At 59.8% G+C, this 115,343-nt stretch carries 94 protein-coding genes and 1 tRNA gene (1 of these 95 cut by a window edge); 49 read left to right on the top strand and 46 right to left on the bottom strand.

Annotated elements, in window-relative coordinates; genetic code table 11:
- Positions 1–117 precede the first annotated feature (117 nt).
- Positions 118–1,281 (top strand): type III PLP-dependent enzyme, encoded by a 1,164-nt coding sequence (locus AB4N84_RS05635; RefSeq protein ID WP_074756084.1) that lies wholly within the window; start codon positions 118–120, stop codon positions 1,279–1,281.
- A 60-nt stretch (positions 1,282–1,341) separates the two neighbouring features.
- Here the strand turns inward: AB4N84_RS05635 and AB4N84_RS05630 are convergent, their stop codons facing one another.
- From AB4N84_RS05630 to AB4N84_RS05610, 5 genes are all read right to left on the bottom strand, one after another.
- Positions 1,342–2,175: a hypothetical protein gene (locus AB4N84_RS05630; RefSeq protein ID WP_143024463.1), complete on the bottom strand. Its 834-nt coding sequence runs from the start codon at positions 2,173–2,175 to the stop codon at positions 1,342–1,344.
- Between the two features lie 60 nt (positions 2,176–2,235).
- On the bottom strand, positions 2,236–3,237 hold the full coding sequence (locus AB4N84_RS05625; protein ID WP_460045537.1) for an alpha-xenorhabdolysin family binary toxin subunit B: 1,002 nt from the start codon (positions 3,235–3,237) through the stop codon (positions 2,236–2,238).
- 18 nt (positions 3,238–3,255) lie between these two features.
- Entirely contained in the window at positions 3,256–4,485 is a 1,230-nt protein-coding gene (locus AB4N84_RS05620; protein ID WP_460045535.1) for an alpha-xenorhabdolysin family binary toxin subunit A, read from the bottom strand.
- 210 nt (positions 4,486–4,695) lie between these two features.
- A complete protein-coding gene (locus AB4N84_RS05615) occupies positions 4,696–5,493 on the bottom strand; it encodes a tetratricopeptide repeat protein (protein ID WP_460045534.1) in 798 nt (265 codons plus the stop codon).
- A 3-nt stretch (positions 5,494–5,496) separates the two neighbouring features.
- Positions 5,497–6,177, bottom strand: coding sequence for a Fe2+-dependent dioxygenase (locus AB4N84_RS05610; protein WP_460045533.1), 681 nt, complete (start codon positions 6,175–6,177; stop codon positions 5,497–5,499).
- 193 nt (positions 6,178–6,370) lie between these two features.
- Between AB4N84_RS05610 and AB4N84_RS05605 the strand changes: the two genes are divergently transcribed.
- Together AB4N84_RS05605 and AB4N84_RS05600 are read left to right on the top strand one after the other, a co-directional pair.
- Positions 6,371–8,620, top strand: a complete 2,250-nt coding sequence (locus AB4N84_RS05605) for a TonB-dependent receptor (RefSeq protein WP_460045532.1) — start codon at positions 6,371–6,373, stop codon at positions 8,618–8,620.
- 187 nt (positions 8,621–8,807) lie between these two features.
- Entirely contained in the window at positions 8,808–11,369 is a 2,562-nt protein-coding gene (locus AB4N84_RS05600) for a PepSY domain-containing protein (RefSeq protein ID WP_460046944.1), read from the top strand.
- Positions 11,370–12,358: 989 nt separating this feature from the next.
- On the opposite strand, the gene AB4N84_RS05595 is transcribed toward AB4N84_RS05600, so the two are convergent.
- The 11 genes from AB4N84_RS05595 to AB4N84_RS05545 all read right to left on the bottom strand — a co-directional run bounded on the left by AB4N84_RS05595 (position 12,359) and on the right by AB4N84_RS05545 (position 28,335).
- Complete coding sequence (locus AB4N84_RS05595) at positions 12,359–13,333, bottom strand: peptide ABC transporter ATP-binding protein (RefSeq protein ID WP_460045530.1); 975 nt, start codon at positions 13,331–13,333, stop codon at positions 12,359–12,361.
- Positions 13,333–14,301 (bottom strand): ABC transporter ATP-binding protein, encoded by a 969-nt coding sequence (locus AB4N84_RS05590; protein WP_074756064.1) that lies wholly within the window; start codon positions 14,299–14,301, stop codon positions 13,333–13,335. The genes AB4N84_RS05595 and AB4N84_RS05590 overlap by 1 nt, the downstream gene beginning before the upstream one ends.
- A 10-nt stretch (positions 14,302–14,311) precedes the next feature.
- Positions 14,312–15,223, bottom strand: a complete 912-nt coding sequence (locus tag AB4N84_RS05585) for an ABC transporter permease subunit (RefSeq protein ID WP_074756062.1) — start codon at positions 15,221–15,223, stop codon at positions 14,312–14,314.
- Positions 15,224–15,234: 11 nt separating this feature from the next.
- Complete coding sequence (locus AB4N84_RS05580; RefSeq protein ID WP_460045529.1) at positions 15,235–16,245, bottom strand: ABC transporter permease subunit; 1,011 nt, start codon at positions 16,243–16,245, stop codon at positions 15,235–15,237.
- Between the two features lie 75 nt (positions 16,246–16,320).
- On the bottom strand, positions 16,321–17,928 hold the full coding sequence (locus tag AB4N84_RS05575) for an ABC transporter substrate-binding protein (RefSeq protein ID WP_460045528.1): 1,608 nt from the start codon (positions 17,926–17,928) through the stop codon (positions 16,321–16,323).
- Positions 17,929–18,029: 101 nt separating this feature from the next.
- Entirely contained in the window at positions 18,030–19,412 is a 1,383-nt protein-coding gene (locus AB4N84_RS05570; protein WP_460045527.1) for an OprD family porin, read from the bottom strand.
- A 155-nt stretch (positions 19,413–19,567) separates the two neighbouring features.
- Positions 19,568–21,181, bottom strand: a complete 1,614-nt coding sequence (locus tag AB4N84_RS05565) for an ABC transporter substrate-binding protein (protein ID WP_460045526.1) — start codon at positions 21,179–21,181, stop codon at positions 19,568–19,570.
- Positions 21,182–21,522: 341 nt separating this feature from the next.
- A complete protein-coding gene (locus AB4N84_RS05560; RefSeq protein ID WP_460045524.1) occupies positions 21,523–23,151 on the bottom strand; it encodes an ABC transporter substrate-binding protein in 1,629 nt (542 codons plus the stop codon).
- 286 nt (positions 23,152–23,437) lie between these two features.
- The gene (locus tag AB4N84_RS05555) at positions 23,438–25,036 is read right to left on the bottom strand and encodes an ABC transporter substrate-binding protein (protein ID WP_460045522.1); all 1,599 of its coding nucleotides are present in this window, start codon (positions 25,034–25,036) and stop codon (positions 23,438–23,440) included.
- Positions 25,037–25,140: 104 nt separating this feature from the next.
- Positions 25,141–27,363 (bottom strand): HET-C-related protein, encoded by a 2,223-nt coding sequence (locus AB4N84_RS05550; protein ID WP_460045521.1) that lies wholly within the window; start codon positions 27,361–27,363, stop codon positions 25,141–25,143.
- A gap of 255 nt (positions 27,364–27,618) precedes the next feature.
- Positions 27,619–28,335 carry an SIMPL domain-containing protein gene (locus AB4N84_RS05545; RefSeq protein ID WP_460045520.1) on the bottom strand — a complete coding sequence of 239 codons (717 nt, stop codon included), beginning with the start codon at positions 28,333–28,335 and terminating at the stop codon, positions 27,619–27,621.
- Between the two features lie 648 nt (positions 28,336–28,983).
- Here AB4N84_RS05545 and AB4N84_RS05540 point away from each other — a divergent pair.
- From AB4N84_RS05540 to garD, 7 genes are all read left to right on the top strand, one after another.
- Complete coding sequence (locus AB4N84_RS05540) at positions 28,984–30,243, top strand: ATP-binding protein (protein WP_074756041.1); 1,260 nt, start codon at positions 28,984–28,986, stop codon at positions 30,241–30,243.
- The gene (locus AB4N84_RS05535; protein ID WP_074756039.1) at positions 30,240–30,800 is read left to right on the top strand and encodes a response regulator transcription factor; all 561 of its coding nucleotides are present in this window, start codon (positions 30,240–30,242) and stop codon (positions 30,798–30,800) included. The genes AB4N84_RS05540 and AB4N84_RS05535 overlap by 4 nt, the downstream gene beginning before the upstream one ends.
- A 98-nt stretch (positions 30,801–30,898) precedes the next feature.
- Positions 30,899–32,635 (top strand): ABC transporter ATP-binding protein/permease, encoded by a 1,737-nt coding sequence (locus tag AB4N84_RS05530; RefSeq protein ID WP_460045519.1) that lies wholly within the window; start codon positions 30,899–30,901, stop codon positions 32,633–32,635.
- A 130-nt stretch (positions 32,636–32,765) separates the two neighbouring features.
- Positions 32,766–33,515 carry a FadR/GntR family transcriptional regulator gene (locus tag AB4N84_RS05525; RefSeq protein WP_460046943.1) on the top strand — a complete coding sequence of 250 codons (750 nt, stop codon included), beginning with the start codon at positions 32,766–32,768 and terminating at the stop codon, positions 33,513–33,515.
- A 349-nt stretch (positions 33,516–33,864) separates the two neighbouring features.
- Entirely contained in the window at positions 33,865–34,776 is a 912-nt protein-coding gene (gene kdgD, locus AB4N84_RS05520; protein WP_460045518.1) for a 5-dehydro-4-deoxyglucarate dehydratase, read from the top strand.
- Between the two features lie 267 nt (positions 34,777–35,043).
- The gene (locus AB4N84_RS05515) at positions 35,044–36,417 is read left to right on the top strand and encodes an MFS transporter (RefSeq protein WP_074756033.1); all 1,374 of its coding nucleotides are present in this window, start codon (positions 35,044–35,046) and stop codon (positions 36,415–36,417) included.
- 11 nt (positions 36,418–36,428) lie between these two features.
- Positions 36,429–37,982, top strand: a complete 1,554-nt coding sequence (gene garD, locus AB4N84_RS05510) for a galactarate dehydratase (protein ID WP_460045517.1) — start codon at positions 36,429–36,431, stop codon at positions 37,980–37,982.
- A gap of 191 nt (positions 37,983–38,173) precedes the next feature.
- On the opposite strand, the gene AB4N84_RS05505 is transcribed toward garD, so the two are convergent.
- Positions 38,174–39,298 (bottom strand): ketopantoate reductase family protein, encoded by a 1,125-nt coding sequence (locus AB4N84_RS05505; RefSeq protein ID WP_460045516.1) that lies wholly within the window; start codon positions 39,296–39,298, stop codon positions 38,174–38,176.
- A gap of 192 nt (positions 39,299–39,490) precedes the next feature.
- On the opposite strand from AB4N84_RS05505, the gene AB4N84_RS05500 reads away from it, so the two are divergent.
- The gene (locus AB4N84_RS05500) at positions 39,491–40,708 is read left to right on the top strand and encodes a zinc-dependent alcohol dehydrogenase (protein ID WP_460045515.1); all 1,218 of its coding nucleotides are present in this window, start codon (positions 39,491–39,493) and stop codon (positions 40,706–40,708) included.
- Positions 40,709–40,830: 122 nt separating this feature from the next.
- Here AB4N84_RS05500 and AB4N84_RS05495 read toward each other — a convergent pair whose 3' ends face one another.
- The 7 genes from AB4N84_RS05495 to cra form a co-directional block, all read right to left on the bottom strand.
- Positions 40,831–41,601, bottom strand: a complete 771-nt coding sequence (locus AB4N84_RS05495; protein WP_074756027.1) for an alpha/beta hydrolase family protein — start codon at positions 41,599–41,601, stop codon at positions 40,831–40,833.
- A complete protein-coding gene (locus AB4N84_RS05490; RefSeq protein WP_460045514.1) occupies positions 41,585–42,706 on the bottom strand; it encodes a DUF3182 family protein in 1,122 nt (373 codons plus the stop codon). Before AB4N84_RS05490 ends, AB4N84_RS05495 begins: the two co-directional genes overlap by 17 nt.
- 127 nt (positions 42,707–42,833) lie before the next feature.
- Positions 42,834–43,265: a low affinity iron permease family protein gene (locus AB4N84_RS05485; protein ID WP_460045513.1), complete on the bottom strand. Its 432-nt coding sequence runs from the start codon at positions 43,263–43,265 to the stop codon at positions 42,834–42,836.
- Between the two features lie 116 nt (positions 43,266–43,381).
- Complete coding sequence (locus AB4N84_RS05480; protein ID WP_460045511.1) at positions 43,382–44,023, bottom strand: GAD-like domain-containing protein; 642 nt, start codon at positions 44,021–44,023, stop codon at positions 43,382–43,384.
- Positions 44,024–44,031: 8 nt separating this feature from the next.
- On the bottom strand, positions 44,032–45,390 hold the full coding sequence (locus tag AB4N84_RS05475) for a DUF6861 domain-containing protein (protein WP_460045510.1): 1,359 nt from the start codon (positions 45,388–45,390) through the stop codon (positions 44,032–44,034).
- 178 nt (positions 45,391–45,568) lie between these two features.
- Entirely contained in the window at positions 45,569–46,354 is a 786-nt protein-coding gene (locus AB4N84_RS05470) for a TatD family hydrolase (RefSeq protein WP_460046941.1), read from the bottom strand.
- The gene (gene cra, locus AB4N84_RS05465) at positions 46,351–47,346 is read right to left on the bottom strand and encodes a catabolite repressor/activator (RefSeq protein ID WP_074756017.1); all 996 of its coding nucleotides are present in this window, start codon (positions 47,344–47,346) and stop codon (positions 46,351–46,353) included. Before cra ends, AB4N84_RS05470 begins: the two co-directional genes overlap by 4 nt.
- 340 nt (positions 47,347–47,686) lie before the next feature.
- On the opposite strand from cra, the gene ptsP reads away from it, so the two are divergent.
- From ptsP to AB4N84_RS05440, 5 genes are all read left to right on the top strand, one after another.
- Positions 47,687–50,548 carry a phosphoenolpyruvate--protein phosphotransferase gene (gene ptsP, locus AB4N84_RS05460; protein ID WP_460045508.1) on the top strand — a complete coding sequence of 954 codons (2,862 nt, stop codon included), beginning with the start codon at positions 47,687–47,689 and terminating at the stop codon, positions 50,546–50,548.
- The gene (gene pfkB / locus AB4N84_RS05455) at positions 50,548–51,486 is read left to right on the top strand and encodes a 1-phosphofructokinase (protein WP_460045507.1); all 939 of its coding nucleotides are present in this window, start codon (positions 50,548–50,550) and stop codon (positions 51,484–51,486) included. Before ptsP ends, pfkB begins: the two co-directional genes overlap by 1 nt.
- Before the next feature lie 31 nt (positions 51,487–51,517).
- A complete protein-coding gene (locus tag AB4N84_RS05450) occupies positions 51,518–53,257 on the top strand; it encodes a PTS fructose-like transporter subunit IIB (RefSeq protein ID WP_460045506.1) in 1,740 nt (579 codons plus the stop codon).
- A gap of 222 nt (positions 53,258–53,479) precedes the next feature.
- A complete protein-coding gene (locus AB4N84_RS05445; RefSeq protein WP_460045505.1) occupies positions 53,480–55,042 on the top strand; it encodes an alkaline phosphatase D family protein in 1,563 nt (520 codons plus the stop codon).
- A gap of 240 nt (positions 55,043–55,282) precedes the next feature.
- On the top strand, positions 55,283–56,224 hold the full coding sequence (locus tag AB4N84_RS05440) for an AEC family transporter (protein ID WP_460045504.1): 942 nt from the start codon (positions 55,283–55,285) through the stop codon (positions 56,222–56,224).
- Between the two features lie 22 nt (positions 56,225–56,246).
- Here the strand turns inward: AB4N84_RS05440 and AB4N84_RS05435 are convergent, their stop codons facing one another.
- The 5 genes from AB4N84_RS05435 to gatC all read right to left on the bottom strand — a co-directional run bounded on the left by AB4N84_RS05435 (position 56,247) and on the right by gatC (position 61,132).
- Entirely contained in the window at positions 56,247–57,299 is a 1,053-nt protein-coding gene (locus tag AB4N84_RS05435) for a calcium/sodium antiporter (protein ID WP_074756157.1), read from the bottom strand.
- Positions 57,300–57,354: 55 nt separating this feature from the next.
- Entirely contained in the window at positions 57,355–57,729 is a 375-nt protein-coding gene (locus tag AB4N84_RS05430) for a septal ring lytic transglycosylase RlpA family protein (RefSeq protein WP_074756005.1), read from the bottom strand.
- A 191-nt stretch (positions 57,730–57,920) separates the two neighbouring features.
- On the bottom strand, positions 57,921–59,366 hold the full coding sequence (gene gatB / locus AB4N84_RS05425; RefSeq protein ID WP_460045503.1) for an Asp-tRNA(Asn)/Glu-tRNA(Gln) amidotransferase subunit GatB: 1,446 nt from the start codon (positions 59,364–59,366) through the stop codon (positions 57,921–57,923).
- 11 nt (positions 59,367–59,377) lie between these two features.
- Complete coding sequence (gatA, locus tag AB4N84_RS05420) at positions 59,378–60,829, bottom strand: Asp-tRNA(Asn)/Glu-tRNA(Gln) amidotransferase subunit GatA (RefSeq protein ID WP_460045502.1); 1,452 nt, start codon at positions 60,827–60,829, stop codon at positions 59,378–59,380.
- Between the two features lie 15 nt (positions 60,830–60,844).
- Positions 60,845–61,132, bottom strand: a complete 288-nt coding sequence (gene gatC / locus AB4N84_RS05415) for an Asp-tRNA(Asn)/Glu-tRNA(Gln) amidotransferase subunit GatC (RefSeq protein ID WP_074755999.1) — start codon at positions 61,130–61,132, stop codon at positions 60,845–60,847.
- A 207-nt stretch (positions 61,133–61,339) separates the two neighbouring features.
- Here gatC and mreB point away from each other — a divergent pair, with 207 nt between their 5' ends.
- From mreB to tldD, 8 genes are all read left to right on the top strand, one after another.
- Positions 61,340–62,377: a rod shape-determining protein MreB gene (gene mreB, locus AB4N84_RS05410; protein ID WP_020292894.1), complete on the top strand. Its 1,038-nt coding sequence runs from the start codon at positions 61,340–61,342 to the stop codon at positions 62,375–62,377.
- A 256-nt stretch (positions 62,378–62,633) separates the two neighbouring features.
- The gene (mreC, locus tag AB4N84_RS05405) at positions 62,634–63,752 is read left to right on the top strand and encodes a rod shape-determining protein MreC (RefSeq protein ID WP_460046939.1); all 1,119 of its coding nucleotides are present in this window, start codon (positions 62,634–62,636) and stop codon (positions 63,750–63,752) included.
- On the top strand, positions 63,752–64,243 hold the full coding sequence (gene mreD / locus AB4N84_RS05400) for a rod shape-determining protein MreD (RefSeq protein ID WP_074755995.1): 492 nt from the start codon (positions 63,752–63,754) through the stop codon (positions 64,241–64,243). Before mreC ends, mreD begins: the two co-directional genes overlap by 1 nt.
- A 236-nt stretch (positions 64,244–64,479) precedes the next feature.
- Positions 64,480–65,091, top strand: a complete 612-nt coding sequence (locus AB4N84_RS05395) for a Maf family protein (RefSeq protein WP_460045501.1) — start codon at positions 64,480–64,482, stop codon at positions 65,089–65,091.
- Entirely contained in the window at positions 65,088–66,545 is a 1,458-nt protein-coding gene (gene rng, locus AB4N84_RS05390; RefSeq protein ID WP_074755990.1) for a ribonuclease G, read from the top strand. Before AB4N84_RS05395 ends, rng begins: the two co-directional genes overlap by 4 nt.
- A gap of 199 nt (positions 66,546–66,744) precedes the next feature.
- Positions 66,745–70,560, top strand: coding sequence for a YhdP family protein (locus AB4N84_RS05385; protein WP_460045500.1), 3,816 nt, complete (start codon positions 66,745–66,747; stop codon positions 70,558–70,560).
- 73 nt (positions 70,561–70,633) lie between these two features.
- A complete protein-coding gene (locus tag AB4N84_RS05380) occupies positions 70,634–71,485 on the top strand; it encodes a carbon-nitrogen hydrolase family protein (protein ID WP_074755986.1) in 852 nt (283 codons plus the stop codon).
- Between the two features lie 2 nt (positions 71,486–71,487).
- Positions 71,488–72,927: a metalloprotease TldD gene (gene tldD / locus AB4N84_RS05375; RefSeq protein ID WP_460045499.1), complete on the top strand. Its 1,440-nt coding sequence runs from the start codon at positions 71,488–71,490 to the stop codon at positions 72,925–72,927.
- 132 nt (positions 72,928–73,059) lie between these two features.
- On the opposite strand, the gene yjgA is transcribed toward tldD, so the two are convergent.
- Positions 73,060–73,581: a ribosome biogenesis factor YjgA gene (gene yjgA, locus AB4N84_RS05370; protein WP_460045497.1), complete on the bottom strand. Its 522-nt coding sequence runs from the start codon at positions 73,579–73,581 to the stop codon at positions 73,060–73,062.
- Between the two features lie 107 nt (positions 73,582–73,688).
- Here yjgA and pmbA point away from each other — a divergent pair, with 107 nt between their 5' ends.
- From pmbA to AB4N84_RS05350, 4 genes are all read left to right on the top strand, one after another.
- The gene (gene pmbA, locus AB4N84_RS05365) at positions 73,689–75,035 is read left to right on the top strand and encodes a metalloprotease PmbA (protein ID WP_074755980.1); all 1,347 of its coding nucleotides are present in this window, start codon (positions 73,689–73,691) and stop codon (positions 75,033–75,035) included.
- A 468-nt stretch (positions 75,036–75,503) separates the two neighbouring features.
- Entirely contained in the window at positions 75,504–76,115 is a 612-nt protein-coding gene (locus AB4N84_RS05360; protein ID WP_460045496.1) for a superoxide dismutase, read from the top strand.
- Positions 76,116–76,141: 26 nt separating this feature from the next.
- Positions 76,142–77,029 carry a ZIP family metal transporter gene (locus tag AB4N84_RS05355; RefSeq protein WP_460045495.1) on the top strand — a complete coding sequence of 296 codons (888 nt, stop codon included), beginning with the start codon at positions 76,142–76,144 and terminating at the stop codon, positions 77,027–77,029.
- Positions 77,030–77,106: 77 nt separating this feature from the next.
- Positions 77,107–77,445 (top strand): zinc ribbon domain-containing protein YjdM, encoded by a 339-nt coding sequence (locus tag AB4N84_RS05350; RefSeq protein WP_074756155.1) that lies wholly within the window; start codon positions 77,107–77,109, stop codon positions 77,443–77,445.
- A gap of 199 nt (positions 77,446–77,644) precedes the next feature.
- Here the strand turns inward: AB4N84_RS05350 and AB4N84_RS05345 are convergent, their stop codons facing one another.
- Genes AB4N84_RS05345 through AB4N84_RS05330 form a run of 4 tightly spaced genes read right to left on the bottom strand, consistent with a single transcriptional unit; the run spans position 77,645 to position 84,019 of the window.
- Entirely contained in the window at positions 77,645–79,009 is a 1,365-nt protein-coding gene (locus tag AB4N84_RS05345) for a heavy metal sensor histidine kinase (protein WP_460045494.1), read from the bottom strand.
- Positions 78,999–79,676 carry a heavy metal response regulator transcription factor gene (locus AB4N84_RS05340; protein ID WP_074755972.1) on the bottom strand — a complete coding sequence of 226 codons (678 nt, stop codon included), beginning with the start codon at positions 79,674–79,676 and terminating at the stop codon, positions 78,999–79,001. Before AB4N84_RS05340 ends, AB4N84_RS05345 begins: the two co-directional genes overlap by 11 nt.
- Positions 79,677–79,715: 39 nt before the next feature.
- Positions 79,716–82,850, bottom strand: a complete 3,135-nt coding sequence (locus tag AB4N84_RS05335) for a multidrug efflux RND transporter permease subunit (protein WP_074755970.1) — start codon at positions 82,848–82,850, stop codon at positions 79,716–79,718.
- A complete protein-coding gene (locus tag AB4N84_RS05330) occupies positions 82,847–84,019 on the bottom strand; it encodes an efflux RND transporter periplasmic adaptor subunit (RefSeq protein ID WP_074755968.1) in 1,173 nt (390 codons plus the stop codon). Before AB4N84_RS05330 ends, AB4N84_RS05335 begins: the two co-directional genes overlap by 4 nt.
- 295 nt (positions 84,020–84,314) lie before the next feature.
- Between AB4N84_RS05330 and AB4N84_RS05325 the strand changes: the two genes are divergently transcribed.
- The 7 genes from AB4N84_RS05325 to AB4N84_RS05295 all read left to right on the top strand — a co-directional run bounded on the left by AB4N84_RS05325 (position 84,315) and on the right by AB4N84_RS05295 (position 91,989).
- The gene (locus AB4N84_RS05325) at positions 84,315–84,644 is read left to right on the top strand and encodes a hypothetical protein (protein ID WP_460045492.1); all 330 of its coding nucleotides are present in this window, start codon (positions 84,315–84,317) and stop codon (positions 84,642–84,644) included.
- Positions 84,645–85,711: 1,067 nt separating this feature from the next.
- Positions 85,712–86,296, top strand: coding sequence for a fimbrial protein (locus tag AB4N84_RS05320; RefSeq protein ID WP_074755964.1), 585 nt, complete (start codon positions 85,712–85,714; stop codon positions 86,294–86,296).
- 61 nt (positions 86,297–86,357) lie between these two features.
- Positions 86,358–87,113, top strand: a complete 756-nt coding sequence (locus tag AB4N84_RS05315; RefSeq protein WP_460045491.1) for a fimbrial biogenesis chaperone — start codon at positions 86,358–86,360, stop codon at positions 87,111–87,113.
- A 269-nt stretch (positions 87,114–87,382) separates the two neighbouring features.
- Positions 87,383–89,821, top strand: a complete 2,439-nt coding sequence (locus AB4N84_RS05310) for a fimbria/pilus outer membrane usher protein (protein WP_460045490.1) — start codon at positions 87,383–87,385, stop codon at positions 89,819–89,821.
- Positions 89,818–90,639, top strand: coding sequence for a fimbrial biogenesis chaperone (locus tag AB4N84_RS05305; protein ID WP_460045489.1), 822 nt, complete (start codon positions 89,818–89,820; stop codon positions 90,637–90,639). The genes AB4N84_RS05310 and AB4N84_RS05305 overlap by 4 nt, the downstream gene beginning before the upstream one ends.
- A gap of 2 nt (positions 90,640–90,641) precedes the next feature.
- A complete protein-coding gene (locus AB4N84_RS05300; protein ID WP_460045488.1) occupies positions 90,642–91,634 on the top strand; it encodes a fimbrial protein in 993 nt (330 codons plus the stop codon).
- 118 nt (positions 91,635–91,752) lie between these two features.
- Complete coding sequence (locus AB4N84_RS05295) at positions 91,753–91,989, top strand: hypothetical protein (protein ID WP_460045486.1); 237 nt, start codon at positions 91,753–91,755, stop codon at positions 91,987–91,989.
- 36 nt (positions 91,990–92,025) lie between these two features.
- On the opposite strand, the gene AB4N84_RS05290 is transcribed toward AB4N84_RS05295, so the two are convergent.
- The 5 genes from AB4N84_RS05290 to AB4N84_RS05270 all read right to left on the bottom strand — a co-directional run bounded on the left by AB4N84_RS05290 (position 92,026) and on the right by AB4N84_RS05270 (position 95,685).
- The gene (locus tag AB4N84_RS05290; RefSeq protein WP_460045485.1) at positions 92,026–92,988 is read right to left on the bottom strand and encodes a GlxA family transcriptional regulator; all 963 of its coding nucleotides are present in this window, start codon (positions 92,986–92,988) and stop codon (positions 92,026–92,028) included.
- A 9-nt stretch (positions 92,989–92,997) separates the two neighbouring features.
- The gene (locus tag AB4N84_RS05285; protein ID WP_460045483.1) at positions 92,998–93,750 is read right to left on the bottom strand and encodes a YkgJ family cysteine cluster protein; all 753 of its coding nucleotides are present in this window, start codon (positions 93,748–93,750) and stop codon (positions 92,998–93,000) included.
- Between the two features lie 158 nt (positions 93,751–93,908).
- Positions 93,909–94,232, bottom strand: coding sequence for a hypothetical protein (locus AB4N84_RS05280; RefSeq protein ID WP_074755950.1), 324 nt, complete (start codon positions 94,230–94,232; stop codon positions 93,909–93,911).
- A 53-nt stretch (positions 94,233–94,285) separates the two neighbouring features.
- Entirely contained in the window at positions 94,286–94,747 is a 462-nt protein-coding gene (locus tag AB4N84_RS05275) for a GNAT family N-acetyltransferase (RefSeq protein WP_460045481.1), read from the bottom strand.
- Between the two features lie 41 nt (positions 94,748–94,788).
- Positions 94,789–95,685 (bottom strand): chemotaxis protein CheV, encoded by an 897-nt coding sequence (locus AB4N84_RS05270; RefSeq protein WP_074755946.1) that lies wholly within the window; start codon positions 95,683–95,685, stop codon positions 94,789–94,791.
- A gap of 293 nt (positions 95,686–95,978) precedes the next feature.
- Here AB4N84_RS05270 and hmpA point away from each other — a divergent pair, with 293 nt between their 5' ends.
- The 9 genes from hmpA to AB4N84_RS05225 all read left to right on the top strand — a co-directional run bounded on the left by hmpA (position 95,979) and on the right by AB4N84_RS05225 (position 105,061).
- On the top strand, positions 95,979–97,160 hold the full coding sequence (gene hmpA, locus AB4N84_RS05265; protein WP_074755944.1) for an NO-inducible flavohemoprotein: 1,182 nt from the start codon (positions 95,979–95,981) through the stop codon (positions 97,158–97,160).
- Between the two features lie 283 nt (positions 97,161–97,443).
- Positions 97,444–97,953, top strand: coding sequence for a disulfide bond formation protein B (locus AB4N84_RS05260; RefSeq protein WP_460045480.1), 510 nt, complete (start codon positions 97,444–97,446; stop codon positions 97,951–97,953).
- Between the two features lie 469 nt (positions 97,954–98,422).
- Positions 98,423–99,358 (top strand): ubiquinol oxidase subunit II, encoded by a 936-nt coding sequence (gene cyoA, locus AB4N84_RS05255; RefSeq protein ID WP_074755940.1) that lies wholly within the window; start codon positions 98,423–98,425, stop codon positions 99,356–99,358.
- A 3-nt stretch (positions 99,359–99,361) separates the two neighbouring features.
- Positions 99,362–101,380 (top strand): cytochrome o ubiquinol oxidase subunit I, encoded by a 2,019-nt coding sequence (gene cyoB / locus AB4N84_RS05250; RefSeq protein WP_074755938.1) that lies wholly within the window; start codon positions 99,362–99,364, stop codon positions 101,378–101,380.
- A 3-nt stretch (positions 101,381–101,383) separates the two neighbouring features.
- The gene (locus tag AB4N84_RS05245; RefSeq protein ID WP_074755936.1) at positions 101,384–102,016 is read left to right on the top strand and encodes a cytochrome o ubiquinol oxidase subunit III; all 633 of its coding nucleotides are present in this window, start codon (positions 101,384–101,386) and stop codon (positions 102,014–102,016) included.
- Positions 102,017–102,349 (top strand): cytochrome o ubiquinol oxidase subunit IV, encoded by a 333-nt coding sequence (gene cyoD / locus AB4N84_RS05240; protein ID WP_074755934.1) that lies wholly within the window; start codon positions 102,017–102,019, stop codon positions 102,347–102,349.
- A gap of 10 nt (positions 102,350–102,359) precedes the next feature.
- A complete protein-coding gene (cyoE, locus tag AB4N84_RS05235) occupies positions 102,360–103,250 on the top strand; it encodes a heme o synthase (RefSeq protein WP_074755932.1) in 891 nt (296 codons plus the stop codon).
- A gap of 245 nt (positions 103,251–103,495) precedes the next feature.
- Positions 103,496–104,398 (top strand): glycosyltransferase family 2 protein, encoded by a 903-nt coding sequence (locus AB4N84_RS05230; RefSeq protein WP_074755930.1) that lies wholly within the window; start codon positions 103,496–103,498, stop codon positions 104,396–104,398.
- A gap of 39 nt (positions 104,399–104,437) precedes the next feature.
- Positions 104,438–105,061, top strand: coding sequence for a CatB-related O-acetyltransferase (locus AB4N84_RS05225; protein WP_460045478.1), 624 nt, complete (start codon positions 104,438–104,440; stop codon positions 105,059–105,061).
- 53 nt (positions 105,062–105,114) lie between these two features.
- On the opposite strand, the gene AB4N84_RS05220 is transcribed toward AB4N84_RS05225, so the two are convergent.
- From AB4N84_RS05220 to AB4N84_RS05195, 6 genes are all read right to left on the bottom strand, one after another.
- Positions 105,115–106,125, bottom strand: a complete 1,011-nt coding sequence (locus AB4N84_RS05220; RefSeq protein WP_460045477.1) for an ATPase — start codon at positions 106,123–106,125, stop codon at positions 105,115–105,117.
- Positions 106,126–106,206: 81 nt separating this feature from the next.
- Positions 106,207–106,992 (bottom strand): transporter substrate-binding domain-containing protein, encoded by a 786-nt coding sequence (locus AB4N84_RS05215; protein WP_460045475.1) that lies wholly within the window; start codon positions 106,990–106,992, stop codon positions 106,207–106,209.
- The gene (locus tag AB4N84_RS05210) at positions 106,989–107,594 is read right to left on the bottom strand and encodes a DedA family protein (RefSeq protein WP_460045473.1); all 606 of its coding nucleotides are present in this window, start codon (positions 107,592–107,594) and stop codon (positions 106,989–106,991) included. Before AB4N84_RS05210 ends, AB4N84_RS05215 begins: the two co-directional genes overlap by 4 nt.
- Before the next feature lie 112 nt (positions 107,595–107,706).
- Positions 107,707–108,369: a hypothetical protein gene (locus AB4N84_RS05205; RefSeq protein ID WP_460045471.1), complete on the bottom strand. Its 663-nt coding sequence runs from the start codon at positions 108,367–108,369 to the stop codon at positions 107,707–107,709.
- Positions 108,370–108,528: 159 nt separating this feature from the next.
- Positions 108,529–108,816: a LysR substrate-binding domain-containing protein gene (locus tag AB4N84_RS05200; protein ID WP_460045470.1), complete on the bottom strand. Its 288-nt coding sequence runs from the start codon at positions 108,814–108,816 to the stop codon at positions 108,529–108,531.
- Positions 108,705–109,454 (bottom strand): LysR family transcriptional regulator, encoded by a 750-nt coding sequence (locus tag AB4N84_RS05195; protein ID WP_460045469.1) that lies wholly within the window; start codon positions 109,452–109,454, stop codon positions 108,705–108,707. The genes AB4N84_RS05200 and AB4N84_RS05195 overlap by 112 nt, the downstream gene beginning before the upstream one ends.
- Before the next feature lie 145 nt (positions 109,455–109,599).
- Here AB4N84_RS05195 and AB4N84_RS05190 point away from each other — a divergent pair, with 145 nt between their 5' ends.
- Together AB4N84_RS05190 and AB4N84_RS05185 are read left to right on the top strand one after the other, a co-directional pair.
- Positions 109,600–110,343: an SDR family oxidoreductase gene (locus tag AB4N84_RS05190; RefSeq protein WP_460045467.1), complete on the top strand. Its 744-nt coding sequence runs from the start codon at positions 109,600–109,602 to the stop codon at positions 110,341–110,343.
- Positions 110,344–111,903: 1,560 nt separating this feature from the next.
- On the top strand, positions 111,904–112,422 hold the full coding sequence (locus AB4N84_RS05185; RefSeq protein WP_460045466.1) for a BRO-N domain-containing protein: 519 nt from the start codon (positions 111,904–111,906) through the stop codon (positions 112,420–112,422).
- A 209-nt stretch (positions 112,423–112,631) separates the two neighbouring features.
- On the opposite strand, the gene AB4N84_RS05180 is transcribed toward AB4N84_RS05185, so the two are convergent.
- A tRNA-Leu gene (locus tag AB4N84_RS05180) sits at positions 112,632–112,716 on the bottom strand.
- 108 nt (positions 112,717–112,824) lie between these two features.
- Between AB4N84_RS05180 and queA the strand changes: the two genes are divergently transcribed.
- The 3 genes in view from queA to yajC are tightly spaced (at most 55 nt apart) and all read left to right on the top strand, a layout consistent with a single transcriptional unit that may run on beyond the window.
- Positions 112,825–113,904, top strand: a complete 1,080-nt coding sequence (gene queA, locus AB4N84_RS05175; RefSeq protein ID WP_460045465.1) for a tRNA preQ1(34) S-adenosylmethionine ribosyltransferase-isomerase QueA — start codon at positions 112,825–112,827, stop codon at positions 113,902–113,904.
- A gap of 14 nt (positions 113,905–113,918) precedes the next feature.
- A complete protein-coding gene (tgt, locus tag AB4N84_RS05170; RefSeq protein ID WP_167362058.1) occupies positions 113,919–115,034 on the top strand; it encodes a tRNA guanosine(34) transglycosylase Tgt in 1,116 nt (371 codons plus the stop codon).
- Between the two features lie 55 nt (positions 115,035–115,089).
- Positions 115,090–115,343, top strand: partial view of a preprotein translocase subunit YajC gene (gene yajC / locus AB4N84_RS05165; protein ID WP_062383548.1) — the 5' portion only. It continues 85 nt past the right edge of the window; only the first 254 of its 339 coding nucleotides appear in the window; it begins with the start codon at positions 115,090–115,092; the stop codon falls past the right edge of the window.

Here is a 115,343-nt window from a genome sequence, read left to right as displayed (position 1 = left end):
CTTTCGGCGAACAGCCTTGGGAAGTAGGCGAACCAAAGTGGGGATACGGAGGACGTTCAAGAGGGCAAGGCCCTCACACCCATTGTTTTTTACCGTTTGCCAACAGGAGTCCCCCGCATGTCGATTCAGGTCGAAGACTATTTCGAGAAAAGCACCTTCGAAAAAATGAAGGCGTTTGCCGACAAGCAAGAAACCCCGTTCGTGCTCATCGACACCGCGATGATCAGCCAGGCCTATGACGACCTGCGCGCCGGTTTCGAATTTGCCAAGGTTTACTACGCGGTCAAGGCCAACCCTGCCGTCGAAATCATCGACCTTCTGAAAGAGAAAGGCTCGAGCTTCGACATCGCCTCGATCTACGAGCTGGACAAAGTGATGGACCGTGGCGTTGGCCCGGATCGCATCAGCTACGGCAACACCATCAAGAAGTCCAAGGACATTCGCTACTTCTACGAGAAGGGCGTGCGTCTGTACGCGACCGACTCCGAAGCCGACCTGCGCAACATTGCCAAGGCCGCTCCGGGCTCGAAAGTCTACGTGCGCATCCTCACCGAAGGCTCGACCACGGCCGATTGGCCTTTGTCGCGCAAATTCGGTTGCCAGACCGACATGGCCATGGACCTGCTGATCCTGGCCCGTGACCTGGGTCTGGTGCCTTACGGCATCTCGTTCCACGTGGGTTCGCAACAGCGCGACATCAGCGTGTGGGACGCCGCGATTGCTAAAGTGAAGGTCATCTTCGAACGTCTGAAAGAAGAAGACGGCATCGAGCTCAAGCTGATCAACATGGGTGGTGGCTTCCCGGCCAACTACATCACCCGTACCAACAGCCTGGAAACCTACGCTGAAGAAATCATCCGCTTCCTCAAAGAAGACTTCGGCGATGATCTGCCGGAAATCATTCTGGAGCCAGGCCGTTCGTTGATCGCCAACGCCGGTATTCTGGTCAGCGAAGTGGTGCTGGTTGCGCGCAAATCGCGTACCGCGGTCGAGCGCTGGGTGTACACCGACGTGGGCAAGTTCTCCGGCCTGATCGAAACCATGGACGAAGCCATCAAGTTCCCGATCTGGACCGAGAAGAAAGGCGAAGTCGAAGAAGTCGTGATCGCTGGTCCAACCTGCGACAGCGCCGACATCATGTACGAGAACTACAAGTACGGCCTGCCGCTCAACCTGGCCATCGGTGATCGCCTGTACTGGCTGTCGACCGGCGCGTATACCACCAGCTATAGCGCTGTGGAGTTCAACGGCTTCCCGCCATTGAAGTCCTTCTACATCTAAGTGTGATGCCGCAACGCAAAAAGCCCGCGAGTGATCGCGGGTTTTTTTGTGCCCGGAATATCAGTGCCGCGCCGTTAGCTCGGCCTCATTCAGGGAAGGGATGGCAAGTTCCACCATCAACTGGAAATCGGCCCTGGAGATTGTGGAAAACAGCGTGCTGAACTCCCTCAAAGCAGTGCTCTGCATGCTCACCAAACGCGTGAATCCTTCACTCAGTTGCTCGGTGGCTTGAATCAGACTCTGCTGCTGTTGGGCGATTAGCGTGATCTCGGCGTTAAGGGCAGCGGTATTCGTATCGCCCTGGTTCTGATCGGGTTTATTTTTGCGGATGTACGTTTCAAGGGCGCCGCGCATGAAGTCCATGAAACGCGGCAGGATTTCCCGATTGTTCTGATGCAGTTGATTGAGAGTACCTGCGGCGCTTTCGAACGTCATATAGGTCTGCGACACCCTGGTTTTCATCTGCTGAGCAAATGGCCAGGCAGGTCCTACCGTGAGGACCAACAGCTTGCCCTCCAGCAAAAAAGGCTGTTTGCGCAAGTCGAGGCTTGAAAGAGGGGCTCTACGTTCTGCGGCAGGCATGGACGCAAGCGTGGCTTCAAAGATGGCATTGAACTGACGGATATCAGTATTCAGCCGTTGCTGATCATGGAAAGCGCGAGGGTAAATTGGGGAGAGGTCGGGCCACTGTGTCAGCCGGTTACTTGCGAGCCAAAGCGTCTCGTTGAGTGCCGGTTGATAAACCGTCAAAAACCGCGGGTCAGTGGCGATCCCCAACCGCTTTATTATCCGATCCGCTTGCTGCGGCAAATTAACGAGCGTCGTACGATATTGATAGAGCACATCGAACTGTCGGAAAGAAATGAGTGCGTCCTGCATGGTGATGGTTTCCATGTGCACCGGCGACAACGACGGTCCCTTGGACCGCCATTGTCCGGGTCATGAGCTTGGCGTTTAACGCACGGTCTCAAGGTAGCTGATCAGCGCCTGCGCTGTGTTGACGAAGCGGCTTTCCTTGTCATCATGATCTGCATTTTCGTTCGAGACCAACCGGTCGAATTGTTCGACGGAGTGCTTCACTTTTACCAGTTCATGGGTGACTGAAATGTACTCGGCATACAGGTTGAGAACCGAGTCAACCAGCACGATTTTGTGTCCGCTTTCCGTTTGCTTTTCTTCTACGCGACCACGCACCTCTGTCTCGACTTTAATCTTGGCGATGACACGTTCCCGCTCCTTGTACATCTCCAGATAGTTGAGATTTCGCCCAATGCCTTCCAGCACCTTTTGCATGTGCGCAATGGCAAGCTTGACCAGCTCTGCTTCTGGCGGACTCACACCCAGGGTGTTCACGCTTTCTGCGGACAGCAATGCGTCTTTGGCGATATCGGTAAACCCGGTTTTTTCCAGCGGTAGCATGCCGTCGGTGAGCGTCTTACGCTCGATTTCAAGGGTTGCCATCCGGCTGTCGATCGCCGTGATCTCGTCATCGAAGCCTTGGGCGTCAGCTTTCAGCCCCGGTGTATAGGAGATGAGCTGTTCGGTGTTCAGCGTGAGGCCCTCTAGCTCGGACACCTGTTTTAGCAGCAGGCCGAGATAGTCCTTGTATTTTTTCTCCGCCGTACCTAGTTCGAGCTCACGGAGGTGCAGGTTATCGTCCTGATCCTCACTGTCCGTCAACTGAGGGTATTCACTGCGCAGTTTATTGAGCTGCTTCAGCGACCTGGTCAGGTGGATAATCACTGTCTCCGTGTGGCTGCGAATGTTCGTGCGGCCGAGGGAAGCCGTCTTGTACAGTTTTGCCCATTGGGTCTGAACGCCAGGAAGAAACGAGGTAACACTGAACGCATACCGGGCAGCCGCGTCCAGTTTGATCATCTGGGCCAAGCTGTTGTTCAGCTGCGAAGCATCGGGATAGGAGAATTCGATTTCACTGTGGATGTTATAAATATTCATGATGTAGTCACTGATTAATTAATAAGAATTTTTGAGGTCTTTGGCCATCTCTGCATCGGCCTCTGCGAAGACGCTCAACAGTTGATCGGCCTCTTCGGCAATCAGCTTCCAGGGGGCAACGACTTGTTCGAAGTGGTAGACAAACAGAGTGGCTCGCATGGCATCGTCAATGCGTTCCGACTCTTCCCTGGATTGCAGGGCGTAGGTGTGAAGTTTGTTCCAGAGCGTGATCAGGTTTTTGGTGGCGCAGTCTGCTTCGATGGTCAGCATTTCCAGATCTTGCAAATCGGCTTTGATATAGCCTAATCGACCGAGAATGAGGTCCATCTCGTACATGTTATTGATCTTCTGGTCGCGCTTGCTTTTGAGATCATTTCGCTCTTTGCGGATTTTCTCCGCCTCGACCCCGAAGTAGATCGCCATGCCCAGGCCTACAACATTCAGGCCTGCCGCAGACTCCAGCGATGACATGACGGTTTTCTTGTAGGCGGCACTCTTTTCGTCGATTTCCTCATTGAGGTTATCGATTTCCTTCTGAAGTTTTACAATGTTCGCCTTGAGCGGAGAGTTCTCGATGGCTACTAACTGAAGCGCAATCGCGGGACGAACCTCATTCGACAGGTCGTCGCCGTAGTTCGCCAGATCATCTTTCAACTGTCTGGTACGCGCTTCATGATCGGTAACTTTGGCAATGATCCTGTCCAGCAGGTAGCCGAAGTCGATCGCTGCGTCTGCGTCGTCTGCATCGAATTCGATGCCTGGAAACGCGTCGCCCATTTCGATCTGAACACGTTTCAGATCTTCCAGCGTCTTGATGCCCAGCTGACGTAATGTCTGGGCGCTTTTAATGTCGGCAATAATGCTCTGGAAAGAATCGCCATACGTCAGCATCTGCGCAGCAAAGACTTTGAGCTCTCCACTCACATTTTTTACGCGGTGTTGTAGAGGGTTCCAGCGCAGTGCGTGATTGCGAACGACGGTAAAGCACCGTGCAAAATCGGCAGGCGCCAATCCCGGGCCAGCGATGGTGTTGCTGCCATACCCCAGGTAAGCAATAACCTTGCTGATCTCAGTAGGCAAGTTCAGCGCTTTCTTTTCATAACGATGAAGATCAATGATCTGATCTTTTGTGAGGATCAAACCTTTGGGACGGACACTGTTTTCCAATGTTCCCAAAGACGCTTGCATCAGCGTCTCTGACGCCGTGACGGTCTCTTCTATTGCGTCGGGCTGGGTAGAAGTATTCATGTTCAGCTGTCCTGTCTGAGTCATTAACAAGCCTTCCTGGCTTGGTGTAAAGCATGCGATTTAACAACGAGTGAGTTGTTATTAAGAAGAGTAGGGCGGGGCGTTAAAGCGTGTCAAAGGTAGAGTCTGGTCCGGATATTTCAATGTTTCAATACAACACGCTTCGCCGGCGTGTGCTGGCCTGCGCAGAAGTAACAGCCTGTGTATCTATCAGGCTGTGGTCTTCAAGATTTCGTTCAGGGCCATCTGATCCTGCCTATCACCGATTATCGACGCTTGGTGGTAATACTCGATTGCCAGCGCACGGATTTCCGGTTGAGCGGCCGACATTAGCGTTTCACGGCTCACTCGCAGAAAATTAAGGTTGCCGATGCGTAACGCGGTTCGAAGCCAGGTGATGGCCTCTTCAATATGCCCTTGTTCGGCCAGGACGGCAGCGTGGCTGAACTGGCCGCGGAAATCGCCACCTTCTGCCGAGCGTCGGTACCAGTCGTGCGCTGCGGGCAAATCCCGCTCACAGCAGAGGCCTTCCTCGAGGTATCGCCCCAGCAGATTCATCGATTTCGCATGACCCATGTGCGCGGCCTTGCGGTAACAGGCGAGCGCCCGCGCTTGATCCTTGTTCACGCCGCGACCGGTCGCCAGCAGGTTTGCGTAGTTATAAAAGCCCCAGTCGAGTTCGGCTTCGGCCGCCTGTCGATAGCACTCGGCAGCCTTGACTATGTCGGGTTCGCATCCCCATCCGTGCTCATGGCAACGCCCGGCCATATTGATCGCCATGGCGTGGCCGCTGCGGGCGGCGATCTGGAACCAGGTCAGCGCCAGCGCGGCGTCCTGCTCGATGCCGCTGCCATCGAGCAGGATCTGCCCGAGCAGGGCTTGTGCGTCTGGCATGTTCTGCTGAGCGGCGATGAGGATCGCGCGCGCTGCGCTGGCAGGGTTGTCCTGCAGCATCGCGCGCAGTTGTTGGCCATCGAGTACTTCCTGACGTCGCAGATTCCAGCTCATCAATCAGACCTCGACCCACTGGCGCAGCAGGTTGTGATAGGTGCCGGTGAGTTGGATCAGCGACGGATGATCGGGCACGTCGCGGCTCAGTTGCTGAATCGCGGTGTCCATCTCGAACAACAACGTGCGATGGCCGTCGTCGCGCACCAGGCTCTGGGTCCAGAAGAACGAGGCGTAACGTGCGCCCCGCGTCACGGGATTGACCTTGTGCAGGCTGGTCGCGGGGTAGAGCAGCAGGTCACCTGCGGGCAGCTTGACCTGTCGAGTACCGAAGGTGTCCTGAATCACCAGTTCGCCGCCGTCGTAATCGTCCGGGTCGCTGAAGAACAATGTCGAGGACAGGTCGGTGCGCACGCGTTCGACACTGCCCTTGGCCTGCCGTACCGAATTGTCGATGTGAAAATCGAAACTGCCACCGCCGGTGTAACAGTTCACCAACGGCGGAAACACTTTGTGCGGCAGAGCGGCCGACATGAACAACGGGTTATGCCACAACCGTTCGAGCATCGCCGTGCCGATCTCTTTGGCCAGCGGATGACCTTCGGGCAGTTGCAGGTTGTGCTTGGCTTTTACCGACTGGTGGCCGGCGGTGATCTTGCCGTCCGCCCACTCGGTCTGCTCCAGGGCTTCGCGGATGCGCTGCACTTCCTCACGGGTAAACAGGCCAGGAATGTGTAAGAGCATGGCGTCGCCACTCAGAATCGAAAAGGTAGCGAATGGTAGTGATTCTTATTGGCTGTGTAAAACCCTGCGGGCGCGCGTAGACGGACGAGTGTGAAAAAGCCGTAAAGGGAAAATGTAAAGAATGTAAGTTTTATGCGAATACAAATGATTCCCAACTATATTCCGCGGCCTCAACATTCCTTGGGGAAGGAAAATGTCGCGCCAATCACAATCAACATCCGTATCGTCTCAGCGCTCGATCGCAGGCGCAGTGGGCGTCGCCATTGCTGCGATGTCTGCCGCGCATATGGCTCAAGCCGCAGAGGCCACCCAGGACAAAGCGCTGAGCCTCGGGGCCACCACCATCGATGGTGAGCAGGACACTGGTTACAAGACTGAAGAGTCCGCTTCGAAGAAGTACACCGCTCCGCTGCGTGAGACGCCAAAAAGCGTTACGGTGATTCCACAACAAGTGATTCGCGATACGGCTGCGACCAGTCTGGCTGATGCATTGCGCACGACCCCAGGCATCACATTTGGCGCAGGCGAGGGTGGCAACCCGAATGCAGACCGCCCGATCATTCGTGGTTTCAACGCCGAAAGCGACGTGTTCATCGATGGCATGCGCGACGTTGCCGCTCAGAGCCGCGAGATTTTCAACGTTGAGTCCGTTGAAGTAAGCAAGGGGCCGGGCTCTGCGTTCACGGGTGCCGGTTCGACCGGTGGCAGTCTGAACCTGGTCACCAAGGGCGCTCATCTGGGTGATGCCTACAATGGGGGTTATACCTTCGGCTCTGACCAGACCCAGCGCTATACGCTGGACGTCAACCAGCAGATGACCGACACCTCCGCGGTACGCCTGAACCTCATGAAGCACGACGCCAACGTGGCGGGGCGTAACGACGTAGATGTGAGCCGTTGGGGCTTTGCGCCGTCCTTCGCCTTCGGTCTGGGCACCGACACCCGAGTGAAAGTGGATTACTACCACCTCACCACCGATGACATGCCTGACTACAGTATTCCGCTGACCAACACCACTGGTCGCAGCAAATATGTCGTCGACAAACCGGCTCACGTCAATGAGAACAATTTTTACGGCCTGACCGACCGCGACTACCGCAAGAGCGTGAACGACAGCGGTACTTTTCGGATCGAACATGACCTGAACGACAGCCTGACCCTTTCAAACAGCTTCCGCATGTCGCGTTCGACGCTGGATTACATCGTCACCAACCCGGATGACAGTCGTGGCAACGTTGCTAATGGCCTGGTGTCGCGTTCGGCTAAAAGCCGTAACTCCACTTCCAGCGGCTTCGTCAACCAGACCGACCTTCAGGCTAAATTCAACACCGGCTTTGTCGAGCACAGCCTGGTCACAGGTCTCGAATTCTCCTATCAGGACACGCACAATCGAGGCTATAACGTTCTAACCGCAACGGGCGGCACCATTGGCTCAACCTGCAATGCTGCCTTGTTGAGGTCCGGTGATTGCACAAGCCTCTACGACCCTACACCAAAAGATGCCTGGAACGGCACCATAACCGATAGTCTGGCTTACACGGATACCGACACCAAGACCAGCGCGGCCTACGTGTTCGACACGCTGAAATTCAATGATCAGTGGTCGTTGAACCTTGGCTTGCGCTATGACGATTACGACGTGACGTCGAGCGGGTACAGCACGGGTGGACGTGGCTCGGTGGCCGGGACGTTCAGGCGTGAGAACACCAGCCAGCTCTGGAACTACCAGGTGGGCCTCACCTACAAACCGCTACCTAATGGCAGTATCTACGCGGCGTGGTCAACGTCGAGCAACCCGTCAGGCGAAACCAGTGGCAACGGTGGTCTGGAACTGGCGGCGAACAATACCGACCTTGATCCAGAAAAGAACCGCAACTATGAGATCGGCACCAAGTGGGACTTCTTCGACGACAACCTGTCGCTGACTGCAGCGCTGTTCCGTACCGAAAAGACCAATGCCCGGATCACGGATCCTGACAACGCGACCTTCCAGGTGCTCGATGGTGAGCAGCGCGTCGATGGTCTTGAGTTGACTTACAGTGGCAACATCACCAGCAAGTGGAAGGTGTACGGCGGTTACACGTACATGGAGAGCGAAATCGTTAAGGCCAGCAGTGCCGCCGACGAAGGCAACCATATGCCTAGCACGCCGCGTAACAACTTCAATTTCTGGTCCACCTACGAACTGATGCCCAAGCTGACGGTAGGCGGTGGCGCCACCTTCGTCGATTCACGTTTCGGTAACGAGGCCAACTCGGTGGAGGTGCCGTCCTACTGGCGTTACGACGCTATGGCGACCTACGCATTGACCAAGAATGTTGACCTGCAACTTAACGTGCAGAACCTGACTGACAAGCGTTACTACGATCAAGTGTTCACCACTCACTATGCGCATATGGCCGCTGGCCGCACTGCTCTTATGAGCGCCAGCTTCCACTTCTAACCGCACGAGGAACAACTGAGCCCCGCTTGCTTTGGTAAGTGGGGCTTTTTGTGTGAAGGGCCGTCAGGTGCCACCGCCTTCGGTGTGTCTGAATTGATACCGAATACAGAATCATATACGGATGAGAATAACTGTTGTTTGTGCGCATAATGCGCGTCGCTACGGGTTATCGAGGTGATCGAGGGTGTTGAAGAAAGTCCTGTTTCAGGTGCATTGGTTCTTCGGAATCACCGCTGGTCTGGTGTTGGCCTTGATGGGCATCACTGGCGCGCTGTATTCGTTCGAGGACGAAATTGTTGATGCGCTCAACCCCGAGACGCTGTTCGTTCAGCCGCAGGGCAATCACCTTTCGCTCGCTGAAATGGTCGCCAGGGTCGAGGCTCAGGCCCACGATAAAGTGTCCATGTTCCGCATCGAACCTGACAGTAACCGGATCGCCCAGGTCTGGTTTCAGCCTGCGCCGGGCCAGCGTCGTGGCGAGATGCATAACTTCAACCCCTACACCGGCGAGTTCACCGAAGACGCGGTGGGGCAGGACTTCTTTGGCTTCATTCTGAACCTGCACCGCTTTCTGGCGGCGGGTGAATACGGCAAGCAAGTGACGGCAGCCTGTACCCTGATTCTGGTGTTTTTCTGCCTGTCCGGTCTGTACCTGCGCTGGCCGCGTCAGGCACTGAACTGGCGCGTTTGGCTGACGCTGGATTGGGCGAAGAAGGGACGCAGTTTCAATTGGGATCTGCATTCGGTGTTCGGCACCTGGTGCCTGATCATTTATCTGCTGCTGGCCGTCACCGGTTTGATGTGGTCTTACGACTGGTTCAGCAACGGTGTGACCAAACTGATTGGCGATCCGCCTGTCGCCGGCGAACAGCGTCGGGGTGGTGGCGGTCCGCGTCCGGCTCCTGGCCCGCGGGACGCTGCACCCGTTCAAAGCGCAGCGGCGGATTACGCGGCGATCGCAGACACGGTCCAGAAAACCGCTGGCCCCGATCTCAAGGCCTACAACCTGCGCATGCCGCAGGGGCCGGGACAAATGGCGACCGTTTTTTATGTGCTCAAGGACGCGCCGCATCCACGGGCGCTGAACCAGATCACCCTCGATCCGGCCAACGGACAGCTCAAGGCCGTTTCTCGCTATGCAGATAAAAGCTACGGCGCGCAGCTGTTGGTCAGTAACTACTCGCTGCACACCGGCAGCTATTGGGGGCTCCCTGGCCGCATCGTGATCACGGTCGCGGCGCTGCTGATGCCGCTGTTTTTCATCACCGGCTGGTTGCTGTACCTGGATCGCCGTCGCAAGAAGCGTGAAGTCCGCGCTGCGCGTGGCGAAGTGTCAGCAAGCCCGAGTGGCTATGGCACTCAGGGGCCGGCGTGGCTCATCGGCTTCGCCAGCCAGAGCGGGTTTGCCGAGCAACTGGCCTGGCAGACCGCCGGGCAACTGCAATCGGCCGGACTGCCGGTGCGTGTGCAGCGCCTGTCAGACATGACCGAGCAGGATCTGAACCAGAGCCGCAATGCGCTGTTTGTCGTCAGTACCTTCGGTGACGGCGAAGCACCGGACAGCGCCCGTGGTTTCGAGCGCAAGCTGCTGGGGCGGCCGCTGTCCCTGGAAAACCTCAATTACGCCGTACTGGGACTGGGTGACCGGCAGTATCAGCATTTCTGCGGTTTCGCCCAGCGTCTGCATGTCTGGCTCGGCGAGCGTGGCGGCAGCACCTTGTTTGCGCCGGTGGAGGTGGACAGCGGCGACAGCACGGCGCTGCAACACTGGCAGCAACAGCTCGGTGAACTCACAGGTTCCAAGCCTGCGGCGGCGTGGAAAGCACCGGATTACGAGCACTGGACGCTGAGCCAGCGCGACCTGTTGAACCCGGACAGTGTGGGGTCGAAGGTGTTTATGCTGGGCCTGACGTCGGGCGCCGGGACGGGCTGGGAAGCCGGGGATCTGGTCGAGGTCCTGCCTCGCAATGCGCAGTCCGCGGTCGAGCAGTTCCTCGCGGGGCTGGGCATCGCGGCCGACACGCAGGTCAACGTCGACGGCTTGAACGAAACCCTGGGCCAGGCCTTGAGCACTCGCCAGTTGCCTGCCAATCGCAGCCACCTGGTCGGTCTGCACGCGCAAGCGCTGGTAGATGCGTTGGTCCCGCTGGCGATGCGGGAGTATTCGATTGCGTCGCTTCCTCAGGGCGGCGCGTTGCAGTTGATTGTGCGTCAAGAGCTGCATCCGGATGGCGGTCTTGGCGTGTGTTCCGGGTGGTTGACCGAGCACGCTGCAGTGGGCGCTTCGATCAGCCTGCGGGTTCGCCGCAACAGCAGTTTCCACCTGCCGAGCGACCCGGCACCGATGATCCTCATCGGTAACGGTACAGGGTTGGCGGGATTGCGCAGTTTGCTCAAAGCACGCATCGCGCAGGGCGAACAGCGGAACTGGCTGCTGTTCGGCGAGCGTAACGCCGCACACGATTTCCATTGCGCCGATGAGTTGAACGGCTGGCTGGCGCGTGGTGATCTGGCGCGGATGGACCTGGCGTTCTCTCGCGATCAGGCTGAAAAAGTATATGTGCAGGACCGGCTCCGTGAGGCCGCCGATGAGTTGCATCGTTGGCTGGCGGACGGCGCGGTCATCTATATCTGCGGCAGTCTGGAAGGGATGGCGGCGGGTGTGGATGAAACATTGAAAGCCTTGATCGGTGAAGAGGGCGTCCAAGCGCTGGTTGAGCAGGGGCGGTATCGGCGGGATGTTTACTGACTCGGGCCGGGCGGTATCGCTGTTGCTGTGGGAGCAGTCAGAGATTACGACGGCCGCGAATGCGGTGGGTCAGAGCCTTCGTTGGTGCGTGGCACAACGCATTCGCTGCCGTCGTAACCTCCGACGTCTCCCACACGTCCTTCATCAACCTGCAGCCGTGCGGCAGCCCAAGAACTGCTTTCGCTCTTCTTTCTGGCTAACGGCAGAACTGTTTCGCCTGCGTTCAGCCTGCACCCAAGTCGCGTTTGTGGTGTCTGGACTGTCGCGTACAAGAGCAACGTGGGCTGGAGCTAACACTCCTCGCATTCTTGATTCGTGTATCAATTGTCTGCACGCCCACCCAAACTGTAGGAGCGCGCTTGCCCGCGATCTGCCGGGAACCGGCAGCAAATCCGGTGCATGCGGTATGTCAGGCATAATTGAGGCGCCTGATTTTGCTACCGCTGCGCGGTAGATCGCGGGACAAGCCACGCTCCTACAGAGAAAGCGTCAAACTGATGGCCCTGCTCCTGCTCCTGCTCCTGCTCCTGCTCCTGCTCCTGCTCCTGCTCTTGCTCTTGCTGTTGATTTTGATCTTCTACATCTATGGCCCAGACACCACAAAACGCGACTTGGGTGCAGGCCAAACGTAGACGACGCGGAGTGGGTCGAGCGGCATGGATGCCGCGAGAGCGCCGTCAGGGCATGGATGCCCGTTCGGCGCGGGCCCACGGAGTGTCGTCGGAGTGCGGGAATCCGACGAAGTCGGACCAAACCAGGAGCAGGGCCTTTTTGGTTACTTTTTCGGCTCTTGGAAAAAGTGACCCGCTGTAAGAGCGGAACCGTAATCAGCCGTTACCGCAGAAACGGATATACACACAATCCCAAACCCCAAACCCCAAACCCCAAACCCCAAACCCCAAACCCCAAACCCCAAACCCCCCAGCCATAAAAAAAGACCGCTACGCTCACACGCAACGGCCTTTCTTCACTCAGCAATCAGCAGCACATCACGCCACAAACTGCTCCGCGTAATGACACGCCACCTGACGGTTATCCACCGTCCGCAGTTCGGGAACCTCCGCACTGCAGCGCTCTGTCGCATACGGGCAGCGCTTGTGGAACGCGCAACCCGATGGCGGGTTCAGCGGGTTAGGCAACTCACCCACGATCTTGATCTTCGGCTTCGAAGGATCCGGATGAATCGTCGGCGTGGCCGACAGCAATGCCTGGGTGTACGGGTGCAGAGGGCGGTTATAAATCTCCTCCTTCGGACCCATCTCGGCCGGGCGGCCCAGGTACATCACCAGCACCGTGTCCGCAACATGACGCACCACAGCCAGGTTGTGCGAGATGAACACATAACCGGTGTTGAACTCCTGCTGCAGGTCCATGAACAGGTTCAACACCTGCGCCTGGATCGACACGTCCAGCGCGGAGGTTGGTTCGTCCGCCACCAGCACTTTGGGTTGCAGCATCATGGCGCGGGCCAGCGCGATACGCTGACGCTGACCACCGGAGAACATGTGCGGGTAGCGCTGATAGTGCTCAGGACGCAGGCCGACCTGCTTCATCATGGCCTGCACTTTCTCGCGACGTTCGGCGGCCGACAGGCTGGTGTTGATCAGCAGCGGTTCGCCCAGTTGATCACCGATCTTCTGGCGAGGGTTCAGCGACGCATACGGGCTCTGGAACACCATCTGCACGTCTTTGCGCAGTTGCTTGCGTTGTGCCTTAGTGGCGCCGGTCACTTCCTGGCCGGCGATTTTCAGGGAGCCCGACGACGGCTCCTCGATCAGGGTCAAAGCGCGGGCGAGGGTGGATTTGCCGCAGCCGGATTCACCGACGACCGCCAGGGTCTTGCCGGCTTCCAGTTCGAACGACACACCGTTGAGTGCGCGCACGGTGGCGTGGGGTTTGAACAAACCACGGGATACATCGTAGTGACGGGTGAGGTCACGGGCGGTCAGTACGATTTCGCTCATTACGCCACCTCCTGATTCAGCGGATAGAAGCAGCGCACGATGCTGTGGGCTTTAGGGTCCAGAGCAGGGCGCTCCTGGCGGCATTTTTCTTGAACGTAAGGGCAGCGCGGCGACAGCAGGCAGCCGCTCGGACGGTCGTAACGACCGGGAACAATGCCCGGCAGCGTCGACAGTCGCTCAGCACCCATGCTGTGCTCGGGAATCGCCGCCAGCAGGGCTTCGCTGTACGGGTGCGCAGGCACGTCGAACAGGCCTGGGACCTGACCGACTTCCACTGCCTGACCGGCGTACATCACGCAGACACGCTGAGCGGTTTCGGCCACGACCGCGAGGTCGTGGGTAATGAGCACCAGCGCCATGTCCTGCTCTTTCTGCAGGGCCAGCAGCAGGTCCATGATCTGGGCCTGAATGGTCACGTCGAGTGCGGTGGTGGGTTCGTCGGCGATCAGCAGCTTTGGCTCGCCGGCAATCGCCATGGCGATCGCGACACGCTGGCTCATGCCGCCCGACAGTTGGTGCGGATAGGCGTCCAGACGCTGTGCGGCGCCCGGGATTTCAACCTTCTGCAACAGTTCCAGCGCGCGCTGGTGGGCGGCTTTGCCCGACAGGCCGAGGTGCTGCTTGAGGACTTCCTTGATCTGGAAGCCCACGGTGTAGCTTGGGTTCAACGCGGTCATCGGGTCCTGGAAGACCATCGACAAGTCCTTGCCGACGATCTGGCGACGCTGACGCGAGTTGAGCTTGAGCATGTCCTTGCCGTCGAAGATCAACGAATCAGCGGTGACGATGCCAGGGTGATCGATCAGGCCCATCAGCGCCATCATGGTCACGGATTTACCGGAGCCCGATTCACCGACGATTGCCAGGACTTCGCCTTTGTCCACGGCCAGGTCCAGGCCATCGACGACCGGCGTGGCGGTGGCGTCGCCGAAGCGGACGTTCAGGTTTTTGATTTCTAAAAGTGGCATTCGGACGTCCTCAGGCGGCGTTCTTGAGTTTCGGGTCGAGCGCATCGCGCAGACCGTCGCCCATCAGGTTGATTGCCAGCACGCTGAGCAAAATGGTCAGACCGGGCAGGCTCACCACCCACCAGGCGCGTTCGATGTAGTCGCGGGCCGAAGCGAGCATGGTGCCCCACTCAGGCGTTGGCGGTTGTACACCCAGACCGAGGAAGCCCAACGCCGCAGCGTCGAGGATCGCCGAGGAGAAACTCAAGGTCGCTTGAACGATCAGCGGTGCCATGCAGTTTGGCAGCACGGTGATGAACATCAGGCGCGGCAGGGTGGCGCCGGCCAGACGGGCAGCGGTCACGTAGTCGCGGTTCAGTTCGCCCATGACAGCCGCACGGGTCAGGCGCACATAAGATGGCAAGGACACGATCGCGATGGCGATCACGGTGTTGATCAGGCCAGGGCCGAGGATCGCGACAATGGCAACAGCCAGCAGCAGCGAAGGCAGGGCCAGCATGATGTCCATCAGGCGCATGATGGTCGGGCCGAGGATTTTCGGGAAGAAACCGGCCAGCAGACCCATCAGGATCCCCGGAATCAACGACATCACCACCGACGACAGACCGATCAGCAGCGACAGGCGCGAACCCTGGATCAGACGCGACAGCAGATCGCGGCCCAGTTCATCGGTGCCCAGCACGAACTGCCATTGGCCGCCTTCGAGCCAGACCGGTGGGGTCAGCAGGAAGTCGCGGTATTGTTCGCTCGGGTCATGCGGCGCGACCCACGGGGCGAAGATGGCGCAGAAAACGATCAGCAGCATGAATGCCAGACCGGCCACTGCGCCCTTGTTCTTGGCGAAATGCTGCCAGAACTCTTTGTATACGGACGGGTAGAGCAGGCTTTGATCGACTGCTACTACGGGAGTAGGTGTGCTCATAAAAAGTGATCTCAGCGCTGGTGACGAATGCGTGGGTTGGCAAAGCCGTAGAGGATGTCCACCACGAAGTTGACCAGAATCACCAGGCAGGCGATTAACAGGATGCCGTTCTGCACGACAGGGTAGTCACGTGCGCCAATGGCCTCGATGAGCCATTTGCCGATACCCGGCCAGGAGAAGATCGTTTCGGTCAGGACTGCACCGGCGAGCAGGGTGCCCACTTGCAGGCCAAAAACTGTCAGTACCGGGATCAGTGCGTTGCGCAGGCCGTGAACGAATACCACGCGAGCCGGCGACAGGCCCTTGGCGCGAGCGGTACGCACGTAGTCTTCACGCAGGACTTCGAGCATCGAGGAGCGGGTCATCCGGGCGATTACCGCCAGCGGGATGGTGCCCAGCACGATGGCCGGCAGAATCAGGTGATGCAGCGCATCGAGGAAAGCGCCCTCTTCATCGCTGAGCAAGGTGTCGATCAGCATGAAGCCGGTCTTGGGCGGAATGTCGTACAACAGGTCGATACGACCCGATACCGGGGTCCAGCCCAGCGATACCGAGAAGAACATGATCAGGATCAGGCCCCACCAGAAGATCGGCATCGAGTATCCCGCAAGCGAAATACCCATGACCCCATGGTCGAAGAGGGACCCTCGTTTTAACGCTGCGATCACACCGGCCAGAAGCCCGAGGATGCCCGCGAATATCAACGCCGCAATCGACAGTTCCAGGGTTGCCGGGAACAGCGAGGTGAATTCGGACCACACGCTCGTGCGCGTACGCAGCGATTCGCCGAGGTCGCCATGGGCGAGCTTGCCGACGTAGTCGATGTATTGCGCATAAAGGGGTTTGTTCAGGCCAAGACGTTCCATGGCTTGGGCGTGCATTTCCGGATCGACCCGGCGTTCACCCATCATGACTTCGACCGGGTCGCCCGGAATCAGGCGAATCAATGCGAAGGTCAGCAAGGTGATGCCGAAGAAGGTGGGTATTAGCAACCCCACTCGGCGAGCGATAAAACTAAACATCTTCTCGTGTACCTCATCTGCCGGTTAGGCGTGTACCGGCGGGGCCCGTTGTTGCAGGCCCGCCGGCTTCTTCTTCTACTTCACTTGGGTGGTAGCGAAGTTATTAGTGGTGAGCGGGCTAATGTAATAGCCCTCTACGTTCTTGCGCATTGCAGTGAACATCTTGGTGTGCGCCATGCTGATCCATGGCAGATCCTGATTGAAGATCGCCTGTGCCTGCTCATAGAGCGCAGCACGTTCGGCCGGGTCGGTCTTTTCCCGAGCCTGATCGATCAACGTCTGGAACTTCTGATTGCACCAGCGCGCGTAGTTTTCGCCGTTTTTGGCGGCCTCGCAACTCAGGTTCGGGGTCAGGAAGTTATCAGGGTCGCCATTGTCGCCTGCCCAGCCAGCGGACACCATGTCGTGTTCGCCGTTTTTCGCCCGTTTGAGCATTTCGCCCCATTCCATGACGCGAATATCTAACTTAATGCCGACTTTTGCCAAATCGGCCTGCATCATTTGTGCCCCCATCGTGGGGTTCGGGTTGGTCGCGCCGCCGCCATTACGGGTGAACAGGGTCAGCACGGTGCCTTCCGGTACGCCAGCTTCCTTGAGCAAAGCGCGTGCCTTGTCCAGGTCGTGAGCAGGATTTTTCAGCTCATTGTTGTAGCCCAGCAGGGTTGGCGGGTACGGGTTGACCGCAACGCTGGCATTGCCCGGGCCGAACAGTGCGTTGACATAGGCTTGCTTGTCGAACGCGATATCGATCGCTTTACGCACTCGTACATCGCTCATGTATTTGTGCGTGGTGTTCATCGCGATATAGGCGGTGGTCATCGCCTGCAGTTCGTCGATCTTCAGGGCTGGGTCTTTCTTGATGTTCGGGATGTCATCGGGCTTGGGATACAGCGCGATCTGACATTCGTTGGCCTTGAGCTTCTGCAGGCGCACGTTGCTGTCGGTGGCAATGGCCAGAATCAGTGCGTCCGCCGGCGGCTTGCCACGGAAATAATCCGGGTTGGCCTTGAAGCGTACCTGAGCATCCTTGGCGTAGCGCTGGAAGATGAACGGTCCGGTGCCGACCGGGTGGCTGTTCAGCTCATCGGTCTTGTTGGCCTTGAGCAACTGGTCGGCGTATTCGGCCGAGTAGATCGAGGCAAAGGCCATCGCGACGTCAGCCAGGAACGGAGCTTCGCGACGGGTCAGGGTGAATTTGACGGTGTTGTCGTCGACTTTCTCGACGCTTTTCAGCAGCTCTTTGAAGCCCATGCTCTCAAAGTACGGGTAACCGACCGTCGATTGCTTGTGCCATGGGTGGTTCGGGTCCAGCTGACGCTGGAAGCTCCAGACCACGTCGTCGGCGTTCATGTCGCGCGTCGGTTTGAAGTATTCGGTGGTGTGGAACTTGACGCCTTTACGCAGGTGGAACGTGTAATTGAGGCCGTCGTCACTGATGTCCCAGGACTCTGCCAGAGCCGGCTGGATGTCAGTGGTGCCGGGCTTGAAATCCACCAGACGGTTGAAAATGGTTTCCGCCGCCGCATCGGCCGTGACGGCGGTGGTGTACAGCGCCGTGTCGAACCCTTCCGGGCTGGCTTCGGTGCAGACCACCAGAGGTTTGGCCGAAACGCCGACCGCGACGCTGAACAGCGCCAGTGCGACCGCGTTGCGCAATGTTGCGAGTTTGAATGTCGATTTCAAGAAAACGCCCTCCGCAAGTGATGAAGCCATTCATGAGTGGGTGTTTCGGGCCATTAAGTTCTGCGCGAACCCAGGGCCCGAACACTCACCGGTTTCTGTGATTACAGGATGTTGAACGGGATGGTGGTGACCAGACGGAACTCGTTGATATTGCCGTCAGCCTGTTCGGCGCTCGCGCGGTGCGTGGTGTAGGTCGCACGAACGGTCGAGGCCTTCAGCGGGCCGGACTGCAGGGTGTACGAGGAGCCGATGCCGTATTCGTAATGGGTTTCGCCGTCCATTCTGGATACGTCGTAAGCGGTGCCTTTGTAGTGCGTACCGTCGATGTCGAAGCCGCGAGCCTGATAGATGTTGAATTTCAGGCCGGGTACGCCGTAGTCAGCCATGTTCAGCAGGTAGCTCAACTGAACCGACTTCTCGTTCGGTCCGTTGAAGTCAGAGAGCAGGGAGTTGGCCAGGAAGATGGCGTTGCTGTCGTGGACGTAGTCGAAATAGGTGTCACCCTCGACTTCCTGATACGCGATGCTGAAGCTGTGCGCCTTGTGGGTAGCCGTCAACGACAAGCTGTATGTGTCGTTGTCGATCTTGCCCATTTTGGCCTGACCGGAATCTTTGGTCTTGTAGTAGTTCAGGTTGGTGCTCAGACCCAGTACGTCGGTGTCGCCCATTTCATGGGTGAACGCGAAGTAGTACTGGTGCCAGAAGTCTTCGACGTTGGAGGCATACAAGCTGGTGGTCAGGCTCTTGAACGGCTTGTAGTCCACGCCTGCGATATCGACGCGATCCGCTTCGATGTTCGGGTTCGCAGTGTACTCAGAGCGGAACTTGGTCAGGCTCTGCTCGGAGCGCGGAGAAACGCGGTCGAAGCTGCCAGCGGTGAACGACAGGTTGTTGAACTCTTCGCTCAGGATGCTTACGCCTTCGAAGCTCGATGGCAGTGCACGGTTGCCGATGTACGCCAGCACCGGTGTGTTCAGCGACTGACGGCCAGCGGTCAGTGTGGTGTTGGAGATGCGTGCCTTGATGTTGCCCAGGCCCAGCTTGCTCCACTGGCCGACCGCATCACCGTTGTTTTTGGTAAGCGTGCGGTTGGCGCCGCCCATCAAGTCGTCTTTGTCACGGTCCAGCGCGACGGCGTTGTAAACCGCCAGCTCAGTGGCGAAGCCCACAGTGCCCTGAGTGAAGCCCGAGCTGTAGTCGACGATGGTGCCTTGCACCCAGTTGATACGGCGTGGGTCGCGATCAACCACGACGCCGTTTTCGCTGCGGCTGAAATTGCCACCGCGACGCAGCAGCTCGTTGGCGTACCAGTTCTTGGTCGAACCGGTGATCTTCGAGTCTTCGAGGAAACCCTTGGCTTCGCTCTGAGCGTTGGTGGTGGCCAGTGTGGTAGGAACGAACTCCTGACTGGTTGGCTCTGCCTGGGCCGCGACGCTTACTGCGATCAGGGACAAGGCGAATACAGCGGTGCTGGCTTTTTTCACGTTTTGAAGCTCCCGATTACTGCTTTTATAAAGGCCGGCTTTTATGGGTTCGCCGGCTTTGGTGGTGCGGCCTTATGGGCCTTTTTTGCTCCATTCCGCGGATTGCGGATAAAGCGCTGCCAAAGACGAGACTCGCCTCTGGCATGGGTTAACGATTAATCGGCGATGCTCACGCCTGAGAAGTTGTTGCGGTTGAACGGGCTGACCAGAAAGCCTTTCACGTTGGATCGCAGAGGCTGGATCACCGTCGAGTGGGCGATCGGCGTGATCGGAACCTGGCTCTTGAGGTAATGCTGGGCCTGCTGGTACAGGCTGATGCGCTGATCCTTGTCGGCGATGGACACCGCCGATTTGATCAGGGCGTCGTATTTCTCGTCGCACCACATCGAGTAGTTGTTGCCACCAATCGACGCGCAGCTGTAGAGCGTGCCCATCCAGTTGTCCGGGTCACCGTTGTCACCGGTCCAGCCGATCAGCGAGATATCGTGCTCGCCGTTCTTGCTGCGCTTGAGGTACTCGCCCCACTCATAGCTGACGATGGTGGCCTTGATGCCGACCTTGGCCCAGTCGGCCTGAAGCATCTGTGCCATCAGCTTGGCGTTGGGGTTGTAGGGGCGTTGGACGGGCATTGCCCAAAGGGTCAGCTCGGTGCCTTCCTTGACGCCGGCAGCCCGCAACAACTCCCTGGCTTTTTCGGGGTTGTACGGCGCGTCCTTGACGGTGTCATCGAACGACCATTGGGTCGGCGGCATGGCGTTCTGAGCCAGTTGCCCCGCGCCCTGATACACCGCATCGATGATGGCCTTTTTGTCGACCGCCATGTCCAGCGCTTGTCGCACCTGCAGGTTGTCCAATGGCGCATGACGCACGTTGTAGGCGATGTAGCCAAGGTTGAAGCCGGGCTTCTCGATCACCTTCAAGTGCTTGTCGGCCTTGATCGACTCAATGTCGGCGGGACGAGGGTTGAGGGTGACCTGGCATTCATTCTTCTTGAGTTTCTGAATGCGAACCGAGGCATCGGTATTGATGGCGAAGATCAACTGGTCAATCTTGACCCTGCTCGGGTCCCAGAACTGTTTGTTGGCGACATAGCGAATTTGCGAATCTTTCTGATAACGCTGGAAAACAAAAGGTCCGGTACCAATGGGCGATTGGTTTATATCGCGAACATTGCCTGATGCCATCAGTTTGTCAGCATATTCGGCGGAGAGAATAGACGCGAAGTTCATCGCGATATTCTGAATGAATGCCGCATCCACTTTATTCAGTGAAAACACAACGGTCATGGGACCTGTCTTCTCGACTGACTTTATATTCTTGTCCAGACCCATGCTGGTGAAGTACGGAAACTCGGTCGGATAGGCAATGCGAAACGGATGATCCTTGTGCAGCATGCGATTGAACGTGAACAGTACATCGTCGGCATTGAAATCCCGTGTCGGCGTGAATGCCTTGTTGCTATGGAACTTCACACCCTCGCGCAGGTGAAACGTGTAGCTCAAGCCGTCGGCAGAGATATCCCAGCGCGTCGCCAGGGCAGGCACGACGCTGGTCTGGCCGCGCTCGAACTCGGCCAGTCGGTTGTAGATCGGTTCGGCCGCATCGTTATCGGTGCCCGAGGTGTATTGGCCGATGTCGAAGCCTGCGGGGCTGCCTTCAGAGCAAAACACCAGACTCTTGGTCGCGGCCTGTGTAACCGAAGTGGTGGCTAATAGCCCAGCAGTTAATCCGGCCATTAATAATGACGAAGCAACAGTGTTCATACGCATGACAATCCTTATCGTCTGGAGCGTGAATAACCAGCAATAGCGGGGGGAAACTCCCAGGCAATCGTTTGCGCAAATGGAGTTTCAGCGGCTATGGGAAACCCGACCGACCGATAAACAAAAAATATCAGGTGCGGGAACTCGAGAAGGTATGTCCGTCGAGCCGCACAGTAAATAGTTTCGACTGCTTCAGTGTTTGTAGGAAAAATGCATATTGTTAGTAGGCAAATTCTTTGCGCAGCGCATTACTCATCTAACGATATTCAATTTCGTTCTGAATTGCGCACATGACGACACGGTCGCATTACCCGAAGGTAACGCGACCGTGAAGTCATATAGAGGTATTACTTACCGCTGACGCTCACACCGTAGAACGAGTTCAGACCGAATGGGCTGATCTTGAAGTCCTGAACTTCCTTACGCATCGGCTGATAAACAGTCGAGTGCGCAATCGGGGTCATAGGGACTGCGTCCTTGAGCAAGTGCTGAGCCTGTTTGTACAGCTCGGTGCGCTTGGCCTGGTCGGTGGTTTCCTTGGCCTGGTGGATCAAGGTGTCGAAAGGCTTGTCACACCACTTGGCGAAGTTGTTGCCGTTGACCGCGTCGCAACCGAACAGCGTGCCCAGCCAGTTGTCCGGGTCACCGTTGTCGCCGCTCCAGCCAATCAGCATCGCGCCGTTTTCGCCCGCTTTGGCGCGCTTGATGTACTCGCCCCACTCGTAGGAAACGATCTTGGCGTTGATGCCGATCTTCTTCCAGTCGTTCTGGAGCATTTCAGCCATCAGCTTGGCGTTCGGATTGTACGGACGCTGAACCGGCATCGCCCAAAGGGTGATTTCGGTGCCTTCAGCCACGCCTGCCTTTTTCAGCAGCTCTTTGGCCTTGGCGACGTCGTACGGAGCGTCTTTGATGGTGGTGTCATAGGACCATTGGGTCGGCGGCATGGCGTTGACGGCCAGTTGGCCTGCACCCTGATACACCGCGTCGATGATGGCTTTCTTGTCGACAGCCATGTCCAGCGCCTGACGAACTTCCAGCTTGGCCAGCGGGTTCGGCTTGGTCTCGCCCTTGATGGTCGGCATCACGTTGTAGGCGATGTAGCCCAGGTTGAAGCCTGCCTGATCAGGCATCTTCAGCGCCGGGTCGGCCTTCAGCGGAGCGAGGTCCGCAGGACGTGGGTAAGCGGTGATCTGGCATTCGCCTTTCTTCAGCTTCTGTGCGCGGACCGAAGCGTCAGTGGTGATGGCGAAAATCAGGTTGTCGACTTTGACGTCTTCAGGCTTCCAGTAGTCCTTGTTTCCGGTGAAACGGATGTTGGAGTCTTTCTGGTAGCTCTTGAACACGAACGGACCAGTGCCGACTGGCTTCTGGTTGATGTCTTCTGCCTTGCCTTCCTTGAGCAGCTGGGCGGCGTATTCAGCGGACTGAATGGACGCGAAGCTCATCGCCAGGTTCTGAATGAACGCCGCGTCAACGGTGGCCAGGGTCATCTTGACGGTGTGGTCGTCAATCTTCTCGATCTTGGTGATGTTGGTGTCCATCGCCATGTCGGTGAAGTACGGGAATTCGGTCGGGTACGCCTTACGGAACGGATCGTCCTTGTTGATCATGCGGTTGAACGTGAACAGCACGTCATCGGCATTGAAGGTACGGGTCGGTTTGAAGTACGGCGTGGTGTGGAACTTGACGCCTTCACGCAGGTGGAAGGTGTAGGTCAGGCCGTCCGGGGAAACGTCCCAGCTGGTGGCCAGGCCTGGAATAACGGCGGTGCCGCCACGTTCGAACTGGCTCAAGCGGTTGAAAATGGTCTCAGCCGAAGCATCGAAGTCGGTACCGGTGGTGTATTGACCTGGGTCGAAACCAGCGGGGCTGCCTTCGGAGCAGAACACCAGGTTCGATGCTGCTTGAGCGAAGGGAGCGCTGGCGATCAAACCTGCGCCGAGAAGAAACGGAATGACCGCTTTTTTGAGCATGGTGGCCTCAGTTGTTGTCATTTTTTGATTGAGGGATACCGGCCTTTTGAGCCGACCCCGCGGATACTTATGCAGGCGCCATACCCAAAGCAAGATACTGGCGCCAATCGAGTGTCAAAGAGTGGCACGAACGTACACGAATGTCGCAAAACTATAATTTCTGACGCTGTTGAACGTTTGCGTGTCGCATATCGACATCTTTGTTGCACTATTGGGGTGCATCGCAACGTGGCGAATGCACCCGCTTGATCCACAAGTGTTACTTCGCTGTTGTTTTTCTGTGGTGCTATTTCGCCAGGCTCACGCCGTAGAAGGGCGTCAGGCCGAACGGGCTAAGCTTGAAGTCCTGCACCTCCTTGCGCATGGGCTGAAAGACTTTCGAGTTGGCGATCGGGGTAATTGGCACGTCGTTTTTCAGGATGTTCTGCGCCTGCTGATACAGCTTGATCCGCTCGTTGCGATCGCTGGTCAGCTTGGCCTGGGTCACGAGTTTGTCGTAACCGGTGTTGCACCATTTGGCGTAGTTGCTGCCGTTGACTGCCGCACAGCTGTAGAGCACGCCGAGCCAGTTGTCGGGGTCGCCGTTGTCACCTGTCCAACCATAGATCATCACGTCGTGTTCGCCAGCCTTGGCGCGCTTGATGTACTCGCCCCATTCGTAGCTGACGATGTTGGCCTTGATGCCGATCTTGGCCCAGTCGGACTGAATCATCTGCGCCGACATTCGTGCGTTCGGGTTTGAGGCGCGCTGTACGGTCATTGCCCACAGGTTGATTTGCGTGCCGGGTGCGACGCCCGCTTCCTTGAGCAGCTGCCGGGCTTTCTCAGGGTCGTGAGGCGCATCCTTGATGTTGGGGTCATAGCTCCATTGCGCCGGCGGCAAGGCGTTCTGCGCCAGTTGTCCCGCGCTCTGGTAAACCGCCTTGATGATGGCGGGCTTGTCGATGGCCATGTCCAGTGCCTGGCGGACCTTGAGTTGGTCAAGCGGCGGATGGGTTACGTTGTACGCCAGAAAGCCCAGGTTGAAGCCGGCCTGGCTCAGGACCTTCAGGTTAGGGTCCTTCTGCGCTTCTTCAATGTCCTGCGGACGCGGATAGCCGCTGACCTGGCATTCGCCGGTCTTGAGTTTCTGCAAGCGGGTGGCGGCGTCCGTGTTGATCGAAAAGATCAGGTTGTCGAGCTTCACGTCTTCCGGCTTCCAGTAGTCCTTGTTGCCGGCATACCGGATCTGCGCGTCCTTCTGATAGCGCTTGAACACGAACGGTCCCGTGCCGATCGGCTTCTGGTTGATGTCGCCCGCTTTGCCCTCTTTCAGCAGTTGCGCGGCGTATTCGGCCGACTGAATGGACGCGAAACTCATCGCCAGGTTTTGAATGAACGCCGCATCGATGTTGTTCAGGTGAAACCGGACGGTCTGGTCGTCCACTTTTTCGACCTGCTTGATCGTCGTGTTCATGCCCATGTCGGTGAAGTAGGGCGACTCGGAAGGATACGCTTTGCGAAACGGATCATCGGCGTTGAGCAGCCGGTTGAACGTAAAGAGCACGTCGTCGGCGTTGAACTCACGCGTTGGCTTGAAATAGTCGGTGGTGTGGAACTTCACGCCTGGGCGCAGGTGAAAGGTGTAGGTCAGTCCGTCGTCGGACACTTCCCATTTCGTGGCCAGACCTGGCTCGACTTCGGTGCCTCCACGTTTGAACTGCGTCAACCGGTTGAAGACGGTTTCCGCCGACGCGTCGAACTCGGTCCCGCTGGTGTACTGGCTGGGATCGAAGCCGGCGGGGCTGGCTTCGGAGCAATAGACCAAGGTGCTGGCAGCCTGAACGGATGGCACGCAAAGCGCCATCGCAGCGGCCAGCAGCAGTGGCTTGAAGGTTTTCTCCATGTGAACCTCATACAAATGCGGCATTCGCGCCTGAATTCATCGACTGATGATAGACAGCGGAGAATGCCGCACGGTTGTACTGGCTTACAAGGTCATGCGGGCTATCACCTGAGCAGCCCCAGCATCTTCATGATCATGCGTGCAGTGGCGCCCCCGGGCTTGAAGTTCTGCATTTGCCAGATCGGCGAATTGCTGTCCAGCATCTCGCCCCGAAGGAAGTCAAGGTAAGCCACGCTGTCCTTTCTCAGCTGTTCTTTCACGTTGTCAGCGGTTTGCGCCAGGCGCTGGCTGATGGTGGCCAGCTCGGTCTTGGACTCGGCTCTGCGGATTTCATGCTGATTGTCCGCGGCCCAGCCTGAGACGATCGGGTCCTGCCAGTCACTGTCCAGCGGATGTCGGAAGTAGTCCGATGCAACCGCTGCCGGATCAACCCCGTGATTGCCATGCCAGTAGTTGTTCATGGCGAAACCTACGTAGCGCACTGCGGTGCCCGCCAGTAATGCCGAGACGATGTGCAGAGGGTGATCGGCATGATCCTTGGCCAACTGCGAATGGGTGGGATCGGTGGAGCCATTGGTATTAGGGTCTTCGCCATAACGGGTTTGCCAGTCATCGACGTGATTGCCCAGCAGCTTGAACATGTCGTGCTGGATGATGCCCACCGCATTGCCGACGACGGCATTGGCACCCTTCAGATAGTGCGCACATCGCTGCAGGTATTCAGCGAAAGGGAGACCAACCCAGGCATCACGTTCTGAGAGGAACGCCTGGTAGATTTCCAGGTAACGTGGGTTTTTATGTTCTTCAAGCAGAATCAACAGAATCTGCTCTCGCTCACTGCGATCTCCCGGCTTGAGGGGTTGATAGGCGACTGTGTCGAGGCCGAACAGGACTTTGCCCAGCGGTTCCGCGAGGCTGGCAATCACATCGGTGGGGCCGAACATGCCGGTCACCAGTGGCAGGCCGGCCCTGCAGTTCGCCGGGGACGTCCAGGGCACCACGTTGCTGTACCCATTCTTGATCAGGCTCAGCTCGACAAAGTTGGAGTGCGCGAAGAAGTCTTCAAGCACATGAAGCGCCGAGCCGAACGCGCGTTTGCCTTCGGGCGTCGGGCCCGCCTTCATCGCCATGTGCAGTTGGGACACCATGAAGCGTTCGGAGCGCTCCAGGTAGCGCTTCATTGAGGTGTCGTAATCCACCTCCAGCAGCGGGTCGCCGGGGAGCACCAACGGCTCGAAGTCGGGGTCGCGCAGCCTGGGATCGGAGGTGTCCGATCCGCTGGATTTCGGGTTGTCGATGTGCTCGGAGGGACGGTAAACCCCCAGCATTTCCGGCGTGACCCTGTAGTGTTGCGGCGCTGCTTTGCGCAAGCGGGCGAAGGGTTTGATCGACAGCACATCGACAATGCGGGTCAGCGCTTCACGCGAAAGTACATCGGGAAAGTTTTTGGGCTTGCCGACCGCACGAACCAGCTTCGGGTCCAGCAGCTGTGAATAGTCGCGCAGCCAGTTGCCGAAGTAGATTTGATCACGCTCATCCGCGTTGAACCCTGCAGACGACAGGGCTTTTTCGATCTGACGGTGCGTCATGTGGTGGTCGTGACCATGACCCGCTTCGAAGGCTTCGCGGTCGGGATTGTCGAGCTTGATCTCCTCATTGGGGCTGCCATGGACGTCCACCGCCGAATCCAGGGCTGTCTGCCAGTCGACGCCTATTGGTTCAGGCCGGGCGTTGTAAAGCAGGTCGGAGTAGAAACCCAGAAGCAGTTCATCGGGCTTGTCGGGATGGAACAGCCAGTCGTCCATGTTTTCCCGATCTTCGGGCTTGAAGATGTCCAGCATGCTCAATGCAAAACGACCCCCTTCTTCGCGTGGTGCGTCGGGCGCCAATGTGGGCAGACCGTGTTCATTCTTGTCGCACAGGTCGTGGCGCAGGACGTTGTCGATGTGGTGCCCAAACTCGTGCAGCAGGATCACCAGCAGGGAGACGTTCCGGTAAGGGTCGGGTGTCGCAGCAAACATGATGCCTTCCATGATCCCGGAGTTGATGCGAATGATGCGATCACGGTTGTCGTAGTCGGCGATCACCGGGCCACCCTGGACTGGCTCGATTTGAGGCGGATGAATGTAGCCCGCCAGTAATGCGTTCCTGAGCGCGGTGTAGGTGTGCTTGGGGATGTCCTCGCCGAACACAGGGCGCATCAGTGCGTCGAATTCGTGCTCATCTTTGAGCTTGGCGACGTTGGTCAGGTAATCCAGCGCGAACGTGCTTTTGAAATACTCGCCCGGCACCGGGGTTTGTGGGCGGTCAAACAATAACTCTTGCATTTGAACTCTTCATCCTTGAAGTAAATAGAGCACACAGACCGACGCCAGGCGTTCAGCACCGACGGCCGCTTGTGTGCATAAGCGTTTTGGGTGAGGTGTTGATTCTATGGATCTGGAAGGCAGGGAAAATCAGCAGACTCGCCGGGCTGTGTAGGCCGAGGATTCACGGCAGTGAGGAGGTGGCGACCGGCAAGGGGAAAACGGGAGCGGAGCGGGGAGGAAACGGCGGCAACCCTTGGCTGCCGCCGTTTTGCGTCAAGGCAGGGTGACTTCGATGACGCCGTCAGCCGTGACACTGACCTGGCTGGTGCCGGCTTCGACCTCAGGCGTTGGCGCAGCATCTGCGCGTTCGGCCTTCATCATCATGACCGGCGCACGCATGTAAGGCTGTGGATAGCCTGACGTGTTGAGGTTCAGGTTGACCAGTTTGTAGGCACTGCCGCCAAGGGCATCGGTGACCAATTGAGCGCGCGCCTTGAACGCAGTGACCGCGTCCTTGAGCAGCGCGTCTTCGCTGGCTTTGCGCGCCGGGTTGGAAATGGAGAAGTCCATGCCGGCCATTTTCATATCGCTGGCCAGCAGTTCGCCGGTCAGTTTAGACAGTGCGGCGAAATCAGGGCTTTCCAGTCGCAGCTCGGCACGTTCGCGCCAGCCGGTGATCTTCTGACCCTTGTCGTCATAGATCGGGTAGCTGTTACGACTGCCTTGGCGAATGGTCACTTCCTTGACCTTGCGCGCCTCACCCAGCGCCTTGTTCAGCGTCTCTGTGATACCCGCTGCGAGTTTGGCGGGGTCGGCGTTCTGCGATTCGGTGTACACGGTGACCGTCATCAGGTCGCGCTGGACTTCCTGATTGACCTCGGCGCGCACTGAAACCTGGTTGTAATGAACGTCGTCGGCCATGGCGGGCGCGCTGGCCAGAGCGGCAGCGCCGAGAGCGAAAAGTGTCGCGGTGGGGCGAAGGCTGAACATAGAAACTCCTTGTTTGGCGAACCGTTTGCGGCGTATTGAATGTCGCGCGTCAAACGGATGCCCATGAGACTGTCATCCGGGGATCTTGTTCCGGGCCGGCCCCACAGTTCAATGCCTGCCGCAGGTTCTCGGGCGTATCCAGTATCTGTAGGAGCCGTCAGAGGTTACGAGGGCCGCGAACGCGGTGTGTCATTCAGCATTGCCGTCGACTGACATACCGCAATCGCGGGCAAGCGCGCTCCTACAGTGTCAGCGTCGTCCCCAAGTCTTCGGAACGCCGCGCTCCCTGTAGGAGCCGTCCGAGGTTACGAGGGCCGCGAATGCGGTTTGTCAGTCGCAGTTGATGCTGCTAACCCACCGCATTCGCCAGCCAGCCGGCTCCTACGGTCTGGTGCCTGGAGACACATTGAGCATCAACGCGAACCCTGTAGGAGCCGTCCGAGGTTACGAGGGCCGCGAACGCGGGCTACCATTCACCACCGTCATCACCGACCCGCCGCGCTCGCCAGCCAGCCGGCTTGTACACAGGGGGGAGCTGCACGCTGAGTGTCGCCCATAACTGTGGCGCTTTGACGCACTTCGAAGGAAAGCGCTGTCGCATTGGTTATACTCGCTCCGATTCGCCTGGAGCGCTCATCAGGAGAGCTCATGCTCGCCCCCGTACAATTGCTTTCTGCCACTCGCCAGAACCTGTGGCGACTGACCTTTATCCGCATTCTGGTGCTGGCAGCCCAAGCCGGTTCGGTCGGGTTCGCCTACCTGTTCGATCTGTTGCACCTGCCATGGTTGCAACTGGACATCACGCTTGGCTTTTCTGCCATCGTCTGCCTGCTGACGGCGATCCGTCTGCGCACGTCCTGGCCGGTGACCGAGCTTGAATACGCCGTGCAGCTGGCCTTCGACCTTTTTATCCACAGCGCGCTGCTGTATTTTTCCGGGGGTTCGACCAACCCTTTCGTTTCCTATTATCTGGTGCCGCTGACGATCGCCGCGGTGACGCTGCCTTGGCGCTACTCGCTGATCCTGTCCGGGATTGCGCTGGCGCTGTACACCTTGATGCTGGCTAATTTCTACCCGGTCGAAGCCTTCGCCATCGCCCGCGAGAAGATGCAGATCTACGGCATGTGGCTGAGCTTCGCATTGGCTGCCGGCGTCATTACCTTCTTCGCCGCACGCATGGCTGAAGAATTACGCCGTCAGGAGCAGATGCGCGCGTTGCGCCGGGAAGAGGGCGCCCGCGATCAGCAACTGTTGGCCGTGGCCACTGAAGCGGCCGGCGCCGCGCATGAGCTGGGTACGCCGCTGGCAACCATGAGCGTGCTGCTCAAAGAGATGCAGCAGGATCACAAGGACCCTGCGTTGCAGGAAGACCTGTCGGTGCTGCAGGATCAGGTCAAGCTGTGCAAGGAAACCCTGCAACAGCTGGTACGCGCGGCCGAGGCCAATCGCCGGTTGGCCGTGCAGGAACAAACCGTCACGCATTGGCTCGATCAGGCGCTCAACCGTTGGCACCTGATGCGCCCGGAAGCCAGCTATCGTTTTCAGCGTCTGGGGCAGGGCGATGTACCCATGATCGCGCCGCCGCCCGATCTGACGCAGGCCCTGCTGAACTTGCTGAACAACGCCGCCGACGCGTGCGCCGAAGGTCTGGAAGTGAACCTGGACTGGAGCGCATTAGAGATCAGCATCACGATTCGCGACCACGGCGCAGGTGTGCCACTGGCCGTGGCCGAGCAGATCGGCAAACCGTTTTTTACCACCAAGGGCAAAGGCTTCGGTCTCGGTCTTTTTTTGAGCAAGGCCAGCGTGACCCGCGCGGGCGGCTCGGTGAAACTCTATCCTCACGAGGAAGGCGGCACGCTCACCGAGCTGCGCCTGCCCCGGAACGCAACAGGAGATGAAGCATGACTGATGAAATCCAGGTCGAAGGCGAAGAACTGCCGCACCTGTTGCTGGTGGACGACGACGCCACCTTTACCCGCGTGATGGCGCGCGCGATGGCCCGCCGTGGCTTCCGCGTCAGCACGGCCAGTTCAGCCGAAGAAGGCCTGACGCTGGCCCAGCAGGACATTCCGGACTACGCCACTGTCGACCTGAAGATGGAAGGCGACTCGGGGCTGGTGCTGTTGCCCAAGCTGCTGGAACTGGACCCGGAAATGCGGGTCCTGATACTGACCGGTTATTCGAGCATCGCCACCGCGGTCGAGGCGATCAAGCGCGGCGCCTGCAATTACCTGTGCAAACCGGCCGACGCCGACGACGTGCTGGCAGCGCTGCTGTCCGAACACGCCGATCTGGACACCCTGGTGCCGGAAAATCCGATGTCGGTGGACCGTCTGCAGTGGGAACACATTCAGCGCGTGCTGACCGAGCACGAGGGCAACATTTCCGCGACAGCACGGGCGCTGGGGATGCATCGCAGAACGCTTCAACGCAAGTTACAGAAGCGACCGGTCCGCCGTTGAGCAAGGATGCCAGGTAAAGATTTCTTCATGGAAGACCGTGTGTGGCGTCTGGCACATTGGTGCCAACGCCCTTAAATGCCTGCCGCCGAGCCATCACCATGAATGTTGATATTGATGAATCCAGGGTCAATGACGCTGTGAACGGGAGCTTTTTTTCCCGGGTCTGGAAACTGGTCACGCCGTACTGGCGCAGTGAAGAAAAAGGCATGGCCTGGGTTCTGCTCATCGCCGTGATTGCACTGTCGCTGTTCAGCGTATTCATTTCGGTACTGGTCAACAGTTGGTACCGGGATTTCTACAACGCCCTGCAGAATAAAGACCTGGGCGCATTCACTCACCTGATCCTGTACTTCTGCGGTATCGCCACCATTGCCATTCTGGGCGCGGTGTACCGGCTGTACCTCACGCAGATGCTGACCATTCGCTGGCGTCGCTGGCTCACCGAAAAGCATTTCACCAAGTGGCTTGCGCACAAGAACTACTACCGGCTGGAGCAGGGCGGCTACACCGATAACCCTGACCAACGCTTGTCTGAAGACCTCAACAACTTCACCTCCGACACGTTGAGCCTGAGCCTCGGTTTGCTGCGCACGGTCGTCAGCCTGGTGTCGTTCTCGGTGATTCTGTGGGGCGTGTCCGGCAGCATTGAGCTGTTCGGGATCACCATTCCCGGCTATATGTTTTGGGCCGCGCTGCTTTACGCGGCGGTCGGTAGCTGGCTTACCCATCTGATCGGTAAACGCCTGATCGTGCTGAGCAACCAGCAACAGCGCTATGAAGCGGACATGCGTTTTGCGCTGGTGCGGGTGCGTGAGAACGCGGAAAGCATTGCCTTGTCCGAGGGCGAGGCGAACGAAAACCAGCGACTGAGTGCACGTTTTGGCATGGTCTGGAGTAACTTCTGGACCATCATGAAGGTGCAAAAGCGTCTGACGTTCTTCACTGCGGGCTACTCGCAGATCGCGATCGTGTTTGCCTTCGTGGTCGCAGCACCTCGCTACTTTGCCGGCAAGATCGAGCTGGGCGAGCTGATGCAGATCAACTCGGCATTCGGCAATGTGCAGGAGAACTTCAGCTGGTTCATCGACGCGTACACCCAGTTGGCGTCGTGGCGCGCCACCTGTGATCGTCTGCTGAGTTTCCGTCAGGCCATGGACGAAAACGAAGCGCGCGTCCCGGCCATCAATGTCACCCACGAAAGCAATGCGCTGCACCTGCAAGGTCTGGGGCTGTCGCTGGTGGGCGGGCGTCAATTGCTGAACAACGCCAATGTCGACATCGCGGCGGGCGACAAAGTCATGCTCAGCGGTCGTTCCGGCAGCGGCAAAAGCACGTTGCTGCGGGCGATGGGCGGCTTGTGGAACGAGGGGCACGGCGCTGTTCGACTGCCGGCCAAGCGTGCGTTCTTCCTGCCGCAGAAACCCTATCTGCCCATTGGCACGCTGCGCGAAGCGCTCAGTTATCCACAGGCGCCTGAGGTGTATCCGGAGGAGCGGTTCGCTCAAGTCTTGGAAACCTGTCGTCTGAGTCACCTGGTGCCGCGTCTGGATGAAAGCAATCACTGGCAACGCATGCTCTCGCCCGGCGAGCAGCAGCGGGTGGCCTTCGCCCGAGCGTTGCTGTATGCGCCGGACTGGCTCTACCTCGACGAAGCCACCTCAGCCATGGACGAAGAAGATGAAGCGGCGCTGTATCAGGCCCTGCTTGACGAGCTGCCGGGCGTGACCCTGCTCAGCATCGGCCACCGCAGCAGCCTCAAGCGCTTCCATCGTCGCCATCTGCGCATCGAGGGCGGTCAGCTTCAGGAACAGCCTCATCCGGAAGCGGTGGTGTAACCGCATCCATTTGATGCCAGCGGCGCCAAAGTGCCGCAAAAACCTACATACTCGCCGGGTTTGTGATGTGATCGTACAACCCGGTGAGCTATTATTAGCGCCTCAGCGTATTTAGAGATGCATGTTGGATATGGAAAATCAGAGTGCTCCGCCTCGCGCACGCAGAAAGCACCGCAGCCTCGCGCAGGAACTCGTCACCGAACTCTCCGAGCGCATTCGCAGCGGAGCGCTGAAGCGCGGCGATAAATTGCCCACCGAATCCGCGATCATGGAAGAACAGGGCGTCAGCCGCACGGTCGTGCGCGAAGCCATTTCACGCCTTCAGGCTTCCGGTCTGGTTGAAACCCGCCACGGCATCGGCACCTTCGTGCTGGACACCCCGAGCCCGAGCGGCTTCCGCATCGATCCGGCGACGATCGTCACCCTGCGCGATGTGCTGGCGATTCTGGAGTTGCGCATCAGCCTTGAAGTCGAGTCTGCCGGTCTGGCTGCTCAGCGCAGGTCCGCCGAGCAACTGGCCGACATGCGTGCAGCGCTCGATGCACTGAATGAAAGCGCCGCCCATGCCAGCGATGCGGTCGGCCCGGACTTCCAGTTCCACATGGCAATTGCGCTGTCCACCGGCAACCGCTATTTCACCGACATCATGAATCACCTGGGCACCAGCATCATTCCCCGCACCCGGTTGAACTCCGCTCGATTGGCGCACGACGATCATCAGCATTACATGAGCCGTCTGAGCCGCGAGCACGAAGAAATCTACGACGCCATCGCCCGTCAGGATTCCGATGCTGCACGCGCCGCCATGCGCCTGCACCTGACCAACAGCCGCGAACGCCTGCGTCATGCCCATGAAGAGGCAGAGTCTCAGCGGGCTTGAGATCGTATGACTTGATCTTTCGCGTTCGCGTGCTTTCAGGCTGTCTGTAGGAGGGCGCTTGCCCGCGATCTGCCGCGTAGTGGAAGCAGACCCGGCACACCCGATCTATCTGAAACGCCGCGTCGCCTGATTCCACTGCCGCAGCGCAGCAGATCGCGGGCAAGCGTGCTCCTACAGTCGGGACCTGTCGTCACATTCTGGCGTTCCCAGAATCACCACTCATCCCTCGTCCAAGAAATAATTCCACACCCCTATTGAGTGATCTCATTGCTAGTTGTACGATGACTTACGACATCAGCGCAGGTCTGGTGATCCATTCATACAATTAGCTTCCCAGGGTGTTCGAATAATGAATCCACAAGAACTGAAGTCCATCCTTTCCCACGGTCTGCTGTCCTTCCCGGTTACCGACTTCAATGCCCAGGGCGATTTCCACCGCGCTGGTTACATCAAACGTCTGGAGTGGCTGGCCCCGTACGGCGCCTCTGCACTGTTCGCCGCAGGCGGTACAGGTGAGTTCTTCTCCCTGACCGGCGACGAATACTCCGAAATCATCAAGACTGCCGTCGACACCTGCGAGAAGACTGTGCCTATCCTGGCCGGCGTGGGTGGTCCTACCCGTCAAGCCATCGCGATGGCTCAAGAAGCCGAGCGTCTGGGTGCCAAAGGCCTGCTGCTGCTGCCTCACTACCTGACTGAAGCCAGCCAGGACGGCGTTGCCCGTCACGTTGAAGAAGTGTGCAAGTCGGTCAAGATCGGCGTTGTCGTCTACAACCGTAACGTCTGCCGCCTGACGCCTGCGCTGCTGGAGCAACTGGCTGAGCGTTGCCCGAACCTGATCGGCTACAAAGACGGCCTGGGCGACATCGAGCTGATGGTTTCCATCCGCCGCCGCATGGGCGACCGTTTCTCCTACCTGGGTGGTCTGCCGACCGCTGAAGTCTACGCCGCTGCCTACAAGGCGCTGGGCGTGCCGGTCTACTCCTCGGCCGTGTTCAACTTCGTACCGAAGCTGGCGATGGACTTCTACCACGCGATCGCCAAAGACGACCACGCCACGGTCGGCAAGCTGATCGATGACTTCTTCCTGCCTTACCTGGACATCCGTAACCGTAAATCCGGCTACGCGGTGAGCATTGTCAAAGCGGGCGCGAAAATCGCCGGTTACGACGCAGGTCCGGTCCGCGCTCCGCTGACCGACCTGACCAAGGAAGAGTTCGAAATGCTCGCTGCACTGATGGACAAGCAGGGCCAGCAATAACAGCTGACCTGTCGCAAAACCGCTGAGCGATCTGCGGTTTTTTGCCGTCGGGGCGTTGTTTCTCGAAGGCCACTGCGACCCGGTACTTTCCGTTTCGAGCAATTCGCGCTGGCAAGGTTGCCCGCGTGTGAGTGTCCCCCAGGCATCAAAGGCTACACCGGCAGGACCCGCTTCAATCGCATCTGGATTTAGGGGCAGAGGCGAGCAGCACACACATAAAAGATCGTTTAACCCGCGCAAAAAAATAATTAGTGGGAGTTTTCGAACATGCAAAAAACCAAGCCGACACACGTCCGCTATTTGATCCTGCTCATGCTGTTCCTGGTGACCACGATCAACTACGCCGACCGTGCAACCATCGCCATCGCTGGCTCCAGTCTGCAAAAAAGCCTCGGCATTGACGCCGTCACCCTCGGTTATATCTTCTCCGCCTTCGGCTGGGCCTACGTGGCCGGTCAGATCCCAGGCGGCTGGCTGCTCGATCGCTTCGGTTCGAAGAAGATCTACGCACTGAGCATCTTTACCTGGTCGCTGTTCACCGTGCTGCAAGGCTATGTCGGTGAGTTCGGTCTCTCCACCGCGATCGTTGCGCTGTTCATGCTGCGCTTCCTCGTCGGTCTGGCTGAAGCGCCTTCATTCCCTGGCAACGCGCGCATCGTTGCGGCCTGGTTTCCGACGTCCGAGCGCGGCACGGCCTCGGCGATCTTCAACTCGGCGCAATACTTCGCCACCGTTCTGTTCGCCCCGATCATGGGCTGGATCGTCTACACCTTCGGCTGGCAGCATGTGTTCGTGGTGATGGGCGGCATCGGCATCGTGTTCTCGCTGATCTGGCTGAAAGTCATCCACAGCCCGCGCAACCACCCAAGCATCAACAAGGCAGAGCTCGATCACATCGCCAACAACGGCGGCATGGTCGATATGGACAATGACAAGGGCAAAGGCAAGAGCGGCGGCCCGAAGTGGGACTACGTGAAGCAGCTGCTGACCAACCGCATGATGCTGGGCATCTACCTGGCGCAGTACTGCATCAACGGCATCACCTACTTCTTCCTGACCTGGTTCCCGGTGTACCTGGTGCAGGAACGTGGCATGACGATCCTGAAGGCTGGTTTCATCGCCTCGCTGCCAGCGATCTGCGGCTTCATCGGTGGCGTACTGGGCGGCATCATTTCCGACTACCTGCTGCGTCGCGGCAAGTCGCTGACGTTCGCCCGCAAGGCGCCGATCATCGGCGGTCTGTTGCTGTCGACCTCCATCGTCACCTGTAACTATGTCGACATCGAATGGGTCGTCGTGGGCTTCATGGCGCTGGCCTTCTTCGGCAAGGGCGTGGGCGCACTGGGCTGGGCGGTCATGTCCGACGCTTCGCCAAAACAAATCGCCGGTTTGAGCGGCGGTCTGTTCAACATGTTCGGTAACATCGCGTCGATCACCACCCCGATCGTCATCGGTTACATCATCAGCTCCACCGGCTCGTTCAAATGGGCGCTGGTGTTCGTCGGTGCCAACGCACTGGTGGCCGTGATCAGCTACGTGTTTATCGTGGGCGAGATCAAACGTGTGGAATTGAAAGACACCCCAACGCAGGGTGATTTGCCGGCCAGCGAAGCCGGCAAGCTTTCTGAAGCGAAAATCTGAGGAAAACCGTGATGAACTTGATCCAACATGCCGACTCGCCGCGTTACATCCGCTTGCATGAGCGCGATAACGTTGTCGTCGTGGTCAATGACCAGGGCGTACCGGCGGGGACAGAATTCGACAATGGTCTGGTGACCCTCGATAACGTGCCGCAGAGCCACAAGGTCAATACGGTGGACATCCCCGAAGGCGGGGCGGTGATTCGTTACGGGCAGACCATTGGTTATGCCCTGCAAGCGATTCCCCGTGGCAGTTGGGTCAAGGAAGATCAGTTGCGCATGCCGAGCGCGCCGCCGCTGGACAGCTTGCCGCTGTCGACGGAGGTGCCGGGCAAGGGCGAGCCGCTGGAAGGCTTTACCTTCGAGGGTTACCGCAACGCCGACGGCACTGTCGGCACGCGCAACATCCTGGGCATCACCACCACGGTTCAATGCGTCACCGGCGTGCTGGATTTTGCGGTCAAGCGCATCCGTGAGGAGTTGCTGCCCAAATACCCGAACGTCGACGACGTCGTTGCCATCACTCACACCTACGGCTGCGGCGTGGCGATCACGGCCAAGGACGCTTACATCCCGATCCGTACCGTGCGTAACCTGGCGCGCAACCCGAACCTGGGGGGCGAGGCACTGGTCATCGGTCTGGGCTGCGAAAAACTGCAGGCCGATCAGGTGATGCACCAGAACGACCCTTCGGTCGATCTGAGCGATGAATGGATGTACCGCCTGCAGGATTCCAAACACGGCTTCAACGAAATGATCGAACAGATCATGGAGCTGGCCGAAGTGCGCCTGAAAAAGCTCGATCAGCGTCGCCGCGAAACCGTGCCGGCGTCCGAGCTGATCCTGGGCATGCAGTGCGGCGGCAGCGATGCGTTTTCCGGCATCACCGCCAACCCGGCGCTGGGTTACGCCTCCGACTTGCTGCTGCGCGCAGGCGCCACGGTGATGTTCTCGGAAGTGACCGAAGTCCGTGATGCGATCTACTTGCTGACCTCCCGTGCCGAAACCACTGAAGTTGCGCAAGAGCTGGTGCGTGAGATGGACTGGTACGACCGTTACCTGGCCAAAGGCGAAGCGGACCGCAGCGCCAACACCACGCCGGGTAACAAGAAGGGCGGGTTGTCGAACATTGTCGAGAAGTCCCTCGGGTCGATCGTCAAATCCGGCAACAGCGCGATCAACGGGGTGCTTGGCCCTGGTGAGCGCGTCACCCGCAAAGGCCTGATCTTCTGCGCGACACCGGCCAGTGATTTTGTCTGTGGCACGCTGCAGCTGGCGGCCGGTATGAACCTGCACGTGTTCACCACCGGTCGCGGCACGCCGTACGGTCTGGCGATGTCACCGGTGGTGAAGGTCTCGACCCGTACCGAGCTGGCCCAGCGTTGGCCAGACCTGATCGACATCGATGCCGGGCGTATCGCAACAGGCCGCGCCAGCATCGAAGACCTGGGTTGGGAGCTGTTCCATTTCTATCTCGATGTCGCCAGCGGCAAGAAGAAGACCTGGACCGAGCACTACCGTTTGCACAACGACATCACCTTGTTCAACCCGGCGCCGATTACCTAAAGGCAAATCGATGACAACTGTGGGAGCGAATTCATTCGCGATGCGGTGGTACATCCGATGGACATCTGTCGGAGTCACCGAACAATCGCGAATGAATTCGCTCCCACAGGGTCAGGTGTTCGGCAATGCTTCGCGTCATGTTTGATCCTTCACACGTCCCACGGCCCCGTGGGAATGACGCCGTCCTCGCCTCAATGCCGTCCATGCTCCTTATGGTGCGGATGTTCCCCGCAGAACCTTGCCAGTGTCAGCACGCTTCGGGTGATGGGCATCGGGATGTTCACCTTGGCCGCCAGTTCCAGCACCGCGTCGCCAATCGCCGCCAGCTCCAGCGGCAACCCTTTGTCGAAGTCCTGCAGCATGGATGTCCGCACCGGCCCCATGCTGGCGCCGAACTGCATGAACGTGGTCGGCTCCATGCTTAGCTTGGCGTCGTAAGCGCTGGCAACCTGCATCGCCTCATTGAACGTCGCCAACGCCAGCTCGCGCATGTCCGGCAGGCCGTATATCTGCTCCAGTGTTGCGCCCGTCACCACGGACACGGGGTTCGAGGTCAGGTTGGCGATGATTTTTGTCCACAGCTGATCGCGAATACGGTCGGTGCCCTGAGCCTCGATGCCAGCGCTTTCGATCAACGCACGCAGGTTTTCGAGACGCGGCGTCAGTTGGTTGTCCAGTTCGCCAAAGATAATGCGATACGGGTTGTGGGTCTTCACCACCGCGGGCGCCGAGCTTTGCGCCGTGATGAACACCACGCAGCCGATGACCTTGTGCAGGTCCAGCGTGTCAGTGATACGCCCGTCCGGGTCGACCGTCTCGACCCGGTCGCCGTCAAAACGCCCCCCTTCGCCGTGGAAATACCACCAGGGCACGCCGTTGATCACCGGCACCACGACCGTATTGGGGCCTATCAGCGGACCAATGTTCGGTAGCAGACCACTCAGTGAAGGCGCTTTGGTGCAGAGGAAGAGCAGATCCTGTTCGCCAAGGTGCTCAGCGTTGTCGCTGGCAGTGACCTGAACGTGATGGCGACCTTTGAGATCCTGCAGGTGTATGCCGTTGCGCTGAAGCGCGGCCAGCGTACGACCGCGAGCAAACACGTTGACCGGACGCCCCGTCAGTGCGAGGCGGGCCGCCAGGGTGCAGCCGATGGCGCCAGCACCCGCGATGCAGATGCGCAGGGGGAAGAACTCATGATGACTCCCGATGAGCGTAAGAAGGTTGAGGCCGTCGTCAGCAATATGACCTGAACCCGCCTGATCGCCAATGACCGCAACCTCTGTTGGAGCGGATTCATTCGCGATGCGCCAGTGCATCCGACACGGCTTGGTCGCTCGAGCCATTTTTCTTGAATGAATACGCTCCCACAGAGGACTGTGACGTTGGCGTCCGCTGGTCACCTGCGATCTACCGCTCTGAACTTCACTGCGCCCGCGCCTATCCTTATTGCATACCTTTTCAGAACCCGTCTGCCTCGGCGGCTTTGGCTGCAAGACAAGGAGATGTTCATGCGTGCATTGACGTACCACGGCGCCCACGATGTGCGTGTCGAGACCGTTGCAGACCCAATCATTCAAGAAGCCGACGATGTGCTGTTGAAGGTCACCGCGACGGCCATATGCGGTTCTGATCTGCACCTGTATCGCGGCAAGATACCCGCCACGGAGCAGGGCGATATCTTTGGCCATGAGTTCATGGGAGTCGTTGAGGAAGTCGGGCCTCAGGTCACGGCCGTCAAACCGGGCGATCGGGTGGTCATTCCGTTCGTCATCGCCTGCGGCAGTTGTTTTTTCTGTCAGATCGATGCCTTTGCAGCCTGTGAAACCACCAACACCGGCCGGGGGGCGATCCTCAACAAAAAATCCATTCCGCCGGGGGCCGCACTCTTTGGCTACAGCCATTTGTACGGCGGTGTGCCCGGCGGCCAGGCCGAGTATGTGCGGGTGCCGAAAGGCAACGTCGGCCCGTTCAAAGTGCCCGGCACACTGGCGGACGAAAAGGTGCTGTTCCTGTCCGACATCCTGCCGACGGCCTGGCAAGCCGTGCTCAATGCCGGGGTCGGGAAGGGCTCCAGCGTCGCCATTTATGGGGCGGGCCCGGTGGGATTATTGAGCGCCGCCTGCGCGAAAATGCTGGGTGCCGAGAAGATCTTCATGGTCGATCATCATGCTTATCGTCTGGCGTATGCGCAGTTCACCTATGGCGTGATCCCGATCAACTTCGATGACGACGACGACCCGGCCGACACCATCATCCGTCAGACCGCCGGCATGCGTGGCGTGGACGCTGTGATCGATGCCGTGGGCTTTGAAGCCAAGGGCAGTACCACGGAAACGATCCTTGCCACGCTCAAGCTCGAAGGCAGCAGCGGCAAGGCGTTGCGACAGTGCATCGCCGCCGTACGTCGCGGCGGGACGGTGAGCGTGCCGGGCGTGTATTCGGGGTTCATTCATGGCTTCATGTTTGGCGATGCCTTCGACAAGGGCCTGACCTTCAAGATGGGTCAGACCCACGTGCATCGTTACCTGCCGCAGTTGCTGACGTTGATCGAGGAAGGCGCGCTGGCGCCCGAAGCGATCATCACCCATCGCCTGTCGCTGGAAGAAGCCCCCGACGGGTATGCCATCTTCGACAAGAAAGAAGAAGACTGCCGCAAGATCATCCTCACGCCGGGGTTCGACAGCCGGGTGGATGCGTCGGCGAACGATGCGGATCTAATGAGTTAGTGCCGCAAGCCCAGACCAAGCGCGCTCCTACGCCCTTCGGGCAGAATCAAAGCCTCCAGAAGAGGCTGTACATGTAGCGTGAGGAAGACAGTTGCTACAGCCAGCAAACATCCGCGAAGGTATTAAGAATACGCCGCTGAATGATGCGGGTAATCCACAAGGCGCGAGCCGATGACCATTTCGCTGATCCAGTCGGTCAGCAGCGTCGTGTACGCATGCTGGCTGGTGTCGGTGGTCAAGCCGTGATCGGCCCCGTCCAGCAGGCGATAGGTCAGCGAATGCGCCAGGTCGAAGGCGGTGCGATAGCTCATTAACGTGGCATGAGGCACGTAGTCGTCCTGCTCGGATTCCACCAGCAGCACGTCGCCCTTGAAGTCTTTGCAAGCGGCCAGCGCGCGGTTGTCCGAGGCTGTCACTGCGGAGCGCCGGTAATGCGCCAGCTTGTCGCGGTCCAGCGCCTGTTTCGGCATGTCCCAGTCAGCGTCCCAGTACAGGGCCGGAACCCGCAGCGCGAGCCAGCGCACCGGGCGCATGCCGCTGAGAATGGTCGCCAGGTAACCGCCGTAACTGCTGCCGATCACCGCGATGGCGTTGTTATCCACGGCCGGATGGCTGGCGAGCCGGTCGTACGCCGCCAGCAGGTCCTCCATGCTGTGTTCGCGTGACACCGACGCGCGCATTTCATGGGTGCGCTCGTGGCCCCGAAGGTCGAACGTCAGGCACACGCAGCCCAGACCGGTGATGTTCTTCGCTCGCGCCAGATCGCGCTGCTGGCTGCCGCCCCAACCGTGAACGAAGAGGATGCCGGGCATTTTCGCGCCCGGTGTGAGGATGGTGCCGGAGATGTAATCGTCGCTTACGGTGATGTCGATGGTTTCACTGCGTACGGTCATAAGGCTGGACCTGTGTGAATTTACTGATAAGGCCGACCTCGGGGTCGTCGCCTTCGTAGAGAACATGGGCATCGGCGGGCAAGGTGGTGGGCCCGTAGATTTCGTGGCTGGAGGCGCAGATCCGTTGCAATTGAGGATCGGCAGCGAACGCCACCAGCGCCTCGACTTCGGCAGGGCTGGCACCGCCGATGCGCCATGACTGCTCGAGCACGCCAGAGCACACCTGCCCACGGGCATTGGTGCCGTGGGCGATGTCGTAATTGCGGCGCGACGCGAGGAAGTCAGGGAAGCACGCCAGCGCGGCCTTCTCGTAACGCATGGCCTGGGTGACGGACCGACGCACGTCGCCTTCAAGATCGAGGGTGAGCAGCTCGTCGTAGTCGCCGCGCACCAGCCACAGTTGTGAGCCGCCGTAGACCGTCTCGCCGTTGTTGTCCTGGGTCAGGCTCTGGGTGCCGTGGTAGCTCACCATGATGCCCGCGACCTGGACCTGCCCGACGCTGTAGGTGATGACGTCGCTCAAGTCCTCCTCCAGTACCAGCCCCCATTCTTCGACCTCGGCCATGTCCTGTTCGGCGATGGCCTTGTCCAGCTCCGCGTCCGTGGTGACGACCACTTGACCGCGACCTGCCGTCGCCAGCACGGGTTTGATGCGCACGGGCCCGTTTTCGAGCAACTGCCGTCCCGCACGCCTGGCATCGGCTTCGTTGAAGACGCTGAAGCCTGAGAGCACGGCGTCAGCGGCGTCCTCGAAGAAACGGTCCGACCAACCCGTAGGTTTGGCCGTCGCATCGTCGAGCAGCGGGTGAGAGATCGCTTTGGTGGCCATGAACGGGTAATCGATCAGGCCGCCAAAGAAGTCGTCGACGCTGTGAATGCCCAGTGCGTCGCCTGCTTTTTTGCCAATCAGCGTGTCGGACGGGATGTAGTAGAGCGCAGGATCTTTGTGCTGCGCCGGGTCGTAAGCCCCGACGAATGTGGCGCCGAGCAGTTTGGCGATGCGTTCGCCGAGCGCTTGCTGGACAACGGTTTCATGAGTGGCCAGTTTTTTGTGAGTCGCCAGTAGAACGACTTGAGACTTTGCAGCGCTGCGTGATCCGCTCATGGGCGAACTCCCTGTCGAGACCGAGGTATTTCGCAATACACCTGTTGGGTCTGACACATCTTTCGCGAATGAATTCGCTCCCACAGTTCAGAAGCGGCGCCGCTCGGCTGTCGGTGGCGCCTGCACTCTACTGTGGGAGCGAAAGCTGGCCTGCCGTTTCCCTCGCGTCATCCGCGTCACATTTCGGGAACGGCTGGGTGTGATCCGTCTCTTCCTGATCGCCCATCGCTTTATATTTCTTGCGCAGTTGTCGCAGTTCCTTCTGGTCCAGATTGTCCAGGCTCAACACCGCGTTCTGCGCATCCTTGGTGACGCGCAGCAATTCATCGATCTTGATGTGAAGCTCGTCGGTGTCGCGGTTCTGGGTGTTCTGGATCAGGAACACCATCAGAAAGGTAATGATGGTGGTCGAGGTATTGATGATCAGCTGCCAGGTGTCGTTGTAATGGAACAACGGCCCGGTCGCGGCCCACATGCAAATCATCAGCACGGCAACGAGAAAGGTCCGGGGGCTGCCGGTCCATTTCGACAACGCCTGTGCGAACTTGGAGAATTTCATTGCCGGTGTCCTTAGCGAATCGAGGGGATAACCAAGGGACCGCGGCGGGGCGTTGAAATTTCTTCTTACAAAATGAAATCAGGCGGGCGGAGTGTCAGGTCCAGCCGAACAGTTCATTACTCAGTCAGTTTCATGATCGTGTCGTAGTCGGGAAAGCCCCAGTCGGTGAGGGGGGTTAACTGGGATAGAAAGGCGAGGTGCTCGATGATTTTCACTTTCTGCAAATGCTTCAATTCAACGGGGCCTCCGAGCGCGATGGCGGGGACGAAGCCATACATTTCGTCGTATCTGAGGCGACCGAGTTTTTTTACCGCTTCTTCGAAGAGGTTGTCGAAGTCGTTGGATTCACGCCTTGTAAAGGCGAAGAAAGCCTTGATTTCCTCATCAAAGTCTTTTGCCAACACAGTTTTTTTATCTTCATGATATCGAGCGTAAACAAGAGCGATTTTCAGTACGGTACCCGTAGTTTGTTGCCATAGGTACAAGTCGCCGAACGCTCCCCTTGCGATGACATGGTATTGATCTGCGGAAGATATCCCAGATTGCTTCAGCCATTCATGAACAACGTCCTCATAGTCAGCAGGGTTAACGGTCCAGAAAACACCTTCGCCGTAGCCGCTCCAGCCATATTTCGCCCACTGCTCCAAGAGCTGTCCTGGCAGCTTGTTTTTATACTGAACCATGACTGATGAAGGAATCTTATGCGGTTCGATAGCGGGTCCCATTTTGCTTAAAAAATATTCAAAATATTCGTCCATTCGAACCTCTATTTGCAGCGTGTCAATTTGGTGTTGATTTTGGTGTCTGCTCTTTGGCTTACGTTGATTTTTTTCGCCGCCTCGTCAAGTCCGTCGATCCGTCTGCGCCATTGAGCTCCAATACTTGAGTTGACATTCCGATCTCCAAAATCCGAGATTTTGTCTTTTCCTCCAGCAACTAAATCTGGGTTGTGCAGCGCCGCGAGCATGCTCATCTTTTTTTGGGTGATCTTTATTGCAGCTTGCTCAGCCTCCCATAGGGGCATCCCTTTACTACTCAGTTCGGCACTCGTTGTCTTGATCAAAAAATCAGAAAGATCCAGTCGCGCTTTTGTAGCAACCTTTGGATCCCTTATCACATCCCCCGTCTTGAATGCCGCCCGCCCCCTCAAATACTCATCTACCGTCAAATCATTCAAACCACCTTGTTGCCCGTCCAACTGCCGATCAAACTCCGGAATCTTCTTCGTTGGTAGGTTACCAGCGTTGAAACACGGCACGTTGTGCTCCGGCATTCCCAAAGGCTTTTTAACGCGCGGCTGTTCTTGTCGCTGCCGTTCCGAGGGAGGCTTCTGAGCATCCGCTGAGTCGATCCGACCATTGCCCACCGGACCACGATGTTGCAAGTCCGAACGTCGTTTCAACGCGTCTTCGTGTTTGAGCATCCACTGAGCAAGCTTCGAGCCCTTGGCGGTCTGTTGCATCTCGCTTGCGAGCGCTTGAGCCTGGCCACGTCCTCGGGTCAGGTAGGCGCCGATGGCGCTGAGCAGCAGCGCAACCATGGCGACGTGGCCGAGGGCGATTTCGCGGGCCGCACGTGCTACGACCATTGGATCGCCGCAGCAATATCGGTCGAGGGATTGCGGAGAATCCCAGGCGATGTTGATGCCGCGCCAGTAATAACCGGCTATCTCTGGCAATCCGTTGACAAAGAACTCGGCCACCGCCGTGAGTCCCAGTGCAGCGAGGATCGAGCCGCTGGCCTTGAGCCCGATGGCGGAACCAGCGACGGCACCGGGCAGCGCGCCGATACCACCCGCGAGCGCCCCGACCCCGCCACCAATCAAGGCACCGGTAAGGAGACTAGCTACCATGATCATCGCGGCTTGGCTGACGACATCGAGCAGTTCGCTCATGACATCGTCGATGTCGAGATCGGCAAAGCGTTGTCGCATCATCTGCGCGGCAATCGACAGGGCTTGATGGAACGCCATGCGCACCTTATGGGCGCGGTTGACCGGGGAGTGTGCCGCCGGCCCGGACAAATGGGTGTGGTCGTTTGGATGTCGATGAGTTCGGCGCGCGAACGTGTCGGCGATCAGTTTCTCAAGCTCGAACCACGAAGGTACGATGTTGCGGAAGAACACGCCTGCCTCTCTGGCAACGCCTTGGTGGGAAAAGACGCTATTCAAGGCGTGGATGAGAGGGCGTGACAGCGGCGTGGAGATGCCTAAAACGTACTCACTGTCTGCTGTGGGAGTAAGGTTTTTCTTACGGAGAGGGTGGAACGGCCAACTAACGGGCGTGGACGTTCAAACCGTAGTATTACTGCCAGCCAAACACCTCTTTGGCATTCAAGGTGCTGACCTCGGCCAGCCGCTGGGCACAGACACTCATCAACGTCGCCAGCGCCATGCAAATGTCCGGCAAATGCTCGGGGCTGTTACGCACCTGTGGATGCATCGCGGGCGCCATGTCGGGTGAGTCGGTTTCCAGCACCACGCTGTCGAGCGGCAACTCGGCGATGACCCGGTGCATGCGCAGCGCTTGTGGCCAGGTCGCAGCACCGCCCAAGCCCAGTTTGAAACCCAGCTTGATGTACTCCTTCGCCTCTTCACGGCTTCCGGCAAACGCATGAACGATGCCGCCGCGTTTGAGTTTGAAGCGCTTTAGGGTGGCAATCGTGTCGGCGTGGCTGCGACGCACGTGAAGCAGGGCGGGAAGGTTGAAGTCGGCGGCCATCTGCAACTGACTGTCGAACATGGTTTGCTGGCGTTCGCGGTCCAGGGACTCGACGTAGTAATCCAGTCCGATTTCTCCCACCGCGGCGAGCTTTGGATGGCCGGCCACGGCGGCCAGCCGGTCGCGCAGGTCCTGCAGATGTTCCGGGAGATGCTCGTCGAGGTAGATCGGGTGCAGCCCCAGCGCGGCGTAGACCTGAGGTTCACTCAACGCCAGATCCCACACGCGTTGCAGATTGCGCTGATAGACACCCAATACGACCACGCGCTCGACGCCCAATTGCAGGCAGTGAGTGAGCACTGCCTGGCGATCGGCATCGAAATCGTCGAAATCCAGGTGCGTGTGGGTGTCGATCAGCCTCACGTTCAGGCCTCGTGAATCCGCTGTTTGAAGGTCCGCACGATGGCGTGGACGCCCGGCTCGTACTGGTCCTGCTCAATGGCAGACAGCGCCAGCGACAAGGCTTTCTCGGCGATCAACTGGTGTTGCTGAGCCATGGCGTTGACCGGCAAGGGCAGGAAGTCCAGCAGTTGAGTGTCGCCGAACGTACCCAGATGGAGTTGATCGGGGTTTAGGCGGCGTTGATGCAGCAGGTCGAACACGCCCTGAAGCAGCACATAGGACGTGGTGATCAGCGCATCCGGAAAATATCCGAGGCGATCCAGCATTTCACCGGCGATCTGCAGGCCACAGTCGCGACTGAAGGATTCGCCGTGTTCAACGATCACCGAGCCCTTGAAGCCATCCAGCGCATCTTCGAAACCGCTGGCGCGGGCTTTACTGACGCTAAGTTCAGGGCGGGCGCCAATCAGTGCGATGTGTTTTGGCCGGGTTTCCAGCAGGCTGCGGGTCAATTGCTGGCTGGCGTCGTGGTCGTCGCTGACCACCGAGCAGAAATGCGCCGGGTCCATCTCGCGGTCGATGGCGATCACGGGAATCCCTTGCTGTTGCAGCGCGCGATAACTGTCATCGCTGGCGGGCAGGCAACTGGCGACAAACAGCGCGTCGCAACGTCGGGCGCGGAATAATTGCAACAATTGCAATTCGCTGATGGGATCGTCGTCGGAACTGGCGATCAGCAACTGGTAGCCTCGTGCCCGGGCACCTTGTTCCAGTTGCTTGGCAATTCTGGCGTAGCTGGGGTTTTCCAGATCGGGAAGGATGAAACCCAACGTGCGGGTGTGACGGCTGCGTAAGCCGGCGGCCTGTGGATTGGGCCGGAAATCATGGGCTTCGACCACGGCACGGACGCGCTCCACCGTTGCATTGCTGATGCGCTGCTGTTCGGCCTTGCCGTTGATCACGTAGCTGGCGGTGGTCACTGAAACACCGGCCAGACGCGCAATATCACTGAGTTTCAAGCCGAACTTCCTTTTGTTATGGGCAGGTCATTGAGGTGGATCGATGCGCGGAGGATTTTCACCGATTCGCGGTCATCATTACAGCAGACCATTGGCATGAATGAAGCTCCGAGGTTTTTTAGGACCCTTCCTACAGCAATCGACCAGATGAGCTTCAATCCGCAGAGATTATCGAGTAACGTGCCCGCCCATCTAGATTAAACGATTCAGCAAGCCTGTTTATTGCTGTAATCGAGCAAAAACGCTGGTCGAAGTCTGGCGTTCGTTGCGGTAATCGACCGTAGATAAGCGGTCTTACAACAAAAATCAGGCGCAACCGTGCGCTGCACAGGAGAAAGGCATGCTCGAGCTGACTGTTGAGCAAATTTCCATGGACCAGGTGGCGGCCGACAAACCCGCCGCATTGCAGTTGCTCGCTGACTTGCTGGTGGCCGATGGCTTGGTAGCGCCGGGTTACCTGCAAGGTTTGCAGGCGCGCGAACAGCAGGGCTCGACCTTCCTGGGGCAGGGCATTGCGATTCCTCACGGCACGCCGCAGACCCGCGATCAGGTGTTCGCCACTGGCGTGCGTCTGATGCAATTCCCGCAGGGTGTGGATTGGGGCGATGGCCAGATGGTCTACCTGGCCATTGGCATCGCCGCCAAGTCCGACGAGCACCTGCGTTTGCTTCAACTGCTGACACGCGCGCTGGGTGAAACCGACCTCGGCGAAGCTTTGCGTCAGGCGAAGAATCCCGAGGCGCTGCTCAAGCTGCTGCAAGGGGCGCCGCAAGCGCTTGCGCTGGACGCGCAGATGATCAGCCTGGGCGCCTCGGTGGATGATTTTGAAGAACTGGTCTGGCGAGGCGCGCGCCTGTTGCGTCGCGCGGACTGTGTGAACAACGGCTTTGCCGCAGTGCTGCAACAGGTCGAGCCGCTGCCGCTGGGCGAGGGCCTCTGGTGGCTGCACAGCGAACAGATGGTCAACAGACCCGGCCTGGCGTTCGTCACCCCGGACAAACCGATGCGTCATCTGGGCCAGCCCCTGACCGGCTTGTTCTGCCTGGCCAGCCTGGGTGAATCCCATCAAGCGTTGCTGGAGCGGCTCTGTGCGCTGTTGATCGAAGGGCGAGGCCATGAATTGGGCCAGGCGACCAGCAGCCGTGCCGTGCTTCAGGCACTGGGCGGTGATGTGCCGCCGGACTGGCCGAGCGAGCGTGTGGCGCTGGCCAATGCTCATGGCTTGCACGCACGGCCGGCCAAGATCCTCGCGCAGTTGGCGAAGGGCTTCGAGGGCGATGTGCGGGTGCGCATTGTCGATTCCACCGAGAACCCGGTGTCGGCCAAAAGCCTGAGCAAACTGCTGAGCCTGGGCGTGCGCCGTGGACAAGTGCTTGAGTTCATCGCAGAACCCGTCGTGGCCGCTGATGCGTTGCCCGCACTGATCGCCGCCGTGCTCGAAGGCCTGGGTGAAGAGATCGAGCCGCTGCCCACCGAAACCGCGCCGACGCCTGTCGCCGCCGTGCTGGAAAAATCCCTCACGGCACCGGCTGCCGGTTCACAGATACAAGCGGTGCCCGCCGCGCCGGGGATCGCCTCCGGCCCTGCCCATGTGCACGTGTTGCCCATGTTCGATTACCCATTGCGTGGCGAGTCTCACACCGCCGAGCACGAACGCCTGCACGCGGCATTGGCGCAAGTGCGGGAAGACATCGAGGGGCTGATCCAGCGCAGTACGGCCAAGGCCATTCGCGAGATTTTCGTCACCCATCAGGAAATGCTTGCCGACCCCGAACTGGTTGACGACGTGGCGTTGCGTTTGAAGCAAGGCGAGAGCGCGGCCGCCGCGTGGATGAACGTGATTGAAGCCGCCGCCTTGCAACAGGAACAGCTCAAGGACGCGCTGCTGGCCGAACGTGCCGCCGACCTTCGCGATGTGGGCCGCCGCGTGTTGGCGCAGATCTGCGGTGTCGACAACCTGATCGAGCCAGAAGAGCCTTACATTCTGGTGATGGACGAAGTCGGTCCGTCCGATGTGGCACGTCTGGACCCGGCCCGCGTCGCTGGCATTCTGACTGCACGCGGCGGGGCGACGGCGCATAGCGCCATCGTTGCCCGAGCGCTGGGCATTCCTGCGCTGGTCGGTGCAGGCGATGGCGTGTTGCTCATCAAGCCGGGCACGCTGCTGCTGATCGATGGCCAGCGCGGCCGTCTCGACGTGGCGCCGGATGACCTGACGCTGCAACGCGCGCTGCTGGACCGCGACACCCGCGAGCAACGACTGAAAGCCGCTGCAGCCTTGCGCATGGAACCGGCCATCACCAAGGATGGCCATCCGGTCGAAGTGTTCGCCAACATTGGTGACAGCGCCGGTACACCCGCGGCGGTGGAGCAGGGCGCCGAGGGCATTGGTCTGTTGCGCACCGAGTTGCTCTTCATGGCGCACAGTGCCGCGCCCGATGAAGCGACGCAAGAAGCCGAATACCGCCGCGTGCTCGACGACCTCCAGGGGCGTCCGCTGGTGGTTCGCACCCTGGACGTCGGTGGTGACAAACCGCTGCCGTACTGGCCGATCGACAAGGAAGAAAACCCTTTTCTCGGCGTGCGCGGCATTCGCCTGACGCTGCAACGCCCCGATGTGATGGAAAGCCAGTTGCGCGCTTTGCTGCGCGCGGCCGACAACCGTCCGCTGCGCATCATGTTCCCGATGGTCGGCACCGTCGAAGAGTGGCGTCAGGCGCGGGACATGACTGAGCGGCTGCGTCTGGAGATTCCGGTGGCCGACCTGCAACTGGGGATCATGATCGAAGTGCCGTCGGCCGCCCTTCTGGCGCCGGTGCTGGCCAAGGAAGTGGACTTCTTCAGCGTCGGCACCAACGACCTGACGCAATACACCCTGGCCATCGACCGTGGCCATCCGACGTTGTCCGCTCAGGCCGACGGTTTGCACCCTGCGGTGCTGCAACTGATCGACATCACCGTGCGTGCGGCCCATGCCCATGGCAAATGGGTCGGGGTGTGCGGCGAGCTGGCGGCGGATCCGCTGGCGGTGCCGGTGCTGGTCGGTCTGGGTGTGGATGAATTGAGTGTCGCGGCACGCAGTGTTGGCGAAGTGAAAGCCTGCGTACGTGAATTGAATGTGATCGGTGCCCGACAGCTCGCGCAGGCCGCGCTGGCTGTGGGGAGTGCCGCTGAAGTGCGTGCCCTCGTGGAGGGGCTGTAATGGCGAAAATTCTGACATTGACCATGAACCCGGCGCTCGACCTGACTGTGCAGTTGGGGCCGTTGCAGGTCGGACAGGTCAACCGCAGCGAGTGCATGCTCACTCATGCGGCGGGTAAAGGCATCAACGTGGCGCAGGTCCTCGACGATCTGGGGCATGAATTGACTGTGGCGGGGTTTCTCGGGGTCGACAATCAGTTGCCGTTCGAGTCGCTGTTCGCCAAGCGAGGTTTTGTCGACGAGTTCGTGCGGGTGCCCGGCGAGACGCGCAGCAACATCAAACTGGCCGAAAGCAGCGGCCGAATCACCGACCTCAACGGCCCGGGGCCTGAGGTCAGTGTGGCGGCGCAGCAAGCGCTGGCCGCACGTGTCGAACAGATCGCTGGTGATTTCGATGCCGTGGTGGTGGCGGGCAGCCTGCCGCGCGGCGTCGATGCCCAGTGGCTGAAAACCTTGCTTCTGCGCCTGAATGCGATGGGCCTGAAAGTGGCGCTGGACACCAGTGGCGAAGCGTTGCGGGCCGGTCTTGAGGCGTCGCCCTGGATGATCAAGCCCAACACTGAGGAACTGGCCGACGCGCTCGACGCGCCGATCATCTCGATCGCGGCCCAAGCCCAGGCGGCAGCGGCGTTGCATCAACGCGGTATCGAGCACGTGGTGATTTCTCAAGGCGCGGAGGGCGTGCATTGGTTCAGTTCCACGGTTGCCTTGCAGGCGTTGCCGCCGACTGTCACGGTCGCGAGCACCGTGGGTGCAGGCGATTCGTTGCTGGCGGGCATGGTTCACGGTGTGCTCAGTGGCCACTCGCCCGAAGAAACGTTGCGCACGGCAACGGCGATTGCGGCGATGGCAGTCACCCAGATCGGTTTCGGTATTAACGACACCGCGCAACTCAAACGGCTGGCAAGCGGCGTCAGCGTACGCGCACTGACTGCATAACGCCGAATCGAACAAGAAGAGAGGAAACGGGATGAAGTTAGCCATTGTTACGGCCTGTCCGAACGGAAAAATCAGCAGTGTGCTCAGTGCCCGTCTGCTCGACGCGGCTGCGCAGCGTCAGGGCTGGAGCACGTGCGTTGAAGTGCACGACCCGCGTCATCCGGAAAAACAATTGTCGGCCGCTGACATCGAAGCGGCAGACTGGGTGCTGGTGGTCAACACCGGTCCGCTGGATTTGCAGCGTTTCTCGGGCAAGCGTTTGTATCAAGCGACGCCTTCCCGTGCGTTGCAGGATGTTGACGGCTTTGTACGTTCGGCCAGTGACCTGGCGTCGATCTACACCGCCAGCGTAAACGCTGAACCTGCGGCGCCTGCTGTCAATGCGGTGCCGCGTCTGGTGGCCGTGACCGCCTGCCCTACGGGTGTGGCGCACACGTTCATGGCCGCCGAGGCGATACAACAGGCAGCGAAAAAACTGGGCTATGACCTGCAGGTGGAAACCCAGGGTTCGGTCGGCGCGCGTAACCCGCTCAGCGCTCAGGCGATTGCCGACGCGGACGTGGTGTTGCTGGCTGCTGACATAGAGGTGGCGACCGAGCGTTTCGTGGGCAAACGTATCTATCGCTGCGGCACCGGCATTGCGCTGAAGCAGTCCGAGGCGACGTTGAAAAAAGCGCTGGCCGAGGCTGAGGTCGAGTCGGCCGCCACGACGTCGAAGGCGCCAGGCAAGAAGGATAAAACCGGCGTCTACAAGCACCTGCTGACCGGTGTGTCGTTCATGCTGCCGATGGTGGTGGCCGGTGGTTTGCTGATCGCGCTGTCGTTCGTGTTCGGCATCACTGCCTTCAAGGAACAAGGCACGCTGGCCGCTGCGCTGATGCAGATCGGCGGAGATGCCGCATTTAAGCTGATGGTGCCGCTGCTGGCGGGTTACATCGCTTACTCCATCGCGGATCGGCCGGGCCTTGCGCCGGGCATGATCGGCGGCCTGCTGGCCAGCACCCTGGGTGCGGGGTTCATTGGCGGCATTATCGCGGGCTTTCTGGCGGGCTACAGTGCGGCGGCGATCAACCGTTATGCTAGGCTGCCGGCCAGTGTCGAGGCGCTCAAGCCGATCCTGATCATTCCGCTGCTGGCGAGCCTGTTCACCGGTCTGGTGATGATCTACGTGGTCGGAAAACCCGTCGCAGGCATGCTCGAAGGCCTGACCCACTTCCTTGACAGCATGGGCACCACCAACGCGATTCTGCTGGGTGTGTTGCTGGGCGCCATGATGTGCGTCGACCTGGGCGGCCCGATCAACAAGGCGTCGTACGCGTTCTCGGTCGGTTTGTTGGCGTCGCAGAGTTATGCGCCGATGGCCGCCGCGATGGCTGCCGGCATGGTACCGCCAATCGGCATGGGCATCGCCAGCGTCATCGCCCGCAGCAAGTTCGCCCAGAGCGAGCGTGAAGCAGGGAAGGCCGCGTTTGTATTGGGTCTGTGCTTCATCTCCGAAGGCGCGATCCCATTTGCCGCGAAGGACCCGCTGCGGGTGATTCCGGCGAGCATCGTCGGCGGCGCCCTGACCGGCGCGCTGTCGATGTTCTTCGGCTGCAAACTCATGGCGCCGCACGGCGGCTTGTTCGTATTGCTGATCCCGAACGCGATCAACCATGCCTTGCTGTACCTGCTGGCGATCATCGTGGGGAGCGTGGTGACGGGCGTGTTGTACGCGGTGTTGAAGCGGCCGGAAGCGGTGGAGCTGGACGCGGTGCCTGCGGGCGCTTGATGGTCGTTCAAATCTTCCCCTCCTGAGCGCTATCCGCTGTGGGAGCGGATTCATTCGCGATGGAGCCGTACATACGCCACGTCATCTGTCGGATGTACCACCGCATCGCGAATGAATTCGCACCCACAGGTTCTGCACTGGCCTTAGGCTGCTGGCCTGTCACATTCCCCCAACAAACCATTGTTAGGTTCCTTGCTTTGGCATTCGCTTGAGGGGCAAATAATGACTCAGTTCGACCTGACACGCCGTCGCATCATTCAAGCCGCTGGCGCCGGCTTGCTTTTGCCGGGTCTGGCGCCCGCCGTCATCGCTTCGGTCAAGGACCGTCCGAAAATGACCGACGGCGTGCAGTCAGGCGACCTGCAGGGGGATCGCGCGATGGTCTGGAGCCGCAGTGATCGCCCCTCGCGCATGGTCGTCGAGTGGGACACCCGCAGCATGTTCACCAACCCGCGCCGCACGGTTTCGTTGCTGGCTGACCAGCGTACTGATTTCACCGCCCGCGTCGAACTGACCGGGCTGCCGACCGACCAGGCCATTTTCTATCGCGTGTTCTTCGAAGACGCCCAGACCGGCGTGGCCAGCGAGCCCTGGTTCGGCCATCTGCGCAGCGTGCCTCAGGCCCGCCGCGACATCCGTTTCGTCTGGAGCGGCGACACCGTCGGCCAAGGCTTCGGCATCAACCCGGACATCGGTGGCATGCGCATCTACGAAGCCATGCGCCTGCGTCTGCCGGACTTCTTCATTCACAGCGGCGACACCATTTACGCCGACGGTCCGGTGCCTGCTGAAGTCGTCACCGAGGGCGGGCGCATCTGGCGCAACATCACCACCGAGGAGAAGAGCAAGGTCGCTGAAACCCTCGATGAATACCGCGGCGCCTACCGCTACAACCTGATGGACGAAAACCTGCGTCGGTTCAACGCCGAAGTCCCGCAGATCTGGCAGTGGGACGACCACGAAGTGAGCAATAACTGGTCGCCGAGCAAGCAGCTGGATGACCGCTACAAGGTGAAGGACATCCAGCTGCTGGCCTCGCGCGGGCGTCAGGCGTTTCTGGAGTACGCGCCGATGCGTCTGCAAAGTGCCGACAACGGCGGACGGGTGTATCGCAAGCTCAGTTACGGTCCTCCGATGCTGGACGTGTTCGTGCTCGACATGCGCAGTTACCGCGACGGCAACGACGCCAACCTGGCCGACAAGCCCGGGCCGACCACGGCATTTCTTGGCCGCGAGCAACTGGACTGGCTCAAGCGCGAACTGCAGGCGTCCGGCGCGCAGTGGAAAGTGATCGCAGCCGACATGCCCATCGGTCTGGGTGTGCCGGATGGCGAAATCAGCCCCGGCGTCATGCGCTGGGAAGCGATCGCCAATACCGACAACGGCGCGCCAAAGGGGCGTGAGCTGGAAGTCGCCGAGCTGCTCGGTTTTCTGCGCCAGCAAAAAATTCGCGACACGGTGTGGTTGACTGCCGACGTGCATTACTGCGCTGCGCATCACTACCACCCAGATCAAGCGGTGTTCCAGGATTTCGACCCGTTCTGGGAATTCGTCGCCGGGCCATTGAACGCCGGCAGCTACGGCCCGAACACGCTGGACAAGACCTTCGGCCCCGAGCTGGTGTTTCAGAAAGCCCCGCCTGCGCAGAACACCTCACCGTTTGCCGGTTTCCAGTTTTTTGGCGAGGTGAATATCGACGGGCAAAGCGGCGAGATGACTGTGACCCTGCGTGATCTGGATGGGGTTTCGGTGTTTGAGAAGAAGCTGGCGCCTGCTCAGGTTTGATCAAAAACCGAATGAATGACACCGCGTAATCCTGTGGGAGCGAATTCATTCGCGATTGGCCCGTGCATGTGCCACATCTGTGTTGCGTGTACCACCGCATCGCGAATGAATTCGCTCCCACAGAGAAGCGGGTCGCCTTCAATGACTGCGGTTGTACGATCACTGCGCAATTCCCGGTAACACTCTCCGGCCCGCTGGCCTATCATTAGGCACCTAACGACGGCTCAGGGTTTGGCGTGCATGCTGGCAATCTTTCTGGAAACCCTGAACATCACGGCGCCGGTGTTCGCCATGCTGTTTCTGGGCGTGGTGCTTAAACGCGTTGGCTGGATCAACGACAGCTTCATTCACACCGCGTCCGCGCTGGTGTTCAACTGCACAATGCCGGCGCTGCTGTTCCTCGGCATCATCCACGCGGACCTGCACGCGGCCCTGCAACCGAGCGTGCTGATCTACTTCATCGTCGCGACCCTGGCGGGCTTTGCCCTCGTCTGGGGCTGGGCGATTTATCGCGTGCCGTTCGTGGAGCGCGGGATTTACGTTCAGGGCGCGTTCCGCGGCAACAACGGCGTGATCGGGCTTGCGCTTGCCGCGAGCATGTACGGCGACTACGGCATTTCCTTGGGCGCGATTCTCGCGGCGCTGGTGATCCTGTTCTACAACACGCTTTCCACGGTGGTGCTGGCGGTCTACAGCCCGGTGATCAAGTCGGACCCGTGGAGCATCTGCAAAAGCGTCTTGGCCAACCCGTTGATTATCAGCATCGTCGCGGCGACGCCGTTCGCGTACTTCGGCATCGGCTTGCCGAAATGGCTCGACACCTCCGGCAGCTACCTGGCACAAATGACATTGCCGCTGGCCCTGATGTGCATCGGCGGCACGCTGTCGTTGAAATCGCTGCGCGAAAGCGGTGGGCTGGCGGTCAGCGCGAGCTTGATGAAGATGGTCTGGCTGCCGCTGATCTGCACGATTGGCGCTTGGCTGCTGGGCTTCCGGCACGCGGAGCTGGGAATTCTGTTCCTGTACTTCGGCGCCCCGACCGCCTCGGCGAGCTTCGTCATGGCGCGCGCGGCGCAAGGCAATCACGAACTGGCGGCCTCGATCATCGTGATAACCACCCTCGCCGCAGCGGTAACCACCAATATCGGGATTTTCATTCTGCAGTGGGGCGGCTGGATTTAGCGCCCCTGCAAGGTCCTGTTCCTCAGTGCTGCCTGCGCCACGCCCTGACGGTGCCGATCAGCACGGCAATGCCCAACACCGGCAGCGCGTAATGAATCATCAAGCGCTCCAGCCGTCCCGCCAGGGGCATGCCCGTGGTGAAGGAGACGATATGCAGGCCGTACACCGCATACAGTCCCAACAGCAGCAATCCTTCCAGCCGGGTGATGCGATAACCCGAATAGAACAGCGGCAGGCATAACACCGCGACACCCAGCATCACCGGCAAGTCGAAATCCAGCGCATTGGGTGAAATCGACAGGGGCCCGGAGGCAATCAGCGACGTGATACCGAGCACGCCCAGCAGGTTAAACAGGTTGCTGCCAATGATGTTACCGACCGCAATGTCCCGCTCCCCGCGCAGCGCGGCGACCAGCGAGGTCATCAAGGCGGGCAGGGAGGTCGCGACTGCGATCACGGTCAGGCCGATCACCCGTTCCGACAAGCCAAGGTCCTGAGCGACCACCACGGCCGCGCCGACCAGCAGATGGCTGCCCAGAATCAGCAGCGCCAGACCACACGCCATCAGCGCCAGCCTGCCCAGGATCGGCCACACCTTGCGCCTTGGTACGGCGTCCGTCGCTTCGAAATGCCGTGCACCGTGGGCGAACTGGCGGATCACGACCGCCAGGTAACCGGCCATTGCAATCAGCAGAATCACGCCGTCCAGACCGCTCAGGACGCCGTTCCACGCCAGCGCGGCGACCAATGCCGTGGCGCCGATCATCAAGGGCAGGTCGACCCTGACCATCTGCCGCGCCACCCGCAGGGGAATGATCAACGCAGACAGGCCGAGCGTGACAAGGATGTTGAAGATGTTGCTGCCGATCACGCTGCCCACGGCAATGTCCGTGCTGTCGGTCAGCGCCGCTTGCAGGCCGACCGCCATTTGCGGCGCGCTGCTGCCCAGCGCGACCACGGTCAGACCGAGGAATAACGGGCGTGTTTTGAGCAGGGCGGCCAGCACCACGGCGGCACGCACCGACAGTTCGGCACCGATGATCATCATCAGCAGCCCGCCGATCAGTTCGATCAGCGTGGGCAACGGAAGGGTAGAGAAGGAAAGAATTCAGGGCACCTTTCGGTCAGGGTCAGTCGTCGAGGGCTTGCACCCGGACTTGGGCGGTTCCGCTGCGCAGCATACCCAATTGTTCGGCGGCTGCACGTGATACGTCGATGAGCCGGCCGCGAGTGTGTGGACCACGGTCGTTGATGCGGACCACGACCTTGCGGTCATTGTCCAGGTTGGTGACTTGTACGCGGGTGCCGAACGGCAGTTGGCGATGCGCAGCCGTCAGAGCGTTCTGGTCGAAGCGCTCACCGCTGGCGGTGCGCTTGCCTTGATGTCGGGCGCCGTAATAAGAAGCGCCACCTGTTGCGTTGTAGCCGTGTGGATCAATGATGCCTTCGCTGGCGCAACCGGCCAGCAGAGAGAACAGGGCGCAAGCGCCGAGAAGTCGCCACATGGGTCACAGTCCTTAGGAAATTTTGCATATGACCTGTAGGAGCGAGGCTTGTCCCGCGATCGGCTGCGAAGCCGTCGTCAAATCGGTAAATGCGGTACATCAGGACCCTATGCATTTGCTGATCTGCTGCCGCTTTGCGCCAGATCGCGGGACAAGCCACGCTCCTACAGTTCAGACCGATGCTGACTGCATCAACCTTCCAGCTTGCGCTTCAACAGTTCGTTGACCTGCCCCGGGTTGGCCTTGCCTTTGGACGCTTTCATGGCCTGCCCGACGAAGAAGCCGAACATCTTGCCGCGTTTGGCTTCATCGGCGGCGCGGTACTGTTCGACCTGCTCGGCGTTGGCCGCCAGCATGTCGTCCAGAATCGACTCGATGGCGCCGCTGTCGATCACCTGTTTCAGACCGCGTTTTTCGATGATCTCATCGGCGCTGCCTTCACCATTGGCCATCGCCTCGAAGACCATTTTGGCGATCTTGCCGGAAATGGTGTTGTCGGTGATGCGTTGCAGCATGCCGCCCAGTTGCTCGGCGCTGACCGGTGACTCGTCGATTTCCACGCCTTGCTTGTTCAGCAACGAACCCAGTTCGACCATGACCCAGTTGGCGGCCAGTTTGGCGTCGCCCGCAATGCCAACCACCTTCTCGAAGTAATCCGCCTGTTCGCGGCTGGAAGCCAGCACGCTGGCGTCGTACAGCGACAGGCCGAACTGCGACTGGAAGCGCTCGCGTTTCTGCGGTGGCAGTTCCGGCAACAGGGCGCGGGTCTTCTCCAGGAACGCGTCCTCGATGATCACCGGCAGCAGGTCAGGATCAGGGAAGTAACGGTAGTCGTTGGCTTCTTCCTTGCTGCGCATGGCGCGGGTTTCATTGGTGTTCGGGTCGTACAGGCGTGTTTGCTGGATGACCTTGCCACCGTCTTCGATCAGGTCGATCTGACGTTGAATCTCGCTGTTGATCGCTTTCTCGATGAAACGGAACGAGTTGACGTTCTTGATCTCGCAGCGGGTGCCGAACTCGACCTGGCCTTTCGGGCGAATCGAGACGTTGCAGTCACAACGCAGCGAGCCTTCGGCCATGTTGCCGTCGCAAATGCCCAGGTAACGGACCAGCGCGTGCATCGCCTTGACGTAGGCGACCGCTTCTTTGGCCGAACGCATGTCCGGTTCGGATACGATTTCCAGCAGTGGCGTGCCGGCGCGGTTCAGGTCGATACCGGTCATGCCGCTGTAGTCTTCGTGCAGGCTCTTGCCGGCGTCTTCCTCAAGGTGGGCGCGGGTGACGCCGATGCGCTTGATGGTGCCGTCTTCAAGGGTAATGTCCAGGTGACCCTTGCCGACAATCGGCAATTCCATCTGGCTGATCTGATAGCCCTTCGGCAGGTCCGGGTAGAAGTAGTTCTTGCGGGCGAACACGTTGTGCTGACCGATTTCGGCATCGATCGCCAGGCCGAACTTGACCGCCATTTGCACGGCTTCCTTGTTCAACACCGGCAGCGTGCCGGGCATGCCCAGGTCAACGAGGCTGGCCTGGGTGTTGGGCTCGGAGCCAAACGTGGTGGCGCTACCGGAGAAAATCTTCGATTGGGTGGTGAGCTGGGTGTGAATCTCCAGCCCGATGACGACTTCCCATTGCATGCGTTTTCTCCTTAGAAGCCTTCAGGCGAGCGAGTGTGCCAGTCGGTTACCAATTGATATTGGTGAGCGACGTTCAGCAAGCGACCTTCCTGGAAGTACGGCGCCAGCAATTGCACGCCCACCGGCAGACCGTCGGCAAAACCGGCCGGCATCGACAGGCCCGGCAGGCCCGCGAGGTTGGCGGTGATGGTGTAGAAGTCTTCCAGGTACTCCGCGATCGGGTCGGCGTTCTTGGCGCCGATCTTCCAGGCCGGGTTCGGCGTGGTAGGGCCCAGGATCACGTCGACTTCGGCGAAGGCGCTCATGAAGTCGTTCTTGATCAGACGGCGAATCTTCTGCGCTTGCAGGTAGTAGGCGTCGTAGTAACCGGCCGACAGCGCGTAGGCGCCGACCATGATCCGGCGCTGCACTTCAGGCCCGAAGCCTTCGCCGCGCGAACGCTTGTACAGGTCGGTCAGGTCTTTCGGGTCTTCGCAGCGATAGCCGAAGCGCACGCCGTCAAAACGCGACAGGTTGGAGGAAGCCTCTGCCGGCGCGATCACGTAATAGGCAGGGATCGCGTGCTGCAGGTTCGGCAGGCTGACTTCCTTGACCACTGCGCCGAGCTTTTTCAGCGTTTCGACGCTGGCCATGACCAGATCGGCGATGCGCGGGTCGAGACCGGCGCTGAAGTATTCCTTCGGCACACCGATGCGCAGACCCTGCAGCGAGGCATTCAGTCCGGCGCTGTAATCCGGCACGGGCTCGTCGATGCTGGTGGAGTCATTGATGTCGAAACCGGCCATGCCTTGCAGCAGCAACGCGCAGTCTTCGGCGGTGCGTGCCATCGGGCCCGCCTGATCGAGGCTCGACGCGTAGGCGATCATGCCCCAGCGCGATACGCGACCGTAGGTCGGTTTCAGGCCGGTCAGGTTGGTCAGCGCCGCCGGTTGGCGGATCGAACCGCCAGTGTCGGTGCCGGTTGCCGCCGGTAACAGACGAGCGGCAACGGCCGCCGCCGAACCCCCCGACGAACCGCCTGGCACGTGAGCCAGGTTCCAAGGGTTTTTCACCGCGCCGTAGTGGCTGGACTCGTTGGCCGACCCCATGGCGAATTCGTCCATGTTGGTCTTGCCCAACGTTACGGTGCCTGCCGCTGCCAGCTTGGCAACAACGGTCGCGTCGTAGGGCGCCTTGAAGTTGTCGAGCATCTTCGAGGCGCAGCTGGTACGGATGCCCTTGGTGCAGAACAGGTCCTTGTGCGCCAGCGGGGCGCCCAGCAGGGCACCGGTCTCGCCAGCGGCACGACGGGCGTCCGCGGCCTGGGCCTGAGTGATGGCCAGGTCTTCGGTGACGGAAATGAAGCTGTTGAGCTGCGGGTCCAGCTGGGCGATACGCGCCAGCAGGGTGCGGGTCAATTCTTCGGAAGAAAACTTTTTATCGGCAAGTCCGCGAGCGATCTCTGCCAGAGTCATTTGATGCATTGCAGGCTCATTCCCTTAGTCGATGACTTTCGGAACCAGATAAAGGCCGTCTTCGACCGCTGGTGCGATGGCTTGATAGGAATCGCGATGATTGGCTTCGCTGACCACGTCTTCACGCAGCCTTTGCGAGGCTTCAAGCGGGTGTGCGAGGGGTTCGATACCGGTGGTGTCGACCGCCTGCATCTGGTCAACCAGCCCGAGAATGCTGTTCAGTGCTTCGGTAGTACGCGGGATATCGGCGTCATTGAGCCCCAGTCGGGCCAGATGAGCGATTTTTTCCACGTCGGAGCGATCAAGCGCCATGGGGTTCTCCAGTGGAATGCGTACGGGATGGACCGTACGTCAGATTGCGGAACACTACGCCCTTTAAACGGTCACAAGGCCGCGATCGTCGAGGGTAGTGCTCGGAAAAACAGCCAATTTAGCATATTGGCTCCTTGCCCAAAATCCCTGTCGTTGTTAGAGTTTGCCGCACTTTTTTACCCACGCGTTCCCTAGGGTCCCTTTCCCATGTTCAAGAAACTGCGTGGCATGTTTTCCAGCGATCTTTCCATCGACCTGGGCACTGCCAACACCCTTATTTACGTGCGTGAGCGCGGTATTGTCCTGAACGAGCCATCGGTTGTGGCCATTCGGACCCACGGAAATCAGAAGAGCGTCGTTGCTGTCGGGATGGAAGCCAAGCGTATGCTGGGCCGTACCCCGGGCAACATCGCTGCCATTCGTCCGATGAAAGACGGCGTCATCGCCGATTTCAGCGTGTGCGAAAAGATGCTCCAGTATTTCATCAACAAAGTGCATGAAAACAGCTTCCTGCAGCCGAGCCCTCGTGTGCTGATCTGCGTACCGTGCAAATCCACTCAGGTTGAGCGTCGCGCCATTCGCGAATCGGCCCTGGGGGCTGGCGCACGTGAAGTGTTCCTGATCGAAGAGCCCATGGCAGCGGCCATCGGTGCCGGTCTGCCGGTCGAAGAAGCTCGCGGGTCGATGGTCGTCGACATCGGTGGTGGCACCACTGAAATCGCCTTGATCTCCCTGAACGGTGTGGTTTACGCCGAATCCGTGCGCGTCGGCGGCGACCGTTTCGACGAAGCGATCATCACCTACGTGCGTCGCAACTACGGCAGCCTCATCGGTGAATCCACCGCTGAGCGCATCAAGCAGGAAATCGGTACGGCCTACCCGGGCGGCGAAGTACGTGAAGTCGACGTGCGTGGCCGTAACCTGGCCGAAGGTGTCCCACGCGCCTTCACTCTGAACTCCAACGAAGTGCTGGAAGCGTTGCAGGAATCCCTGGCAACCATCGTTCAGGCGGTCAAGAGCGCGCTGGAACAGTCTCCGCCAGAGCTGGCATCGGACATCGCCGAGCGCGGTCTGGTGTTGACCGGTGGTGGCGCCTTGCTGCGTGACCTGGACAAACTGCTGGCCCAGGAAACCGGTCTGCCGGTGATCGTTGCCGAAGACCCGCTGACCTGCGTGGCACGCGGCGGTGGCCGTGCGCTGGAAATGATGGACAAGCACACCATGGACCTGCTCTCCAGCGAATAAGTCGCCGGAGCGCTACCCTGATGAGCTCGACAGGCAGCATCTCCCGGTGCTGCCTGTGCGTGTTTGATTTGTTGACGTCCTGCTGTTGTATTGAACGCCTGATGCTGCAAATCTGACGCCCCTGTATTTCCATCAATCCGCACCAGGCCGGTTTCATGTCGCATGAATAAGCACAGCCAAACACAAGCATCCCTGGAAGGAGCGGCCCATTAAACCGCTTTTCTCAAAGGGCCCGTCGCTGGGCGTTCGTCTGTTGGTGCTGGTCGTCCTGTCCGTGGCCGTCATGGTCGTGGACGCGCGCTTCACGCTGCTCAAGCCTGTTCGCAGTCAGATGTCGCTGGTCCTGATGCAGTCTTACTGGATCGCTGACCTGCCTGAGCGCCTGTATCAGGGCGTTGCCAGCCAGTTTGGCAGTCGCACCGAACTCGCCGCCGAAAACGAAAAACTCAAGACCGAAAACCTGCTGCTGCAAGGCCGCCTGCAAAAGCTGGCCGCCCTGACCGAGCAGAACGTTCGACTGCGCGAGTTGCTGAACTCCTCGGCGCTGGTCAACGAGAAGGTCGAAGTCGCCGAGCTGATCGGCATGGACCCCAACCCCTTCACGCACCGCATCATCATCAACAAAGGTGAGCGCGACGGTGTGGTGCTGGGCCAGCCAGTGCTCGATGCACGAGGCCTGATGGGCCAGGTGGTCGAGCTGATGCCGTACACCTCACGTGTCCTGCTGCTGACCGACACCACCCACAGCATTCCGGTCCAGGTGAACCGTAACGGGCTGCGCGCCATCGCCAGCGGCACCGGCAACCCGGAGCGTCTGGAGTTGCGCCACGTCGCCGACACCGCCGACATCAAGGAAGGCGACCTGCTGGTGAGTTCCGGTCTGGGGCAGCGTTTCCCGGCGGGTTATCCCGTGGCAACGGTCAAGGAAGTGATTCACGACTCCGGCCAGCCGTTTGCGATCGTTCGTGCGGTGCCGACGGCCGCCTTGAACCGCAGCCGTTATCTGTTGCTGGTGTTTTCTGACGGTCGTTCGCCTGAAGAGCGCGCCGCCGACGCCGCTCAACAACAGGAGTCGCTGGACCGTCAGGCCGCCGACCCTGCCGCCGTGCCTTCGGCCACCGTGCCGGGCGCTGCGCCAGCGGCGACACCGAACAAACCGGTCGTGCCGGCCACGGTGCCCAAACCTGCAGCGACGGGTCACAGCACATCGCCAACGCCGGCGGCGACAACGCCCGCCGCCGCCCCTGCGTCTGCCGCGACGCCCGCCAAGCCTGCCGCAAGCAAGCCAGCCGCCAAGCCGGCAGTGAAGCCCGCCGCACCTAAACCGGCCGCGCCGGCTGCCACGCCAGCGGCGCCGCGCCAGAGGGAAGAATAATGGCTCGTCACGCTCCCGCACGAAACGGCTGGGTGGTCTGGCTGACCTTTGCAATCGGTCTGCTGCTCAGCGTCTCGCCGCTCCCGCAATTCATGGAAATCTTTCGCCCGCTCTGGCTGGCGTTGCTGTTGGCATTTTGGGCGCTGGCTTTGCCACACAAGATCGGCATGGTCACCGCCTGGATGCTGGGCCTGGCCGAGGATGTGCTGTATGGCACGTTGCTGGGGCAGAACGCGCTGATCCTGACGCTGATCACCTTCCTGGTTCTGTCATTGCAGCAACGCTTGCGTATGTTCCCGATGTGGCAGCAATGCCTGGTGCTTCTGGTGATTTTCGGGCTCGCGCAACTGGTCCAGCTCTGGCTCAGCGCGCTGACCGGCAACCGCCAGCCGACCCTTGCGCTGGTCTTGCCAGCGTTGGTCAGCGCCTTGCTCTGGCCTTGGGTCAGCTACGGACTGCGCGGATTGCGCCTGCGTTTGAAGATCAATTGACTGGCTGACCGCTGATTGACCTGTGGGAGCGAATTCATTCGCGAGATGTCGGTACAGTCGATGGAGAGATATCGCCTGACACGACGTCTCGCGAATGAATTCGCTCCCACAGGATATGGCTCGGGCAATGTCTGCAGATGTCTTGTGAAACACTGGATCGATCTGAACGCCGATGTGCTCTTCGGCGGTTCTCACGCAACGCCTAAGCTGAAAGTCAAAGACACGGAGACGTCCCCATGCCACAACTGCTTCTCGCCTCCGGCTCCCCGCGCCGTCGTGAATTGCTGACGCAAATCGGCGTGCCGTTCACCACGCGCAGCGCAGACATCGACGAAACCCCGCTCCAGGACGAAACGCCTGCCGCTTATGTCGAACGTCTGGCCCGTGGCAAGGCCGATGCCGGCCTGCTGCAGCTCGCCAACGACCCTGCTTATCCCACCGCCTGTGTGCTGGGCGCCGATACCGCCGTGGTGCTCGATGGCCGCATTCTCGGCAAACCCGCCGATGAAGCCGAGGCGCTGGCCATGCTCGCAGGGCTGTCGAACCGTGAGCATGAGGTGTTGACCGCCATCGCCGTGGTCGATGAACGGCATTGCGAAACCCGCGTCGTCAGCAGTCGTGTGCGTTTTCGCTCCATCTCCACCGAACAAGCCCACGCGTACTGGGCCAGCGGCGAGCCTTGCGACAAGGCGGGCAGCTACGGCATTCAGGGACTGGGGGCGGTGTTCGTTGAGCACCTGAGCGGCAGCTATTCTGCGGTCGTCGGCTTGCCGTTGTGCGAAACCGCAGAAATCCTGCAGCGTTTCGGCATACCCTGTTGGCAATGCCTGGAAGGTGACAAGCCATGAGTGAAGAGATTCTGATCAACATCACGCCGATGGAGTCGCGCGTGGCCGTCGTTGAGAACGGGGTTTTGCAAGAGGTTCACGTCGAGCGGACCCAACGTCGCGGGATCGTCGGCAACATCTACAAGGGCAAGGTGGTACGTGTGCTGCCAGGGATGCAGGCCGCATTCATCGACATCGGCCTGGACCGCGCTGCGTTCATTCACGCGTCGGAAATCTCCATGCGTGAAGGCCCGGCGGTTGAAACCATCAGCTCGCTGGTTCATGAAGGCCAGAGCCTGGTCGTGCAGGTCACCAAAGACCCGATCGGCAGCAAAGGCGCACGCCTGACCACCCAACTGTCCATTCCGTCACGTTATCTGGTGTACATGCCGCGCACGGCGCATGTCGGCATTTCCCTGAAGATCGAGGACGAAACCGAACGCGAACGCCTGAAACAGGTGGTCAGCGATTGCGTGGCCAAGGAAGGGATCAAGGAAAAGGGCGGTTTCATCCTGCGTACGGCAGCCGAGGGCGCCGGGGCGGATGAAATCATGATGGACATCCGTTATCTGCGCAGGCTTTGGGATCAGATCGGCGAACAGATCAAAACGATCAGTCCGGCGAGCGTGATCTACGAAGACCTCGGTCTGGCGCTGCGAACCCTGCGTGACCTGGTCAGCCCCCGCATCGAAAAAATACGCATCGACTCCCGTGAAACCTTCCAGAAAACCACGCAGTTCGTCGCCGAGCTGATGCCGGAAATTGCCGATCGTCTGGAACACTACCCGGGCGAGCGGCCGATTTTCGACCTCTACGGCGTTGAGGACGAAATTCAGAGGGCGCTGGAGCGCAAGGTGCCGCTCAAGTCCGGCGGGTATCTGGTGATCGATCCGGCAGAAGCGATGACCACCATCGACGTCAACACCGGCGCGTTCGTCGGTCACCGGAATCTTGAAGAGACCATCTTCAAAACCAACCTGGAAGCGGCCACCGCGATTGCCCGCCAGCTGCGTCTGCGCAACATCGGCGGGATCATCATCATCGACTTCATCGACATGGAAGACGGCGAGCACCAGCGGCAGGTCCTGCGTACGCTGGAAAAACAGCTCGAACGCGACCATGCCAAGACCAATATCATCGGCATCACTGAGCTGGGTCTTGTGCAGATGACCCGCAAGCGTACCCGCGAGAGCCTTGAACAAGTGTTGTGCGAGCCGTGCAGCAGTTGTCAGGGCCGTGGCAAGCTGAAAACCCCCGAGACGATCTGCTACGAAATCTTTCGCGAGATTCTGCGTGAAGCGCGCGCTTATCAGGCGTTGGGTTATCGGGTGCTGGCTAACCAGAAAGTCGTGGATCGATTGCTCGATGAGGAGTCGGGTAACGTGGCCGAACTCGAGGTGTTCATCGGAAGAACCATTCGGTTCCAGGTCGAAACCATGTATTCCCAGGAACAATATGACGTTGTGCTGCTCTGACAGTGCTTGAAAGCCGTGGCGCGGGCTTCATCAAGCGCGTGCCGCTGTCGAAACCAGAACACCGAGCCCGACCGGCCGATGGCACGGATGCCCTTCAAAGAGAACGATGCGTGGCGAATGAGTTTTTTCCGGACGAACACACACCTGCAAGATTGAGCCGGATGCCCTGTGCAGGCTCTCTGCACGGAGGTTCGGCGACATGGAGCGTCTGACCCGATTTTTCGCAGCTCTGACGCGTTGGGGCCTGATCCTGTGCGCGCTGGTTCTGGTGCTGGTGGCGTTGTACGTCAGCCTCGGCCGTGGACTGGTGCCCATGGTGGCCGAATACCGGGCCGACGTTGAAAGCAAGGCGCAAGCTGCGGTCGGGATGCCCGTCAGCATCGGACGCCTGGAAGGCAGCTGGAGCGGATTTTCACCGATCTTCGTGGCCCGGGATGTGACGGTCGGCCAAGGCAACAATTCCCTGCGGCTGGACCACGTGCGTGCAGTGCCCGACCTGTGGGCGAGTGTGAAAGCGCGCCAGGTGCGCATCGCCCGGCTTGAACTCGACGGGCTGCAATTGGGGCTCAAGGAGGACAAGGACGGCCATTGGGCGCTTCAGGGGCTTCCGGTCCAGGACGACAAGCCGTTCGACCCCCAGCAGGCGTTGAAGCAAATGCAGATGATCTCGCAGCTGTCGGTGTTCGACAGTCAGATCACGCTGCAACCCTACGAGCAATCCCCGCTCACCCTGACCTACGTCAGCATGACCCTGAAGACCGGGAGCCTGCATCAGCGTCTGGATGCGCGCGTGACCTTGCCTGACGGCCAACCGCTGTCCCTTAACGTGCGTTCAAAAGTACGCGCCAGCGAATGGCGAGATGGCGAGGCCGAGGCGTACCTGAGCCTGCCGCAGAGCGACTGGGCGAAATGGTTGCCGAAGAGCCTGACCCGTGACTGGAAGATCAAGAACCTCAAGGCCGGTGGGGAGTTCTGGCTGACGTGGGGCAAAGGCACGCTGCAGACCGCCGTTGCGCGGCTTAACGCGCCGCAGTTCAAGGGCAGCTACGCCGATCACAAGACCTCAAAGATCGACAACCTGGCGCTCAATGCGTGGTTTCAGCGCAATGACAAGGGATTCGCGGCTACGGCGAATTCACTGGCCATGGACATCGCCGGCAAGCGTTGGGAAAGCCGGATTGATCTGACCCAGACCGCGGCAACGTCTGACAACGAAGAGTTGTGGCACGTTCAGGCCGACCGGTTGGACCTGACCCCGGTCACGCCGTTGCTGGATTCACTCGCGCCGCTTCCGGACAAGCTGATGGTGGTGCTCGATCACCTGAATTTCACGGGCGGCGTGCGTAATCTGCTGCTCGACTACCGCCCGCAGGCTGAAGGGCCCAAGCGCGTCAGCTTTGCGGCAAATCTGGACAAACTGGGCTTCGACGCCTATCACGGTGCACCCGCCGCCGGAAACGTCAGCGGCGCAATCAGTGGGGATCTGGGGCAGGGCGAGCTGCGCCTGAACACCGACGACTTCATGCTTCATCTGGCGCCGATCTTCAACGATGAATGGAAGTACCGGCATGCCGAAGCACGCTTGACCTACGCGCTGGACGATCAGGGTTTCACGCTGATCGCGCCGTACATCAAGGTCCTCGGCGACGAAGGCAAGATCGCCAGTGACTTCCTGATTCGTCTGCACTTCAACCACGACCAGGAAGATTACATGGACCTGCGCGTGGGCATGGTCGATGGCGACGGTAAATACACGTCCAAGTACCTGCCCGCGATGCTCAACCCTGGCGTCGATCAATGGCTGCGCACGGCGGTATTGAGCGGCAATGTCAAAGAAGGCTTCTTCCAGTATCAAGGCTCGATCAACCACGATGCGCCGGACGTGGCGCGCGTCATCACGCTGTTCTTCAATGTGAAGAACGCGAATCTGGCGTTCCAGCCGGGCTGGCCGCAGCTCACGGGCGTGGACGGCAATGTGTTCGTTGAAAACAGCGGTGTGCGGATCCGGGCCAGTAAAGGCCAGTTGCTGGGCACCCAGGTCAGCAACGTTGCTGTGGATGTTCCCCACACCCCGGCCGGCCAGCCTGGCCATCTGCTGGTGGACGGCGACTTCAACGGTAGCCTTCAGGACGGCATGAAGATTCTGCAGGAAGCGCCGATCGGCACCGGTCAGACGTTTGCCGGATGGCAGGCGGAGGGCCCGCTGCAGGGACATATCAACCTCGATGTGCCGCTGGTCAAGGGCCAGGAGCCCAAGGTTGCCGTGGACTTCAACACCGACAGCGCGCGCTTGAGGCTGGCAGACCCCGTGCTTGATCTGACGCAGCTCAAGGGCAATTTCCGCTTTGACTACGCCAAAGGCCTGAGCGGCAAGAACATCAAGGCAACGGCCTTCGACAAACCGCTCAACGCCGAAATCTTTGCCGAGGGAAAACCCGGCGCCCCGGTGACGCGTATCGTCGCCAGCAGTCAGATCGCGACCAAGCGCCTGACCGATTGGCTGAACGTCACGCAACCCCTGCCGGTGTCGGGCGACCTCCCGTACCAGTTGCAAGTCACGCTCAGCGGTGCCGACAGCCAGTTGCTGATCAACTCGAATCTCAAAGGGGTAACGGTCGATCTGCCTGCGCCGTTCGGCAAGGCCGCCGATGAAACCCGCGATACCGATTTCCGGATGAACCTGCAGGGCGCGGAACGGCGTATCGGTGTGGGATACGGCAACCTTGCCAACTTCGCGTTCGCGGCGCCTGCAGGCAAGTTCGCGGACGGGCGGGGTGAGTTGTTCCTGGGCCAGGGCGGCGCGATTGTTCCGGACGCCAAAGGCCTGCGCGTTCGGGGCTCCTTGTCCGAACTGGACATTGCGCCGTGGCAGGCGATGGTCGAGCGTTATGCCGGCAATGATCCGGGCGGCAGCGCCAAACAGCTGCTGAACAGCGTCGATCTGCAAATCGGCAAGCTCACGGCCATGGGCACCACACTCGATCAGGCCGACGTGCAGCTCAAGCGCAGTGACGCCAGTTGGGGCCTGTCGCTGGACAGTTCGAAGATCAAAGGTTCAGCCACGCTGCCGGATAACAAGGCGACGCCTGCCGACATCAATCTTCTGTACGTGAAATTGCCTGCGCCGGACCCAAATGCTGCAGTGGTCGAAAACGCGCCGGACCCGCTGGCCGATGTCGATCCCCGTAACATCCCGGCGATGAACATCAAGATCACCCAGCTGTTCCAGGGCGATCAACTGATGGGCGCCTGGTCGCTGAAGGTCAGGCCGACGCCAAACGGTATTCAACTGAGTGATCTGAACCTGGGCCTCAAAGGCATCAACCTGTTGGGCAATGGCGGCTGGGAAGGCACGCCGGGTGCGACCAGCAGTTGGTTCAAGGGTCAGGTGGCGGGCAAGAACCTGGCCGATGTGCTGAAAGCGTGGGGTTTCGCGCCGACGGTGACCAGCCAGGAGTTCGAAATGAACGCCGATGGCCGCTGGCCGGGCTCGCCTGCCTGGGTAGGGCTCAAGCGTTACTCCGGCACGCTCGATGCGACGCTCAAGAACGGACAGTTCGTCGAGGTTGAAGGTGGCGCACAGGCGCTGCGAGTGTTCGGTCTGCTTAACTTCAACTCCATCGGGCGTCGTTTGCGCCTCGACTTTTCGGACTTGCTGGGCAAGGGCCTGAGTTATGACCGGGTGAAAGGCCTGCTGGTGGCCAGCGACGGCGTCTATGTCACCCGTGACCCTATCACCATGATCGGCCCGTCGAGCAATCTGGAGCTCAATGGCACGCTGGACATGGTGCGAGACCGTGTCGACGCCAAGTTGTTGGTGACCTTGCCGGTCACCAACAACCTGCCTATCGCGGCATTGATCGTCGGGGCGCCGGCCATTGGTGGCGCATTGTTCCTGGTTGACAAGCTGCTGGGCGATCGCGTCGCCCGATTCGCCAGTGTCCAGTACAAGGTCGAAGGTCCTTGGAAAGAGCCTAAGATTACGTTCGACAAGCCGTTTGAAAAGCCGCAATAGTCAGAAGCCATTGGCGCTCGTGGGCAATCGGGGTCAATAAAGATGGTGCAGTTCTATCGATCAAGGAGCACCCATGTCCTTTGCAGTGATTCAGATGGTCAGCCAGAGCGACGTCGAGGGCAATCTGGCTCAGGCGCGCGCGCTGCTTGAGCAGGCCGCGGCGTCGGGTGCGAAGCTGGCCGTGCTGCCGGAGAACTTCGCCGCCATGGGCCGTCGTGACGTCGCTGCCCTCGGTCGTGCCGAAGCGTTGGGCGAAGGTCCTATCCTGCCATGGTTGAAACTTGCCGCGCGCGACCTCACGTTATGGATTGTCGCCGGGACAGTGCCGCTGCCGCCCGAAGGTCGGCCGCAAGGCAAAGTCACGGCGTGTTCGCTGTTGGTCGACGATCAGGGTCAACAGGTGGCGCGATACGACAAGCTGCACCTGTTTGACGTGGACGTGGCGGACAGCCGCGGTCGTTACCGCGAGTCGGACGACTATGCTCATGGCGATAACGTGGTGGTCGTCGACACGCCAGTGGGCCGGTTGGGCCTGACCGTGTGTTACGACCTGCGCTTCCCCGAGCTGTACACCGCCCTGCGTGAAGCCGGTGCCGAATTGATTACCGCGCCGTCGGCCTTTACCGCCGTGACCGGCGCGGCGCACTGGGAAATCCTGCTGCGCGCGCGAGCCATCGAGACCCAGTGCTACATGCTGGCGGCCGCGCAGGGCGGGGTTCATCCGGGGCCGAGGGAAACATTTGGGCACGCGGCGATCATCGATCCATGGGGCCGCGTGCTGGCCGAGCAGGCACAGGGTGAAGCCGTGCTGCTGGCCGAGCGAGACAGTCAAGAACAAGCGTCCATACGGGCGCGCATGCCGGTATCGAATCACCGGCGATTTTTTTCGCAGGACGCTTTGCGGCCTGCCAACACCCCGGAGTGAATATGAGCGACGTGTCCTCTGTCAGCGAACACCTACTGGCGCCAGGCGGCCTGAGTATCGACAGCCTGCAATCGGTGCTGGGAGAGCTTGCCGGTCCCGGGATCGACGCTGCCGACCTGTATTTTCAGGGGCAGATTTCCGAGTCCTGGGCTCTGGAAGACGGCATCGTCAAGGAAGGCAGTTTCAACCTCGACCAGGGTGTCGGCGTGCGGGCTCAATCGGGTGAGAAAACCGGTTTCGCCTACAGCAACGCGATCACCCCGGAGGCCCTGAGCCAGGCGGCCCGTGCCGCGCGCTCGATCTCCCGCGCAGGCCAGAACGGTCGCGTTCAGGCGTTCACCACGCAGGACGTCGCTCAGTTGTACGCGCCGGACAACCCGCTGGAAGTCATGACCCGTGCCGAGAAAGTCGAGCTGCTCAAGCGCGTCGATGTCGCCACCCGTGCCCTTGATCCGCGTATCCAGCAGGTTACGGTGAGCATGGCCGGTGTCTGGGAGCGCATCCTGGTCGCGTCGACCGATGGCGGTCTGGCTGCCGACGTGCGTCCGCTGGTGCGTTTCAACGTCAGTGTGATCGTCGAGCAGAACGGTCGTCGCGAGCGTGGCGGGCATGGTGGTGGTGGCCGTACCGATTACCGTTATTTCCTCACTGAAGACCGCGCCATGGGCTATGCCCGTGAAGCGCTGCGTCAGGCCCTGGTCAATCTGGAAGCGATGCCGGCGCCGGCCGGTACGCTGCCGGTCGTGCTGGGCTCGGGCTGGTCTGGCGTGTTGCTGCACGAAGCGGTCGGTCATGGTCTGGAAGGCGACTTCAACCGCAAGGGCAGCTCAGCCTACAGCGGTCGCATGGGTGAAATGGTCGCCTCCAAACTCTGCACCATCGTTGACGACGGCACACTGGCCGGTCGTCGTGGCTCGCTGAGTGTCGATGACGAGGGCGTCCAGACCGAATGCACCACGCTGATCGAGAACGGCGTGCTCAAGGGCTACATGCAGGACAAGCTCAACGCCCGCCTGATGGGCGTTGCGCGCACCGGTAACGGCCGTCGCGAGTCCTACGCGCACCTGCCGATGCCGCGCATGACCAACACCTATATGCTGGGCGGTCAGAGCGATCCTGAGGAAATCATCAAGTCGGTGAAGAAAGGCATTTACTGCGCCAACCTCGGCGGCGGTCAGGTCGACATCACCAGCGGCAAGTTCGTGTTCTCCACCAGCGAAGCCTATTTGATCGAAGACGGCAAAATCACCGCACCCGTCAAAGGCGCCACCTTGATCGGTAACGGTCCTGAGTGCATGAGCCGGGTGTCGATGGTCGGTAACGACCTGTCGCTGGACAGCGGTGTGGGCACCTGCGGCAAGGACGGGCAATCGGTGCCGGTCGGCGTGGGTCAGCCGACGCTGAAGATCGATGCGATCACGGTTGGCGGGACAGGGTCGTAAGAAGCAACGATGCCTTGTAGGAGCGCGCTTGCTCTGGGCCGCATTCGGACGATAGCGTCAGGCCAGACGCCTTGATGTCGACTGATACACCGCCATCGCGGGCAAGCGCGCTCCTACAGGGGCGATACGGGTTTAACGCAGTCCGCGTTTGGTTTCGTCCAGTTCGCGGATGTATTTGAAGATTTTGCGGGTCGCGGTCGGGGCCTTGTTTTGCTTGGCCTCGTGCTGGGCCTGACGGATCAGCGAACGCAGTTGCTGACGGTCGGCTTCCGGGTAGTCGTTGACGAACTGTTCAAGCACGTCGTCAGTACCGGTCACCAGACGATCGCGCCAGCGTTCCAGGTTATGAAAGCGCTCGTTGTATTGGCGCGTGGAGGCGTCGAGTTGATCGAGCAGGACCAGGATTTCATCCAGGTTCTGATCGCGCATCAGCCGGCCAATGAAGGAAATGTGGCGTTTGCGCGCGATGTGCGCGGTGTGCTTGGGAGCATCGGCCAATGCCCGACGCAACTCATCGGTCAGCGGCAGCTTGGCCAGCACATCGGGCTTGAATGTCGTCAAGCGTTCGCCCAGATCCACCAGAGCGTGCAGCTCTTTTTTGATCTGGGTTTTGCTTTTCTCTCCGTCAAAGGAGTCGTCGTAAGAATCAACCATGGGGGCCGTCCGCAAATAAACGCCGCCATGATAACCAGTCAGGGGCCAATTGTCCGGCCCAGTGGGCACTTGGTCAGTGCCGAAACCGGAATTTGATGGAGAAAGTCATGAGTGCATCAGAAAGCGTCGGCCCGCAGGCCTTGCCGGCACTGCAACAACAGGTCGAGCAGATCGTCGCCGAAGCCAAGCGTCAGGGCGCGACCGCCTGTGAGGTCGCAGTGTCGCTGGAGCAGGGACTGTCGACATCGGTTCGCCAGCGCGAAGTCGAAACCGTCGAGTTCAACCGTGACCAAGGCTTTGGCATCACCTTGTACGTTGGTCATCGCAAGGGTTCGGCCAGCACATCGGCCAGTGGGGCCGATGCGATCCGCGAAACGGTGGCTGCCGCGTTGGCCATCGCCAAGCACACCTCCGAGGACGAAAGTTCGGGGCTGGCCGATGCCGCCTTAATGGCCAAGGAGCAGCCGGATTTCGACCTGTTCCACCCCTGGAACATCAGCCCGGAAGAAGCCATCGAGCGCGCGTTGATCTGCGAAGCCGCGGCGTTCGATGCCGACAGCCGGATCAAGAACGCCGACGGCACGACGCTCAATGTGCATCAGGGCTGCCGCGTATACGGCAACAGCCACGGTTTCATTGGCGGTTACGCCTCGACCCGTCACAGCCTGAGCTGCGTAATGATCGCCGAGAAAGACGGCCAGATGCAGCGCGACTACTGGTACGACGTCAATCGTCAGGGCGAGCTGCTGATGGACGCAAAACTCATCGGCAAGAAAGCCGCCGAGCGCGCCGCTAGCCGCCTGGGCGCGCGCCCGGTGCCGACCTGTGAAGTGCCGGTGTTGTTTTCGGCCGAGCTGGCGGGCGGTCTGTTCGGCAGTTTTCTGGGCGCGATTTCCGGTGGCAACCTGTACCGCAAGTCGTCGTTCCTGGAAGGTGCCATCGGTCAGCGTCTGTTCCCTGAGTGGATGACCATCGACGAGCGTCCGCATCTGATGCGCGCGATGGGCAGTTCGGCATTCGACGGTGACGGCCTGGCCACCTACGCCAAGCCATTCGTCGAGAACGGTGATCTGGTGTCCTACATCCTGAGCACCTATTCGGGCCGCAAGTTGGGCCTGCCAAGCACCGCGAACGCGGGCGGCGTGCACAACCTGTTCGTCTCCCATGGCACGGAAGACCAGGCGGCGCTGATCCGCCGCATGGGGCGTGGCCTCTTGGTCACTGAATTGATGGGCAGCGGTTTGAACATGGTCACCGGCGACTATTCACGTGGCGCGGCGGGTTTTTGGGTCGAGAACGGCGAGATCCAGTTCCCTGTTCAGGAAGTGACCATTGCCGGCAACATGAAGGACATGTTCAAGCAGATCGTCGCCGTTGGCAGCGATCTTGAAATGCGCAGCAACATACGCACGGGTTCTGTGTTGATCGAGAAGATGATGGTGGCCGGGAGCTGATTCTCCCTTCGCCCAGCATCACCAAGGCCTGCCTCGCGCAGGCCTTTTTTATGCGCGCGCGCTCGCTATTTCCGCTGAAACCTGTGGGAGCTGCCGGAGGTTACGACGGCGGCGAAGCGGTACATCTGACACCCCGCGTTCGCCCCCGTCGCCCCTGATCCTGTGGGAGCTGCCGGAGGTTACGACGGTGGCGAAGCGGTACATCTGACACACTCCGTTCGCCCCCGTCGTAACCTCCGGCAGCTCCCACCGAGAGCAGTGTCGTTCCTTGAATGCGCGTTCTTGCACCGATGTCATGCCAATGTCGGGGTTGTTTTGATTCTTAAACTCATCTAATAATGAATATCATTCGCTTGATTGGTCCTTTGCCGCAGAGCTCGCCAATCATCGACCGCGCCCCGAAAAAGCGCTGCTTGCGGTATCTGATTTGCCGCTGGCGCCGGCCCCTGTCCTTTGGAGTCCATTGATATGCCCTACACCTTGCCTGCCTTGCCCTATGCCTACGATGCCCTTGAGCCGCACATCGATGCGCAGACCATGGAGATTCATTACACCAAGCACCACCAGACCTACATCAACAACCTCAATGCCGCCGTCGATGGCACCGAGTACGCCGAATGGCCGATCGAGCAACTGGTCGCCAGCGTCGCTCAATTGCCTGAAAAACTGCGCCCGGCCGTGATCAACCAAGGCGGCGGTCACGCCAATCACTCGTTGTTCTGGGACGTCATGAGCCCCCAGGGCGGCGGTCTGCCAAGCGGGCCGCTGGCCAAGGCCATCGATGAGCAACTGGGCGGTGTGGACGCCTTCAAGGACGCGTTCACCAAAGCCGCGCTGACCCGCTTCGGCAGTGGTTGGGCCTGGCTGAGCGTCACCCCGGAAAAGAAACTGGTCGTGGAAAGCAGCGGTAACCAGGACAGCCCGTTGATGAACGGCAACACGCCGATCCTCGGTCTGGACGTCTGGGAGCATGCCTACTACCTGCGCTACCAGAACCGTCGCCCGGAATACATCGCTGCGTTCTATAACGTCGTGAACTGGGATGAAGTCGCCGAGCGGTACGCAGCCGCGCTGGCTTAAATTCCCTGACGAGAAGTAGACGCTCTATGCCTTCTGATTTGCTCACCCTCAGCAGCGCACGCCTGTTCCGTCTGGCCATCGGTTCGATTCTGTTACTGGTCGGTACGGGGCTGCTCATCGCCCAGGGGCTTTCATGGTTGAGCCTTGAACCCCGCATGCTGAGGGCGCTGGAAGGCGGAGCGTTGTGCGCCTTGGGCACTGCCCTGGGCGCCGTTCCGGTGTTGGTGATCCGCGGGATGCCGGTGGCGGTGTCCGACGGGCTGCTCGGGTTTGGGGCGGGCATCATGCTCGCCGCCACGGCGTTCTCGCTGATCGTGCCCGGCCTGGGTGCGGCTCAAAGCCTGGGTTTTTCACCCTGGGGCGCGGGCGCGCTCATCAGCGTCGGGATGCTCGCGGGCGCTGTGGGGCTGTGTATCGTCGATCTGCTGGTGTCTCAGGGCTCGGTTGGGTCGAACGTCACGGAAAAGCCGGCGATCCCGTCGAACATCTGGCTGTTCGTCATCGCGATCATTGCCCACAACATTCCGGAAGGCATGGCGGTGGGCGTCTCGGCGGGCGGCGGTCTGGCCCATGCCGACAGCCTGGCCATGGGCATCGCGTTGCAAGACGTGCCGGAAGGCCTGGTGATCGCGCTGGTGCTGGCGGCAGCCGGCATGTCACGCCTGAATGCCTTCTTGATCGGTGCGGCGTCGGGGCTGGTCGAGCCGGTGTTCGCCGTGCTCTGCGCCTGGCTGGTTGAAATCGCCGCGCTGCTGTTACCGCTGGGCCTGGCTCTGGCTGCCGGGGCGATGCTGTTGGTCGTGACCCACGAGATCATCCCTGAATCACGCCGTAACGGGCACGACAAGATCGCCAGCTTCGGGCTGCTGGTGGGCTTCTGCCTGATGATGGTGATGGACACGGCGTTGGCGTGATTGTCAGCCGCAACGTGATCTCTCTCGATAAAAACCCTTATAATCCTGCGCCTATTCATCCTGATGCGAGATCCGCCGTGAGCTTACCGCCGTGCCCAAAATGCAGTTCCGAGTACACCTATGAAGACGGCGCCCAGCTTGTCTGCCCGGAATGCGCCCACGAGTGGTCCGCTGATGGCGCCGCCGACGCAGGCGATGACGTCAAGGTCATCAAGGACGCTGTCGGTAATACCCTGCAGGACGGCGACACCGTCACCGTGATCAAGGACCTCAAAGTCAAAGGCTCTTCGCTGGTGGTCAAGGTCGGCACCAAGGTCAAGAACATCCGCCTGGTCGATGGCGACCACGACATCGACTGCAAGATTGACGGCATCGGCGCGATGAAGCTGAAATCGGAGTTTGTGAAGAAGGGGTGAGGATAGCCCGATGACCTCTTTGCACCTGTGGATCCGATGATCGCATTCCACTTGTGTATCTGGTGACCGCATTCCCCTGTGGGAGCGAATTCATTCGCGAAAAATCCTGCAGGCGAAAGAGATGTATCGCCTGCACTGGCCCTTCGCGAATAAATTCGCTCCCACAAGGAACCGCGTCAGCCCGCTGGTTTGCCGCTCATCAACTCGGCAAATTGATCCCGAACGTATTCTCCCCGTGTTCACTGCGTGCAAACACGGTTCCGCCGTGCATCAAGGCAATCGCTTTGACGATGGCCAGCCCCAGGCCATGATTGGCGCCGCTGTTGCTGCGCGACGCATCCACCCGATAAAAACGCTCGAAGAGCTTGGGCAAGTGCTCGCCTGAAATCTGCGCGCCGGGGTTGGTCACGCTGATGCAGACGTGATCGCGTTCATCCTTGATGTCCACATGAATGACCTGCCCCGGCGAGGTGTGCTGTACCGCGTTGTGCAGCAGGTTGATCAGCGCGCGCCGCAGGTGGGCCTTCTCGAACGGGACATGCGCATCGCCGCGCACCTGAACCTGAACCTGCGCGTCTTCCAGAATGAAATCCAGATAATCCAGCGTCGTCGCCACTTCCTCGGCCAGCGACGACTGAGTCAGTTCAGTGGCTTTGCTGCCCTGATCGGCGCTGGCCAGAAACAGCATGTCATTGATGATCGAGCGCAGCCGCTCAAGTTCTTCCAGGTTCGACTGCAAGACCTCAAAGTAATGCTCGGCGGAACGTCCACGGGTCAGCGCCACCTGCGTTTGGCCGATCAGGTTGGTCAGCGGCGAGCGCAGCTCATGGGCCACGTCGGCATTGAACGACTCCAGACGGGAATAGGCCTGCTCGACGCGCTCCAGCGTGGAGTTGAACGACGTCACGAACTGATCCAGTTCAGGCGGCAGCGGCGACAACTGCAAACGCCCGGACAGCCGCGGCGGCGCCAGTTTTTGCGCCTCCAGCGAGAGGTCGAACAACGGTTTGAGGCCGATGCGCGCCACCCAGTAGCCCAGCGCCGACGCCAGCGCGATCCCGATGGCCGCCAGGCTGATCAACGCGATCAGCAACGAGTGCTGAGTCTGCCAGAACGTCTCGGTGTCGATGGCGGTCAGGAAACGCAACGGCGGTCGTTGGTCCTTGGCCGGAAACTGGCTGACCAGCACCTTGAACGGATAATCGTGATCGGTCAGGTTCAAATCGCGCATGCCCAATGGGCCGTTGGCGAACGCACGAATCTGGGCATCGGGATTGCCGAATTCATAGGTCGGGTTATCACTCACCACCCAGAACCGCAGCCGTTTGTCCTCTTCGCTGAGCAGCCTGAGCTTGGCGTTTATCTTCACCCAGTGCTCGGGCGTGCCGTAACGCTGCACGGCGGATTCAAGCACGCTGTAACGCGCGTCCACCTCGGCTTCCGGCAACAGACCCAGGCCTTTGTCCACTTGCAGGTACAAGGCCCAGCCGATCAGCAGAAACACCAACAGCGCCACGAGCGCGAACATGCCGCTCAGGCGCAGGGCGATGGAGTTACTCGACACGACGGCTCTCCAGCACATAACCCATGCCACGAATGGTGTGCAGCAGCTTCTGTTCGAACGGGCCATCGAGCTTGGCGCGCAGGCGTTTGATCGCCACCTCGACGACGTTTGCGTCGCTGTCGAAGTTGATGTCCCAGACCATCTCGGCAATCGAGGTCTTCGAGAGGATTTCACCCTGACGCCGGGCCAGTACGCTGAGCAGCGAAAACTCCTTGGCCGTCAGGTCCAGGCGAGCGCCGGAACGGGTGGCCTTGCGGCTGATCAGGTCGATCCACAGGTCGGCGACGCTGATCTGAACCGGCTCATGGCCGCCGCTGCGGCGGGTCAGTGCCTGCAAGCGGGCGACCAGCTCCAGAAACGAAAACGGTTTTCCCAGATAATCGTCGGCCCCTTCACGCAACCCACGAATACGATCGTCGACGTTTTCCCGGGCGGTGAGCATGATCACCGGCGTCTGCTTGCGCGCACGCAAGGCGCGCAGCACACCGTAGCCATCCAGGCCCGGCAGCATGACGTCGAGAATGATCACGGCGTATTCGCTTTCCAGCGCCATGTGCAGCCCTTCGATGCCCTCCCGGGCAACGTCCGTGGTGTAACCCTGTTCGGTCAGACCGCGATGCAGGTAGTCGGCGGTCTTCTCTTCGTCTTCGATAATCAGGACACGCATCGGTCCACGCTCACTTATTCGATTCTTGCTGTCGGATGCTTACTTTTCGGCCACCAGCATGGCCGTCGGTTTTTTCTCCGTCGGTGGCGGCGTCGGGGTCGAGGTCGGGTGCCTGCGGTGGAAGATTCGCTCCAGTTGCAGGTAAATCACCGGCGTGGTGAACAGCGTCAGCGCCTGACTCACCAGCAAACCACCGACAACCGCGATGCCCAATGGTTGACGCAGTTCAGCACCGACACCATAGCCGAGCATCAATGGCAGTGCGCCCAGCAGCGCCGCCAGAGTGGTCATGATGATCGGCCGGAAGCGCGTCAGGCACGCTTCATAAATGGCGTCCTGCGGGGACAGGCCGCGATGCCGCTGCCCTTCGAGGGCGAAGTCCACCAACAGAATGCCGTTCTTCTTGACGATGCCGATCAACAACACAATACCGATCAAGCCCATGATCGAGAAATCCTGTCCCATCAACCACAGCAGCAACAGGGCACCGATGCCGGCGGAGGGCAGGGTGGAGATGATGGTCAGCGGATGCACGAAGCTTTCGTACAGCACGCCGAGAATGATGTACACCGCCACCAGCGCGGCCAGAATCAACCAGGGTTGGTTGGCGAGCGAACTCTGAAACGCCTGGGCGGCGCCCTGGAAGTTGCCAATGATCGAGGCCGGCATGCCGATCTCGTTCTTCGCCTGATCGAGCAGCACCACGGCATCACCCAACGCCACGCCCGCCGACAGGTTGAACGACAGGTTGGCGGCCGGGAACATGCCGTCGTGAGCAATCGACAACGGGCCCATTTTCGGTGCGCCGACCTTGGCGAGCGCCGACAGCGGCACCATTTCGTTGGTCAGCGGTGAGCGCAGATAGAAGTAATTCAGGCTTTCGGCCTTGCCGCGTTGTTGCGGTTCGAGTTCCAGAATCACTTTGTACTGGTTGATGTCGGTCTGGTACTCGTTGATCTGACGCTGCCCGAACGCGTCGTACAGCGCCTGATCGACATCCGCCGTGGTCAGCCCGAAGCGTGCAGCGGCGCTGCGGTCGATGTCCAGATGGGTCACGCTGCCGCCCAGTTGCAGGTCGTTGGACAGGTCGCGGAAGGCGGGTATCGACCGCAGCTTTTCAGTCAGCTTCTGCGTCCATTCGTTCAGCAGCGCGCCGTTGTTGCTCTTGAGCACGTATTGGTATTGCGCGCGGCTCGGGCCGGAGCTCAGGTTGATGTCCTGGCCCGCGCGCAGGTACAGGACAATGCCCGGAATCTTCGCCAGCTTGGGCCGGATGCGGTCAATGAACTGGCTGGCGGACACGTCACGATCACCGCGATCTTTCAACGCAATCCAGACCCGGCCGTTGGCGATGGTCTGGTTGCTGCCGCTGACGCCGACCGAGTGTGAGAACGCTTTGACGGCGGGATCGGCAGCGATGATTTTCGCCAGTTGTTTGTGTTTCTCGACCATGTCGGGGTACGAGATATCCGCCGCCGCCTCGCTGGTCCCCAGCACCATGCCGGTGTCCTGAACCGGGAAGAAACCTTTGGGGATCAACACATACCCGGCCACGGCCAGAACCAGCGTCAGGCCGAAAATGCCCAGCATCGTGCGCTGATGGGCGAGAGCGAAACGCACCCCACGGGCGTACTGCGCCAACAGTTTTTCGCCGAAACCTGGGTTGGCGTGGGCATCATGTTTGGGCGCGCGCATGAACAGCGCGGCCAGCGTCGGGGCCAACGTCAGCGAGACCAGCACCGAGATCAGAATGGTGGACGTCGCGGTCAGGGCGAACTCCTTGAACAGCCGCCCGACGACACCGCCCATGAACAGCAACGGAATGAACGCGGCGATCAGCGAGAAACTGATCGACACCACCGTGAAGCCGATTTCGCCAGCACCCTTGATCGCGGCGTCACGCATGCTTTCGCCGGCTTCCAGGTGTCGATGGATGTTCTCCACCACCACAATGGCGTCGTCGACCACAAAGCCGACGGCCACCACGATCGCCACCAGCGTCAGGTTGTTGAGACTGAATCCGAGCACGTACATGAGGGCGAAGCTGGCGACCAGCGACACGCCGAGCACGGCCGTCACGATCAGTGTGGCCGAGAGCTGGCGCAGGAACAGCGCCATCACCGCGATGACCAGTATGATCGCGATCATCAAGGTCATTTCCACTTCGTGAAGGGACGCGCGAATGGTCTTGGTCCGGTCGCTGAGCACCGTGACATCGACCGAAGCCGGCAGCATTTCCTGCAACCGGGGCAGTTCACCCAGCACGCGATCCACGGTCTCGACGATGTTGGCGCCGGGCTGGCGGAACACCACGATGTTCACGCCTTGCTGCTCGCCGGACCAGGCTTTGACGTAGGCGTTTTCGGAACCGTTGATCACTCGCGCGACATCGCGCAGGTGAACGGGGGCGCCATCCTTGTAGGAAACGATCAGGTTTTCGTAATCCTTGGCTTGAAACAACTGGTCGTTGGAGGCCAGGGTCGAAATGCTGTCCTTACCGTACAGCGCACCTTTGGCCAGATTGAGGCTGGTCTGCTGCAACGTGCCCCTGAGGTCCGCCAGGGTCAGCCCGATGGAGGCGAGCTTTTCCGGCGCCGCCTGAACGCGAATCGCCGGACGTTGCTGGCCGGTGATGTTGACCTGACCGACCCCGTCGATCTGGCTCAGCTGGCGTGCCAGCAGGGACTCGGTAATGTCACTCAGTTCGGTGCCGGGCATCAGGTTGGAACTGACGCTGAGGATCAGCACCGGGCTGTCGGCCGGGTTGACCTTGCGCCAGGTCGGAGCCGTCGGCAGGTCGGCGGGCAGCCGCCCCGATGCCGTGTTGATCGCCGCCTGCACTTCCTGAGCGGCGGTGTCGATGCTCTTGTCCAAGGTGAATTGCAGGGTCAGGTTGGTCGAGCCCAGCGCACTGCTCGAGGTCATCTGGGTCATGCCGGGAATGGCACTGAATTGCACTTCAAGCGGCGTGGCCACCGAGGACGCCATGGTTTCCGGGCTGGCGCCGGGCAAGGTCGCCGAGACCTGAATGGTCGGAAATTCCGCTTGCGGCAAGGGGGCGACCGGCAGGCGAGGAAACGCGATACACCCCAACAGCACCAGCGCGAAGGTCAGCAGAACCGTGGCAATCGGATGATTCACGCACCAGGCGGAGATCGAACCGTGGCCCTTCATTTGGCCGCCCCTTTTGCGCTACCGGCAGCAGCGGCCAGCGTATCAACCGCCTGCGCTTTGACCACTTCGATGCGAGCGCCATCCTTGAGGCGTGACTGCCCGTCGCTGACCAGCACGTCGTTGACGTTGACCCCGCTGATCAGCATCAGGTCGCTGTCCTGGTACTCGACTTTCACGGGGACCACTTCAACCTTGTCGCCTTTGACGCGGTACACGTAATGCTGATCGATGCCGCGCTGCACCACTTGTGGCGGCACCTTCAGTGCATTGCGATCCAGCGCCGTCTGGATACGCACCGTCACCAACTGACCGGGCCAGAGTTTCTCGGCGGCATTGTCGAACGTGGCCTTGGCGCGAATGGTGCCGGTGGTCGCCGCGACCTGGTTGTCGATCAGCGTCAATTTGCCTTCGCCCAGCAGCGTGCCCGTCGCGCCCTCGCCGAGATAGGCGTTGACCGGGGCAGGCGTCGTGGACGCGAGCAGATCGTGCAGCGTAGGGAGCATCTGTTGTGGAAGGGAAAACTCCACCGAGACCGGGTCGATCTGAGTCACCGAGAACAGACCGGTGGCATCGCTGACCCGCAGGAAGTTGCCTTCATCGACATTGCGAATCCCGACGCGACCCGTCACCGGAGAGCGGATCTGGGTGTAGGAAAGCTGTACTTGTGACGCATTGATCGAGGCTTGATTGCCCAGCACGGTGGCCTTGAGCTGATTGACCAAGGCTTGCTGCTGGTCGTATTGCTGCTTGGAGATGCTGTTGTCGACGGTCAGTAACTTGTAGCGTTTGAGGTCCACCTGGGCCACGTCGAGTTGCGCCTGGCTCTGACTCAGTTGCGCCTTCGCTTGCTCCAGTGCTGCGCGAATGGAACGGTCGTCAATGGTCGCCAGCAGATCTCCGCTTTTGACTTGTTGCCCTTCCTTGACCAGGAGTTTGGTCAGGATGCCGTCCACTTGCGGACGAATCACCACGCTTTGCAGCGACAGCACCGACCCGATGCCGGTCACGTAGCGGGGCACGTCCTCCTCAATGACGTTGATCACCTGAACCGGCACGGCCGCAGGAGCGCTGACTTTCTTTTCGGCCGGACGCGTGGAAAACCAGACACCGACCGCAATAAGCAACGCCAGTCCGGCAACGGCAATCACAGAGTTTTTCTTCTTGTGCATACGGGGATAACGCCAGCGAAAGTGTGGAGGCAGGTAATCGAGAGCCTCCTTTATAACCCTTCGACCCGGTCAGCAAAATGACTGCTACCTGTCAATATTGTCAGCCGGAATAGGGCGGAGCATGAAGTGGCGTAAAGAAACGGCGCAACAGGGCGATAGCCAGAGAGAGGGCACGATTTTCGATCAACGGGATCTAGCTTAATAACGACAATTCCTACAGCGATGTTCGTGATTTTTCTGGCTGGCTGTCCCTGGCTCGACTTCTAAAAGCGGGCCTTCACTGCGGAGTATGGCGATGAACAGTAAAAAGACAGTCTCGGTGTTTTTTTCGATCGCGTTGGTGGGGGCCTGGGTTCTGGCCGGACCGGTCGCTTCGGCGGCAGAAAGCGCACTGAGGTTTCACGGTGGGCTTGTTAATGCGGGGTGTGAGCCGAGGGTTCTCGACGCTGCCCAGCAGGCGGATACCGTCAAGACGCTGCAGGTCAGCGACAGCCTCAAAGTGGAACTTGCCTCGCGCGACGATGCGTGTGGTGGGGCATTGACGCCGGTGTCCGCCGTCTATCTCGAACGCTCTTCGGTTATCGCGGGTGAGCGGATTGGCGTTGTGACGTTGAGTTACCAGTAAGGGCGGTGAGTCTACGCATCAATGTTGAACGACACGCCGCATTCGTCCGGATGCGGCGCACACCAAGCTGACTTGGATGGTGTGCATCTCGACTTTCTGGGGTGACGCTGATGGCTTGGTTTGTCCTAACGGCCAAACTCTTCTGCGTTCGGCGGGTTACTTGAAAGGACACCCCTCTTTGTTTCAAGAGTCAGCCAGCGTCCTGGCCCCTGGTTTGGCCTCGACTTCGTCGAGATTCCGTAACGAAGGCGACGCTCCTTAGGCCCGCGCCGAACGGACATCCATGTCCTGACGGCGCTGTCTATGTAGGAGCGACCGGGGTGGCGCTCCACCTTGCCCGCGATCTGCCGCGTAGCGGCAGCAAAACCTGTACATGCGGTGTGTCAGGCATAACTGAGGCGCCTGATTTTGCTACCGCTGCGCGGCAGATCGCGGGCAAGCGCGCTCCTACAGGATCCCGTCATCTGATGCTTTTGATTTTGCTTTTCTAGCGCGACAGTCCGGACACCACAAAATGCGACTTGGGTGCAGGCTGAACGCAGGCGGCGTGGAGTGGGTCGAGCGGCATGGATGCCGCGAGAGCGCCGTCAGGACATGGATGTCCGTTCGGCGCGGGCCCACGGAGCGTCGCCGGAGTGAAGGTACCCGACGAAGTCGGGCCCAACCGGGAGCCAACCCTTGGTTACTTGGGGTCTTTTCAAGTAACCCGCCGAAGGCGGAACAGGTCTGGCGTTAGCCAGAACCCTCCAGCGCCACCCAAACTAACCGACAGATCGCACTCCCGCGCCTGGGCTCCCAAGGCGCCATCCTCGCCCCCGCCCCACGCCAATCCTTACAAATCAGCTGCAAAGGTCGGCGCACCTTTTTTTTCGGCGATTACCCTACAGACCACGCCAGCCGCCAGGTACAGCTGAGCTCTGCCAGATCCTACGGAAACGTCTGGCACGCCGCACTGTAGATTCTGCAGGTTCAAGGTAGAAAGCCTGACATCCGCCAATCACCCGTCCGCTTATAGTTCTCGCCGTCCTCTAGGGCACACACGAATTGACACAAGGAACGTCGTTAACATGAAAAAGATTTCTCTTTCTCTGGCTATCGTGGCCGCAATGGGGTTCAGCGTATCGGGTACGGCCCACGCTGCAAACAACGGCAAGCTGGTTTTTAACGGCACCCTCACCAACATCACCTGCGACATCGGTGCTGGCACTGGCGCAAGCCCGGGCAACAACCCGGGCGAAATCAACGTCGATCTGGGCAACGTTTCTTTCTCCGATATCGGCCGCTTCGCCGACAACAAACTGGAAACCGCGTCGCCGATTCAATTGTTGGTCAACTGCACCGGCGGTGCCTCGCAGTACAACACCGTGAACATGCGTTTCATCGCACGTCAGGGCAGCGGCCTCGATAATCTGGACCAAAAACTGCTGCGCACCACTGGCGCTGCCGACGGTGTGGGCATCGGCCTGCTCAACGCCTCCAATCAGCTGATGGACCTGAGCGGTAATGAAACCATCGATACTCCGCTGATCAAGGATGGCGCTGACGGCGCCACCGCTGAAATCAACTTCGGCGCGGTGTATGTGCTGAACGGCGCCGCGACCAATCCTGGCAATGCCGACGGCTTCCTGCCGTTCGTGATGGACTATCAGTGATGCAACAGGCGGGGTGAGCGATGCTCGCTCCGCCTACCTCTGAACCTGAGACGATTCCATCATGTTTTCTACTTTTTTTCGTTGCTCCGCCTTGTGGATCTGCTCCGGGCTGGCGATGGGGCTGGCCGCGCAAGCTCACGCCGGCATCGTGCTGAACACGACACGGTTGATTTACCCGGCCAGCAACAAAGAAGTCAGTCTGATCGTGCACAACACCGGGACGAGCGACATCCTTGCGCAATCCTGGCTTGAAGGCGGCACCGACAGCGTCTCCCCGGACACGCCACCGTTCGCCGTGACCCCGCCGCTGGCGCGAATGGCGGGCGATGCCAAACAGCTGATCAGGGTGATGTATTCAGGCGAGGGTCTGGCAAGCGACCGCGAGTCCGTACTCTGGCTCAACGTTCAGGAGATCCCTCAGGCCGCCAACGAAAATGAGCTGCAGATCGCGATCCGGCAGCGCATCAAGGTGTTTTACCGGCCGCAAGGTTTGGTTGAAGACCCGCTGAAAGCGGCGCAAGCGCTGCAGTGGCGCGTGGCTGGCGGCTTCATTGAAGTGAGCAACCCCGGTCCTTATCACGTCTCGATGATCAAGCTTGAGGCCCGTAAAAACGGGCACGTCATGTTTCAAGAGGACAGCCGGATGCTCGCCCCACGGCAGCGAATCCAGTTGCCATTGGGCCCTTCGGCGCCGGGTGGACCGGTGGAATTGTCCTTCATCAGCATCAACGACTTCGGCGCTCAGGAGCCCTATCACGCCAGGGTGTCCAGTGAACGAGTGACCCAGGCCAGTAAGGCCGAGCCTCATCCCGACTAGCAGTGACACGCTGGTCGGGATTTTTTCGTTGACCCATTTTTCGGGCCGGACCTGTTTTCCGGCTTCAGCTTCGCGCGCCTGCGAGAAAGGAATCAGCGGCGCATCGAGACTCAGAACACGAGTGAAACCAGCTAATGGAACGGCGAGACAAGAACAACAAGGGATGTCCCTCGAAAGCAGTAGCGCCAGGCACTCGGACGTGCACGGCAAAACCTCCCCGGACGCTCAGACGTCACGCCCTGCCGGCCTGTATAGCCACCGCAGCCTGGATGGTCAGCAGCGGGTCGATGGCGATGACCGACGCGGGGAACCAGGGTGCCGCCCCCGTGAAATTCAACACGGCATTCATTCAAGGCACGGACCAGCCGGCAGACCTCAACACCTTTCTGCAAGGCAACAGCGTCGTGCCCGGCACGTACCGTGTGGACGTCTACGTCAACCGGGCACTGACCGGGCGACGTGACATCAGCTTTGTCGCCAACCCGGTCAGCGGTGCGGTCCAAGCCTGTCTGACGCTGGAGATGCTGCACCAGTTCGGCATGAACATCGACGACATGAAGCGCTCAGCCGACGCGTCCGGTGCGTGCTTCGATCTGCCCGCAAACGTGGCGTTCGCACACGTCGAGTACCAGCCCGCGAGTCTGCGCCTGAGTATCAGCATTCCTCAGTCAATGATGTCGCGCAGTGCGCGTGGCTACGTGCCGCCGGAATTGTGGGACGAAGGCGAAACGGTCGGTTTCGTCAATTACAGTTTCAGCGGTGCGCGGCGCACCCGGGGCAATCAGACGCAGGACCAGTATTACCTGGGGCTGCGAAACGGTTTTAACCTGGGGGCGTGGCGACTGCGCAACGAGTCCTCGCTGGTCTATGGAGATGCGCAGCCTTACCGGTTTCGCAGCAACCGGACCTTTGCGCAGCGCGACATCAGCGCACTCAAGAGCCAACTGACGTTGGGTGAAACCTTCACCGATTCCCAGGTGTTCGACAGCGTCCGGTTCATCGGCGCGACACTGGCGTCCGACGACGGGATGCTGCCTGACAGCGAGCGCGTTTATGCGCCGGTCATTCGAGGCATCGCCGAGACCAACGCAACGGTGGAGGTCCGCCAGAACGGTTTCATGCTCTACAGCGGCAATGTGTCTCCCGGCCCATTCGAGATTTCTGATATCTACCCCAGCGGTTCCAATGGCGATCTGGAAATCACCGTGGTCGAGGCGGACGGCCGCAAGCGGGTGTTCGTCCAGGCCTATGCATCGCTCCCGATCATGGTGCCCAAGGGCGCGTTGCGTTACAGCGTCGCGGCAGGGCAGTACGACAGCAACGACGGCGGTCAGGCGCCGAACTTCGCCAGTACCACATTGATTTACGGCTTGACCGAGCGAGTGACGGCGGCCGGTGGCCTTCAGGTTGCCGAGGATTATCAGGCGGGCAACGTCGGCGCCGGCGTCAACACCGGCGTGGGCGCTGTGTCGCTGGACCTCACGCAGTCACTCAGTCAGCAGCGGCGTGAACGCTACAGCGGGCAAAGCCTGCGCGTGCGGTATGCCAACACGCTGGACCTGACCAACACCACGTTGGCGGTGGCGGGTTATCGCTACTCCACCGACCGATACCGGACCCTCGATGAGCACGTCGAAGCCCTGCACGCCCGCAACGGCACGGCGTCGGCGCGGGCCAAGGATCGTGTCGAGTTCAACCTGACGCAGGCGCTGCCCGAACAGTCCGGCTCACTGAGCTTCATCGGCTCAGAACAACGTTACTGGGACAGAGCGGGCAAGACGCGACAGTTCTATCTGTCCTGGAACGCCGCGTGGCGCAGCCTGAGTTACAGCCTGTCGGTGGAGCGCAACCAGGCGTTCGAGCGTGACGGCGACAGTCAGACCGATAACCGTATTGCGCTGACGTTCAGCCTTCCTCTGGGTGACAGTCCTGGCGCGTCGCGCGCGTTCTTGAACGCAGTGCGTGACAGTGCTGGCGATTACGACATGCAGACCGGCCTCAACGGCCAGGTCTTCGATGACCGCAATACGTTCTATTCGGTGCAGGCCGGTCACGACAATCGCTCGGGCTCGGCCGGATTCGGCAAACTGAGCACCACGACGCCGTATGGTCGATTCGATACGGGATACGGTCAGGGTCGTGACTACCGCGCCCTCAGTGTTGGCGCGTCCGGGTCGGTGGTCGCTCATGCAGGCGGCGTGAACCTCGGTCAACCGCTGGGCGACACCTTTGCATTGGTCGAGGTCAAAGGGGTTGGTGGCGCGAAGCTCTCCAATTTCAGCCAGGTTGAAACGGCGGATAACGGCTACGCAATTCTGCCGTACGCCCAGCCCTATCGCGCCAACTGGGTCAGCCTCGACACCCGGGCATTGGGTGCGGATGTCGAACTGGACAATGCGGTGACGCAGGTGGTGCCGCGTCGCGGTGCGGTGCCACGGGTCAGCTTCAAGACATCGATTGGCCGGCGTGTGCAGTTCGAACTGCTGCGCGCCGACGGCAGCGTTATACCGCTCGGCGCTGTCGTGGAAGACGAGAATGGAAAACTCCTGGCTGCCGTCGATCCCGGCAGTCGGGCCTTGGTATTGAGCGAGCAGGACAGTGGCGAGTTACGCGTCAGATGGGGCGATCAGCACTGTCGGGCGCGTTTCGATCTGCCGGCCCGAAACCCGCAACGCACTTACGATCGCGTCAAAGTGGTGTGCCAATGAAGTGGGCGTGCCTGTTGTGCGCAGCATCCGCGTTTTCCAGCACCGGCGTGGAGGCTGCGGTATCGCTGGCGGGGACGCGCCTGGTGTTCGATGGCCGGTTCCGTGAATCGAGCATCGAGGTCAGCAATCCTGGAACCACCAGCACTCTGATTCAAGCCTGGCTGAGCACACCTGACGCCGAGCCGTCTGTAGCGTCCGACCTGCCGTTCGTGGTGACACCGCACCTCGCGCAACTGCCAGCGCAAGGCAAACAGACGTTGCGCCTCCTTTACGAGGGCGTCGGCATGCCGGGGGATCGTGAATCACTGCTGCACCTGTACGTGCTGGAGGTGCCGCGTCGCAGTGAAGCCCCTCAGCAATTGAGCATTGCCATACGGCAACGAATCAACGTGTTCTACCGCCCTGATTCGTTGCCGGGCGATCCCGCCGATGCAGCGAAAAACCTTGAGTGGCAGCGCTCGGCCAAAGACGACCACGCGCTCCGAGTGCGTAATCCGACGCCGTTCTACGTGGCGTTGCAAGACCTCGAATTCGAGGGCCACAAGGTCAGCGAATACCTGCTGATCGAGCCGCTGTCCGAGCGTTCGCTGACCTGGGGATCGATTGCGAGCAGCCGCTCAGCTCAGGGACGCCTGGCGTTCAAGGCACTGACCGATTACGGCGGTCAACGCGATTTCTGTGCCCGAGCCCAAGGCGATCAACCTTTCAACGCACGACTGCGCACACCCGGTGCTGAGTCACCCGCAGCCCTTACCGCACCGCCCACCGCAGTCACCACCGCAGTGCCTGCCGCCGATTCAACGATGGAGAAATGCTGACCATGACGACGTTTTCTTTTACCCGATGGTGTCCGACCTTTCTTCTGAGCCTGGCGCTGCCTGTGACCGGCATGGCCATGACCTGTAAAACACAGGGTTCGGGTGAGGCGGTAATTCGTGCTGACTTGAGCAGCAGCGTCGCGATTCCGGCGACCTTGCCCGATGCCAGTGTGGTCTGGCGTTCCGAGCGACTGAATGTTGCCGTCGAATGCGCGAGGGAGCAGCCAGGGGGCGCAGAGGAGGTGTTTCTTTACTTGAATCCGGACAACCTGCAGATCGGTCAGGGTATTCGCGCCGGGCTCACCCTCAACGGCATCGACTACCTGCAAAGCAATGGGCGAATTCCTGCACAGCAGACACTGCCCGGATGCAGTGAAGCATCCGGGCGGACTACGGCCTGTCCAACTGTCAGCTTCAACCTGCCGTTCTCGGTGTTCATCCAGAAGTACGGGCCGACGCCGCCTTCGGGCGTGGCCAGTGATGTGTTGAATTACCGTGTGTTTCAGATCGACAGTGGCAGCGGGATGAATCCGGTGCCGGACAACAACCTCAATTACGTCATCAACGACCTCAGAGGACTGCGTTTTGTCGCGTGCAACGCCGAGTTGCGGGTGATGCCGGAAACGGTCGAGTTTGGCGATGTGGCGATCAGAAATGTGCGCGTGGGCGAGGTGGCGACCTTTCAGCGATTTGCCCTGGCGACCAGCCGAATCTGCGATTCGCCGTTCAGCCTCAATGCGCGTTTTACCCCGGTGTCGGGCACGCTGTCTGGCGATGTGCTGGTGCCCACGAACAACGACAGCATTGGCATCCGCATTACGAATGCACGCAACAACAACCCGGTGCGTTACAACGAGCCGTTTCACGCCACCCATTTGCTCGGTGACGATTATTCGGCAACCGCCGACTTCAATGCCGAGCTGCTGTGGCAAACCAACACGCCGACCCCAGGCCCGTTCTCGGCGGAGGTGATGGTCGATCTGTTCTACAAATAGGCGGTAAACAGGCCGTTGCTCGGTTGTCACAGGCGGTTGCACGACGATTCAGGTATGCTGCGCGCCTTGCGGGCATTGCCTGTTCATCCTTCGACCGTTTTGCGATTCTGGAGCTTTCATGACCACCCCCGAACACACCCCAGCGCTTGACGTTGACGTCGAATCGGTCGAGGCCGGTGCCGAATCAGAGGCAAAGAAAACAGAGATCCCAGCCTTCAGTTTTCCGTTCAAGCCGGGTGAGCTGATGCAGGCCAAAAAGAATCCGGCGCACTACAAGGGGCCGGGTAAATCCAACCACGACAAACGCCCAGGCGCCGCACCGTCCGGCACCCGTCGCTCAATGGGCAAGCGCTGATTCAAATGTCGATGCCGCCCAATCGGCACCGACGATTCAACCTTCCTTGCGAAAACTGTCCCGGTACTGCGTTGGCGTCACGCCCAGACGCTGGCTGAAGATCAGGCGCATCCGCGCCGCGCTGCCGAAACCACAGTGATACGCCACGGCCTTGATCGCCATTTCGCTGCCCTCCAGCAAACGGCGGGCCGCGTCGATTCGCGCGCGCTGCACGAACTCGGCAGGCGTGACTTTCGCATCGCGGGCGAACACGCGGGCAAAGCTGCGCGGACTCATCGCCACGACTTCGGCCAGACGCTCCACCGAAAACGGCTCGCCGATGTGCTCCATGACATAGCGCTGGATCTTTGCCACCGGTGAGTCGTCGTCCACCGATGCGGTGAGGTAAGGGCTGAATTGCGACTGTCCGCCCTGACGTTGCGCAACCACCAACAAACGTTTGGCCACCGCCAGGGCAATCGCCGGCCCGTGATCTTCGCTGACCAGCGCCAGAGCCATGTCGATTCCGGCCGTCACGCCCGCTGAGGTCATCAGCGTGCCATCACGCACGTAGATGCGATCCGCCTCCACCTGCGCGTGCGGGAACAAATCGGCCAGCTGTTGCGCGTGGCTCCAGTGCGTGGCGACCTGTTTGCCATCCAGCAACCCGGCATGTCCGAGAATGAAGGCGCCTGTGCAGATCGAGCCGTAGCGGCCGGCCAGCGGCGTGGCCTCTCGCAGCCACGCGGTGATGTTGGGCATTTCGATGCCTTCGGGCAGGCGCGGCCCGCCGGGCACCAGCAAGATGTCGACGTGCTTCGGCGCAGTCTCAAGCGTGTATTCGGCACCGAGCGGCATGCCGTTCGAGGCGAGCATCGGATAGGGCGCGGCACCGATGGTGGTGATCTGATAGCCATCGTCTTCGGCGACGAAACGATTGGCTTCGGCGAACACGTCCAGCGGACCTGCGACGTCCAGAGACTGCACGTGGGGAAACAGCACGATCGCTACACGTCTCATCGAAAAGTCTCAGGCGCTCTGCAAAGGGATGAACATATAGCTCATCGACTCTGCTGTCTCCAGTCGGGCGCCGGCTCGCGCCAATGCCTGCGTGGCGGCCTCACCGGCAACGCGAAAATGCCAGCCGTCGTCGGCAGTCGGTGGCAACTCGCCGGTGATGAATTGCTCAACCGCAGCAGCAAAGGCGTTCATGTCGGGCAGGTAGGCGACGAAACCGTTGCCCTTGAGCGCGGTGGTATTGATCCCCAGCGACATGCAGATCGCCTGCTTGCGGGCGATGTCATCGCGGTCTGCCTGCCGTGAGGCTTCGATCAGTGCCATCAGTTGATGATCCACCAACTGGCCGCCGACGATCAGGTCCGGGCCTTGTTCCCAGGATTCGGGCGGGCAGTCTTTTGCCTCGGGGCGCAGGGGAATGTGAGGGTTGATCTCCATCGGGTAAATCCGGCAGACCAACGGGCGACGTTCGTAGATGCGGCAGAGGTTCTCTGCGTCAAGATTTCGGCATCGACCGGCGTTGTAGGCGGCAAAGGTGATCGCGACCATCGCCTGCGCGGTTCCACTGCTGACCGGATGCGAGCGTCGGGTGGCGTGAGTGAGCTGCTCGGCAGGCACACCGTATCCGTCCGCCAGAAACGCCTCGGTGAGGACGATCACAGAACCGCCGTCAGCCGCCCACTGCGCGGCTTCGGACAGGGTGAGCGGGACGTGGTGGTCAGTGCAGCACTTGCCGCAACCGACACAGGAAAACTGAGTGTTCATTGAAGAAAATGACCCGCCAATTCGAAAGAAAAGCGCCTGACCCGCGTTGGCAATCTGTCATCGCGGGTGTGTTTTTCACGTTGGCGGGAATTGCAGCAAGTTATGCGCCAGCGCCCATTCTTCATCGGCGCTGCACATTGGCTGAAGGCGTAAGCGCGTTACTTCTTTGGCAACGTGGTGACGTTGTCCCACTCGGTGATGAGCGCTTTCTTGTTCTTGCGGTCGTACAGGCAAAGCTCGGTGCCCGTTTTATTCTTCATGAACGCCTGTTTGTACTGACCTTTGATCAGCAGCGCGTTATAGCCGACGCTGTCATCGAACATGGCCGGCGCCCCTGCGGGTTTGGCGTTTTTCAGCGAGCTGGCGGCAACGCAGCTGTCGACCAACGTTTTGTCGAATGCCTTCCATGCGTCCGGGCTTGAGGCACTGGCCTGGCCCGCAAAAGCAGTCAGCGCCAGCAGCAACAGGGTGGTGGTCTTCATGCAAATCTCCATCGTCGTCGTTATGAGCGTGTATGACGTCGAGTTAGAGTGGCCTATCGGGGTTCCAGTTCGCTGCGCTGCACATAGTGCATGCCGACACGTTCATACAGGCGTCGGGCCGTCAGGTTACTTTCCATGACTTTCAGATCGACATGACCCTCGTTTCGCTGGGCGAAGGCTTCGAACACGCGCGCCAGCAGGGCCGAGCCCACGCCTCGCCCTTGCACGCGAGGGTGGACCACCAGATTGCGGATAAAGGCGCTGGTCCAGCATTGCGCAACGCCGACCACGCCGAGCGGGTCTTCCACGACAAAACACAGCGCCCGATCAAATTCAGGATCGCTTTCGAAAGCGTTCAACCAAGTGGTGAGTTCGGCGACCCGTCCGCCGCCGTGCTGCGTGCCCAAGGCCAACAAGCGGTGAACCGCCGGTGCGTTCTCGGCATCGAACGGCACCTCGTGCAGCGCTTCCGGCCAAATCACCGGACGCCGTGGAAGTGTCAGGTCCCGACGCATCAACCAGTAATGACCGGTGGACGCGGCGGTGGGGCCGGGCCTTAGATCCCTTGGGCTTCGACTGTGCGGGCGGCTTCGATCAAGCATCGTGTCAGCTCGGGCGAGGAAAACTTGGTCAGTACGGCATTGGCCCCAGCGGCCTTGGCCTTCTCGGCGTTCATCGCACTGTCCAGCGAGGTGTGCAACAGCACATACAGCTCCTGGAAGTCAGGCGTTTCACGCAGGGTGCGGGTGAAGGCATAGCCATCCATTTCGGACATTTCGATGTCGGACACCACCACGTTGATCTGCTGCGCCGTGCCTTGCAAATCGAGCAGATGATCGATGGCTTCCCGCGCGCTGCGGGCGGTGTGGCATTCGATCCCCAGATTGCGCAGGGTAATGACCGACTGTTGCAGCGCCACCTGGCTGTCATCGACTACCAGAATCCGCGCTTTGGTCAATACTTCAACCTCTTCAGGGCTGAGCTCGGTCGGTTCGACAGCAATCCGCGCCGGCGCGATGCCATGGATGACTTTCTCGATGTCCAGCACCTGAACCAGCGTGCCGTCCACCTGGGTGACGCCCGTGATGAACGATTTGTTGCCCGAACCGAAAGGCGGCGGGCGGATATCGGTGGTCAGGCAGTGGACGATCTTGCTCACCGCCTGCACATGCAGGCCCTGTTTGGAGCGGCTGACGTCGGTGACGATCAGGCAACCACCGTCCGGGTCGAGCAAAGGACGCTCACCAATCGCGCGACTCAAGTCGATCACCGACAGCGAGTTGCCGCGCAAGGTGGCGACACCTTTGACGTGCGGGTGCGACTCCGGCAAGCGGGTGAGGGGAGGGCAAGGAATGATTTCACTGACCTTGAGCAGGTTGATCGCCATCAGCTTTCCGCTGCGTAACGTGAACAGCAGAAGCGAGAGTGAATCTGCACGGACGTTTTTGGACATATGAACCTTCTGTCATGCGGTGTCTGATCGCCTCTCATGCGAGCAATCAGCTGTCGATGACGGTTTATCGACCCCACGCGGGCAGGCTTTAACGCTTTTGGCAAAGACCTGAGTGGTTGCTGCCGCGAAACCGTGCAGTCGAAATGACCTGTCGGATGTCGTTATGACCATCGGCGAGATCGGGTCATATTGACCACTGTTCAGTAGGTGTCTGATTTATAAGGAAATAATATCTGGCACGCTTCCTGATATACCCAAGGTAGTCCTTACTAACCGAGTCTCAGGAGTCAATCATGTTGAATGCTTCGGATCGTGCCATCGTCAAATCGACCGTGCCGCTGCTGGAAAGCGGCGGCGAAGCCCTGACCACTTACTTCTACAAGAAATTGCTCACCCGATACCCGCAGGTTCAGCCTCTTTTCAACCAGGCGCACCAGGCGAGCGGCGATCAGCCCCGCGCCTTGGCCAACGGCGTGCTGATGTACGCCCGCCACATCGATCAGCTCGAGCAACTGGGCGATCTGGTGGCCAAGATCATCAACAAGCACGTCGCCCTGCAAATCCTGCCGGAACATTACCCGCTGGTGGGCGAGTGCTTGCTGGAAGCCATCCGCGAAGTGCTGGGCGCCGAGATCGCGACCGACGAAGTCATCAATGCCTGGGGCAATGCCTACGGGCAACTGGCCGGCATTCTGATCGGCGCTGAAAAAACCATCTACGACGAGAAGGCGGCAGCGCCTGGTGGCTGGCGCGGTGCTCGTGAGTTCAAGGTCGCGGCCAAGGTGCAGGAAAGCGCCGAGATCACTTCGTTCTACTTCGAGCCTGCTGATGGGCAGCCGATCCTGGCGTTCACCGCCGGTCAGTACATCGGCATGCAGTTGTTTCTGGACGGCGAAGAGATCCGCCGCAACTACTCGCTGTCGGCATTGGCGGGCAATAACCAGTACCGCATCAGCGTCAAGCGTGAACCGGGTGGCCGTGCTTCCAACTACCTGCACGACCAATTGAACGTGGGCGACAGCATCAACCTGTTCACGCCGTCGGGCGAGTTCACCCTGGCGCACAGCGACAAGCCGCTGGTGCTCATCAGTGGGGGTGTCGGGATTACTCCGACGCTGGCCATGCTGGAAGCGGCTCTGGAAACCGAGCGTCCGATTCACTTCATCCACTGCGCGCGCAACGGTTCGGTTCACGCCTTCCGTGACTGGATCGAAGCGCTGGCGGGCAAACACCCGCAGCTCAAGCGCTTCTACTGCTACAGCGAAGACGACGGCGTCAGCCCGGCTGCCCATGCAGTTGGCTTGCTCGACCAGGCACGTCTGGAGCAGTGGCTTCCAGTGGACCGCGACGCTGATGTGTACTTCCTGGGGCCGAAGGGTTTCATGGCCGCGATGAAGCGCCAACTCAAAGCGGCAGGCGTGCCTGAAAAACAAGCGCGTTACGAGTTCTTCGGTCCGGCTTCCGCGCTGGAGTGATTTGGCGGTGCGACATAAAGCCGCATCCTTCTATATATAAGGAAGGGTGCGGCGATCGGTCCCTGCGGCAAAGCGTCGCATGCTTCTATATATAGAAGGGGTTGTGTTGGGTGTCGGTCGATTGTTACGTGTCAGGCTTAATGTTCGGGTAATTCGGGCATGGTCACCATCTGCGCCAGCGTGTGGCTGAGACGATGGTAGAATTGCTGGCTTTCCCGACTGGCCGGGCACGTAACAACGCAGATCGTTGATCTGGATGGACACCAATTCAAAGGGTATGTGAATGACTGACGAGATGTTTTACCTGCGACGCGAGAAGCAGTTCCTGGTGCTGCTGGGTATCATCTGCCTGGCGCTGATCGGCGGAGCCCTGTACATGCAGGTCGTATTGGGTGAGGCACCTTGCCCGCTGTGCATCCTGCAGCGTTACGCGTTGCTGTTCATCGCGGTCTTCGCCTTCATCGGCGCAGCCATGCCGGGCCGGTTGAGCCTGAGCATCTGCGAAGTGCTCGTTACACTGAGTGCGGTCGGCGGGATTGTTGCAGCAGGGCGTCATGTCTACATCCAGACCCATCCGACCGAGAGCTGCGGCATCGACGTCTTGCAACCGATCGTTGATGGCTTGCCACTGGCATCGCTGTTTCCGCTCGGTTTTCAGGTCGGCGGCTTTTGCGAGACGCCATATCCGCCAGTCCTCGGACTGTCGCTGGCACAGTGGGCTTTGATCGCTTTTGTTCTGACCGTAATTCTGGTACCGCTGGGCATCATTCGGAACCGATTGAAAGCGCGTTAATTACAAAGTGTTGCGTAAAAGATCGCCCCGAATTCCTTAACAAATTTGGGGCTATCAAGGCTTTTTGAGGTGCGACAAATGATCGCATTCTTACAGAATCGGAAATTAACTGTTGCGCAATAACTCATAGTCAATAAAACTTTACGTATCTACAATCGCCCCCACTTAACGCCCCCAACTCTTGTTGGACGGCGAAAAATGAGGTCAGAAAGCGTTTTTACGCCTTTGTAGACGCCGTTTGGATGGCCTCCTGCGTTACGTTCAGAATGTCTGCGCCAAAGGATTTGGTGCGCATAGGCGGTTGCCACCATTCGAATAAGAAACCACAGCTAAACCCGGATTTGTTACGAGGCCACACGCTTCCTGACAGGCCCCTGTTCAATCCAAAAATTTGCCAGCACCTGGCAGGGTGAAGTGTTGGCGGTCGAAACCCAACTGCGATGCGAAAGCTGCTTTTAGAGGTCGTGAGATGAGTAAAAAAAGGTACCCCAGGTTTTTTGGCTTCTTGGCCCTTTTCAGCATGCTCCTGCTCAGCGGGTGCGATTACACCCTGCTGGATCCCAAGGGCCATGTCGGCGTGCAAGAGCGTGATCTGATCATCACCGCTACTCTGCTCATGCTGCTGGTGGTGGTGCCGGTCATTTTCATGACCATCATCTTCGCCTGGAAGTATCGCGCCTCGAACAAGAGCGCGACCTACACGCCTGACTGGGCGCATTCGACCAAGATTGAACTGGTTGTCTGGCTGGTTCCGCTGGCCATCATCATCGTGCTCGGCTATGTGACCTACAAGTCGACCCACGCGCTGGACCCTTATCGTCCTCTTGAATCCGACGTGAAGCCGCTGACCATCGAAGTGGTCGCGCTGGACTGGAAATGGTTGTTCATCTATCCAGACCAAGGCATTGCCACCGTCAACAAGATCGTGTTCCCGGCGCACACCCCGATCAATTTCCGCATCACCTCTGATTCGGTCATGAACTCGTTCTTCATCCCTGCACTGGGCGGCCAGATCTACGCCATGGCCGGCATGCAGACCAAGTTGCACTTGATCGCCAACGAAAACGGCGAGTTCGATGGTATCTCCGCCAACTACAGCGGCGCAGGTTTCACCGGCATGAAATTCAAGGCAACCGCAACCGATCAGGCTGGTTTCGACGCCTGGGTTGCCGAGGTCAAGAATTCACCTAAACAGCTGGCATCGGCTGAGTACACCGCTCTGGCCAAACCTAGCGAACGTAACCCCGTTGAACTCTACTCCACGGTCACTCCCAACCTGTTCCAGACCATCATCGACAAGTATGAAGGTATGAAGCCGGGCAAGATTGAGCACGAGAAGAAAGAAGTGGCCGGTATGGAAGGGATGGACATGGGTAAGCATTCAGCTGCTGAGGCAGAGGAGTAAACGATGTTTGGTAAATTAAGTCTGGACGCGATTCCGTTCCACGAACCGATAGTCATGATCACGATTGCCATGATCGCTATCGGCGGTGCGGCGGTCTTCGGTCTGATCACGTATTTCAAGAAGTGGACCTACCTGTGGACCGAGTGGTTGACCTCGGTTGACCACAAGAAGATCGGCGTGATGTACATCATCATCGCCATGGTCATGCTGCTGCGCGGTTTTGCCGACGCCATCATGATGCGTTCCCAGCTGGCCCTGGCCACTGAAGGTTCGCCCGGCTATCTGCCGCCTGAACACTATGACCAGATCTTCACCGCTCACGGTGTGATCATGATCATCTTCATGGCGATGCCGTTCTTCACCGGTCTGATGAACATCGTTCTGCCTCTGCAGATCGGCGCTCGCGACGTTGCCTTCCCGTTCCTGAACTCGCTGTCCCTGTACCTGCTGATCTCCGGTGTGGTCCTGGTCAACGTGTCCCTGGGCGTCGGCGAATTCGCACGTACCGGCTGGGTTGCCTATCCACCGCTGTCCGAGCTGGGCTACAGCCCGGGCGTGGGTGTTGACTACTACATCTGGGCACTGCAGCTATCGGGTCTGGGTACAACGCTAACGGGCGTGAACTTCCTGGTCACCGTCCTGAAGATGCGTACACCTGGCATGAAGCTGATGGACATGCCGATTTTCACCTGGACCTGCACCTGGGCCAACGTCCTGATCGTGGCTTCGTTCCCGATCCTGACCGGCACCCTGGCGTTCCTGACCCTCGACCGTTACCTGGACTTCCACATCTTCACGAACGAATTGGGTGGTAACCCGATGATGTACGTGAACCTGTTCTGGGCATGGGGTCACCCTGAGGTTTACATCCTGATTCTGCCGGCGTTCGGTGTCTTCTCCGAAGTCATCTCCACGTTCACTGGCAAGCGCCTGTTCGGCCACCACTCGATGATCTACGCTTCCGGCGCGATCTCGGTGCTGGGCTTCATGGTCTGGCTGCACCACTTCTTCACCATGGGTTCGGGTGCAAGCGTCAACGCCTTCTTCGGTCTGGCGACGATGCTGATTTCCATCCCGACGGGTGTGAAGCTGTTCAACTGGCTGTTCACGATTTATCAGGGCCGTCTGCGCTTCACCGCGCCGGTACTCTGGACCCTGGGCTTCATGATTACCTTCTCCATCGGCGGTATGACTGGCGTTCTGCTGGCTATCCCGGGTGCTGACTTCGTGCTGCACAACAGCCTGTTCGTGATCGCGCACTTCCACAACGTGATCATCGGTGGTGCGGTATTCGGTTACATCGCAGGTTTCGCGTTCTGGTTCCCGAAAGCGTTCGGCTTCAAGCTGAACGAGAAGTGGGGCAAGGCAGCGTTCTGGTTCTGGATCTCGGGCTTCTACGTGGCATTCATGCCGCTGTACGCTCTGGGCTTCATGGGCATGACCCGTCGTCTGAACACCACTGATAACCCGGACTGGACGCCGTATCTGCACGTTGCCTTCTGGGGCGCCGCGCTGATCATGGTCGGTATCGCCTGCCAGCTGATCCAGATCTACGTGAGTATCCGTGACCGTGAGCAGAACCGCGATCTGACCGGTGACCCATGGAATGGCCACACCCTGGAATGGTCCACTTCGTCGCCACCTCCGTTCTACAACTTCGCAGAACTGCCGAAGGCGAACGAGATCGACCCGTTCTATGCGGCCAAGCGTGATGGCGAAGCGTATTCGGTTCCGGCCAAGTACACCGACATCCACATGCCTAACAACACCGCGACCGGCCTGGTAATGGGCGCACTGCTCACCGTCTTCGGCTTCGCGATGATCTGGCACATCTTCTGGCTGGCGGGCGTGAGCCTGGTAGGTACCATCGTCTACTTCGTCATCCACGCTGCACGTGACGATCAGGGCTACATGGTTCCTGCTTCGGAAGTGGCACGTATCGAAGGCGAGCAACACAAGATCCTGGCCTCGGTGCGTAACGCCCAGGCGAACACTCCTGTCAACAAGCTGGAGCAGGCATAAACAATGTCGAACTTAGTATTTGAAGGTGCGAAGGGTCACGACCACGGTCATGACCATGAGCATGACCACGGTCACCATGACGCCGGCGAGATGAAGATCTACGGCTTCTGGATCTACCTGATGACCGACTGCATCCTGTTTGCGTCGATCTTCGCAATCTATGCAGTGCTGGTAAACAACGTTGCCGGTGGTCCTTCGGGCCACGACATCTTCGAACTGCCGTATGTGTTGGGCGAGACCGCCTGCCTGTTGCTCAGCTCGATCACCTACGGTTTCGCCATGCTGGCGATGCACAAAGGTAACAAGGCTGGCGTTCTGGGCTGGTTGTTCGTGACCTTCCTGTTCGGCCTGGGCTTCATCGGCATGGAAGTCAACGAGTTCCACATGCTGATCTCCGAAGGCTACGGCCCGAACCGCAGCGGCTTCCTGTCGGCGTTCTTCACGCTGGTCGGTACCCACGGTCTGCACGTGACCAGCGGTCTGATCTGGATGGCGATCATGATGTATCAGGTCAGCAAGAACGGCCTGACGTCGACCAACCAAACCCGTCTGAGCATGCTCAGCCTGTTCTGGCACTTCCTGGACGTGGTCTGGATCTGTGTGTTCACCGTTGTCTACCTGATGGGGACCATTTAAATGGCTAATTCACATCATTCTCATGACGATGCCAGTCACGGCAGCTTCAAGTCGTACATGGTCGGTTTCGTCCTGTCGATTATCCTGACCGCGATCCCTTTCGGTCTGGTGATGTTCCCGACGATCTCGAAGGTTGCGACCCTGTGGGTCGTCCTGATCTTCGCAGTCGTGCAGGTTCTGGTTCACCTGGTGTACTTCCTGCACCTGGATCGTTCCGCGGCCCAGCGCAACAACGTGATTGCGTTTGCATTCGCCACGTTGGTGATCTTGCTGCTGGTGGGTCTGAGTGTCTGGATCATGTTCAGCATTCACACCTTCATGATGGCGAAGTGAGGAAAACCTGATGTCACTGAAGCACTTTATCCAAATCACCAAACCGGGGATCATTTTCGGTAACGTGCTTTCGGTGGCTGGTGGCTTTTTCCTCGCATCCAAGGGACATGTCGATTTCGGCCTGTTCCTGATCGCGATGATCGGTACTTCGCTGGTGGTGGCCTCCGGTTGTGTGTTCAACAACTGCATCGACCGCGATATCGACCTGAAGATGGAACGCACCAAGAACCGTGTTCTGGTTCAGGGCCTGGTTTCGGTGAAACTGGCCCTGGCTTACGCCACGGTCCTGGGTGTTGTCGGTGTTGGCCTTCTGTACTTCAAGGCCAATCCACTGGCGGCCCTGTTCGCAGTGATCGGTTTTGTGATTTACGTCGGCTTCTACAGCCTGTACCTGAAGCGCAAATCCGTTCACGGCACGCTGGTCGGCAGTCTGTCGGGCGCGATGCCTCCGGTCATCGGCTACGTTGCCGTCAGCAACAGCTTTGACCTCGCAGCGCTGACCTTGCTCGTCATGTTCAGCCTGTGGCAGATGCCCCACTCGTATGCCATCGCGATCTTCCGTTTCAATGACTACCTGGCTGCTTCGATTCCGGTTCTTCCGGTCAAGCGCGGCATCCGGGTGGCCAAGCGGCATATCCTGATCTACATCCTGGCGTTCTTGCTGGCGACCTTGATGCTGACCTTCGGCGGTTACGCCGGGCTCAACTATCTGGCCGTCGCGGCTGCTATGGGCATGTACTGGTTGTACATGGCCTGGACAGGGTACAAAGCCAAAGATGACACCGTTTGGGCACGCAAGCTGTTTGTGTTCTCCATCTTCACCATCACGGCCTTGAGCGTGGCGATGTCGCTGGACTTTCAGGTAACCAAAGAGCTGCTGGTGACATACGCAGCCCCTTGATCGCCTGAACTGAAACACAGAAAACCCCGTGACGCTTACGAGCCACGGGGTTTTTTGTTGGGTGCGAGTTAACGGCTCGTAGGAATATTCGCTTGGTGGAGGCGGGAAAATCCGCAATTTGGGCTTTTCAGGCTCTAATCAGCCCATGACAAAGCCCACTGCTTTGCCGCATCATGTCTTTGTTTTGTACAAGGATCGTATCGAAATGCATCCGATCCAGTCGTAGAGATACAACAAACAGAATTATGACTGAGCACATCACTCCAGACATTCGGCCCAAAGATGATTCGATGCCGCTCGTATCGATCATTGCGCCCTGCTACAACGCAGAAAAGTATCTGGACGTTGCTCTGGCGAGCATCTTCGCCCAAGACTATCCGAACGTCGAAGTCATCATCGTCGATGACGGGTCCACCGATAACAGCGTGCCGATGCTCCGGGCGCTGCAAGGTCAATACGATTTCCAGCTTTACTCCCAGGCCAATCAGGGCGTCAGTGCGGCGCTCAATCACGGGTTGCGGTATGCCCGCGGTGAGTATGTGTGCACACCTGATCTGGACGACATCATGCTGCCGTCGTCCGTGCGCCTGCGTGCCGATTACCTGAATCAACACCCGGAAGTGGGCTGTGTCGGCGCGCTGATCATTTACATGGACTCCGAGGGAAACGACACCAAGTCGCAGAAGCTGGCCGGCATTCAGAAACTCAGCTTCGACGAGATCCTGGGTGATGCGCTCGTCGTGGGCGCACCCGTTTCGCTGTACCGGATGGACGCGTTGAAGACCGTGGACTTCTACGATCCCGAAATCAGGGTGCAGGATTTTCAGATGACCCTGAAAATCGCCAGCAAGGGTTATGAGGTACACGTGCTGCCGGTGAGCGTCACGCGGTATCGACGCCACCCGAACAACCTGTCGCGCCGCTACAAAGTCCTGTTTGACGCCGACATGCGCACCATTGCGCCTTATCGCTCGCACCCGGCCTACAACCGCGGGCTGACCGCGATCATCAACAAGGCATTGAAATATGCCGTGGTCAGCGACAAGAAGTACGCCTGGACGCTGCTCCGCTCGATTCCGTTGAGGCAGTTCAACCGAACCACTTTTCGCCGCTTCAAGCGTCTTCTGTTGCATCGCCAGAGCAGTTGATCCGCCCTTGTCGTGCCCGCTTCAGCTCACGGACCCCGCATGAAATTCTTCGAACTTCTGAAAACCCGTAAAACTCGAAAGCACTTGCGCAGCCTCGACAAACTCGAGCGCGCTCCGGAAAAGATTCGCCTTCGTTATCCGCACTATGTCGTGGGCACGGGCACCTACGGGATACCGGAAGTCTTCGAGTTCGGCGACGACACAATCCTGCGCATCGGCTCCTACACCTCGATCGCGGCGGGCGTGAAGATCCTGCTCGGCGGTGAACACCGCACCGACTGGCTGACCACCTATCCATTCCCGGCGATGATGAAGGGGCTGGAGGACATCAAGGATTACGCACCCAGCAAAGGTGACGTCGTCATCGGCAGCGATTGCTGGATCTGCGCCGACGCCACCATCCTGTCCGGTGTGACCATCGGCCACGGCGCGATCGTTGCCGCAGGCGCAGTGGTCACCCGCGACGTGCCGCCCTTCGCCGTCGTGGGCGGTAACCCCTGCAAGTTCATTCGCTGGCGTTTCGAAGAAGACGTGCGTGAACAACTGCTCAAAGCCGCCTGGTGGGACTGGCCGATGGAAGAAGTGAAGTCGGTTGCCCGACACCTGTGCGGACCTGATCTGGATGCCTTCCTCTCATACGCCAAGGCGCGCAAGGCCGCGTGAAGGGTTGAAAGACGAAGACCTTTTCTCCCCGGGAGGGTGCAGGTGTTCCGGGTTTAAAGCTTCGGCACCGCGTCGCCCGTAGAACCGGTGTCATCCTTGTTCGGGGTCGCTTCCTTGGCGGGCCCCAGCACGATGGCCAGATGCCTCAAGTCGTCGATTTCCACGCTGACGCTTCTGCCCGACGGGCTGGCTGCCAGCGTGCCCAAGGCGAACACGGTAAAAAATCGCACCTCGTCCGCGTGGCTGAGCAACTCGCTGATGTAGCGACTGGAGCGGTAAGCCTGCATCTGGGCGGGCGAAACATACAACGTCACCTGCTTGCCCTGCAGCCGATCGAAGAACTTGAACTTGAACCCCGTGCCATAGCGCTCCACCAGACCCCCGCCGTACAGCACGCGTCGCTCATCCTCCAGCTTGGCAAACTTGATGTGGCGGAACCAGGAACGCAGTGTCACCTCGCCCTGTCCCGGAATGCGCAACGTCAGCAAGGCGAACTCTTCCTTGCTGAGTGTGGCCTGGGCCTGTCGGAAACTGTCGACCAGACGTTCCAGGTTGTTGGTACGGGTTTCGGTGGGCTGTTTGGTGATCGAGGTGGTTGAAGAGGGCGTCGCGCTCGTGGGCTTTTCTTCAGGCGATGGTTCGGGTGTGTCCGGGGAGGAGGCCGGCCGGGTTCTTTCCTTTAGCGCTGGGTCGAAAACGTCGATGTAATCGTCCAGCTTGCGCTTGACCTTGCGCAGCGCGGTTTGCGCCTCGGTTTCCTCCGGGGCGGGCTTGTCCTCGGGCAAGTCAGCCTCGTCGACCCACTCGCAATCGGCATGGTGCTCGTAATTGGGGTTGGCCCGGAAGTGCGCCGCCACAAAAGTCGGATGCTCCTGTGGCTTCACGTCATAGCGCACACCCGTGATCTTCACGCCCTGCGCCCGACATGGCTCTGACGAACACAGGAAGTTGAACCGCGCGCGCGGTGGCTCCTGAGAGAAGTATTCTCGACGCGCCGCCACGATCGACAGCTCCTGCTGCAACTCGACACAGAACGCGCGGGTGATGCTTTTGCGGGTCTTCATGAAAGTGGCCGGGTCCTGTGCCGAGGGTTCATGCCGGGATGATGCTGAATCGCCAGTGGTTAGCACAACCCCAACACAACATTACTGTCCCGGAACCGCCAGCCATTCGCCCACCACCTTTTGATACGCCCCGGTTGCCTTGCTCAGATGCAACCACTGATCGACGTAGCTTTTCCAGGTGACATCGTCACGCGGCAGCAAATACGCCTTTTCCCCATATTGCATGTAACGGGAGGGGTTGACCGTGCACAGCCCCGGCATGCGCTTCTGCTGGTAGAGCGCTTCCGACGCATCGGTGATCATCACGTCGGCCTTCTTGTTCAGCAACTGCTGGAAGATCGTCTTGTTGTCGTGAAAAGACAGCGAAGCCTTGGGCAAGTAGGCCTTGGCAAATGCCTCGTTCGTGCCGCCCTGAGGTTCGATCAAACGCACGTCGGGCTGGTTGATCTGCTCGACGGTCTGGTACTTCGACTCATCTTCACACCGCACCAGCGGCACTTTGCCGTCGATGTCCAGCGTGCTGCTGAAGAACGCCTTCTTCTGACGTTCCAGCGTCACCGAAATACCACCAACCGCGATGTCACACTTGCCCGCCGTGAAGTCCGGCATCAGGTTTTTCCAGGTCGTCGGCACCCACTGCACCTTTACGCCAAGACTCTGAGCCAGCGATTGCGCCAGCTCGATATCGATGCCCTCGTATTGGCCATCCGGCTTGAGGAACGAATACGGCTTGTAATCGCCCGTGGTACAGACCGCGAGCTCACCTTTCTGCTGTACCGCGTCCAAGTGCGACGCCGTCTCGGCGGCCTGAGCGTGAGTGACGCTGGCCAATCCCAACAACAGGCTGGCGGTTAAGCATGTCTTCATCGTGTTGATCCCTGTGAGTTCGCTCCGCGAGCGGCTTTGACTTTAGCCCGATGATGGCGATACAACGCCACCACCGCCGCCAATACAACCACACCGATGAAAATCGGCAAGCGGTAAGGCTTCAGGTTCCCCAGCAGATGTTGCAACGCCTCGCCGGCCCAATAACCCGCCATCACGAACAGCGTTGCCCACACAGCGGCGCCCAATAGATTGATCAACGCGAAGCGGATGGGGGAGAGGCGACTCGCACCGATCACCAGCGGGCCAATGAGGCGCATGCCGTAGAGAAACCGCACCGAGAAGACCGAAGCGGTGGGGTAGCGCTTGATCAAGTCGGAAACCCGGTCGATGGCCGATTGCTGTCGGTGCAGCTGAGGCAAGATCCGAGGGCCAAAGTAACGCCCGGTCCAGAACAGAATCTGATCGCCCAGCATGCCGCCCAGCGTTGCGATGAGGATGACGTGCGGCAATTGAAGGGCCGTCTGGTGAGCCGCCAACCCTCCCAGGATCAGCATGGTTTCGCCTTCCAGCAGGCAGCCGATAAATACAGCCCAATAGCCGTAGTTCGCCAGCAGATAATTGATGTCGACGTGTTCGAACATGAGCTCCAGCGGCCTCAAAAGGGGATTAGCCGCAGGGTCATCCGGCGGAAGGCATGCCGTTCGACCAAAGCTGTACGCCAACAGTTCTATCGCGCTTCAACGTCGCGCAGGGTCACTCGCTGTACTCGGCCTCCAGGGCCGCCAGGTCTTTCTCGATCACCTTCATCAGCATTTCCCACTCACCCTGAGTGCGTTTCAGCGCCTCCCCTTCGCGGGAGTAGAGGAAGTCGATAATGTTGGCGGTTTCCTTGGCCTTGGTGGTCGGGCGGAAGGCGTCCATGCTCAGCACGCGCGCCAGCATGTCCAGTTCCGTGGCGTGGTTGACCCACTGCCAGTCGTCCTTGATCACCACCTTGTCGATGAGGATGCACTGCTTCTTGAAGCTGCGCAGGCTCGCGCCAAACAGGCTGGCCGCCAGCAACGAGGTAATGCGCGACCCTTCGCTGTTGGCCTTGTCCACCGCATTGGGGCCGAAGAACCACTCGTTGAAACTCAACTCGATTTCGCGAAAGGCGACATTGGCATCCCAGATGATGCCCAGCGCCTTGTTGTGAATGATCTCGTTCTTCCACGCTCGGTAGGCCTTGAACGCCAGGCCCACCAGGCCTATCGCCGCGAGCGCCTGCACCAGCGCGGAACACGAATTGATGACGTCATACGCTCGTGCCGACCCTGAAAAGCCGGCGCCCGTGTAGGACTCGTAGAACACCGCGCCGGTCATCGCTGCAAGAGCGAACAAGGCGCAATAAAACCCGAACGCATAGGGATCTTTCATTGTTGTTTTTATCCGATCAGCGAGGTTAAACGTTTGGTCCATTCGCTCTGGATCAGTCAATTTTCAGGCTAGTTGAGAACTGGGGTTTTGCAGGGGCGAGTGGACGAAAAAGGGCGGGTGGTCGAATCCGGGCTCAGAGCAAAACCGGACACGCCAACCCTATCCGTTACCCTTCGACGGCTTGGGAAACATCGCATCGTCCGAAAGGCAGGCAATCAGATGGTCATACACCAATCGGACTCTGGGCGGCACCGGCCCTGACTGTGTGCGGTACACAATCAAGTCCACCGTCGGCGGCGCGCATTCGGCGAGCACCTCGACCAGCAAGCCATCACTCAGATGGGGTTCCGCCAGATAGTCCGGCATCTGCCCGAACGCCAGCCCGGCCAGAACAAACTCCAGCTCCGTTTCCGGGTCATCGCAGCTGAACGCAGGGGAGGGCGGCAAGTAACTCTCACCGTCCGAAAAAACCATGGCCACGGCCTGCCGTTGTTCCGGTCGATCAGCACCGACAGCGGCAACGGCTTGAGCGCCTCCACGCTGGACGGCGCGCCTACCGCCGCAATCAACGCGGGGGCTGCCACGACTTTCAAAGGCACCTGAGCCACCGCCCGCGCAATGAATCGCCGATCACGCACCGCCCCGATACGGATCCCGATGTCGATCCGCGACAGCACCGCATCCGTCAGTTGATCATCCAGGTTCAGCTCGATTCGCAACCCGGGGTGCTGTTGCATCAGTGGCTTCAGAAATTCCGCCATGTACAACTTGCCGATGGCATGGGGCGCGGTGATCCCGACACGGCCAGCGATATCGGCGCTCTGCGGTTTTGAGTGCGACACGAACAGCCGGTCAAACTGATTCAGCGTCTCCCGCGCCTGCTGCGCGATTTCTGCTCCGAACGCCGTCAGCGTCGCCTGTCGTGTGCTGCGATGAAAGAGCGGCTCGGCAAAGGTGCGCTCCAACTCCTTGATCGCCCGCGTCACCTTCTGCGGCGATGTCCCCAGCCGATGCGCAGCCTCGCGAAAGCTCGGCGCTTCTACCGCGACCAGAAAGACACGGAGCATTTCCATGCGATTGAGCATTGTCCAGGATCCTTGTTGCGACGGTGAGATGAACAGCGTGTTCCGGAAAGTGGAATTCTCAAAGCCAAACTCTTCCATTTTCTGAGCAGAAGATCCACTGCAAACTCCTGCTCAACCACTTCCCACCCTCTGCAGGAGATTCACCATGAGCAACGGCATCCAAGGCAAAGTCGTCGTCATCACCGGCGCGAGCAGCGGTCTGGGCGAAGCAACCGCCCGCCACCTGGCCAAACTCGGCGCCAAAGTCGTCCTCGGCGCACGTCGTCAGGAACGCATGGACGTCATCGTCCACGACATCAAAGCCACAGGCGGCGAAGCATCGGCCTACACCGTCGACGTCACGCGCCGGGAAGACCTGACCGCGCTGGTGGAAAATGCAATCAACGACTTTGGCAAAGTCGACGTCATGATCAACAACGCCGGCTTCATGGCCATCTCGCCCATCGCCGAACTGCGTATCGACGAGTGGGACCGCATGATCGACATCAACGTCAAAGGCGTGCTGTACGGCATCGCCGCCGCACTGCCGAAATTCGAAGCCCAAGGCTTTGGCCACTTCATCAACATCTCGTCCGTGGCCGGCATCAAAGTCTTCAGCCCGGGCGGCTCCGTCTACAGCGGCACCAAATACGCCGTCCGCGCCATCTCCGACGGCCTGCGCCACGAAGTCGGCGGAAAAATCCGCACCACCACCATCGAACCCGGTGCCGTGGACTCCGAACTCAAATTCGGCAGCGGCCACCAGCCAAGCGCCGACGTCGTGAACGAGTTCTACAAACAAGCCATCCCCGCCGAATCCGTCGCCCGCGCAATTGCCTACGCGATCGAACAACCGGGCGATGTGGACATCAACGAAATCGTCCTGCGCCCGACCTCGCAGGATTTCTAAGCGTTGAGCGGCGTTGCGACAGGTCCCTACCTGTCGCATCCCGCACAATGCTCGCGCCCCCTGCAACAGGATGTCTAGAGAGTCACCCCTGTGGGAGCGAATTCATTCGCGAAAGGGAGGTACGGCCGACACTGCCCTGTCGGCTGAACCTGCCCCTCGCGAATAAATTCGCTCCCACAGTTTTCGGTTGCGTTCTGCTGATCAACTCAGCTCTTGATTCTGGCCGAAGGCCGTAGCAACTGTCTTCCTCACGCTGCATGTACAGCTTCTTCTGGAGGCTTTGATTCTGCCCGCAGGGCGTAGGAGCGCGCTTGCTCTGGGCCGCAGTCGGACGATCTGCCGGGAACCGGCAGCAAAACCTGTGCATGCGGAATACCAGGCACAACTGAGTCGCCTGGTTCTGCCCGGAGGGCGTAGGAGCGCCCTTGTCCCGCGATCTGCCGGAAACCGGCAGCAAAACCTGTGCATGCGGGGTACCAGGCACAACTGAGTCGCCTGCTTCTGCCCAGAGGGCGTAGGAGCGCGCTTGCCCGCGATCTGCCGGAAACCGGCAGCAAAACCTGTGCACGCGGACTGCCAGCCACAACTGAGTAGCCTGGTTCTGCCCGGAGGGCGTAGGAGCGCGCTTGCCCGCGATCTGCCGGGAACCGGCAGCAAAACCTGTGCATGCGGAATACCAGGCACAACTGAGTCGCCTGGTTCTGCCCGCAGGACGTAGGAGCGCGCTTGCCCGCGATCTGCCGGAAACCGGCAGCAAAACCTGTGCACGCGGAGTGCCAAGCACAATCGAGTCGCCGTTTCTGCCCGGAGGGCGTAGGAGCGCGCTTGCCCGCGATCTGCCGGAAACCGGCAGCAAAACCTGTGCACTCGGAGTACCAGGCACAATCAAGTCGCCTGGTTCTGCCCGCAGGGCGTAGGAGCGCGCTTGCCCGCGATCTGCCGGAAACCGGCAGCAAAACCTATGCATTCGGGGTGTCAGGCACAACTGAGTCGCCTGGTTCTGCCCGGAAGGCGTACGAGCGCGCTTGCCCGCGATCTGCCGGGAACCGGCAGCAAAACCTGTGCATTCGGGGTACCAGGCACAACTGAGTCGCCCGGTTCTGCCCGCAGGGCGTAGGAGCGCGCTTGCCCGCGATCTGCCGGGAACCGGCAGCAAAACCATTCAACTTGTTCCTTCCAGGCAGACCTAGATCCAAAGGTATTTGTAGGACCGTTCTGAATTTCCACCGTCGGGTTGTCGACGAACAATGCCCACGTTAGCCTCCCCGCCGTCGTTGTGTTCAGCGACCGGATTTAGCGATCCGAACCAAAGCGCACTGGCGCTCCTATCGTGGCTTAAGCTCAATGCTTGAAGCGCGCGTTATGGCGGCTGTGCGTTGGAGACCTTCGGGGTCTACCGGTAGCTTTGGACCGGTTCGCTAACCTTCGCACAGCTGCCACCCTCAGGCGTTTAGCGACGTCAGGGTGACGGCTCTAATCCAAAGGAGCTTCACCCATGCAGGTATCGCATCAACCCAAATCCCCACCCCCATCGCTAACCCCGGAAAGGGAAACTAGGCGATGACCGACTGCTTCCAACCCCAAATCTTCATCCGCCACCACCGCCAACTCCGCGCCCTCCAACTCGAAAACCAAGCCTGGTTCTGCCTCCAGGACACCGCCCGCCTCATGGGCAAACCCCTCGACGAACGCGCCACCTACAAACTCGATCCGGACCAGCGCCGCACTGCCTGGCTAAACAGCAACGGCCAATGGAGCAAACAACTCCTCATCAGCGAATCCGGCCTCTTCGCCATGCTCGTCCACCACTACGTCCCCGAAAACCGTGCATTAAGGCACTGGCTGACCCACGAGGTGTTGCCGACATTGCGCGACAAGGCCGAGCCGCATTCGCCAAATATGAACGCCATGAAATGGGCAGGATGTTCGGTGGGGTTTCTGCAATGGCAAAGCGATTATTGGGTGCGCCTCAGGGATATGCCCGAACTCATGGTCGAGCGGAGTCTGAATCGCGGCGTCGTCCGCAATGACTGGAAAGGCATTTTGACCAGATGGCGAGACAAGTTGATCGGCAGATGATGGTGGGGGCGAGGGGAATTTGACGGTGTAACGCATGCGCCGATACGGGCATTGGTGTCAGGAGAATGTACCCCTAACGACCTGGACTCTGGTCTGGAGGATTTCATACACTCGCGTCATCCCCAAATCCCGCCCACAAAAAAACCGGCTCAAATCTGGCCGGTTTCTCTGTGCCTCAAGCCACGTAACCGCTTGAAGGTGTTGCTGTTTGGTGCCCCGAGGGAGACTCGAACTCCCACTCCTTTCGAAAACGGATTTTGAATCCGCCGCGTCTACCAATTCCGCCATCAGGGCTCAATGGCGGCGAAGTATAGAGACGCTCCTACCGTTGGTCAATCATGTTTCATGGTCAATTTTCACTTATTCGGCTAAACTTCCCGGCCCTGCTAGACGAACCCCATCATGCGTGTCGCTGACTTTACCTTCGAGCTCCCTGATTCATTGATCGCTCGCCATCCTTTGGCGGAGCGACGCAGCAGCCGTTTGCTGACCCTCGACGGGCCAAGCGGCGCGCTGGCACACCGCCAATTCACTGATTTGCTGGAGCATTTGCGCCCTGGCGATCTGATGGTTTTCAACAATACCCGGGTGATTCCGGCGCGTTTGTTCGGGCAGAAAGCCTCGGGCGGCAAGCTGGAAATTCTAGTGGAGCGGGTGCTCGATCAGCACCGCGTGCTGGCTCACGTGCGCTCCAGCAAGTCGCCTAAAGCGGGTTCGACGATCCTCATCGATGGCGGTGGCGAGGCCGAGATGGTCGCGCGCCACGATGCGTTGTTCGAGCTGCGTTTTGCCGAACCGGTGCTGCCGTTGCTGGAGCGCGTGGGGCACATGCCGCTGCCTCCTTATATAGACCGCCCGGACGACGACGCGGACCGCGAGCGTTATCAGACCGTGTACGCGCAGCGTGCCGGTGCGGTGGCGGCGCCGACGGCGGGGCTGCATTTCGATCAGACGATGATGGACGCGATTGCCGAGAAGGGCGTCGAGACGGCGTTCGTGACGTTGCACGTGGGCGCGGGGACGTTCCAGCCGGTGCGCGTGGACCGTATCGAAGATCACCACATGCACAGCGAATGGCTGGAGGTCACGCAGGACGTGGTCGATGCTGTTGCGGCGTGTCGCGCCCGTGGCGGTCGGGTGATCGCGGTCGGTACGACGAGTGTGCGTTCGCTGGAAAGCGCCGCGCGCGATGGCGTGCTCAAGCCGTTCAGTGGTGACACCGACATCTTCATCTATCCTGGGCGGCCGTTTCACGTGGTCGATGCCCTGGTCACCAACTTCCATTTGCCTGAATCCACGCTGTTGATGCTGGTTTCGGCCTTCGCCGGTTACCCGGAAACCATGGCGGCCTATGCGGCGGCGGTGGAGCACGGTTACCGCTTCTTCAGTTACGGTGATGCCATGTTCATCACCCGCAATCCCGCGCCGACTGCCCCTGAGGGTTCTGACCCAGCGGACTCGGCCTCAGAGGATCAAGCATGAGTCGCACCTGTCGTATGTCGTTCGAGCTGTTGGCCACTGATGGCAAGGCTCGTCGTGGTCGTCTGACCTTTCCCCGTGGCGTGGTCGAAACCCCGGCGTTCATGCCGGTCGGTACCTACGGTACGGTCAAGGGCATGCTGCCTCGGGATATCGAAGCCACGGGTGCGCAGATCATCCTCGGTAACACCTTCCACCTGTGGCTGCGTCCGGGCACCGAGGTGATCAAGGGCCACGGCGACCTGCACGACTTCATGCAATGGAAAGGGCCGATTCTGACCGACTCCGGCGGTTTTCAGGTGTTCAGCCTGGGCGCCATGCGCAAGATCAAAGAGGAGGGCGTGACCTTCGCCTCCCCGGTGGATGGCGCCAAAGTGTTCATGGGGCCGGAAGAGTCGATGCAGGTCCAGCGTGATCTGGGCTCGGACATCGTGATGATTTTCGACGAATGCACGCCGTACCCGGCGGACGAAGACGTCGCGCGCACCTCTATGGAGCTGTCGCTGCGTTGGGCCAAGCGGTCGAAAGTCGCCCACGGCGAAAACACCGCGGCACTGTTCGGCATCGTTCAGGGCGGCATGCATGAAAACCTGCGCATGCGCTCGTTGGAAGGCTTGAACGAGCTCGACTTCGACGGCCTGGCCATTGGCGGCCTGTCGGTGGGCGAGCCCAAGCACGAAATGATCAAGGTGCTGGACTATCTCCCAGGCCGCATGCCGGCTGAAAAACCTCGTTACCTTATGGGTGTAGGCAAGCCGGAAGACCTGGTTGAAGGTGTGCGCCGCGGAGTCGACATGTTCGACTGCGTGATGCCTACGCGCAATGCTCGCAACGGTCATCTGTTCATCGACACCGGTGTCCTGAAGATTCGTAACGCGTTTCATCGCCACGATGAATCGCCGCTGGATCCGACCTGCGATTGCTACACCTGCAAGAACTTCTCCCGCGCTTATCTGCATCACCTGGACAAGTGCGGCGAAATGCTGGGGAGCATGCTCAATACGATCCACAATTTGCGGCATTACCAGCTGCTTATGGCTGGTTTGCGCGAGGCTATTCAACAGGGTACATTGGCCGCCTTTGTCGACACGTTCTATGCCAAACGCGGGCTTCCCGTGCCGCCGCTGGACTGAATGACATCCGGTCTTACCGCTTCTTATTATTAAAATTATGCAACTGGAGTGTTAAATGAGCTTTTTCATTTCCAATGCCATGGCAGACGCCGCGGCACCTGCGGCCGCTGGCCCGGCAGGTTCGGGTTTTGAGTGGATCTTCCTGGTCGGCTTCCTGGTCATCTTTTATCTGATGATCTGGCGTCCACAGGCCAAGCGCGCCAAAGAGCAGAAGAACCTGCTGGGCAACTTGCAGAAGGGCGACGAAGTTGTCACTTCCGGCGGTATCGCGGGCAAGATCAACAAAGTGACTGACGATTTCGTGGTAAT

The sequence above is a fragment of the Pseudomonas sp. S2_H01 genome, from assembly GCF_054668305.1.
This window is presented reverse-complemented; position numbering and strand designations above follow the sequence as displayed.

Bases quoted from the DNA above. Each gene is read 5' to 3' on its own strand.
- AB4N84_RS05635 (WP_074756084.1), top strand. From the start codon at position 118: ATGTCGATTCAGGTCGAAGACTATTTCGAGAAAAGCACCTTCGAAAAA.
- AB4N84_RS05630 (WP_143024463.1), bottom strand. From the start codon at position 2,175: ATGGAAACCATCACCATGCAGGACGCACTCATTTCTTTCCGACAGTTC.
- AB4N84_RS05625 (WP_460045537.1), bottom strand. From the start codon at position 3,237: ATGAATATTTATAACATCCACAGTGAAATCGAATTCTCCTATCCCGAT.
- AB4N84_RS05620 (WP_460045535.1), bottom strand. From the start codon at position 4,485: ATGAATACTTCTACCCAGCCCGACGCAATAGAAGAGACCGTCACGGCG.
- AB4N84_RS05615 (WP_460045534.1), bottom strand. From the start codon at position 5,493: ATGAGCTGGAATCTGCGACGTCAGGAAGTACTCGATGGCCAACAACTG.
- AB4N84_RS05610 (WP_460045533.1), bottom strand. From the start codon at position 6,177: ATGCTCTTACACATTCCTGGCCTGTTTACCCGTGAGGAAGTGCAGCGC.
- AB4N84_RS05605 (WP_460045532.1), top strand. From the start codon at position 6,371: ATGTCGCGCCAATCACAATCAACATCCGTATCGTCTCAGCGCTCGATC.
- AB4N84_RS05595 (WP_460045530.1), bottom strand. From the start codon at position 13,333: ATGAGCGAAATCGTACTGACCGCCCGTGACCTCACCCGTCACTACGAT.
- AB4N84_RS05590 (WP_074756064.1), bottom strand. From the start codon at position 14,301: ATGCCACTTTTAGAAATCAAAAACCTGAACGTCCGCTTCGGCGACGCC.
- AB4N84_RS05585 (WP_074756062.1), bottom strand. From the start codon at position 15,223: ATGAGCACACCTACTCCCGTAGTAGCAGTCGATCAAAGCCTGCTCTAC.
- AB4N84_RS05580 (WP_460045529.1), bottom strand. From the start codon at position 16,245: ATGTTTAGTTTTATCGCTCGCCGAGTGGGGTTGCTAATACCCACCTTC.
- AB4N84_RS05565 (WP_460045526.1), bottom strand. From the start codon at position 21,181: ATGCGTATGAACACTGTTGCTTCGTCATTATTAATGGCCGGATTAACT.
- AB4N84_RS05560 (WP_460045524.1), bottom strand. From the start codon at position 23,151: ATGCTCAAAAAAGCGGTCATTCCGTTTCTTCTCGGCGCAGGTTTGATC.
- AB4N84_RS05555 (WP_460045522.1), bottom strand. From the start codon at position 25,036: ATGGAGAAAACCTTCAAGCCACTGCTGCTGGCCGCTGCGATGGCGCTT.
- AB4N84_RS05550 (WP_460045521.1), bottom strand. From the start codon at position 27,363: ATGCAAGAGTTATTGTTTGACCGCCCACAAACCCCGGTGCCGGGCGAG.
- AB4N84_RS05545 (WP_460045520.1), bottom strand. From the start codon at position 28,335: ATGTTCAGCCTTCGCCCCACCGCGACACTTTTCGCTCTCGGCGCTGCC.
- AB4N84_RS05540 (WP_074756041.1), top strand. From the start codon at position 28,984: ATGCTCGCCCCCGTACAATTGCTTTCTGCCACTCGCCAGAACCTGTGG.
- AB4N84_RS05535 (WP_074756039.1), top strand. From the start codon at position 30,240: ATGACTGATGAAATCCAGGTCGAAGGCGAAGAACTGCCGCACCTGTTG.
- AB4N84_RS05530 (WP_460045519.1), top strand. From the start codon at position 30,899: ATGAATGTTGATATTGATGAATCCAGGGTCAATGACGCTGTGAACGGG.
- AB4N84_RS05525 (WP_460046943.1), top strand. From the start codon at position 32,766: ATGGAAAATCAGAGTGCTCCGCCTCGCGCACGCAGAAAGCACCGCAGC.
- kdgD (WP_460045518.1), top strand. From the start codon at position 33,865: ATGAATCCACAAGAACTGAAGTCCATCCTTTCCCACGGTCTGCTGTCC.
- AB4N84_RS05515 (WP_074756033.1), top strand. From the start codon at position 35,044: ATGCAAAAAACCAAGCCGACACACGTCCGCTATTTGATCCTGCTCATG.
- garD (WP_460045517.1), top strand. From the start codon at position 36,429: ATGAACTTGATCCAACATGCCGACTCGCCGCGTTACATCCGCTTGCAT.
- AB4N84_RS05505 (WP_460045516.1), bottom strand. From the start codon at position 39,298: ATGCACTGGCGCATCGCGAATGAATCCGCTCCAACAGAGGTTGCGGTC.
- AB4N84_RS05500 (WP_460045515.1), top strand. From the start codon at position 39,491: ATGCGTGCATTGACGTACCACGGCGCCCACGATGTGCGTGTCGAGACC.
- AB4N84_RS05495 (WP_074756027.1), bottom strand. From the start codon at position 41,601: ATGACCGTACGCAGTGAAACCATCGACATCACCGTAAGCGACGATTAC.
- AB4N84_RS05490 (WP_460045514.1), bottom strand. From the start codon at position 42,706: ATGAGCGGATCACGCAGCGCTGCAAAGTCTCAAGTCGTTCTACTGGCG.
- AB4N84_RS05485 (WP_460045513.1), bottom strand. From the start codon at position 43,265: ATGAAATTCTCCAAGTTCGCACAGGCGTTGTCGAAATGGACCGGCAGC.
- AB4N84_RS05480 (WP_460045511.1), bottom strand. From the start codon at position 44,023: ATGGACGAATATTTTGAATATTTTTTAAGCAAAATGGGACCCGCTATC.
- ptsP (WP_460045508.1), top strand. From the start codon at position 47,687: ATGCTCGAGCTGACTGTTGAGCAAATTTCCATGGACCAGGTGGCGGCC.
- pfkB (WP_460045507.1), top strand. From the start codon at position 50,548: ATGGCGAAAATTCTGACATTGACCATGAACCCGGCGCTCGACCTGACT.
- AB4N84_RS05450 (WP_460045506.1), top strand. From the start codon at position 51,518: ATGAAGTTAGCCATTGTTACGGCCTGTCCGAACGGAAAAATCAGCAGT.
- AB4N84_RS05445 (WP_460045505.1), top strand. From the start codon at position 53,480: ATGACTCAGTTCGACCTGACACGCCGTCGCATCATTCAAGCCGCTGGC.
- AB4N84_RS05440 (WP_460045504.1), top strand. From the start codon at position 55,283: ATGCTGGCAATCTTTCTGGAAACCCTGAACATCACGGCGCCGGTGTTC.
- AB4N84_RS05430 (WP_074756005.1), bottom strand. From the start codon at position 57,729: ATGTGGCGACTTCTCGGCGCTTGCGCCCTGTTCTCTCTGCTGGCCGGT.
- gatB (WP_460045503.1), bottom strand. From the start codon at position 59,366: ATGCAATGGGAAGTCGTCATCGGGCTGGAGATTCACACCCAGCTCACC.
- gatA (WP_460045502.1), bottom strand. From the start codon at position 60,829: ATGCATCAAATGACTCTGGCAGAGATCGCTCGCGGACTTGCCGATAAA.
- gatC (WP_074755999.1), bottom strand. From the start codon at position 61,132: ATGGCGCTTGATCGCTCCGACGTGGAAAAAATCGCTCATCTGGCCCGA.
- mreB (WP_020292894.1), top strand. From the start codon at position 61,340: ATGTTCAAGAAACTGCGTGGCATGTTTTCCAGCGATCTTTCCATCGAC.
- mreD (WP_074755995.1), top strand. From the start codon at position 63,752: ATGGCTCGTCACGCTCCCGCACGAAACGGCTGGGTGGTCTGGCTGACC.
- AB4N84_RS05395 (WP_460045501.1), top strand. From the start codon at position 64,480: ATGCCACAACTGCTTCTCGCCTCCGGCTCCCCGCGCCGTCGTGAATTG.
- rng (WP_074755990.1), top strand. From the start codon at position 65,088: ATGAGTGAAGAGATTCTGATCAACATCACGCCGATGGAGTCGCGCGTG.
- AB4N84_RS05385 (WP_460045500.1), top strand. From the start codon at position 66,745: ATGGAGCGTCTGACCCGATTTTTCGCAGCTCTGACGCGTTGGGGCCTG.
- AB4N84_RS05380 (WP_074755986.1), top strand. From the start codon at position 70,634: ATGTCCTTTGCAGTGATTCAGATGGTCAGCCAGAGCGACGTCGAGGGC.
- tldD (WP_460045499.1), top strand. From the start codon at position 71,488: ATGAGCGACGTGTCCTCTGTCAGCGAACACCTACTGGCGCCAGGCGGC.
- yjgA (WP_460045497.1), bottom strand. From the start codon at position 73,581: ATGGTTGATTCTTACGACGACTCCTTTGACGGAGAGAAAAGCAAAACC.
- pmbA (WP_074755980.1), top strand. From the start codon at position 73,689: ATGAGTGCATCAGAAAGCGTCGGCCCGCAGGCCTTGCCGGCACTGCAA.
- AB4N84_RS05360 (WP_460045496.1), top strand. From the start codon at position 75,504: ATGCCCTACACCTTGCCTGCCTTGCCCTATGCCTACGATGCCCTTGAG.
- AB4N84_RS05355 (WP_460045495.1), top strand. From the start codon at position 76,142: ATGCCTTCTGATTTGCTCACCCTCAGCAGCGCACGCCTGTTCCGTCTG.
- AB4N84_RS05340 (WP_074755972.1), bottom strand. From the start codon at position 79,676: ATGCGTGTCCTGATTATCGAAGACGAAGAGAAGACCGCCGACTACCTG.
- AB4N84_RS05335 (WP_074755970.1), bottom strand. From the start codon at position 82,850: ATGAAGGGCCACGGTTCGATCTCCGCCTGGTGCGTGAATCATCCGATT.
- AB4N84_RS05330 (WP_074755968.1), bottom strand. From the start codon at position 84,019: ATGCACAAGAAGAAAAACTCTGTGATTGCCGTTGCCGGACTGGCGTTG.
- AB4N84_RS05325 (WP_460045492.1), top strand. From the start codon at position 84,315: ATGAACAGTAAAAAGACAGTCTCGGTGTTTTTTTCGATCGCGTTGGTG.
- AB4N84_RS05320 (WP_074755964.1), top strand. From the start codon at position 85,712: ATGAAAAAGATTTCTCTTTCTCTGGCTATCGTGGCCGCAATGGGGTTC.
- AB4N84_RS05315 (WP_460045491.1), top strand. From the start codon at position 86,358: ATGTTTTCTACTTTTTTTCGTTGCTCCGCCTTGTGGATCTGCTCCGGG.
- AB4N84_RS05310 (WP_460045490.1), top strand. From the start codon at position 87,383: ATGGTCAGCAGCGGGTCGATGGCGATGACCGACGCGGGGAACCAGGGT.
- AB4N84_RS05305 (WP_460045489.1), top strand. From the start codon at position 89,818: ATGAAGTGGGCGTGCCTGTTGTGCGCAGCATCCGCGTTTTCCAGCACC.
- AB4N84_RS05300 (WP_460045488.1), top strand. From the start codon at position 90,642: ATGACGACGTTTTCTTTTACCCGATGGTGTCCGACCTTTCTTCTGAGC.
- AB4N84_RS05295 (WP_460045486.1), top strand. From the start codon at position 91,753: ATGACCACCCCCGAACACACCCCAGCGCTTGACGTTGACGTCGAATCG.
- AB4N84_RS05290 (WP_460045485.1), bottom strand. From the start codon at position 92,988: ATGAGACGTGTAGCGATCGTGCTGTTTCCCCACGTGCAGTCTCTGGAC.
- AB4N84_RS05285 (WP_460045483.1), bottom strand. From the start codon at position 93,750: ATGAACACTCAGTTTTCCTGTGTCGGTTGCGGCAAGTGCTGCACTGAC.
- AB4N84_RS05280 (WP_074755950.1), bottom strand. From the start codon at position 94,232: ATGAAGACCACCACCCTGTTGCTGCTGGCGCTGACTGCTTTTGCGGGC.
- AB4N84_RS05275 (WP_460045481.1), bottom strand. From the start codon at position 94,747: ATGCGTCGGGACCTGACACTTCCACGGCGTCCGGTGATTTGGCCGGAA.
- AB4N84_RS05270 (WP_074755946.1), bottom strand. From the start codon at position 95,685: ATGTCCAAAAACGTCCGTGCAGATTCACTCTCGCTTCTGCTGTTCACG.
- hmpA (WP_074755944.1), top strand. From the start codon at position 95,979: ATGTTGAATGCTTCGGATCGTGCCATCGTCAAATCGACCGTGCCGCTG.
- AB4N84_RS05260 (WP_460045480.1), top strand. From the start codon at position 97,444: ATGACTGACGAGATGTTTTACCTGCGACGCGAGAAGCAGTTCCTGGTG.
- cyoA (WP_074755940.1), top strand. From the start codon at position 98,423: ATGAGTAAAAAAAGGTACCCCAGGTTTTTTGGCTTCTTGGCCCTTTTC.
- cyoB (WP_074755938.1), top strand. From the start codon at position 99,362: ATGTTTGGTAAATTAAGTCTGGACGCGATTCCGTTCCACGAACCGATA.
- AB4N84_RS05245 (WP_074755936.1), top strand. From the start codon at position 101,384: ATGTCGAACTTAGTATTTGAAGGTGCGAAGGGTCACGACCACGGTCAT.
- cyoD (WP_074755934.1), top strand. From the start codon at position 102,017: ATGGCTAATTCACATCATTCTCATGACGATGCCAGTCACGGCAGCTTC.
- cyoE (WP_074755932.1), top strand. From the start codon at position 102,360: ATGTCACTGAAGCACTTTATCCAAATCACCAAACCGGGGATCATTTTC.
- AB4N84_RS05230 (WP_074755930.1), top strand. From the start codon at position 103,496: ATGACTGAGCACATCACTCCAGACATTCGGCCCAAAGATGATTCGATG.
- AB4N84_RS05225 (WP_460045478.1), top strand. From the start codon at position 104,438: ATGAAATTCTTCGAACTTCTGAAAACCCGTAAAACTCGAAAGCACTTG.
- AB4N84_RS05220 (WP_460045477.1), bottom strand. From the start codon at position 106,125: ATGAAGACCCGCAAAAGCATCACCCGCGCGTTCTGTGTCGAGTTGCAG.
- AB4N84_RS05215 (WP_460045475.1), bottom strand. From the start codon at position 106,992: ATGAAGACATGCTTAACCGCCAGCCTGTTGTTGGGATTGGCCAGCGTC.
- AB4N84_RS05210 (WP_460045473.1), bottom strand. From the start codon at position 107,594: ATGTTCGAACACGTCGACATCAATTATCTGCTGGCGAACTACGGCTAT.
- AB4N84_RS05205 (WP_460045471.1), bottom strand. From the start codon at position 108,369: ATGAAAGATCCCTATGCGTTCGGGTTTTATTGCGCCTTGTTCGCTCTT.
- AB4N84_RS05195 (WP_460045469.1), bottom strand. From the start codon at position 109,454: ATGCTCAATCGCATGGAAATGCTCCGTGTCTTTCTGGTCGCGGTAGAA.
- AB4N84_RS05190 (WP_460045467.1), top strand. From the start codon at position 109,600: ATGAGCAACGGCATCCAAGGCAAAGTCGTCGTCATCACCGGCGCGAGC.
- AB4N84_RS05185 (WP_460045466.1), top strand. From the start codon at position 111,904: ATGACCGACTGCTTCCAACCCCAAATCTTCATCCGCCACCACCGCCAA.
- queA (WP_460045465.1), top strand. From the start codon at position 112,825: ATGCGTGTCGCTGACTTTACCTTCGAGCTCCCTGATTCATTGATCGCT.
- tgt (WP_167362058.1), top strand. From the start codon at position 113,919: ATGTCGTTCGAGCTGTTGGCCACTGATGGCAAGGCTCGTCGTGGTCGT.